General features: G+C 46.3%; 76 protein-coding genes, 1 tRNA gene, 1 pseudogene and 1 CRISPR repeat array. Of the genes and pseudogenes, 42 read left to right on the top strand and 36 right to left on the bottom strand.

The window, feature by feature from the left end; all coding sequences use genetic code 11:
• Both QUA07_RS12785 and QUA07_RS12780 read right to left on the bottom strand, forming a co-directional pair.
• Positions 1-605, bottom strand: a 605-nt coding sequence (locus QUA07_RS12785) for a ribbon-helix-helix protein, CopG family (protein WP_333325625.1), incomplete at its 3' end; no start/stop codon positions are given.
• A 60-nt stretch (positions 606-665) separates the two neighbouring features.
• Positions 666-1,184, bottom strand: a pseudogene (locus QUA07_RS12780) (hypothetical protein).
• Between the two features lie 384 nt (positions 1,185-1,568).
• Here QUA07_RS12780 and QUA07_RS12775 point away from each other — a divergent pair.
• The gene (locus tag QUA07_RS12775; protein ID WP_333325622.1) at positions 1,569-1,943 is read left to right on the top strand and encodes a hypothetical protein; all 375 of its coding nucleotides are present in this window, start codon (positions 1,569-1,571) and stop codon (positions 1,941-1,943) included.
• A 29-nt stretch (positions 1,944-1,972) separates the two neighbouring features.
• On the opposite strand, the gene QUA07_RS12770 is transcribed toward QUA07_RS12775, so the two are convergent.
• Positions 1,973-2,629, bottom strand: a complete 657-nt coding sequence (locus QUA07_RS12770; RefSeq protein ID WP_333325618.1) for a HEAT repeat domain-containing protein — start codon at positions 2,627-2,629, stop codon at positions 1,973-1,975.
• Positions 2,630-2,779: 150 nt separating this feature from the next.
• On the bottom strand, positions 2,780-3,709 hold the full coding sequence (locus QUA07_RS12765) for a phosphodiester glycosidase family protein (RefSeq protein WP_333325616.1): 930 nt from the start codon (positions 3,707-3,709) through the stop codon (positions 2,780-2,782).
• 71 nt (positions 3,710-3,780) lie between these two features.
• On the opposite strand from QUA07_RS12765, the gene QUA07_RS12760 reads away from it, so the two are divergent.
• Complete coding sequence (locus QUA07_RS12760) at positions 3,781-4,590, top strand: pentapeptide repeat-containing protein (RefSeq protein WP_333325613.1); 810 nt, start codon at positions 3,781-3,783, stop codon at positions 4,588-4,590.
• A gap of 288 nt (positions 4,591-4,878) precedes the next feature.
• On the opposite strand, the gene QUA07_RS12755 is transcribed toward QUA07_RS12760, so the two are convergent.
• A tRNA-Ser gene (locus QUA07_RS12755) sits at positions 4,879-4,963 on the bottom strand.
• A 214-nt stretch (positions 4,964-5,177) separates the two neighbouring features.
• Here QUA07_RS12755 and QUA07_RS12750 point away from each other — a divergent pair.
• Together QUA07_RS12750 and QUA07_RS12745 are read left to right on the top strand one after the other, a co-directional pair.
• Positions 5,178-5,546: a 2Fe-2S iron-sulfur cluster-binding protein gene (locus QUA07_RS12750; protein WP_333040827.1), complete on the top strand. Its 369-nt coding sequence runs from the start codon at positions 5,178-5,180 to the stop codon at positions 5,544-5,546.
• 33 nt (positions 5,547-5,579) lie between these two features.
• Positions 5,580-6,095 (top strand): thermonuclease family protein, encoded by a 516-nt coding sequence (locus tag QUA07_RS12745; protein ID WP_333325611.1) that lies wholly within the window; start codon positions 5,580-5,582, stop codon positions 6,093-6,095.
• Here QUA07_RS12745 and QUA07_RS12740 read toward each other — a convergent pair whose 3' ends face one another.
• A complete protein-coding gene (locus tag QUA07_RS12740; protein WP_333325608.1) occupies positions 6,096-6,290 on the bottom strand; it encodes a hypothetical protein in 195 nt (64 codons plus the stop codon).
• Between QUA07_RS12740 and QUA07_RS12735 the strand changes: the two genes are divergently transcribed.
• The 6 genes from QUA07_RS12735 to moeB all read left to right on the top strand — a co-directional run bounded on the left by QUA07_RS12735 (position 6,276) and on the right by moeB (position 12,284).
• On the top strand, positions 6,276-7,091 hold the full coding sequence (locus QUA07_RS12735) for an inositol monophosphatase family protein (protein WP_333325605.1): 816 nt from the start codon (positions 6,276-6,278) through the stop codon (positions 7,089-7,091). The genes QUA07_RS12740 and QUA07_RS12735 overlap by 15 nt on opposite strands.
• A 101-nt stretch (positions 7,092-7,192) precedes the next feature.
• The gene (locus QUA07_RS12730; RefSeq protein ID WP_333325602.1) at positions 7,193-8,107 is read left to right on the top strand and encodes a tetratricopeptide repeat protein; all 915 of its coding nucleotides are present in this window, start codon (positions 7,193-7,195) and stop codon (positions 8,105-8,107) included.
• Between the two features lie 450 nt (positions 8,108-8,557).
• On the top strand, positions 8,558-9,793 hold the full coding sequence (locus QUA07_RS12725) for an ATP phosphoribosyltransferase regulatory subunit (RefSeq protein WP_333325599.1): 1,236 nt from the start codon (positions 8,558-8,560) through the stop codon (positions 9,791-9,793).
• Between the two features lie 144 nt (positions 9,794-9,937).
• Complete coding sequence (locus QUA07_RS12720; RefSeq protein WP_333054336.1) at positions 9,938-10,165, top strand: ferredoxin family protein; 228 nt, start codon at positions 9,938-9,940, stop codon at positions 10,163-10,165.
• Between the two features lie 387 nt (positions 10,166-10,552).
• Positions 10,553-11,032 (top strand): M67 family metallopeptidase, encoded by a 480-nt coding sequence (locus tag QUA07_RS12715; protein ID WP_333325596.1) that lies wholly within the window; start codon positions 10,553-10,555, stop codon positions 11,030-11,032.
• A gap of 79 nt (positions 11,033-11,111) precedes the next feature.
• Positions 11,112-12,284, top strand: coding sequence for a molybdopterin-synthase adenylyltransferase MoeB (moeB, locus tag QUA07_RS12710; protein WP_333325595.1), 1,173 nt, complete (start codon positions 11,112-11,114; stop codon positions 12,282-12,284).
• Positions 12,285-12,495: 211 nt separating this feature from the next.
• Here the strand turns inward: moeB and alaS are convergent, their stop codons facing one another.
• A complete protein-coding gene (gene alaS, locus QUA07_RS12705; protein WP_333325592.1) occupies positions 12,496-15,147 on the bottom strand; it encodes an alanine--tRNA ligase in 2,652 nt (883 codons plus the stop codon).
• Positions 15,148-16,272: 1,125 nt separating this feature from the next.
• On the opposite strand from alaS, the gene QUA07_RS12700 reads away from it, so the two are divergent.
• From QUA07_RS12700 to QUA07_RS12670, 7 genes are all read left to right on the top strand, one after another.
• On the top strand, positions 16,273-16,881 hold the full coding sequence (locus QUA07_RS12700; RefSeq protein ID WP_333325589.1) for a hypothetical protein: 609 nt from the start codon (positions 16,273-16,275) through the stop codon (positions 16,879-16,881).
• A gap of 6 nt (positions 16,882-16,887) precedes the next feature.
• Positions 16,888-19,605 carry an OmpA family protein gene (locus QUA07_RS12695; protein ID WP_333325587.1) on the top strand — a complete coding sequence of 906 codons (2,718 nt, stop codon included), beginning with the start codon at positions 16,888-16,890 and terminating at the stop codon, positions 19,603-19,605.
• Positions 19,606-19,607: 2 nt separating this feature from the next.
• The gene (locus tag QUA07_RS12690; protein ID WP_333325584.1) at positions 19,608-20,144 is read left to right on the top strand and encodes a Rab family GTPase; all 537 of its coding nucleotides are present in this window, start codon (positions 19,608-19,610) and stop codon (positions 20,142-20,144) included.
• Positions 20,141-21,697 carry a PAS domain-containing sensor histidine kinase gene (locus tag QUA07_RS12685; RefSeq protein WP_333325582.1) on the top strand — a complete coding sequence of 519 codons (1,557 nt, stop codon included), beginning with the start codon at positions 20,141-20,143 and terminating at the stop codon, positions 21,695-21,697. The genes QUA07_RS12690 and QUA07_RS12685 overlap by 4 nt, the downstream gene beginning before the upstream one ends.
• 57 nt (positions 21,698-21,754) lie before the next feature.
• Positions 21,755-24,541, top strand: a complete 2,787-nt coding sequence (locus QUA07_RS12680) for an adenylate/guanylate cyclase domain-containing protein (RefSeq protein ID WP_333325579.1) — start codon at positions 21,755-21,757, stop codon at positions 24,539-24,541.
• An 83-nt stretch (positions 24,542-24,624) separates the two neighbouring features.
• Positions 24,625-28,332 (top strand): PAS domain S-box protein, encoded by a 3,708-nt coding sequence (locus tag QUA07_RS12675; protein ID WP_333325577.1) that lies wholly within the window; start codon positions 24,625-24,627, stop codon positions 28,330-28,332.
• Between the two features lie 4 nt (positions 28,333-28,336).
• A complete protein-coding gene (locus QUA07_RS12670) occupies positions 28,337-29,455 on the top strand; it encodes an ATP-binding protein (RefSeq protein ID WP_333325574.1) in 1,119 nt (372 codons plus the stop codon).
• Positions 29,456-29,483: 28 nt separating this feature from the next.
• On the opposite strand, the gene QUA07_RS12665 is transcribed toward QUA07_RS12670, so the two are convergent.
• Positions 29,484-30,734 (bottom strand): FAD-binding oxidoreductase, encoded by a 1,251-nt coding sequence (locus QUA07_RS12665; RefSeq protein WP_333325572.1) that lies wholly within the window; start codon positions 30,732-30,734, stop codon positions 29,484-29,486.
• A gap of 210 nt (positions 30,735-30,944) precedes the next feature.
• Between QUA07_RS12665 and QUA07_RS12660 the strand changes: the two genes are divergently transcribed.
• Positions 30,945-31,223 carry a hypothetical protein gene (locus QUA07_RS12660; protein ID WP_333080318.1) on the top strand — a complete coding sequence of 93 codons (279 nt, stop codon included), beginning with the start codon at positions 30,945-30,947 and terminating at the stop codon, positions 31,221-31,223.
• Between the two features lie 51 nt (positions 31,224-31,274).
• Entirely contained in the window at positions 31,275-31,814 is a 540-nt protein-coding gene (locus QUA07_RS12655; protein WP_333080316.1) for a DUF2231 domain-containing protein, read from the top strand.
• A 67-nt stretch (positions 31,815-31,881) separates the two neighbouring features.
• On the opposite strand, the gene cutA is transcribed toward QUA07_RS12655, so the two are convergent.
• The 3 genes from cutA to QUA07_RS12640 all read right to left on the bottom strand — a co-directional run bounded on the left by cutA (position 31,882) and on the right by QUA07_RS12640 (position 35,933).
• Complete coding sequence (gene cutA, locus QUA07_RS12650) at positions 31,882-32,202, bottom strand: divalent-cation tolerance protein CutA (protein ID WP_333325652.1); 321 nt, start codon at positions 32,200-32,202, stop codon at positions 31,882-31,884.
• Between the two features lie 37 nt (positions 32,203-32,239).
• Positions 32,240-33,136, bottom strand: a complete 897-nt coding sequence (locus QUA07_RS12645; RefSeq protein WP_333325568.1) for a pentapeptide repeat-containing protein — start codon at positions 33,134-33,136, stop codon at positions 32,240-32,242.
• Positions 33,137-33,389: 253 nt separating this feature from the next.
• On the bottom strand, positions 33,390-35,933 hold the full coding sequence (locus QUA07_RS12640; RefSeq protein WP_333325566.1) for a VIT domain-containing protein: 2,544 nt from the start codon (positions 35,931-35,933) through the stop codon (positions 33,390-33,392).
• Between the two features lie 113 nt (positions 35,934-36,046).
• Between QUA07_RS12640 and QUA07_RS12635 the strand changes: the two genes are divergently transcribed.
• The 4 genes from QUA07_RS12635 (at position 36,047) to QUA07_RS12620 (ending at position 39,996) form a co-directional block, all read left to right on the top strand.
• Complete coding sequence (locus QUA07_RS12635; RefSeq protein WP_333325564.1) at positions 36,047-36,184, top strand: hypothetical protein; 138 nt, start codon at positions 36,047-36,049, stop codon at positions 36,182-36,184.
• Between the two features lie 50 nt (positions 36,185-36,234).
• The gene (locus tag QUA07_RS12630; protein ID WP_333325562.1) at positions 36,235-37,158 is read left to right on the top strand and encodes an Rpn family recombination-promoting nuclease/putative transposase; all 924 of its coding nucleotides are present in this window, start codon (positions 36,235-36,237) and stop codon (positions 37,156-37,158) included.
• A gap of 279 nt (positions 37,159-37,437) precedes the next feature.
• On the top strand, positions 37,438-39,096 hold the full coding sequence (locus tag QUA07_RS12625) for a CTP synthase (RefSeq protein WP_333325560.1): 1,659 nt from the start codon (positions 37,438-37,440) through the stop codon (positions 39,094-39,096).
• 477 nt (positions 39,097-39,573) lie between these two features.
• The gene (locus QUA07_RS12620) at positions 39,574-39,996 is read left to right on the top strand and encodes a hypothetical protein (RefSeq protein WP_015174977.1); all 423 of its coding nucleotides are present in this window, start codon (positions 39,574-39,576) and stop codon (positions 39,994-39,996) included.
• Between the two features lie 191 nt (positions 39,997-40,187).
• On the opposite strand, the gene QUA07_RS12615 is transcribed toward QUA07_RS12620, so the two are convergent.
• The 4 genes from QUA07_RS12615 to QUA07_RS12600 all read right to left on the bottom strand — a co-directional run bounded on the left by QUA07_RS12615 (position 40,188) and on the right by QUA07_RS12600 (position 43,648).
• Positions 40,188-41,075, bottom strand: a complete 888-nt coding sequence (locus QUA07_RS12615; protein WP_333325557.1) for an ROK family protein — start codon at positions 41,073-41,075, stop codon at positions 40,188-40,190.
• Positions 41,076-41,299: 224 nt separating this feature from the next.
• Complete coding sequence (locus QUA07_RS12610) at positions 41,300-42,022, bottom strand: tetratricopeptide repeat protein (RefSeq protein ID WP_333325554.1); 723 nt, start codon at positions 42,020-42,022, stop codon at positions 41,300-41,302.
• A 152-nt stretch (positions 42,023-42,174) separates the two neighbouring features.
• A complete protein-coding gene (gene mltA, locus QUA07_RS12605; protein ID WP_445305886.1) occupies positions 42,175-43,377 on the bottom strand; it encodes a murein transglycosylase A in 1,203 nt (400 codons plus the stop codon).
• A gap of 13 nt (positions 43,378-43,390) precedes the next feature.
• On the bottom strand, positions 43,391-43,648 hold the full coding sequence (locus QUA07_RS12600) for a hypothetical protein (protein ID WP_172192361.1): 258 nt from the start codon (positions 43,646-43,648) through the stop codon (positions 43,391-43,393).
• A gap of 218 nt (positions 43,649-43,866) precedes the next feature.
• Here QUA07_RS12600 and QUA07_RS12595 point away from each other — a divergent pair, with 218 nt between their 5' ends.
• From QUA07_RS12595 to carB, 3 genes are all read left to right on the top strand, one after another.
• Positions 43,867-44,082 carry a hypothetical protein gene (locus QUA07_RS12595; protein ID WP_333325548.1) on the top strand — a complete coding sequence of 72 codons (216 nt, stop codon included), beginning with the start codon at positions 43,867-43,869 and terminating at the stop codon, positions 44,080-44,082.
• Between the two features lie 120 nt (positions 44,083-44,202).
• A complete protein-coding gene (locus tag QUA07_RS12590; RefSeq protein ID WP_333325545.1) occupies positions 44,203-44,442 on the top strand; it encodes a hypothetical protein in 240 nt (79 codons plus the stop codon).
• 516 nt (positions 44,443-44,958) lie between these two features.
• Positions 44,959-48,270: a carbamoyl-phosphate synthase large subunit gene (gene carB / locus QUA07_RS12585; protein WP_333325649.1), complete on the top strand. Its 3,312-nt coding sequence runs from the start codon at positions 44,959-44,961 to the stop codon at positions 48,268-48,270.
• A gap of 286 nt (positions 48,271-48,556) precedes the next feature.
• Here carB and QUA07_RS12580 read toward each other — a convergent pair whose 3' ends face one another.
• Positions 48,557-48,811: a DUF6737 family protein gene (locus QUA07_RS12580; RefSeq protein WP_333325543.1), complete on the bottom strand. Its 255-nt coding sequence runs from the start codon at positions 48,809-48,811 to the stop codon at positions 48,557-48,559.
• A gap of 52 nt (positions 48,812-48,863) precedes the next feature.
• Positions 48,864-49,466: a Uma2 family endonuclease gene (locus tag QUA07_RS12575; protein ID WP_333325540.1), complete on the bottom strand. Its 603-nt coding sequence runs from the start codon at positions 49,464-49,466 to the stop codon at positions 48,864-48,866.
• A 244-nt stretch (positions 49,467-49,710) separates the two neighbouring features.
• Here QUA07_RS12575 and QUA07_RS12570 point away from each other — a divergent pair, with 244 nt between their 5' ends.
• The 7 genes from QUA07_RS12570 to QUA07_RS12540 all read left to right on the top strand — a co-directional run bounded on the left by QUA07_RS12570 (position 49,711) and on the right by QUA07_RS12540 (position 61,226).
• A complete protein-coding gene (locus QUA07_RS12570; protein WP_333080292.1) occupies positions 49,711-50,373 on the top strand; it encodes a VWA domain-containing protein in 663 nt (220 codons plus the stop codon).
• A 182-nt stretch (positions 50,374-50,555) separates the two neighbouring features.
• A complete protein-coding gene (locus QUA07_RS12565) occupies positions 50,556-51,329 on the top strand; it encodes a PP2C family serine/threonine-protein phosphatase (protein ID WP_333080290.1) in 774 nt (257 codons plus the stop codon).
• Positions 51,330-51,367: 38 nt separating this feature from the next.
• The gene (locus QUA07_RS12560) at positions 51,368-52,039 is read left to right on the top strand and encodes a hypothetical protein (protein ID WP_333325537.1); all 672 of its coding nucleotides are present in this window, start codon (positions 51,368-51,370) and stop codon (positions 52,037-52,039) included.
• Positions 52,040-52,190: 151 nt separating this feature from the next.
• On the top strand, positions 52,191-52,883 hold the full coding sequence (locus tag QUA07_RS12555) for a hypothetical protein (protein ID WP_333325535.1): 693 nt from the start codon (positions 52,191-52,193) through the stop codon (positions 52,881-52,883).
• Between the two features lie 351 nt (positions 52,884-53,234).
• Positions 53,235-55,001, top strand: a complete 1,767-nt coding sequence (locus QUA07_RS12550; RefSeq protein WP_333325532.1) for an NACHT C-terminal helical domain 2-containing protein — start codon at positions 53,235-53,237, stop codon at positions 54,999-55,001.
• A 264-nt stretch (positions 55,002-55,265) separates the two neighbouring features.
• Positions 55,266-57,383: a DNA-binding protein gene (locus QUA07_RS12545; protein ID WP_333325529.1), complete on the top strand. Its 2,118-nt coding sequence runs from the start codon at positions 55,266-55,268 to the stop codon at positions 57,381-57,383.
• 279 nt (positions 57,384-57,662) lie between these two features.
• Positions 57,663-60,826: a CRISPR direct-repeat array (repeat unit 37 nt; unit sequence GCCGCAATTAACCTAACTCCCTATCAGGGATTGAAAC).
• 109 nt (positions 60,827-60,935) lie between these two features.
• Positions 60,936-61,226, top strand: a complete 291-nt coding sequence (locus tag QUA07_RS12540; RefSeq protein WP_333325527.1) for a hypothetical protein — start codon at positions 60,936-60,938, stop codon at positions 61,224-61,226.
• A gap of 267 nt (positions 61,227-61,493) precedes the next feature.
• On the opposite strand, the gene QUA07_RS12535 is transcribed toward QUA07_RS12540, so the two are convergent.
• Positions 61,494-62,594: a precorrin-8X methylmutase gene (locus tag QUA07_RS12535; RefSeq protein WP_333325525.1), complete on the bottom strand. Its 1,101-nt coding sequence runs from the start codon at positions 62,592-62,594 to the stop codon at positions 61,494-61,496.
• Between the two features lie 350 nt (positions 62,595-62,944).
• On the opposite strand from QUA07_RS12535, the gene QUA07_RS12530 reads away from it, so the two are divergent.
• Positions 62,945-64,858, top strand: coding sequence for a heavy metal translocating P-type ATPase (locus QUA07_RS12530; protein ID WP_333325522.1), 1,914 nt, complete (start codon positions 62,945-62,947; stop codon positions 64,856-64,858).
• Positions 64,859-65,353: 495 nt separating this feature from the next.
• The gene (locus tag QUA07_RS12525) at positions 65,354-67,420 is read left to right on the top strand and encodes an elongation factor G (RefSeq protein ID WP_333325520.1); all 2,067 of its coding nucleotides are present in this window, start codon (positions 65,354-65,356) and stop codon (positions 67,418-67,420) included.
• Positions 67,421-67,642: 222 nt separating this feature from the next.
• On the opposite strand, the gene QUA07_RS12520 is transcribed toward QUA07_RS12525, so the two are convergent.
• The 4 genes from QUA07_RS12520 to petP form a co-directional block, all read right to left on the bottom strand.
• A complete protein-coding gene (locus QUA07_RS12520; RefSeq protein ID WP_333325517.1) occupies positions 67,643-68,032 on the bottom strand; it encodes a HEPN domain-containing protein in 390 nt (129 codons plus the stop codon).
• On the bottom strand, positions 68,029-68,694 hold the full coding sequence (locus tag QUA07_RS12515) for a hypothetical protein (protein ID WP_333325514.1): 666 nt from the start codon (positions 68,692-68,694) through the stop codon (positions 68,029-68,031). Before QUA07_RS12515 ends, QUA07_RS12520 begins: the two co-directional genes overlap by 4 nt.
• Positions 68,695-69,068: 374 nt before the next feature.
• Positions 69,069-70,163 (bottom strand): Get3/ArsA fold putative tail anchor-mediating ATPase NosAFP, encoded by a 1,095-nt coding sequence (locus tag QUA07_RS12510; protein WP_333325512.1) that lies wholly within the window; start codon positions 70,161-70,163, stop codon positions 69,069-69,071.
• Positions 70,164-70,376: 213 nt separating this feature from the next.
• Positions 70,377-70,577, bottom strand: coding sequence for a cytochrome b6f subunit PetP (petP, locus tag QUA07_RS12505; RefSeq protein WP_172186826.1), 201 nt, complete (start codon positions 70,575-70,577; stop codon positions 70,377-70,379).
• Between the two features lie 99 nt (positions 70,578-70,676).
• Between petP and QUA07_RS12500 the strand changes: the two genes are divergently transcribed.
• The 3 genes from QUA07_RS12500 to QUA07_RS12490 all read left to right on the top strand — a co-directional run bounded on the left by QUA07_RS12500 (position 70,677) and on the right by QUA07_RS12490 (position 74,741).
• The gene (locus QUA07_RS12500) at positions 70,677-71,021 is read left to right on the top strand and encodes a hypothetical protein (protein WP_333325509.1); all 345 of its coding nucleotides are present in this window, start codon (positions 70,677-70,679) and stop codon (positions 71,019-71,021) included.
• Positions 71,022-71,246: 225 nt separating this feature from the next.
• On the top strand, positions 71,247-72,353 hold the full coding sequence (locus QUA07_RS12495; protein ID WP_333325507.1) for a FecR domain-containing protein: 1,107 nt from the start codon (positions 71,247-71,249) through the stop codon (positions 72,351-72,353).
• Between the two features lie 573 nt (positions 72,354-72,926).
• Positions 72,927-74,741 carry an adenylate/guanylate cyclase domain-containing protein gene (locus tag QUA07_RS12490; RefSeq protein WP_333325504.1) on the top strand — a complete coding sequence of 605 codons (1,815 nt, stop codon included), beginning with the start codon at positions 72,927-72,929 and terminating at the stop codon, positions 74,739-74,741.
• Positions 74,742-74,882: 141 nt separating this feature from the next.
• Here QUA07_RS12490 and glsA read toward each other — a convergent pair whose 3' ends face one another.
• The gene (gene glsA / locus QUA07_RS12485; RefSeq protein WP_333325501.1) at positions 74,883-75,809 is read right to left on the bottom strand and encodes a glutaminase A; all 927 of its coding nucleotides are present in this window, start codon (positions 75,807-75,809) and stop codon (positions 74,883-74,885) included.
• A gap of 449 nt (positions 75,810-76,258) precedes the next feature.
• Between glsA and QUA07_RS12480 the strand changes: the two genes are divergently transcribed.
• The gene (locus QUA07_RS12480) at positions 76,259-76,603 is read left to right on the top strand and encodes a hypothetical protein (protein ID WP_333080265.1); all 345 of its coding nucleotides are present in this window, start codon (positions 76,259-76,261) and stop codon (positions 76,601-76,603) included.
• Here the strand turns inward: QUA07_RS12480 and QUA07_RS12475 are convergent.
• Together QUA07_RS12475 and pap are read right to left on the bottom strand one after the other, a co-directional pair.
• Positions 76,600-77,592 (bottom strand): YdcF family protein, encoded by a 993-nt coding sequence (locus tag QUA07_RS12475; RefSeq protein WP_333209327.1) that lies wholly within the window; start codon positions 77,590-77,592, stop codon positions 76,600-76,602. The genes QUA07_RS12480 and QUA07_RS12475 overlap by 4 nt on opposite strands.
• Before the next feature lie 353 nt (positions 77,593-77,945).
• Complete coding sequence (gene pap / locus QUA07_RS12470; RefSeq protein ID WP_333325497.1) at positions 77,946-79,433, bottom strand: polyphosphate:AMP phosphotransferase; 1,488 nt, start codon at positions 79,431-79,433, stop codon at positions 77,946-77,948.
• 749 nt (positions 79,434-80,182) lie between these two features.
• On the opposite strand from pap, the gene QUA07_RS12465 reads away from it, so the two are divergent.
• Entirely contained in the window at positions 80,183-81,142 is a 960-nt protein-coding gene (locus tag QUA07_RS12465; RefSeq protein ID WP_333325495.1) for a GNAT family N-acetyltransferase, read from the top strand.
• A 144-nt stretch (positions 81,143-81,286) separates the two neighbouring features.
• Here the strand turns inward: QUA07_RS12465 and QUA07_RS12460 are convergent, their stop codons facing one another.
• The 8 genes from QUA07_RS12460 to QUA07_RS12425 form a co-directional block, all read right to left on the bottom strand.
• Positions 81,287-82,186 (bottom strand): ABC transporter ATP-binding protein, encoded by a 900-nt coding sequence (locus tag QUA07_RS12460; protein WP_333325492.1) that lies wholly within the window; start codon positions 82,184-82,186, stop codon positions 81,287-81,289.
• Positions 82,187-82,312: 126 nt separating this feature from the next.
• Positions 82,313-83,086 carry an ABC transporter permease gene (locus QUA07_RS12455; RefSeq protein ID WP_333325489.1) on the bottom strand — a complete coding sequence of 258 codons (774 nt, stop codon included), beginning with the start codon at positions 83,084-83,086 and terminating at the stop codon, positions 82,313-82,315.
• 248 nt (positions 83,087-83,334) lie between these two features.
• Positions 83,335-84,399: a hypothetical protein gene (locus QUA07_RS12450; RefSeq protein ID WP_333325486.1), complete on the bottom strand. Its 1,065-nt coding sequence runs from the start codon at positions 84,397-84,399 to the stop codon at positions 83,335-83,337.
• 111 nt (positions 84,400-84,510) lie between these two features.
• Positions 84,511-85,683 (bottom strand): RNA-guided endonuclease TnpB family protein, encoded by a 1,173-nt coding sequence (locus tag QUA07_RS12445; protein WP_333325484.1) that lies wholly within the window; start codon positions 85,681-85,683, stop codon positions 84,511-84,513.
• Between the two features lie 326 nt (positions 85,684-86,009).
• Complete coding sequence (locus QUA07_RS12440; RefSeq protein WP_333325481.1) at positions 86,010-86,756, bottom strand: hypothetical protein; 747 nt, start codon at positions 86,754-86,756, stop codon at positions 86,010-86,012.
• Positions 86,757-86,819: 63 nt separating this feature from the next.
• Entirely contained in the window at positions 86,820-86,987 is a 168-nt protein-coding gene (locus tag QUA07_RS12435) for a hypothetical protein (protein WP_333325479.1), read from the bottom strand.
• Positions 86,965-87,990 carry an ABC transporter permease gene (locus tag QUA07_RS12430; protein ID WP_333325476.1) on the bottom strand — a complete coding sequence of 342 codons (1,026 nt, stop codon included), beginning with the start codon at positions 87,988-87,990 and terminating at the stop codon, positions 86,965-86,967. Before QUA07_RS12430 ends, QUA07_RS12435 begins: the two co-directional genes overlap by 23 nt.
• Before the next feature lie 390 nt (positions 87,991-88,380).
• Positions 88,381-88,725: a hypothetical protein gene (locus QUA07_RS12425; protein ID WP_242721486.1), complete on the bottom strand. Its 345-nt coding sequence runs from the start codon at positions 88,723-88,725 to the stop codon at positions 88,381-88,383.
• Positions 88,726-89,347: 622 nt separating this feature from the next.
• Between QUA07_RS12425 and QUA07_RS12420 the strand changes: the two genes are divergently transcribed.
• On the top strand, positions 89,348-92,761 hold the full coding sequence (locus QUA07_RS12420; RefSeq protein ID WP_333325646.1) for a PAS domain S-box protein: 3,414 nt from the start codon (positions 89,348-89,350) through the stop codon (positions 92,759-92,761).
• Between the two features lie 55 nt (positions 92,762-92,816).
• Here QUA07_RS12420 and QUA07_RS12415 read toward each other — a convergent pair whose 3' ends face one another.
• On the bottom strand, positions 92,817-93,884 hold the full coding sequence (locus tag QUA07_RS12415; protein WP_333325473.1) for an ABC transporter permease: 1,068 nt from the start codon (positions 93,882-93,884) through the stop codon (positions 92,817-92,819).
• 162 nt (positions 93,885-94,046) lie between these two features.
• A complete protein-coding gene (locus tag QUA07_RS12410; protein ID WP_333325469.1) occupies positions 94,047-95,180 on the bottom strand; it encodes an AI-2E family transporter in 1,134 nt (377 codons plus the stop codon).
• A gap of 411 nt (positions 95,181-95,591) precedes the next feature.
• Here QUA07_RS12410 and QUA07_RS12405 point away from each other — a divergent pair, with 411 nt between their 5' ends.
• Positions 95,592-97,385 (top strand): efflux RND transporter periplasmic adaptor subunit, encoded by a 1,794-nt coding sequence (locus QUA07_RS12405; protein ID WP_333325465.1) that lies wholly within the window; start codon positions 95,592-95,594, stop codon positions 97,383-97,385.
• 366 nt (positions 97,386-97,751) lie between these two features.
• Here QUA07_RS12405 and QUA07_RS12400 read toward each other — a convergent pair whose 3' ends face one another.
• On the bottom strand, positions 97,752-101,489 hold the full coding sequence (locus tag QUA07_RS12400) for a chemotaxis protein CheB (RefSeq protein WP_333325463.1): 3,738 nt from the start codon (positions 101,487-101,489) through the stop codon (positions 97,752-97,754).
• Positions 101,490-102,042 lie beyond the last annotated feature (553 nt).

Raw genomic sequence — 102,042 nt, 5'->3', positions numbered from 1 at the left:
TGCTGCTGTAAACTTTCGTAACTCGACTTCGCTACTGTTTCGGCTAATTGGCTTTCGAGATTTTGCTTTTCGGTAGCGAATTGCTGCTGCAAAGAAGCGATCGAACTTTCGCGTTCACTCAACTGCTGCTGTAAACTTTCGTAACTCGACTTCGCTACTGTTTCGGCTAATTGGCTTTCGAGATTTTGCTTTTCGGTAGCCAATTGCTGCTGTAAAGAAGCGATCGAACTTTCGCGTTCACTCAACTGCTGCTGTAAACTTTCGTAACTTTCTTGCAGCGGATTTGGCTTTACACTCACCGAGTCCGATAGAGTTTCTGCCGTTACAGCCTCATTAATTTCGGTTTCTTCGGCTGTTTCCCCTTGCAAGTGGGCTGCCTCTACCTCCGTTTCTTCACCTTTTTTCCAAGTGACAGTAACTTCCGTCTTGTCCTTAGAAATATCCAGAGCGCCTTGTGCCAAGCGTTCTAGGAGCTCCGACCTTGATATTCCGAGCTTGCGAGCGATCACGTTTAATCGATCGGCACTTGAAGAAGTCAGCGAAAGTCCGACTTTGACTTTACTTTCTGAATTGGAACTAACTACATTGCGATTTTTTTTGACCATTGGCATTTTCCTCATGCCAACCTACACTTATTAGTGTAGTGGCTGAAGCTTCTATTAAAATTAATTCTTGTTACTTACCAATTGTGCCAGCTTCTGTTCCCAATTGAACAAAAATCCGTGAATATACTCTTCGGTCCATTCCTCGCCGTAGAACCGCTTAAACATTCCCTGACCCGGGGTTTTTTCGGCACGATAGCGCAGATAGCACAGTTGAGCTTGTTAGATACTATCTAAGTTTGCGCCCCATGTCATCTGTTCGGCGCGATCGGCCAAATCGAAATAAGCCGCCAGATAGTCTTTGAACCCTCCAAAAACCGGAATTGCCACAATTTCCGTTTCCTTGGGGCGATCCCACAGAAACGCCAACGAGAAAAACTGCTTAGCTTCCTCTGGAAAGTCGCCACTCCAGGGAAGGTGCGGTTGATGAGCTTGAAAAATTTGTTCGATCGGCCCAGTACACTTAGCTTGGTAGTCAGCATCGCCGCCAAACAGAGGCTGCATATCCAGAGCAATTAAATGGCCACCCGGCAGCGTTACAAAACCCGCGCCAAAAAACGGTTGATAGAGATTACCTGAAATCTATTGCTCCTACTTTATATAATTTTAGACTGCGGCGTGCCGAACAGAAAAACAAGTAGAGAGGTGAAATTTTTCCAGCCAACTATCCAGCTAATGATTCGGGGACATCCTAGATAGACTTCTTTCAATTTGATATAAAAACAAATACACGTACAGGAATTATTGCTGTAAATTTACCAAGATGGAAACCATGACGATCAAAAATGAGCAACAATATCAGCACACCTTAGATTGGTTGCTGCGATTTTAGCAGTCTGTAGCTGAATTGGATAGTAATGAGAGTTTGAAAGACGAACCTGTGCGATGGCAGTTTCATAGAGATTCAGATCCGAATCAAGTAGACGAGCTAAAGTCAGAAGTTGCTGAATATGAGCGACTTGTTCAGTGAAACCCCAGCAAATTCCGCTCAAAGTTCATACTTTCAATAAGTTGCCAGGTACTTTAATTAAAGCTTGCATAGCCGCAAAAATTAGCAAACAAAAACTAGCCCCGATATTAGGAATTAATGCTGAGCGATTTAAGCAATATGAAGACACAGATTATCAATGCGCTATTTTTGTGGAAATCCTCGAAGTCAGCACAGCTTTGGGCGTAGAATTTGAAACGGCTGTGATTCTGGTAGGTTTTCAGGAAATAGAAGCCGTTAAAAAAACAGTAGAAAAATGGCGAAAAGAAAAAGTTAATTTAGCAACGGGTTCTCCAGCCCGTTCCACAATAATATTGACTTTTGACAGAAGGGGCCGGAACTCCCTTTCATAAGGTTGTATAACTATTTATATTGACTGTTTTTAAAGCGAAGCTTCCAAAGTCGCACCTGCAACCCGATGATCTCGATCTTTTGCCAAATAGCTCACAGCAGCGCGAGCTTGAGGATTGTCAAATCTGCTCAGCGCGCGAGCAACTCGCAGCCGAATTCCCCAGTAATCCGAACTTACTAGAGGTAATAATTGCTGCAATGCCTCTTCTTGCTTCTGGGTATTTGCCAGCAGACCAAATCCGTCAATTGCTGCTTCCTGAACTGGTACATCTTCGCCGCCAAGACCGATCGCACAAATTTCAAATACTGCATCAGGACACTGCATTTCATACAGAGGAGCCATAATGCTGCGGCGGACGAGCCAATTATCATCGCGACGAAAAGCTTCCACTAAATGAGAAATTGCCTCGGTTCCGAACCTTGACAAAGAGTTAGCGGCTTCGGCGCGCACGTTCGGATCGCGATCGAACTGCATCATTTTTAACAGCGCCGCAAAAGCTTCCGCAGTTTGAATCTGCCGCAATCCCATCGCCACGAACGATCGCACCATAAACTCGCGATCGTCCACTTTGCTCAGCAACATCGGTAGCGCCACCGCAGAATCGCAGTTTCTCAGAGCCGTTACCCCCCGCAGCCTCTCTTGAGAATCCGAACTTTGCAGCGCTGCTTGGATTTCGCTAATTTTCATAAGCCAATTATATATTTTTGTTACGTTTCTTTACAATTTTAGCAATTATTCCCGGATTTTGGGCAGATTAAAAAAAACTTCACTGCTGAATAAGAAATTTTGTGGGTATTTAAGCGAACTTTTGTATGAGTAATGAAGGCAATCAGTACCCTATTTATTTGAGTATGTGGAGGCATCATTATTATCTCGCGCGTAAAATCCCAAATGATTGGAAATTGGACGTTCCTGCATGGGAATTTTATTCTGAATCGGAGCATTCAACAGTTTCGCTCCTGACGGCGATGCTACTGCAAAAGTTACCGACCCGCCGCCATCTAAATTTAGCACTGTCTCGGCTCCCAACTGCATCGAAATATCAGTTATTTCGCTCAATTTCAGCCCTTCACTGTAAAGCCTCTGCTTGCCGTCTGCCAGAATTAACCACAACTTGTCGCCTGTTTTGTCAATCGCCGCAACGGCACGGGGATAGGGTTTATCCTGTTTGCGTTCTTCCTGACTTTGTGCTACGGGTTGACCATTTTTCACCAGCAAAGTATCTCCGGCAACTCCATAGGCTGTTCCCGAAGGACAAGTGCCGTTTTCGATTATTTGAGCGCGGTTTTTGGCATCAAAACAAAGGGCGGGGAAGCCTGAATGTGGTTGAGAATAAGCTTGGCTTTTGGCAAGGGCGTGTCCGACATTATTTACTCGATCGCCACTGCGGGGATAGTAATCCCAAGGTGCTTCCTCGATGCAGGGATAAAAAAAATTGCCGTTAACTGCTAATTGCAATTTAAATTCTTTCAGGAATTCAGTAGCAGTGCGGGCATTGGTTTCTGTTAAATCGGCTGTTGGGTTTCCGGGAGTGACAAAAATTCCTATTCCCGGCGCTTTTAGGTCGATGCTAACAATGTGAATGAGGGTGGGACGCGGATTAGTCCGAAATTCCCTGCGGTAGGCTATTCCTTGAAAGAGCGATCGGGCTTCGTTGGTTTGTTGGGGACGCAAAAAGTAGGGAATGTTGTAGAGTAGTATTGGTGCGAGCAATATTCCGAGACCGAGAATATGCCAAATTTGTTTGATAGTGGGCCGATAAGTCATACCATTTTAGATTTTAGATTGGGGACGGAAACACTAACAAATTTATATATTTTCCAGCATCCTATACTAATATGAAGTATTCGGATTCCCATAATTTTAGCAATCAAATTTTACGAAATCGATCGTTCCAAGGACAAGTTCTTAACGGTGCTGATTTTAGCGGCGCGGATGTTAGAGGCTGCAATTTTAGAAATGCTCAGTTAGCGGGTGCGAATTTTATCGGTGCGAAAATCGGGCTTTCTCGGCGACAGATAGCTGTTTTGAGTGCTGGGGCGATCGCGATTTGTTTGGTTGTGGGCGATGTTCTGACTCGAATGATTCTGGGAGCCCAAGGACAACTACCGGACTCTCCCAGTTGGCCTTTTGTTCTGTTGCTGTACGGGGTTTTGAGCGCTGCTGGTTTCGCTTCGGCGATCGCCAGCAAACAGCCAAAAACCTCAAAAGCGGGTAGATTGGCACGAACAATTTCTGCTATTCTATCAGGAGCTTTGTTGGGATTTTTCTATGCTGGCACTGCAACTAATAATAATTCCCAGGCTGCTCTTGCTGGAATGTCGATCGGCGGGGTGTTAATGTTTTTTGTGAGTTCCCGGATTCGCGGCCAATTTGCACAGGTGGCGATCGCATCGGCTGGAAGTGTGGCGACTTACGCAGCGGCTTTTTTGTTCAGTGCAACGGCGAGCGCTTTTCTGAGCACTCACAAACTGTTTTGGGGTATGTGTTTCGGTTTGCTGTCGCTGCTGTATCTTTGGTTTGCGTTTGTGTCTTTCTCGGCGATTGTTCGAGAGATTGGAAATGCTGAGGGTACTTCGTTCAGAGGGGCAAATCTCGCTGATGCTAAGTTCGATATAAATTACCTGTATCTAAAATCTAAAATTTAAAATCTAAAATTACGCCACTGATATTCAAACAGCAATTGATCCAGCAGAAAGCGACGCTTTGCTGCAAACGGTGGCGATTGGTGTAGGTCACTATGGTTTTCTAGTATTGGCATTATATCTGGGCGTTTATTCTCGGGGCGATCGCCCGTAATTTACACTCAAAAATATAAAAGCGAGATCCCTTGATTTTTCTAAAAAAATCAAGGGATCTCGCTCTAATCAAAGTATTTATCTCATATCAGAGATTTTTTTTGCAAGCTGTTTTTTTTGCCTAAACAGCTTGTTTAACGGAGAGGGAGGGATTCGAACCCTCGTTAAGTTGCCCTAAACACACTTTCCAGGCGTGCGCCTTCAACCGCTCGGCCACCTCTCCAGGGCTAAATTCATTCATTTAGCCACAGCTAAACTATATTAGCAGAACAAATCTGATTTGGGAAGGGGTAACGACATAAATTTGCGGTTTAATATGGGTAGGGTGTGAAACGGGCAGGCTTGGGTTCTCCTCCCTGGGTCGCAAACCCATTCATTTCAAGGATTTTGCCCCGCCAGCGCCAATCTAAAATCTAAAATCTAAAATCTAAAATTCCATGACTAACTCTTACACAATTAAAATTCATAACAGACAGACAGGCGATCGCCACACCGTGCGAGTACCCGAAGACCGCTACATCCTCCAAAGCGCCGAAAACCAAGGAGTAGAATTGCCCTTTTCCTGCCGCAACGGCGCTTGTACCGCCTGTGCGGTGCGCGTCAATTCGGGGGAACTGCACCAGCCAGAAGCAATGGGGCTGTCTGTGGAACTACAAAAAGAAGGTTATGCCCTGCTGTGCGTCAGCTATCCCCGTTCCAACATCGAGGTAGAGACGCAAGACGAAGACGAAGTGTACGAATTGCAATTCGGTCGTTACTTCGGCAAAGGTAAAGTTAAAGCCGGTTTGCCGTTGGATGAAGAGTGAGCAACTTGATAAATTATAAAATACCAATTATCCATGCTTTATCGATTATGTGCGATCGCCCTTTGTCTGTTGTTAGCTAGTTGCCAAAAACCAGAAATGCCCCAAGGTACGATCGCCAAAGTAGAAAGGGCCATCAGCGGCCAAACAATCGAAGTTATCAGTACAGCCGACAAAATAGCCTTATTAGAACAAATCAGGCTGATTGGTATTGATGCGCCGGATTTAAAACAGCAGCCTTGGGGAGAAGCAGCCAAACAAAGACTAGAACAGCTAACTAGGGGAAAACAGGTATTGTTAGAATCCGACATCGAACAAAAAGACCAGTTCGATCGCAAACTAGCCTACTTGTGGCAAGATAAAAATTTGCTCAACGAACAGCTAATCAAAGAAGGTTATGCCCTGGCCTCGGTGCGATCGCCCAACACCAAATACCAGCAGCGACTCATCAACGCTCAAGAATGGGCGAGACTCATGGGTAAAGGCCTGTGGAATCCAGAACGAGCATTGCGCCAAACTCCCGCAGAATTTCGCCAGCAAAATCGGAAATAGTCAGTTGACAGTTGACAGTTGACAGTTGGCAGTTGACAGTTGACAGTTGACAGTTGGCAGTTGGCAGTTGACAGTTGACAGGTGGCAGTTGTCATTGGAAGCAATTCTCAATTCCCAATTCCCAATTCCCAATTCCCAATTCCCAATTCCCAATTCCCAATTCCCAATTCCCAATTCCCAATGACTGACAATCAACTGCAAAACTTCTTAGAAATAGCCACCGAAGCAGCCCTAGCCGCCGGTTCCGTCCTGAAATCTTTCTGCGGAAAATTAGAAAAAATTCAAGAAAAAGGGCGATCGGGCGATTTAGTCACAGAAGCCGACAAAGCCTCAGAAGCCGTCATTTTAGAAATTCTCGGCCGCCACGTACCCCACCACGCCATCCTCGCCGAAGAATCCGGCAAATTAGGGGATGCCAGCAGCAAATACCTGTGGGCGATCGACCCTTTGGACGGCACAACCAATTATGCTCACCAATATCCTTTTTGGGCCGTGTCGATCGGACTTTTAATCGACGGGATACCACAAATTGGAGTAATTTACGACCCTTTTCATAACGAATTGTTTCGGGCAGGCAAAGGATTGGGAGCAACCTGCAACCGTTTGCCGATCGAAGTTTCCCAAATCTCAGAATTGAGAACCAGCTTGCTAGTCACTGGCTTTGCATACGATCGGCGGGAAACAGCAGACAATAACTATGCCGAATTCTGTCACCTTACCCACCTCACCCAAGGCGTGCGGCGCAGCGGTTCCGCATCCCTAGACCTCGCACACCTGGCGATGGGGCGATCGGACGGATACTGGGAACGGGGACTCGCCCCTTGGGACGTAGCAGCAGGCGTACTCATCGTCTCCGAAGCCGGAGGTCAAGTTACAGCTTATGACGGCAGTGCCTTTGAGATGAACTCCGGTCGGATTTTGGCCACAAACGGTAAAATACACGCCGAACTCAGCAGCGCATTGCTAGCCGTTCCTCCCTTATCTTCTTGGAAGTAGCGCCCCCCAGCAATAGATCGGGGGTAGTACGGGGGTCAGAACCCCTTGACTCAAGCTACATTAAAGAATAGTGAAAAGCCAGGAAAGGAAGAGTAAAAGTTATGTCTTTTGAAATGACAAAAGGGCTGTTCAAGTACGACTTTACAGATCAGCACGCAATTTTGGGAATTCCCTTAGACGCCGAGTTTAACGACATCCGCAAGCGCTACATGAAAATCGCCCGCCGGTTGCATTCGGATACTTGCTCTTTTGAAAGCCAAGCCGATAAAGATTGGGCTAACCAATTTTTGTCAAAAGTAGTCAATCCGGCTTACAACAAATTCTCTAAGGAAAGCGATCGCAAAGAATACAGCCTGCTATTAGCAGCCATCGCCAAGCGCGTCGTTAAAGAACAGGCGAAAATGCAAATTGAAAGCGCAGCAGCCAAACAGTTAGCTACCGCTAAAGATTGGGAAGAAGCTTACAAAACAGCAGTTAGCAAACTCGCTCTCAAGCAGTATGAATCAGTTAAGGAAACGCAAGAGGCGATCGATCAAATTAGCGAACTTAACATGGTTTATTTGCTGCGAAAAGAGCGCCTTGGTGGTGTTGGGGTTGCACCCGCTTCACCCATAAAAGATGCAACCCCACCCCCAACCCCACCCCCAACCCCAACCCCAACCCCAACTCCAACCCCAACTCCGCCCAAAGACGACCCGCGGATCGAAGCCTATTGCCGCCGAGCTCAAGGATTTATGGACAGCAAAAATTACGCTAAAGCAAGTTTGGAGTTGAGGGAAGCCCTGAAGGGCGCCCCGAAACACAGCAAGGCTCACGCTATGTTAGCAATGTGCTACCTTGAACAAAATCAAGCCACAATGGCAAAACTTGAGATGAACAAAGCTTTGGCATCAAATCCTGAAGAACCGACGGCTTTGGAAGTTAAGAAAAAGCTGGAACAAGCTTCCGCAAAAGCCAAAAAAGGTGACGAGAAACCAGGGTTTTTTGCAAGTTTGTTTGGCGGGAAGAAGAAGTGAGAAGTTGTGAGTTGTGAGTCAGGAATATTTAGAAATTGGTAAACTGCTCAGCAGTGAAGTGATCTCGCTCAAAAGCATCAATAGTTGGTGATATCACATCGGATCACAATCGGAATTATACCGTCAGTGCGATCGTCCCGCGATCGCGGCTGCTCCAGAAAGAGCGGGACGCTTGCACTTACGGGAAAAATGATTATTCCCATGCAAACCAAAACGCTATCACGCCTTAATTTGTTAAAGTCGAAGGTTAAGCTTGCCTGATTCGACTTTAACAGCCTCCCCTAAAGCTAAGCTTCTAAGCCCAATCTAAAATCTAAAATCTAAAATTGATATGACACCTTAATTTGTTAAAGTCAAATGTTAAGCTTGCCTCGTTAGACTTTAACACCGTCCATAAAGCTAAGCTTCTAAGCCCAATCTAAAATCTAAAGTCTAAAATCTAAAATTGATATGGTTCACCAACCCCCATCCGGTGCAAGAGATTTATTGCCCCTTGACGTTGCTCAAAAAATTTCGATCGAACGGCGCTTACAGCAGGTTTTTCACCGCTGGGGCTATCACCGGATTATTACCTCTACTCTAGAAAGGCTGGAGACATTGATGGCTGGGGGCGCGATCGACCGATCGACCTTAATTCAATTGCAAGACGCCGAGGATGGAGAACTGGGTTTGCGGCCGGAATTGACAGCATCTATCGCCCGCGCGGCTGCAATGCGGATGGCCGGGACTCGCTGGCAGCCTCAGCGCCTCTACTACAACGCCAACGTGTTCCGCAAAGGCCCAGATACTGGCTCAGGCGGGCAACAGGAGTTCTATCAAGCTGGCGTAGAGCTGCTCGGCGCGGGGGGGACGGTTGCGGATGCGGAAGTGCTGCTGCTGCTGTCTGAGTGCTTGCAGAGCTTGGAAATTGATGACTGGCATTTGGTTTTGGGAGAAGCGGGCTTGACTGCAAGATTGCTGGAACCGTTTCCCCCAAACGTGCGCCAAAAAGTTCGGGGGGCGATCGCCAATCTCGATCGAATTGCCTTGGAAACTTTGCCGCTGTCAACGGAATTGCGAGAAAGAGCTCTGCTGTTATTTGACTTGCGCGGTCGCCCAGAAGAAGTGTTGCCAATTGTTGCCAAGCTGGATTTAGATTTGCCGCAGCAAGCCGCGTTAAATAATCTCAAATCTGCGATCGAATTGCTGCACCAATATCAGTCAAAAATTCCCAATCTCAAATCTCACATTCACCTCGATTTGAGTTTAATTCAAACATTTGACTACTACACTGGAATTGTGTTTGAAGTTGTCAGCAGCAGCAAGACAGGACAGCGAGTTTTAGGACAAGGGGGACGCTACGACCAACTGTTGGGACTGTTCGATCCCCAAGGGCAAAATTCCCCCGGCATCGGGTTTTGTCTGAATATTGAAGATTTGCACCAAGTGTTGCTGACAGAAGGGCAATTGCCCACCCAGACGCCAGCTAGCGACTGGTTGGTTGTGGCTCAAACTCCTGAAGCTAGTGCCGCCGCGTTTGCTTACGCTCGCAAACTCCGAGAGTCTACTCACCTAGTTCGGGTGGAAATAGATTTAGAGAGTCGGGAGACAGCAGAGTCGGCGCGGGAATACGCGCGCGATCGACGAATTGCTCAAATTGCTTGGGTAAATGCCGAAGGATTGCCAACAATTGAAACGGTAAATTAGCCTAATTGGTAATTGGTAATTAGTAGTTGGTAATTGGTTAAAAATCACCCGATATGATATTATGTATCCTGCTGATTGAGAGAAGGTTTTGCCAATTGCTAATTGCTAATTCCCTATCTACCTAAAATCTTTTGAGAGAACACTATGGCACACACTATTGTTACGAATATTTGCGAGGGAATTGCTGATTGTGTCGGCGCTTGTCCGGTTGCTTGCATTCACCCCGGCCCCGGCAAAAATGTCAAGGGGACTGATTGGTTTTGGATTGATTTTGATACCTGTATTGACTGCGGTATTTGTTTGCAGGTGTGTCCTGTCGAAGGTGCGATCGTTCCAGATGAACGCCCTGAGTTGCAGCAAACTCCGACTTGATTGCATTAATTAACTTCATCCGTAAGGTGCGCTGCGGCGCACCCTAAATTTTTTTATGAACCGCAGAGGGCGCAGAGGACACAGAGAAGAAGAGTGAGAAATATTGGAAAAATCTAACGTTTAGATATCTAAGTCCAGGTAATTAATTATGTTACTTTTTTGAATTCTTTCTCTTCGCTTTTCTTGTCTTGCTACCCTACCCTTCGGGAACCCCTGCGGGGAACGGGAACGGCTTCGCCGAAAGTGTCCTAGCGCTTACGCGCGGCTTCGCCTAGCGCTTACGCGCGGCTTCGCCTAACGCGTCTTCGCGGTTCGTAAAAAAAGCCCGTGAAGCGTAGCTATCCCGCAGGGAATCGCACTTTACAAAAAAAACTACAATAAAATCCTATGCAGCCGATCGCACTTTCCGACTCTCATATTTTATCCATGCGTACCCACGCCGAAAGCGCTTATCCTGAAGAATGCTGCGGTTTGTTGCTCGGTCGAGTTACTGGCGGTGTTAAAACTTTGGTAGAAGTTTGGCCGACTGACAATGCTTGGAGTTCTGAGGCTGAAGAGAATTGGCCTGAACAAAAAGGATTGACAGAAAGACGCAGATATGCTATTAAGCCCGAAGATATGTTGCGGGCGATGAAACACGGGCGCGATCGCAGTCTGGATATTATCGGTATATATCATTCCCATACGGATTGTCCCGCAGTGCCCTCAGAGTGCGATCGGACATTGGCATGGGCCCAATACTCTTACATCATTGTGTCCGTCCGACAAGGCTGTTCAGAAGACCTCCGCAGTTGGAGTCTTGACGGAGAGGGGAACTTTCAAGCAGAGGAAATTCTCCCAGTGGAACCGACCGAGATTAAGAAATAATTAGTAAAAATAACAAACACGTAAAAATGCGAAAGATTCAGATAGGATATAATTCAAAATCTGCGCTACACACAATATCATGCTAAATCCTAATCTGGACGAGATCCAGCTCAACAAACAAGAATACGAACGCTACTCTCGCCACCTGATCCTGCCAGAAGTTGGATTGGATGGGCAGAAGCGTCTCAAAGCTGCCAGCGTGCTCTGCATCGGTACGGGAGGTCTCGGTTCGCCGCTGCTGCTGTATTTAGCAGCCGCCGGTGTTGGCCGCATTGGGATTGTGGACTTTGATGTTGTAGACCATTCTAATTTGCAGCGGCAAGTAATTCATGGCACTTCTTGGGTTGGGAAACCGAAGATTGAGTCGGCTAAAAATCGGATTTTAGAAATTAATCCTTTTTGCCAAGTTGATTTGTACGAAACTCGCGTTAGTTCGGAAAATGCGATCGACATTGCCACTCCTTACGATATCATTATCGACGGTACGGACAACTTCCCGACTCGCTATTTGATGAACGACGTTTGCGTGCTTTTAAACAAGCCCAACGTCTACGGTTCTATCTTCCGATTTGAAGGACAAGCAACAGTTTTCAACTACGAAGGCGGCCCGAATTATCGCGATTTGTACCCAGAGCCCCCGCCTCCTGGGATGGTTCCTTCTTGTGCAGAAGGCGGCGTTTTAGGCGTTTTGTGCGGAGTTGTCGGATCTATCCAAGCAACGGAAGCTATCAAAATTATCTTGGGTCAAGGCACTACTTTGAGCGGCAGATTGTTGCTTTACAATGCCTTAGATATGACTTTCCGGCAATTGAAACTGCGGCCTAATCCAGTGCGCCCGGTAATTGAAAAGTTAATCGATTACGAAGAATTCTGCGGCATTCCTCAATCAAAAGCGCAGGAAGCAAGTCAGCAAACGCAAATTCCTGAGATGACTGTCACGGAACTTAAGGAGTTAATCGACAGCGGTGCGAAGGATTTTGTATTGTTGGATGTTCGGAATCCCAATGAGTATCAAATTTGTCAAATTCCTGGGTCGGTTTTGGTTCCTTTGCCGGATATTGAACACGGCGCAGGTGTCGCTAAGGTCAAGGAATTGTTGAACGGCCATCGCTTGATTGCACACTGCAAAATGGGCGGGCGTTCTGCGAAGGCTTTGGGGATTTTGAAGGAAGCTGGAATTGAGGGGATTAATGTTAAGGGCGGGATTACTGCTTGGAGTGAAGAAGTAGACCCATCTGTACCTCAATATTAAGCTCAATCTTTTTCTGGGGCGGGTTTAGCTAATATCACGAGATACAAGCGAGTAGACTCTGGTCATTAGTGTCAACTTACGCTGAAAAACCTTTGTATCTTTCGTTCACAGCCGAGTCTAGAACCCTCTAAATTCCCCTTTTTTGAGGGGAATTTGACCTTTAGTAGTGAAGCAGGACACGGCAATGCCGTGTCCCTACAAAAAACGCAGATTACCCCAACCCTTCAACTAACAAATTCCGAGCACTTTCCAACGCTTCATGCAACTTACTTGCATCGCGTCCCCCAGCCTGCGCCAAATTAGGTCGCCCGCCGCCTTTTCCGCCGCAAATTTGAGCAATTCCCCCGATAAACTTGCCAGCTTGCAATCCTTTCTTATTGACTTCTGGACTAAAAGCAGCCACCAAACTTACCTTGTCCGGTTCAGGAATTGATGCCAAAACAACCGCAGCATTTCCTAACTTTTGCTGCAATCTTTCCGCCGCAGTTTTCAGCGCTTCTGTATCTACATCTCCCAATTGGGCGACAATGATTTTGAACTCCCCGATCGCCTCCGCCGCACTCAGCAACTGGTCGGATTTTGCGATCGCCAATTCCGACTTCACAGCAGCCAAATGTTTCTGAGTATCCTTCAACTCATTCTGCAAATTAGTAATCCGGTTCGGCAATTCTTCAGGCTTCGCCTTAAATCGATCGCCCAAATCGCGCACCACCTTATCCCGCACGTTCAAATAGTCCAAAACAGCTTGACCGGAAACCGCTTCAATCCTGCGAGTTCCCGCCGCTACTCCCGCTTCGGAAACAATCTTAAACAGCCCGATTTCTGCCGTATTGCTGACGTGAGTTCCGCCGCACAATTCCATCGAAACGCCGGGAAAATCGATAACCCGCACCACGTCGCCGTACTTCTCGCCAAACATGGCAGTCGCGCCTTTTTCTCTCGCAAGGGCGATCGGCATTTCTGCAACGACCGCAGCGTGCGCCTCAGCAATCCAACTATTAATTAAATCCTCAATTTTCTGCAACTCTTCTGCTGTGACAGCGCGCGGAGAATTGAAATCAAACCGCAATCTTTCTGACGATACCAGCGAACCAGCTTGCGAAATCGAATCATCCACAATTTTCCGCAAAGCTGATTGTAATAAGTGAGTTGCTGTGTGGTTAGCCTGAATTCGGCGGCGACCGCTATTGTCAATCTTCGCAGTAATACTATCGCCCACTCTCAGCGTTCCCCGTTCCACCAAGCCGAAATGCACGAAGAAATCCGATTCCTTCTTCACATCCTCAACTCTTACTAACAAACCATCACCATTATCTCCGCTTTTCAAATAACCTTTATCTCCAATTTGTCCGCCGGATTCAGCATAAAACGGCGTTTGGTTCAAAACAACTTGTACCTCAGTGCCGGCGGCTGCTTCTTCCACAGATTTGCCGTCAACTAAGATAACTTCCACCTCAGCTAAACTCGACAATTCAGCATAACCGACAAACTCAGTTCCCTGGATTGTTTCAGCCAACTTATCCAAAGAACCCTGCACGGTTAAATCGATTGTTTGGCGAGCATCTTTAGCGCGAGTTTGCTGTTCCTTCATCGCCGCTTCAAATCCGTCCAAATCCACAGAAATTCCCTGTTCCTCAGCAATTTCTTGAGTCAGTTCTAAAGGGAAACCGTAGGTATCGTAAAGAGTGAAAGCATCTTGACCGCTGATTTGTTGGTTTGCTTGCTGTTTTGTACGATCGACAATTTCCTCCAGCAGCTTCTCTCCGCGTTCCAAAGTCTTGAGAAACTGCGCTTCTTCCCTTGCCAATTCCGCCTTAATTTGAGCTTCCCGCTGCCGCACGTTCGGATAAGCAGCTTCCGAAAGGGCGATCGCACTTTCAGCCACCCGCACCGTAAATTCGCCCTGAATTCCAATCAGTCGCCCGTGGCGCACCACCCGGCGAATCAACCGGCGCAAAATGTAACCTCGACCAACATTCGACGCGCGAATTTCGTCCGCAATCATGTGCACCACAGCCCGAATATGGTCGCCAATTACTTTCAGCGAAACCTTGACTTTTTCATCGCTATTGTGGTAATCAATCCCGGCAAGTTCCGCCGCCGATTGAACGATCGGAAAAATCAAATCTGTTTCGTAATTATTGGGGACTTTCTGGAGGATTTGCGCCATCCGTTCCAGTCCCATGCCAGTATCAATATTTTGATTTTGCAGCGGTGTTAAATTGCCCTCTGCATCTTTATTGTACTGCATGAAAACCAGGTTGTAGAATTCAATAAACCTGGTATCATCTTCGAGGTCAATATTGTCGCCTCTCTCTGGGTGGAAATCATAGTAAATCTCTGAACACGGGCCGCAGGGGCCAGTCGGGCCGGATTGCCAGAAATTGTCATCTTCTCCCATGCGTTGAATGCGATCGCCCGGAATGCCAATTTCATCGCGCCAAATCGCAAAAGCTTCGTCATCTTCTCGGAAAACACTAACAACCAAATTAGACGCTGGTAAACCGAAAACTTCCGTGGAAAGTTCCCACGCCCAGGCGATCGCCTGTTTCTTGAAATAATCCCCGAAACTGAAATTACCCAACATTTCAAAAAACGTGTGGTGGCGGGCGGTGCGGCCGACGTTTTCGATGTCGTTGGTGCGGATGCACTTTTGAGAAGTGGTGGCGCGCGGTGATTCGGCGGCGCGCTGTCCGAGAAATATCGGCTTGAATTGTAGCATTCCGGCGATCGTCAGCAACACTGTCGGATCTTCGGGTACCAAAGAAGCACTCGGCAATATCTTATGTCCCCGCTGGGCGTAAAAGTCGAGGAATGTTTGGCGGATTTGGCTGCCACTGAGAAACTTAGGAGAAATAGACATGACAAGAAGTGTTAAGTATGTAAAGATGTAGCAACAATAGAATTTATAGGACTTTTGCACGGGTGTCCAGAAACCGGGTTTTTAAACCAAAATACTTGCTTAAAATCCTCAATCTCGGTGAAAAAACCCGGTTTCTTTGTTTGGAGTGCGTGAGTGCTAACTTACATCTATTTGGATATTCATATCATTATACTTAGTAATGTAAAGACCTATCAAGTTTTGCAAATTGTGCTTTACTCCTCGGAAAGCTCGTGCTAACTTAATAATAGACACCGGGACAGGAAGAGAAAGGAGGTCGCTATATTTAGAAAGAAAGTTCGAGGATATAGACATGGTGTCTCCGGTCTAGATTCCCAGGCGCAGCAGAAATTAACCGAACACAACTTGGAATAGTGGCGAACTGCCGATCGAGCAGTCAAGCCAAACCGCAGTCGAGTCAGACTTAGTTGTAGTTGCGGATTAACAGTAAAGCTGCACAAGTTGTACACCCTAGTAAGTAAAAGTTCTCCACCGGAAACACATCTCGTTTGTTAGAAAAAACAAAGTTCTCATATTATTGGGTCTGGTCGCTGTCGATCGGGCCCTATGAATTTTTATAGGGCGATCGCAGGAGAAGAGGCTTCGAGGGGGAGAAAGGGGCCGAGTTCGGCTGTATAAGTGCTTTCTGCTCAAAGGCAACATCCCTCGGAGTCGATCGGCGAGCGATCTGTGCAGCTTTTGAGTTATATATTATATATAATGCGACGTGGAGCAAGCCCGCCCGCTTTTGGCCGGGACTCAAGCGCTGTGGTAGGAGGCACTGTCAAGATGCGATATCATTGAGGATGTCAGTCAAGACATTAAAACCTACCCCGCTGTGCTCTATAGCAGCAAAATCTACGCTTCTATGAGCTTGCTGCAAGCCAAGGATAGCAAACCGCCATTTTTGGTGACAAGACCAGGCTCAAAAATTTGAATCTCAGGATATTTAGAGTCAAAACTCTAAAATATCCCATCCCCGACGCAGGGGTGAGAGTTCAAAAAATAAAAGCCCGCCCACTCAAAAAAGCTAGTGTCGCCAACAACTGTCGTAAATCACTAGCACACTTCTTAAACCCACAATCTGCGGAAATTATAGGTACAAGCATGGCCGAAATAACTAAAGAAGAAATGCGCGAACGGCTGGGAAATATCGACCAGATCCGGGATATAATTTTCGGAGCGCAGCTTAGAGAATACGACAATCGCTTCGATAAAATAGATTCCGACTTGTCGATGATGCAGCAAGATATGCAAACTCGCATTGAACAGGTGAAAACAGTTCTGTCCGCAGAAATGAAGGCGGCAGTTGATTCGTTAGAAAAGAAAGTTAAATCGCTCACCTCAAACACCCAAGAAGAAAGCGCAGACATCCGTCAGCAAGTCGATCGCATTAACCGCAAATTCTCCAGCAGCATGGAAGCCCTCGACGAGGCGATAGACAATCAAACCAGTTCGCTTCGTGACGAACTCTCCCAAACCAGAGAGCGACTATCTGAAGAAACCCGCACTTTGAAAACACAGGTTTTTGAAGAGCTCGATCGGCGCTTTTCCATGCTCAGAGATGTTAAAGTTTCTAGAGACGACATGGCAGAAATTCTCTTTGAACTCGGCATGAGGCTCAAAGGAACAGAATTTGTACCCGAACTTAAAGGCGTTGCGGATAATAAGTTAAATACCGAATTTCTGTTGCCGGAGCGCCACCATAACGGATAATAACGCATGGCTTTACCGAAAGAAAATCCGGCTGACGAAAATGAGTTAGAGGGTTTTGTTTCTCAACCTGACGAGTCTGCTGCCGATGCAGCAACCCAGCTAGAACCCTTGTTGAATCTGTTAGTCGATCTCAAAATTATTGCTGGTTCCAACCAGCAAAATGCAGAGTCCGAAGATGACAGCAGTGGCGAAAATAATCAAGCTGGGGCCCTCGGCGGGTTGATGGATTTGTTGGGTATTTCTGAGCAAGCACCAGAGGAAGTTGCAGCGAGTGTACCCGAAACTGGCGATCGCAAACCGGAGTCGGGCGATTCCCTGGCTGTTGCAGACAAGCTCAAAAGCTTGCTTTTCGCTACTCACAAAATCAACACTTCAGAACTGGAAAAAGACTATTCCTCAGCTAAAACTATAGATGTTTCCGCGATCGCCCAGCCGGATTTGGAGGAGGAATCAAAGCCTGTCGCAGAATTGTCTAACTTGACAATCAAAGATTCTCTACAGGAAGTACAGGCTCAAAAATCCCACAAGTTCGATCGGCATTTACAGGATGTTTCCCCTCCCGAAATCGAATCAACATCCTCGGAAATTCCCGATAACCCCATAGTTTCCCCAGTCTCAGAGCCACCAGAAACTGGATATTTAGATCCGGTGGTTGCTTCGCTTCAATCGATGCCAAACTTGGTAGAACAGCCCACACCGATATCGCAGCCAGGAGAAATATTAGGCCAAATTAAACAGGACTTAAATGAAGCCGATAGCGCGATGGAAAGGCTGCAAAATCTGATGTTCGGCTCGCAAATGTCGGATATCGAGCAAGTGAAAAGTTTGCTGGCAGAAAACGATTTGCCGGGGGTGCGCCACCTGATGGCAACAATCGACGATAAATTAGAAAAATTGGAGCACCAAATCTACGAGCCCCAAGAGTTGATTGAGTTGATGCTGCCTTGGATCGCAGAAATTCTCAGTCGCAAAATTGCCGATTCCAGAGAAGAAGTTGTCAACGCCATCGTCCCAATTATTGACGAAGTGATTAGGGCAAAAACTCACGAAAACAAGTCGGCAATGAGTTCGGCAATAGCTGAGCTGCTTCCCGACGCACTTGCTCAACAAATAGTGAATTCGCCAGCGGATATTGCTAAGGCGATCGCCCCCGAAATTGGTCTGGCAATTAAAGAGCAAATTCGCCTCGACCAAGAGTCGATCGCCCAAGCCCTCGCCCCGGAAATGGGCAAAGCGATTACAGCCCAAATAAAACTCGAACGCGACTCTATGGTGGATGCGCTCTATCCCGTAATTGGCAGTACAATTTCCCGATACATGGCAGAAGCTATCAAGACAATCAATGAAAAAGTGTCAAATGCCATCAGCGTCGAAGGATTTCAGCGAAAAATTCGCTCCAAAGTACAAGGAGTCTCCGAAGCCGAATTAATCCTCAAAGAATCAGTATCCTTCACCGTCCAAGCAGCCTTCTTAATTCACAAAGCATCAGGCTTGATAATTTCCGAAGTTCAAAACTCAGAAAGCTACCAGTTAGAATCAGAAATGGTAGCAGGAATGCTCACAGCTATTCGCAGCTTTGTTAACGAATGTATCGTGCAGCCGGGAGAATCTTCCGAACTAAATCAAATTGAATACGGCGACTCAAAAATTCTGCTAGAAGTAGCGGGATACTGCTACATGGCAGTCATGATTAAAGGAGAACCGCCAAACTTGTTCATCCAAAAAATACGACAAACAGTTAGTAATCTCATCCTTAATTACGGTAAATTAATTCACGAGTTTAACGGAGACCCCGATACTATACCGGAGTCGCTGCACCCGTGTATAAAAACTTTATTTGAACCGCTGCCCAGGGAAAAATCAACAAAACCTCCGATCGCCCTTGCGGCGATCAGTTTAGCCGCCCTGAGCTTAATCTTAGTACCTTGGGGAATTTATCAGTACCGCAGCAGCGTTGAGCGCCGCCTCGAAGCAAATGCCGTCGCAGCTTTAGCCTCCACTCCCGAATTAGCAGTTTACCGCTTAGATGTTTCAGTAGATGGCAAAACTTTAAAGCTAAGCGGTAAGTTGCCAAATCAAGAATTGCGGTCACAAGCCGAAAAAATAGCCGCATCAACTGCACCGAAATTGCAATTAGATAATAGAATTGTAGCTGTAGATGTCCCCCCAGATCCAGTTTTGACGGCGGCTGAGGTGCAGCGGATTACCGCCGTTTTGAACCAGAGGGAGGGCGTTTCTATTTCTACGCGGTATGGCGATCGTAAAGTGACTGTAGAAGGTACAGTTAGAGACGGTGCAGAGGCACAGAAAATAGCTCAGTCGATGAAGCAAATTCCCGGCGTTCAATCGGTGATTAGCACAGTTAAATTAGAGCCGCTGAAAATTACCACCCGCATCTACTTCCAGCAAGGAATGGCAACATTAGACTCAACATACGGAGAAATGATCGCCAGTGTCAAAAATTTCATGGATCAATATCCTCAAAAACAGATTAAGATAATTGGGCACAGCGATCGAAGCGGAGAACTTGCTACAAATCAACATTTGTCGCTGAAGCGTGCCGCAGCAGTGCGAGATGCTTTAGTGCAGCAAGGTGCTGACCCAAAGCGCCTCCAAACGGTTGGCATCCCCCATCCTCCTGGCGACGTGGAACCCAATCAACCACGACTTTTAAGCAGATGCGTGGTATTTGAACCAATAACTAAGACCATAAAAAGTAAATAATTATGTCAGTTGCTATATCTAAAAAAATGTGTATGATCGGCGATTTTGGCGTGGGTAAAACTAGCCTAATCCGCCGTTTTGTAGATCGGCAATTCAGCGACCAATACCTCTCCACTGTGGGAGTAAAAATTTCCAGCAAAATCGTAGAGTTAGAAGGGGTCAAACAGCGGGAAAACGTGACTGCAAAGTTGCTGATTTGGGACTTAGAAGGACATACAAAATTCAAAGGAATAGCACCGACTTACTTGCAGGGAGCTAGCGGCGTTTTAATAGTTGCCGATGTCAGCCGCTCCGAAACAGTTGAGCGAATCTCCGAACACATTCAGCTTTATTCTTCAGTCAATCCTAAAGGGTCAATTATCGTCGCTTTGAACAAAGTAGACTTGATTGACGAGGAAAAATTGGCGCTGCTAGTGGAAATGTCCCATTCGATAGGTCAAGACAAAGTAATAGGAGTTTACACGACATCTGCTAAAACAGGCAAAGACGTTGACGAAATTTTCTACAAACTAGCTTACACAATGGTAGAACAAGTATGAATCCACTGTTAAGAAAGCTGTTAGGCCCGCGACAAACACAGTATTTTCTAGTAAATCACCATTTCATCATTCAGGAAACCTCCGCCGAAGTGCAGCATTATGCCGATATTCCGGGCGACGCTATACCCGGTGCAGATGCTCGCCTGAGTTTTCCCGAACTGATTGGCATTGAAAATATCCTCATGTCTATCATTATGGGACGGCTGCCGGGTTTTGAAGTCAAAGGTATCGCTCGGTTTGCCGACCAGAACCGCCCTTTATACTTTGATATGTTGGCTATCAAATATGAAGAGGAACAAGAAGAGGTGCCAAGTAAATTGCTAATTTTGATTGAAGATACCACCGAAAAGATGGTAATGAAGCAATCGTTGATTCAGAGGGCGAATGAAGCTAATCTTTTGGTTAGTGCCTTAGCCGCTTCTAAAGATTATATAGATAAAGTTATTCGTTCGATGGGCGATGCTTTGTTGGTGACAACAACATTAGGAACTATCAAAACAGTCAATCAATCGGCACAATGGTTATTTGGGTACAGCGAAGCAGAATTGATCGGCAACCCACTGTCTTTAATAGTAGTCGAAGAAAAATTAATTTACCAAGCTCGCCACCGCTATATTTTGTCTCAGAAAGAGCTGCGTAGAGAACTAGAAATAGTCTGCACTACTAAAGCAGGAGAAGAAATTTGGGTAGAATTTTCCTGTGCGGCAATTCAGACAGAATTACAGGAACTTTACGATTTCATCTATGTCGGCAGGGACATCACAGAACGCAAACAACAAGAAAGAGAAATTCGCGGCTCTTTGGCAAAAGAGCAAGAACTCAGACAGGTAAAATCTCGTTTTTTCTCGATGATTGCTCACGAATTCGCCAATCCTTTAAGTACAGTATTATTTGCGACTAAAATCCTCCAAGACTACGGCGACGAAATCACCCACGCGGAAAAACAACAATACCTGCAACACGTTAAATCAGCATCTCAACAAATGGCTCAGCTATTAGATGACGTGCGGTTACTCAGCAGCGCCGAAGCCGGAAAACTCGAATTCTATCCCGCACCAGTCAACTTAAAAAATTTTTGCAGCGAGTTAGTAGAATCAATTAAAATTAGTTATGGAAAAAATCATACAATTAACTTTATTTATCAAGAATTAGTTACGCCCGCGCAAAAAAATGATACTGACTCGCAGGAAACGGAACAGTTGCCCGTACTAGATGCAAAATTGCTGCGGCACATTTTGACAAATTTGCTGTCAAATGCTGTCAAATATTCGCCCCTCGACAGCCATATTTATTTTGAATTAAATTGTCAGAATAATGAAGAAGCTATATTTAAAATTAAAGACGCCGGCATTGGCATTCCTCTAGAAGACCAAGAACAACTATTTGAATCTTATTATCGAGCCAAAAATGTCGGAAAAATACCCGGTACAGGACTGGGTTTATCCATAGTCAAGCAGTGTGTAGATTTGCACGGAGCTCAAATCGAATTTTCCAGCGAGATAGGGGTAGGCACTACCTTTATAGTCAGCATTCCATTTAAGAAACAGAGATAAATAGATTGATTTTAGATAATTCGATCCAAAGGGCGCATTCACTACTAAGAATCTCACATGAAAACCCTGTTAAAAAAACTGTTAGTTCCCCACCACTTGGAGTACCTAGCACTGGATAAAGATTTTTTAATCCAAGAAATCTCTCTGCAAGTGCAGCGGTTTGCCGACTGTCCCGAAGAAGTAGTCGCCGGCAAGGATGTCCGCATTCCCTTTCCAGAATTGGTGGGAACTGAAGAAATTTTAATCGATATTTTTGAAAAACGTTTGCCAAATTTTGAATTAAAAGCGATGACGCGACTATTAGAAAATGGTTCGCGGCTTTATTTTGATATGTATATCGTGGAGTTCACCAATGACGAGAATTATCAGAGATTAATTATATTTTTTCAAGACGTAAGCGACAGGATGGCTTTAGAACAAACTCTCGTCCAAGCTACCAATGAAATGGATATTTTATTGAGTACCTTAGCGGCTACTAATAATTATGTTGAAAAAATTATTAGTTCAATGGCCGAAGTTTTGTTGGTAACAACAGCATCGGGAAAGATTAAAAAAGTCAATCAAGCTGCTCAAGATTTGTTCGGTTACAGCGAATCAGAATTAGTAGGCCAGCAAATAGACGCTCTTGCTGCTTTTGGCTCCTCTTTGCAAGCAGTTAGCCAAGATGAGCCTCAACAATCGCAAACTCACGCGGAAGTAATTTGCACGGCAAAAACCGGAGAAAAGCTAACAGTTTCGTTTTCCTGTACGGCGATTTCGACTGACATTAAAGGTATTTCTGGCTCTGGGCCCGCCCTTCAAGATTTCGTTTACATCGGCCGCGATGTCACAGATAGACAGCGCGCCCGCAAGCGACAAATAACTCAGTACGTCGCCACTCGCATCCTGTCGGCATCCGAAACAATCAAAAAAGCTATAGCAGCAATTCTCCCCGTAATTTGCGACAGTTTGGGATGGGATACCGCCGAACTTTGGATGCCAGAAGCTGGGGAAAAACTGCTGTCAGAAACTAAGAGAATAACTGCAGTGTCCGACCCCAATTTGCTTCGCTGTGTCGCCAGTTGGACAAAACGCTCACTTTCTATCCCTAAATTTGTCGAATTTACCGAACAAATGACTTGTGCGTTTGGCGAAGGATTGCCCGGTTTCGTTTGGGCCAGCGGTTCCTCTCAGTGGATTGCAGATGTCACAAAAAGCGACAGTTGTCTGCGTCGAGAAATTGCTGCTGAAGAAGGACTGCACGGAGCTTTTGGTTTCCCAATTTTGGGCGGCTACGAGCCGGAAAAATCTGCAAAGTCTGTTTTGGGGGTGATAATTTTCTTCAGTCGCGAAGTGCAGTATTTTGATGAAGAATTGCTCCAGACAATGGCAACAATCGGTAGCCAAATCGGTCAATTTATCCAGCGTAAGCAAGCGGAAATAGCTTTGCGGGAAAGCGAAGAACAACTGCGAGACTTATTTGAAAATGCTACTGATTTAATTCAAAGTATAGGAGCGGACGGTCATTTTTTGTATGTGAATCGGGCTTGGCGGGAAACTCTGGGCTACAGCGAAGCAGAAATTGCTCAAATGACTGTTTTTGATATTATTCATCCGAACAGTTTCCCCGAAAGTTTGGATATATTATATCAAGCTATCACTCAAAAAACAGTCAATGAAAATACATTATATCCAGACTCTATTGAACTAATATTTGTTACTAAACATTATGAAAAAATTTTGCTAGAAGGTAGCATAAGCTGTAAATTTGCGGCAGGTTCGCTAGTAGCAATTCGCGCTATTTTGCGAGACATTACTGCTCGAAAAATGGCCGAAGACGCCCTAGCAAAATCTGTGTCCCTGCTGCTAGCAACTTTTGATTCTACTGCGGACGGTATTTTAGCGATTGACAGGAGCGGAAAAATTGTCACTTTCAATCGACAATTTGTGGAAATGTGGGGCATACCCGATGAAGTGATGGCACTGCGAGACGACGCCACAACGATCGCCTTTGTCCTGAACCAACTCAAAGACCCCCAAGCATTCCAAGAGAGAATAGAATCGCTTTACGATCAGCCAGAAGCCGAAAGTTACGACTTGTTGGAATTTCAAGACGGCAGGTTTTTTGAACGCTATTCGCAACCGCAGCGGCTGGGAGATACAATTATCGGCAGAGTCTGGAGTTACCACGACATTACGGAACGCAAGCAAGCAGAAGATGCTCTGCGGGAAGAACAAGAAAAATCAGAAAAGCTGCTGTTAAATATCTTGCCCAAGGCAATAGCAGAACGCCTCAAGCAAAACGAAACTACTATTGCCGAATACTTTCCTGAAGTGACTGTTTTGTTCGCAGATATTGTGGGGTTTACTACTTTGTCTGCCGTCATGAATCCGATCGACCTTGTGGAGATCCTAAATAAGATTTTCTCAGTATTCGACCTTTTGTGTGAACAACATGGGTTAGAGAAAATTAAGACCATCGGCGACGCATACATGGCAGTAGGAGGACTGCCTGAACCCAGGGCAGATCACGCAGACGCGATCGCCCAAATGGCCCTAGATATGCAAGCAGAAATAGCCAGATTTAATGCTAGCCATAATAAATATTTTAGCATCCGCATCGGGATTCATAGCGGCCCGGTTGTTGCCGGAGTAATTGGCATCAAGAAGTTTATTTACGATTTGTGGGGTGATACGGTAAATATTGCTTCCCGCATGGAATCTCAGGGTTTGCCTTGGCGGATTCAAGTCAGCGAAACTACTTATAAGTTATTGGAACACAAATATTTGTTTCAGGAGCGAGGAATGATTGAAGTTAAAGGCAAAGGGAGAATGAAAACTTATATTCTCCTTGGCATAAAATAAGGCAGCTCATCAGTCATCAGTCATCTGGCTGATGACGAAAAGTGTTGCTAAAGTTAATTAGCAATACTTTTTGACCAAGACTAATGGAACTTGCTAATTTGTCGGCCAATTTACGATCGCCCGACGAAGCTGTCGATCGCCACCCTGTGACGGTTGATCCCTCAACTTCGCTCCCAGAGGCGATCGCCCTGATGCGTCGGGCGATCGACCCTTGCCCACTGCCTAATGCCCCTGCACTTCCCGACTCAAACGAAACTTTAAAAGCATCGATTAGTTGCGTCTTAGTTGTCGATGAAAATCAGCTAGTCGGACTGCTAAGCCCGGAAGATTTGCTGAACTTAGCCGCGGTCGAATACGGATGGCAAGGCATGAAAGTTGCCGAGGCAATGACGCGGAATTTAATTGTCTTACAAGAATCAGAATTTACAGATATTACTACCGCATTCAAGCTATTTTGTCAATACTCGATCGATTGCTTGCCAATTGTAGATGAACGGGGTCAGCCAGTAGGTATAGTCAGCGAAAAAAGGATTCGCCCAGCAATGTATAGCTGGATCGAGGCACTGCATCAACAAGTGGCAAAACTCCAGGAACAATGCGAACTGTTAGAGGGCAATTGTGAACTAGAAAAAGCCAGCGATCGCCAAAATGCCGAAAATGCCATGCGGCAGAGCGAGGCGCGCTACCTGGCGATTGTGGAAGACCAAACCGAACTGATTTGCCGCTACCTCCCCAACGGTAAAATAACTTTTGTCAATCAAGCTTACTGCCGTTATTTCGGCCTGCAGCAGTTCGACTTACTCGGCAAATGCTTCATGTCGCTACTGCCAGAAGCAGACCGAGAAATTTTTCAACAGCAATATACTTCTGTGTCTCCCGAAAACCCTATTTTTACCTGCGAACATCGAGTAATTTTGCCGAGCGGGGAAATTCGCTGGCAGCAGTGGATCGATCGGGCTATATTCAACGAGAGCGGACAAATCGTCGAGTATCAAGCAGCAGGCCGGGATGTCACGGATCGCAAACAAGCAGAAATCGCTTTGCAGCAGCTCAATGCAGAGTTAGAACGGAGAGTGCAGCAGCGGACACAATGGTACGAAATGGCAGTATCGGCAGGCAAAGTGGGGGTTTGGGACTGGAATTTGGAAACCGACGAAATCTATATTGCTCCGTCTTTGAAAGCTTTGTTGGGCTATCAGGACGCAGAGATTCCTAACCGCATGGAAAATTGGGCGTCTCACGTTCATCCCGACGATCAAGTTGCCGTCGAGGAAGCAGTAAATGCTTATCTAGAGGGTGTGACAGAAATTTATGAAGTAGAACACCGGATGGTGCGTAAAGACGGCAGCACCTGCTGGATACTTGCCCGCGGCAGCGCGATCCGATCGGCTTCTGGCAAGGCATTACGCCTGACTGGCACTGACACCGACATTACCGATCGCAAATTGACCGAAGAAAAACTTCAAAACTCCGAAGCCGAACTGCTGGCGCTGTTTAACGCCATGACGGATATCGTGCTGGTTTTCGACGCAAGCGGTCGCTACCTCAAAATCGCCCCCACGGCTCCCGAACTGCTGTACAAACCTGCTCCGGAAGTGCTGGGCAAAACCCTCGCCGAAATCTTCCCAGAAGCGGAAGCTAATTTTGCCCTGGCCCACATTCGCCAAACATTGGCATCTGGGGAAACCCACAGAGTTGAATACAGGATGGAAATTGGCTGCAAATTATTTTGGTTTGATGCCAGTATTTCGCCACTGGATTGTGATCGGGTGATGTGGGTAGCCCGAGACATTACCGCTCGCAAACACGCAGAAGCTGCATTGCAAAAGAGTGAGGAAAAGTTTCGCAACTTATTTGACGATGCTCCGATCGCGCTTGGTTTGGCAAGCGTGCGCGACTACCGCACGATCAAAGTGAATGAAGCTCACCGCCAGATGTTGGGCTACAGCGATTCGGAGTTGGCTAGCATGACTTTTAGTGAACTCACGCATCCAGAAGATCTACACGCAGATGTAGAGGAAGTCAAGCAGTTGATCTGTGGCAAGATTTCTCGCTTCCAAAGGGAAAAACGCTTGATTAAGAAGAATGGCGAGCTGATGTGGGCAAACTTGACGGTGACGTTGATCCGCGATCGCGAGGGCATTCCTCTCTACAGTATGGGGGCGATCGAAGATATCAGTTATCGTAAGCGAGCAGAAATGGAATTTCAGCAGTTAAAAGAACGCCTGCAATTTTTGCTGGGTTCTAATCCGGCGGTAATTTTTACCGCCGCACCGACGGGGGACTTTTGTACTACTTACATCAGCGACAACGTTCAGACAATCGTTGGCTACGATCCCCAAGAATTGTTAGCAGATTGTAAATTTTGGTCGAGCCGGATTCACCCTGAAGATCGACCACAATTTCTCGTGAATTTTTTGGATTTATCCGAGGAAAAAAATTGCATTTGCGAGTATCGTTTTCTACACCAAGACGGAAGTTACCGCTGGCTAAGGACGGAACTAAAATTATTGGTTGACAGCATGGGCATTCCGATCGAAATTATTGGTTATGCCGCTGATATTAGCAATTCTAAATACGCCGAACTCGCTAGGGGGCAGCAGTTCGAGCAAGAACGGCTTGTGGAGGCGATCGCCCGTCGTGTCCGCCAGTCTTTGCAATTAGAGGAAATTCTCAACACCACGGTTGCCGAACTCCAGCAAGTATTATTAGCAGATCGAGTTTTGGTTTATCAACTTTTACCCAAAAGCGGCGGGCGAGTCATTGCTGAAGCCGTGGCAGAAGGATGCAGCCAACTCGTAGATAGATGTTTTGGCGAAGAGGTTTTTCCCCCTGACAGTTATCAGCTTTATTTGCAAGGGCGAATTTCTGCAATTTCCGAACTAGATTCTCCCAGCATTACACCTTGTGTGATGGAGTTTATGAAACAAATTCAAGTTAAGGCAAAGTTAGTAGTGCCGATTATTCAGCACAGCAAACTTTGGGGATTGCTGATTGCCCACCAATGCGATCGGCCTCGTGATTGGAAAGAATGGGAAATCAATTTATTTCAGCAGTTGGTGAATCAATTGGCGATCGCCATTCAGCAATCTTTACTTTACCAGCAACTGCAAGCTGAACTGAACGACCGCAAACAAGCGGAAGCAAATTTAAAAAACTCCCTCAGAGAAAAAGAAATTTTGCTCAAAGAAATTCACCACCGCGTCAAAAACAACCTCTGCGTGGTGGCTAGTCTGTTAGAATTGCAATCGAACACAGTTGCCGACCCGCAAGTAAGCAAAATGTTTGAAGAAAGTCAGAATCGCCTTTATTCTATGGCTCTGATTCACGAAAAACTGTACCGTTCGACTAATTTAGCGCAAATTAATTTTGGTGAATATCTCGAAGATTTGGTAAGTAATTTGTTTCACTCTTACAATATTAGCAACAACCAAATTCAGTTGCAGGTATTAGCTGAGCCAATTTCCCTAAATCTTGAAACCGCTACTCCCTGCGGTTTAATTGCCAATGAATTGGTTTCAAATACGCTGAAACACGCTTTTCCTGATGGCACAACTGGTACAGTTAGTGTAGAATGTTATCAAACGGGCGATCGAGAAATCAACCTCTTAGTTAAGGACAACGGCATTGGCTTTCCTCAAAACTTAGATTTTCGGAAAACTCACTCGATGGGGTTTCAAGTTGTCTGCACTTTAACCGAGCAGTTAGAAGGAACCATCGAAATATCCAGAGAATTTGGTACATCCTTTCACTTAAAATTTAACGAGTTAAACTACTTTCAAAGATTGTAAGAATATGAGTTTTGCCGAAAAACCAATTAAGATTTTGATTGTCGAAGACGAACTGTTAATTGCTAAAAATTTATCCCCAAAACTAGAGAAATTGGGATATCAAATCGCCGATATAGTTTCTTCAGGAGCGGATGCCATCCAGCGCGCCCACGAACTAAGACCCGATTTAATTTTAATGGATATAGTTATCAAAGGCGACATTGACGGCATAGAAACAGCAGCAATAATTAATCAAGAATTAGATATACCAATTATCTATACAACTGCCTATGCTGACGACGAAACTTTGCAGCGAGCCGAAAATACTGGTTCTTACGGCTACCTACTCAAACCTTTTAAAGAAAGAGAAATGCACGCCACTATCAAGATAGCACTGAGCAAACATCAAGAAGCAGTTATGTTGAAAAAATTAATGGCGTTAGCAGCAGAAAAAAGCGAAAATAGATCGCGCTTTATTTCAATGGCTTACCACGATTTAAACACTCCTTTAACTACCATACAGTTATCGGCTGAAATGTTAGAAGATAGCGACTTGCAGAGAAACCCCGGAACTAGCAATAAAAATGTTGACCGAATTAAAAAAGCCGTCAGTAAGATGAGTGGGCTGCTGGAAGATATTTTAATGCTTAGCAAAGCAGAATCCGGGAAAATTTCCTTAAACTTAAATCCGATCAATGCGACGGATTTATGCAATTCTATTTTAGAAGAACTGCAACCTATCGTCACCGAAAAACACCTAGTACATTTCCGCAGTCACACAAATCCGCTGCACGCCAATCTCGATGCCAAACTACTGCACCACCTTCTGACTAATTTGCTTTCAAACGCTATTAAATATTCTCCCAACGGTGGGAAGGTAAGTTTAGACCTAAGCTGCGAAAACCAACAAATAATTTTGTGCGTTCGAGATGAGGGAATTGGGATGACACCGGAATATCAAGGAAAACTATTTCAGCAGTTTGAACGGGGTGCTAATGTAGGCAAGATTAAAGGATCGGGTTTGGGACTCTGCATTGTCAAACACATCGTTGACCTGCACGGCGGTACAATAAGTGTGGAAAGTGCGATCGACAAAGGTACTACATTTATTGTCACGCTGCCTTTTTTAGTCAGTAGTCAGTAGTCAGTAGCTAGTAGTCATTAGTCATTAGTCATCTATCCTTCTTCCTTCTTCCTTCTTCCTGACATCCGTTACATCCGTGGAGCGAATCCGTTGCCGAACTTCCTTCTGCGATAAATCTATTGGGAGACAAAAGTTCGATCGCCCTATCTTCTTCTCCCCCCGCCGCCTTCGCAAATCGCTCAGCCAAAGCAGGTACAATAGTCAAAGGATTGCTGAGACCCGAAAAAACGTGCAATCCAGGGCGATCGGCAATCGGCCCCACTACAGGCAAATTATCAGCGCTGAAGGCCACACTACACTCGTGCCAACTTGCCGGTAAACCTGCCAAATCAGGCAAAACCTTGCCGATTCCTGCACGAATTGCCGTTTCGCTGGTTTCGCGATCGACTTTAGCATTCAAATCGCTCAAAGTGCGCGACAATTGCCCGATCCGCAAACTCCCATCATTAAATTGAATTGCACCCGAATCTAAAATCGGTGGCAGCAACTCTTTACCAGGTTCATCCCAAAGAAAATCCACCTCATTTTTACTAGATTTAGCTTCTAATTCAAAACGTTTTAATACCGCAGGCATCACCAAAGTCCTGAGTTTCAAATCCACAGGTGCAGTTTCCAAAATCTCCGTGCGAGTAAAATAAACTCCCACAGAAACACCCGCGGCTTTCAGCAAACTCCGACTCCAACCTCCAGCACAAATAACCGTATTTTGGCAGGTATAACTTTCCTGTGCCGTCTTGACTCCCGAAATCCGATTGCCCTCTTCTATAAACCCAATTACTTCAGCAAATTCTATAGTTCCTCCCAACCGCAGAAACCCTTGACAATAAGCTTTATTTGTGGCAGTCGGGGAAATGTGACCGTGACGCACAGTCAGAGCTCCGGCGATCGCACTTTTATTCAGCAAAGGTTCCAACTCGCCAGCTTCTGCAACACTCAAAAGCTGCGGCACAATCGCAAAATGCGCGTAATTAGACGCTACTTTTTCGGCATCAGTACCCGCATCAATTGTCAGCAACAAATCCAACTCGCGAAACTCAGTCTCAGCATCTAATTGGGCCGATAAATTGCGGTGGCGTTCAATACCTTCCCGACACAATTGGCGAGTTAAATCAGTCGTCCCTGACCAATAAGCCAAGCCGCCATAACTAAAACGAGTAGCATTTTGCATGGTGGCATCTCGTTCCAAAAGCAGCACAGCAAAACCTTTTTTTGCCAGTTCGTAACTCAGTGCCGCACCAGTAATGCCGCCGCCGACAACAATCCAATCGTAACTTTTCATGGGCAACTCAAAGGGAAGGAAAATATCATGCTTAGATTTTAGCTTAGTTTTTTCCGAACAAATCGAAAAACCTCTACCTACAGGAAGAGGCTGCCTGCGATCGCCCTAACTGAAACTTCCACCCGTCGGGAGATGTTTGTGCAGGGATATTTTTCGTTCAATAGTAGGAATTAGAGTCAGCAAAAAATTAGAAATACCAGAGAGGTTTTTATGAGTATCGACAAACCGGGCAGAGATATGGAGCGCACTGTCAATCCGGGCGATCGTATTTCCGACGAACCCCAAACCATTGAAGAAAAAGCGCAGCAACTGGCGGTAGACCACGTACCCGACATCGTGGGAGATGTTGTTACAGTTCCAACTTATGTGATCGTAGAAGAACCGGATGGGGAAAAGAAAGCCCTGCACCACGTCAAAGACGCCGAGGAAATTTCTGACGTAATTCGGCAGGCCCGCGTTGACGAAAATGGCGAACGGATTTGGGATTAAGTTCAATCCAATAAAAACGGCTTTGTTGTACAAAATTTATCGCTAGAAATCATGGAAACAAATCAAAGAAATAGTACCCCTTATCCCAATATTCCGCCGATTCTAGAAAGTGACGACAGAGAGTATCGCGACGCCGGCATTACGAGTACGCTTTCAGTTGCAGGCCATCCCATCCACCCCATCATCGTCATCTTTCCGGTAGCCTTTTTAGTAGGAGCCGCGGGCACGGACATCGGTTATTGGCTCACAAGCGATCCGTTTTGGGCGAGAGCTTCGCTTTGGCTGATGGGTGTGGGTTTTGCTGCGGGGATTTTGGCAGCAATCACGGGCTTTTTAGATTTTTTCAAAGTTAAAAGAGTGCGCGATCGCAGTGCCGGTTGGTTGCACATGGGCGGCAATGTGGCGGTTATGGTACTTACCCTGATTAACTTGCTGTTGCGACAAGGAAATCCGGCTGAGCCGATCGTATACACAGGTTTAGCCATATCGATCGTCGTGGCAACCTTGCTGGGCATTACAGGCTGGTTCGGCGGCGAACTAAGTTTTCGCCACAAAATCGGCGTCATCGGCCCTACCAGTCATAATTCCTAGGTTTCTGACCATTTTTAGTATGGAATTCCGTCCCTCTTCATTGGATAATTTAGGACTAAAATCTTGACTACAAACTTAAAGATTGTCCCAGCCAATTGAGATAAGCATCGCTGCCAGCGATAATAGGAATAGCAATAATTTCGGGAACTTCATAGGAATGGAGTTCCTGAACTTTTGTTTTTAAAGCCTCAAATTTAGCCAAATCAGTTTTAATCACCAACTGCCACTCTGGCTCGGAATGAATCTCGCCTTGCCAACTATAAATCGAGCGAATTGGTGACAAACTCACACAAGCAGCCAGCTTGTGTTCAACTAGAGATTTCGCCAGATTCTCCGCCTCCGGCTCCGATGCCACAGTTACCAGCACCACCCCAAAATTAATTGTCATAGTCATCAGTGAACAGTGAACAGTCATCAGTCAACAATCAACCATTAATCTCATTAACTTCCCAAGAATTGACTCTGCCAGCCCCAGCTAAGGAAAAATAGCGCCTAGTAGATTCGGGCAAAATAGCTCCCGCCAACAAAGCATTATCTAAATTAGTTCCTATTAACGTCGCCTCGCTCAAATCTGCCGCCATCAAATCTGCTTGACACAACTTTGCCCAATTCAGATTTGCCCCTCTCAAACAACTTCCCCTCAACTTAGCCCCGGTTAAATTTGCACCCGCCAACTTTACCCCACGCAACTGAGCCGCGCTGAAATTCGCCCCCGCCAAATTCGAGCCTTCCAAATTAGCTCCCATTAATTTAGCTTCACTCACGTTAACGCCACTCAAATCTACACCGCAGAGATTCACCCCTGTCAACTGCGCTCGCCGCAGACTGACTCCGGTTAATTGAGCTCCAAAAAGTTTTGCACTATTGAGCCTTGCACCGTAAAGGTTAGCCCACTTAAAATTAGCACCCGTCAAATTCGCGCCCAGTAAGTTAACTAATTGCAAGTCGGCGCTGCACAAATTGGCATTCCACAACACAGCACCCCGCAGGTTGGCGCTAGTTAAAGTTGCGCCGCTTAACTTTACTCTGGGCAATTTTGCTTTTACCAAAAAAGCTCCACTCAAATTAGCTTTTGTCAAATCTGCACCCGAAAGTTGGGTTTCGCCCATTTTGGCAAAAGTCAGATTTGTTCTTTGCATCTGTGCATCTTTGAGTGTTGCTTTGGTGAGAAACGCTCTGCTGAGGTTCGCCCCGGAAAGATTAGCTCGCGAAAGGTTGACTCCGATTAAGATTGCTCCGCTGAGGTCTTTCCCGCTGAGGTCGGCTCCAGTAAAGTCTCTTTCTCCTTTTTCGTAATTGTTGAGCAGTTCACTAACTTCCATAGGGCATCATACCTTCTATGATTGGGGGGTTTCGATCCAGAAATCTTTACTGTTAAGGTTGTTTCAGAAAGGAAACTGTTTCAGAAAGGAAACTGTTTTAGCATTTGCCTCAAACGGTATAAATTTCATTAACATCACTTTCTGTTTAAAGGCAATCTCTTAATAAAGATTTTATATCTTCCTCGCGGTAGCGATCGCGCTTTCGGTATTTTTGAATTAAAAGTTAATGTTTCTTGACATAGATACTCGTTGCTTAAGGCTCGACCGTAATTCGCAACTTCAGGCGCAGCGTGCCCTTGAATCCTGCAGGAGGTTGCCAGGAACTCAAGGCCCTCTTGAGAGTCTCTACAGCGTCTGTTGCTTGCAGCGTCGAGGTTTGAGTGTCGTTAGCGAAGCCCTCGAAGAGGATCGCCAATCGGGCAACGCGGCCGTCTTGTACCAATAACTCCCACACCGTTTCACCGCTAACCCCCGCCGGGAGATTAACCGATTGCAGGTATTGAGTCAAAGTGGCGATCGCCCCGGCATCCAACCCTTGGGCGCTAACTACTTGAAGGCGAGAAGCCAAAGGCTTCGGGCGTTGCGACTCACCGTAACCGGGCTGCCGCGGCATAGCAGGAGCTGGACTCACCGGTGCCGAGTTGCGAGTCGAGGTAACGCTGCGAGTGCCGCCCCTAGTTTGCTCTGCCCCCTCCGACTCGAAAATACCTTCATAGCTGACACCCTGCGGCAATTCCACAGGCACTTGCACGCGGCGACGAGATCCATCTGGTTCGACTCGCACTTCTTCGCTCACAGCCACAAAAGCCGTGTATTCCGAAAGCAACCGATAAGTCAGAGCAGTATTAGTCACAGCTTCCACCAGAGATTGAGTCTCGCCACCAAACATTTGGTTCATTAAATCTTTAATGCGCGATCGCCCCCAAAGTTGAGCTACCGCCGGATTGCCAAAATCCGTAGCCGTTGCTGCGACTGAAGTTGACTCCCGCTGTCGCCCGCCGACGGATTGAGCAAAATTAACAGGTAAAACTTGCTCGTAAGTTTTGCCGCCCGCAAGAGTGCCGCGGATGCGAAGTTGGCCGGAGGCTCGATCGATCTTTTTGCCAAACAAAACCAATGGCCCACTCGCAAACAAGTCTGGGGGCGCGATCGGATAAATCTGCGGTTTTTCCCCCATTCCTTCCCAACTAATTTGAATATTAGTCAATACCGGACTATTAATTTCCCGAAAAAACTTTTCTGCTGCTTCTGCCGACGGTTCATCTTGACGAATTACCTGAGACGTGCCTCTTCCCACTTCCGCCAAACGGTTGAGCAAAAACCGATTCACCGAACCGCCAACACCAAAACTATAAAGTCGATTTCCAGGTTTCAGGCTCTGCTGAACCAGAGCCAGCACTTCATTTTCATTACCAATGTAACCGTCAGTAATTAATACAATACTCCGCAGCCTTCCCGTTGCCGCCGCCGGAAAATTCATCACTGCTTGAATGCCGTCAAACAATTCACTGCCACCGTTAGCCTGCAATTTTTCGATATAATTAATTGCTTTTTGTCGATTTTCTGGAGTATTTGCTAAAGGAGTTGTTGAAAGCGCTTTGGCAGTGTTTGCAAAATCAATAATAGTAAAAGTATCGTTGGGATTGAGCCCTTGAATGAAGCGGCGCATCAACTCCTTAGATTTTGCCAGCGGTTCGCCCTGTTGAGAACCGGAAGAATCCATCAGAAACACGACATCTTTAGGTACAATTTCATTAGTTTTGTAGTTTAATGCCGGAATTATATAAGTAGCAAAATGACCGCCCCGCTTGTCCGATTGAGTCAAAATAGTTGCCCGAGTATTTTGGCCCGCGACTCGATAGCGCAGAATTAAATCTTTATTGGGAATTGTGTCTGAATTGGCTAATTGGACTTGCACAATATTGCCGCTGCGGTCAGTTGTAATTTGATGAGAAGTAGAGCGGACATCGCCGATCGCAACTCCGGCATCTATTTCTACCGACACAGCAATATTGTGACCAGATCGCGTTCCCGGAGGCAAAACAGGCGGGTTAATGCGATCGGCGTCGGTATTAACCCCCAGGGGGTTGGGAGGGGTCGAATTTCTCGAAACATAGCGCGGCCCTACCACCATTGGAAACACAAATTCGTAATCGCCGCCAGCAAACTTGAGACTTTCCGTGTAGCGAATAGTAACTTCAATTTTTTCTCCTGGTTTGATATTAGCGAGAGACTGAGTAAAAATATTATCGCGTTCTTGTTCCAACAAACCCGCAGTCCTGCCTTGCTTTCTGGCTTGTTCGTAAATTTCCAAAGCTTCCTCGCGGCGTTTGATATCAGCTTTAATAATTCGTGAGCCTATTTTAATTTCCATATCATCCACCGCCGCTTCGTCGGGCAAAGGAAATACATAAACAGCTTCTATAGATTCAGGAAAAGGATTTTCAAACTTCTGAACAACTTCGACGCGGGAGATATTGCCAGCTATTTTGGCTTTAACTTCAGTCTGCTTGAGAGGAAAGACTTGTTCTGGAGTCGTATTGGGAGTTTTGACGAACAAACCGCCGACTCGACAGCTAGTTTTGGGCGATCGTCCGCCATTGCAATTAACATCGTTACTAGCGAGGATTTTCGGCGACACAGACGAATAATTTTCCCCAGGATCTTTTGCTCGCGCTGCATTGGGAGCGAGCCACGCGCTACACTCGTTAGCGAAGCCCTCGAAGAGGATCGCAGCGAGCAATGCCATACCAGTACAAAGCAACCGTTGAGGGGATAGAAGGCAGACAAACTTCATAGCTGTTTTTTTTTAGCAGACTTGAGGTGCTTTGTATACCATGACTTTACCATTGCCGAAACGTTCCTGAGTTAGCTTTTTGGGAAAAATGACTGAGCGCGTAGGGCTGATTTTTGATTGACTCCACAGGCGCTAATCGGGGACTGGAACTTTTGTCTAGACTGCTGTGGGCTTCCATCCGTATTGGGGTGAGGTCGGTTGGGGCGATCGTCCGCGAACCCAACCTAGAAGATTGTATGATAGTTAAATAATTAAATAACTCTAACCTCAACTTCTCAAGCTCTAATAAATTGAAATTGCCATGAATTTTATCAATCCCAAAACCGACTTTGCCTTTAAAAAAATCTTCGGGTCTGCTGAGAGTAAGGACATTTTGATTAGTTTCTTAAATGCCATGCTCTACGAAGCACAGCCAGTCATCGAAGACTTAGAAATTATTGACCCTTATTTAGCTCCAAAAATCAAAGGAGTCAAAGATACTTACTTGGATGTCAAAGCTAAAATTGATGGCAACAAAACGGTAATTATTGAAATGCAAGTATTGAATGTAGAGTCATTCGAGAAGCGGATTTTATACAATGCCACTAAAGCTTATTCGATGCAGCTAACCACAGGAAGCCGTTACAGCTTGTTAAACCCTGTGATTGCTCTGACGATTACCGATTTTCAAATGTTTGAGCATTTGGAAACAGTGATTTCGCGCTTTGTTTTCAAAGAAAAAACTTTTTTAACCGACTATCTAGCTGATGAATTTGAACTTGTGTTTGTTGAGTTGCCAAAATTTGACAAGACATTACAGGAGTTAGAAACGCTGACAGATAAGTGGATATATTTCATGAAAACTGCTCAAATTTTACGGTCGGTTCCCGAAGAGTTGGGAAATGTGCCGGAACTGCGGCAGGCTTTTGCAATTGCGAATGAAGCGAATCTCGATCCTGATGAATTGGAAGATTTAGAAAGGCGAGAAATTTTCATTCAAGACCAGCGCGGTGCAATTACCAAAGCTACCAGAATTGGCATCGAACAAGGCCTCGAACAAGGCATCAAACAAGGAAAGTTGGAGCTAGTTGTGCGGCTGTTGGAGCGCCGTGTCGGTCCGTTGTCGTCGGAGATTCAAACTCGCATCAGTCAGTTATCCGCTGAACAATTAGAGAATTTAGGAGAGGCAGTTTTAGAGTTGGCCAGTGTGTCAGATGTGACAGATCGGTTACAGACATATTTGTGAGGAAGGGAAAAAAGCCTGGGTGAAGGTGGTTTTCTCAGAAGATCGATCGCCCTTGATTGTTCATCAGCCCAAAGCGCACTGATGAACAATCAACCGTTTTGAAATTGGCCCACCAGCTCAAAACCCCTGCAAACCGCCCGATCGAGGTCGTGGGCCACTCGTCCTATCCCCAGCCGTATTTGATAAATGGTCAAACACTGCTGGACAATTTTTGATTTTAGCTCTTAGAGTTGAGTGTTACCTTAACTAGAAACAGAAACATCTAAAGTCGAAAATCCTATGAGCAAATTTGTGTTTGTGACTGGCGGCGTGGTTTCCAGCATCGGCAAGGGTATTGTCGGTGCTTCCTTGGGCCGCCTATTGAAGTCGCGGGACTATTCTGTCTCGATTTTGAAGCTAGACCCATATATTAACGTTGACCCCGGCACTCTGAGCCCGTTTCAGCACGGAGAAGTTTTCGTGACGGAAGACGGTGCAGAAACTGACCTGGATTTGGGGCACTACGAGCGTTTTACCGATACTTCCATGTCTCGCCTCAATAGCGTCACCACGGGTTCCATTTATCAAGCGGTGATCAACAAAGAACGCCGGGGCGAGTATCAGGGGAGCACGGTGCAGGTGATTCCGCATATCACTAATGAGATTAAAGAGCGAATTCACCGAGTAGCCAAAAATACTAATCCCGATGTCGTGATTACGGAAATCGGCGGAACGGTGGGAGATATTGAATCTTTGCCATTTTTGGAGGCAATTCGCCAGTTTCGCAAGGATGTCGGCCGGCAAAATGTTGTGTATATGCACGTCACGCTGATACCTTGGATTCCTTCGGCTGGGGAGATGAAAACTAAACCGACTCAGCATTCGGTGAAGGAATTGCGGTCGATCGGCATTCAACCAGATATTTTAGTCTGTCGGTGCGATCGCCCGCTGTCTTTGGGCATGAAACAGAAATTGTCGGAATTCTGCAACGTACCCGAAGAATGTGTCATCACCGCTCAAGATGCCAAAAGTATCTACGAAGTGCCGCTGATGATGGAACAGGAGGGTTTGGCGGAACAAACCATCAATTTGCTGCAACTGGAACATCGCCAGCCAGATTTACATCAGTGGCAAACTTTAGTCAACAGGCTTTACAGTCCAAATCACAAAATTGATATTGCTTTAGTTGGTAAATACGTGCGGTTGAACGATGCTTATCTTTCGGTGGTTGAAGCTTTGCGGCACGCGGCAATTGCCATCGGCTGCGACCTGAATTTGCACTGGATTAACTCAGAAGATTTAGAATCGGGAAACCTCGATAATTATCTCAAAGATATCAACGGCATTCTTGTACCGGGAGGTTTTGGGGTTCGGGGAGTTGACGGCAAAATAGCCGCGATCGAATATGCTAAACACAACAAAATTCCATTTTTGGGATTGTGTTTGGGGATGCAGTGTGCTGTGATTGAATGGGCGCGCAACACCGCTCAACTCAAAGATGCCAACAGCGCTGAATTTGACCCGGATACAGCAAATCCGGTAATTAATTTATTGCCAGAACAGCAAGATGTAGTCGATTTGGGCGGTACAATGCGACTGGGTTTGTATCCGTGCCGTGTCAACCCAGACACGCTAGCTTTCAAACTTTATCAGAAAGAAGTGATTTACGAGCGGCACCGCCATCGGTACGAATTCAACAACGCCTACCGCAATCTTTTCTTAGAATCAGGTTATGCCGTCTCCGGTACATCTCCAGACGGCCGATTGGTAGAAATGATCGAATTGCCCAACCATCCTTTTTTCATAGCCAGTCAATTTCACCCCGAATTCCAATCTCGACCTAGCACCCCCCACCCATTGTTTCAAGGGTTTATCCAGGCAGCTAGCATCCAGGGAAAGCAGGATGTTTTAGAAGATGAGGGTCGCGACTTGGTGGCCGGGAAAGTTGTCGCAAACTGATCTGATATCATGTGCGATCGATTAGTTCTGATATATTAGATGTCTGTAGGGGCGGTTCAGAGTAGACAATATTCAAATCGCCCCGACAATGGACATTACAAAACCCGCCCAACAGACCAATAGGATTTGATAGGGGTCGCACTTATCGGACTAGATATCGGGCAGCATTCTCAACGAGTGAAAGACCTCACCCCCCAACCCCTATACTAGGGCTGGGGGGCTAGTACCGCAAGGGAGAAGGCAGAAGGCAGAAGGCAGAAGGCAGAAGGCAGAAGGTAAAAATCTGATATTTTTACTTAACTTTTTACGGATTTCAAGGGTGATACCAGTTTCCCAAAAGAATGCAAGTTTAGGCAACTTCCCAACCCAGATAGTCATCAGTCATGCCCAATCTAAAATCTACAATCTAAAATCTAAAATGGTAGGAGTTGTCAAACTATCCTAAAATACCAGGAAACACAGGTTTGAGGAGGCTTTGTGGCTTATTGGAGCAAAATTACTTATGAGAAAAGTACATACATAATTGACCTTGACACTATTAGTGCTTTTTCTAGCGAACTGGATAACAAGCGTCTCACCTTTTGGCTGCCTAATAGCAGTCAGCCGATTATCCTCAATCCCCAAGGCAATTATGAGGCTTACAAGCAAGTTCTCGATTACCTCAAAAAAACCATTGATCGCAATTCGAGAGGTTCGTGGATTAAAATTCATTATGACCGCAAAGAATTTGCGATCGATATGAGTCGAATTAGCTCTTTTGCTTGCGAACAGAACGGTCGGCTAAGCTTTTGCCTGCCTGACAGCGCAACTAATATTATTATCCTCCGCCAAAGCAACCCGGAAACTTATCAAGAAATTCAGGAATACATTAAAAATACGACTGGACAATCTCTGCCATGAAGCAGTAATTAGTCATTAGTCGTTAGTCATTAGTCATTAGTTAGAAGCATGAACAATGAAGGATGAACGGAGACTATGTTTAGTAACTCCTCACATTCATTTTATTTTTTTTGATCTAAAGTGCTTAGGTTGCACCCTAATTTTAGATATTAAAAAAGCGCAGTAAAATGCGCTGATTTTTTAAATTTTAACTATTGAACAAGCTGCCAAGCTAATTTTGCTGCCCCTACCATGCCTGCTTGATTGCCCAATTCAGCCACCAATAACTGTAAATCTTCGCGAGAACTCGGCAGTACACGTTGCTCAATTTCTTCTCGAACCTGCGGCAAGAAAAATTCTGCACCTGCACTAATTCCACCACCGATAATAATAGCTTCCGGCGTCAAAATATAAATGAGACTTGCCAAACCGATACCCAGATAGCGCCCGTAATTTTGCCAAAATTCTAAAGCTTGGGCATCTCCAGACTTAGCTAAATTTGCTAATTCTATAGGTTCCAAACCCGTTTCCCGGCGAATGGCTTGCACCGAAACATACTGTTCTAAAGAACCGCGATTGCCGCTGTTGCACTCCGGGCCGTCGGGATTTATAGTAATCAATCCTAGTTCTCCAGCCGCGCCTTGATGACCTACAAATAGTTTGCCGTCTAAGATAACTGCACCGCCGACTCCTGTACCTAAAGTGATTAAAATTAGGTCTTTAAAGTGCCTTCCTGCACCCAACCAAGCTTCTCCCAATCCGGCACAGTTGGCATCATTTGCTAATATTGTCGGCAGTCCGGTTTTAGCTTCCACCCAGTCAGCGAGGGGGACGTTATGCCAGTTTTTGAGGTTAATTGCTACTCTGGCTATGCGGCCGGCGGCGTCTGCCGGGCCTGGAGTGCCGATGCCGATCGCACTTACAGCATTTTCGACCGGATTCAGTTGTAAAATAGCATCGGTCATCGTGGCTAAAACGGCTTCTGGGGTTGCGGGTTGAGGGGTTGGAACAGTTAAGGATTGGTGACAAATGCCGTCTTCGCTAAATCTGCCGAGTTTAATTGCGGTTCCGCCTAAGTCAATGCCGATTACTTGTGTCATTCGATTGGGATTTTGGATGCAATAATTTAGGACTAATTTTAATAGTATAAACCTATTGTATGTGTCCCTAGCACAGCTTACAAATTAAGTTTGTAGTGAGGACTTCAGTCCTCAAACTTCTCTTTTAAATGTATGATAATTGGTTCCGAAAACGACCCTTAATTTTTAATAGTATCATGTCGCTCGCAATACCTAGTAAAAATTGTATACAAAAGCCAGTTCGCCTATTTAATTTCGCCTAACTTACGTTGTGCTACCTCTCGGTTGTGCAAAGCATCGTGATAGTCGGGTTTGAGAGCAATTGCCTGGTTATAAGATGCGATCGCCTCCTCAAATCTTCCTAAATTATACTGCTCATTACCTCGATCGCACCACGCCTCAGCCTCTACATTAACTTCCAATTCTTCCTCCGCAGCCTCAGCGCCTCTGCGGTTCGCTTCCCCAGAAAAACCCCAACCATCCCCAACAAACACCGCCTCAATCACCCTCCCCTTTGTATCCTCCTCCTCAACCTCCGGCAGCGGAAACCGTGTCAATATCTCCCGCCCAATTTGCCTCGCCACCTCTGACAATTCCCCGCTGCCAATTCTACCTAACAATACCAGCCGCTGCGCCAATTCCTGAAGCGATGCCACAGCATCCGTAGGGGCGGTGCCCCCGTGCCCGCCCTGCAGGTTTTCCCCCTCTAACAATCGAGTCCCGAACCGTCGCAACCAAGCCGCCAATTCACCATCTTTAAGGCGTTTTGCGATTAAGAATCCCGCTACATCCCCGCGACTCCAGCCGGCATTCACCCCTTCGAGGATTTCCATGAATTTCGACTCGTATTCAGCGTCAGTTAAGGTTGGGCGGATGGCGGTATTTCCCGGCGGTGGGGTGGGTGGGGTTGGGTATCCGAATATTCGCTGAATTAGTCGTTTGAAGAATTGCAGAATTTTGTTTAGCATTTGTGACGTTGGGAGGGTGGGGTATTTTCTATTTTATAGCAATTATCAAAAATAGATTACATATTGATTGCCGGCGATATCTGTATGGACACGGCGCCGTGCCGTGTCCGGGATTCGACCCACAGCAAACAATCATATAAAGTAGAATTAATCTACTTTAAAAGCGGATAATACAGTTCTCCTGTTGAGTTGATAAAACCGGCCCGATCGCCCGCTAAATCTCCCGTTCCCATAAATACGTCAACTCTCCCCGCGCCTTTGATTGCACCGCCGGTATCTTGATCCAAAACGTACCGATTCACGGCGTTTTGTTCTAGTTGTCCCGCCGCATTCGGATAAGGAAGTTTTGTACTAATTAATGCTAGTGCACCGGGGGGCATTAAAGCTTTATCGGTGGCGATCGACCTTTCGGCAGTTACTGGCACTCCAATGCTTCCTGTGGCTGGAACTCCATTAGTATCCCGGAAGAATACAAAGCTTTCATTTTTCGGCAAATATTTGTTCATATCTGCGGGAAAGTTGGTGAAATATTCCTTTAGTTTCGGCAAATTTAACTCTTCTAAAGTAAACTTTCCGTCTTTAACTAATTCTCGCCCGACACCTGTATAACTGTGACTGGTTTTGCCCGCAAAACCGACGGTCATCACGCTACCATCTGTTAGCTGCAATCTCGCAGAACCTTGGACGTGGACGAGAAATGCTTGGAATCGATCGCGCAACCAAACTAATTCTAATCCCCGCAGCAATCCTTTACTTGCCTGCAAAGCATCTTCGCCTTCTAATTGCAATCTTGTCGGGTGAGGTTTCCGCCAAGATGCCATGTTTGGCGGCATCCGGTACAGGGGATAACGGTATTCGGAATTAGGCGTGCGAGATGCTGCGTAAGTCGGCTCGAAATAACCTGTAAATGCGACTGTTCCTTTGCCGTCTTTGCCCGTGGATTTGTAAAATACAAATTCGCGCTTGACAGATTCCTGAAGTTGTGCTGGAGTTGTGGAACTGACAACTAATTGGCGGAATCGATCGAGAGAACGCCGAACTCGATCGCGCGTAACTCCTGCTACTGGATAGCGACTGTAAGCAGTGGCGGCGGCCGATGTATTGAGATAGCGGAGGCTGTTGTCGATCGACCTTAACAGCAATTCTTTATCGCCCGGTTTGCCATTTTCGCCCCAGATTTGAGCGTCAAAGGCGATCGACTCCAATTCACTCGCTTGCAATTGATTTATACTAATTGGTTGCAGCGACGGAACTGCAACTGCAGGCACCGAAAAAGCGGTCGCCAAAACGCAACAGGCGATCGCTAATAGCTGATAGCGAAAAATCTTGCTCAATTTCCAATTTTCCCTACTCAATTGATTATTTTCCTTATTCATCGTATCGTTCGACACTAGAAGTAAATATCGGTTCTACGCGAATTGCTAGAACGCTGGTAGGCCGAACTACCATGTATTCGCCTTGAATATTTTTAATCGGGACGTTAAGAAATTCTCTTGAATCTTGTTTCGGCACCAGCGTACTGCTGTACCACTTTTGAAAATCTTGCAGCGTTGCGAAACGCACTTCTTCGCGGTGGCCGCCTTCAAGCAGCAGGTGCACGGAATATTCGCTGGGAGTTCTAGGCATAGGAGATAGGAAGAGTTGTTGGAGGACAATCTAAAATCTAAAATCTAAAATTGATGTGGTTGTCATCAAGCAGCAGGTGCACGGAATATTCGCACTTGTGTTCTAGGCATATCTGTATTTTAGATTTTTGATTTTAAGCTTTTGGAACGATTCCATATTTTACCTCTTCCTCGGCGCATTCCCTCATCTAGTAGCTTGGATTGAGGGAGAGGGGAAGAGTGCGAGAGGGGGAGAGTGCGAGAGGTGTTGGAGAAAAATCTCAATCTAAAATCCAAAATCATAAATTGATTGACGGCGGCCCCCCTATGCGGCTACGCTGTGAAATTAAGGCTGCTTTGCTCAAAGAGGAAGCAGCCCACGTCGCTCAAAAATCTAGTTGCACTGCCCAAAGCTGCTACCAACAGCAATGGACAGCTAACCGCCAAACTGAGTAAGCAGTATGGAGGCTAATGGAGAATTTTAACACTCTCTGTAGCCGCCCTGCTCTGTGTTAACGTGCGGGGCGGCTGGGTTTTGGGGTTTTCCTAGAAAACCAAAAACCAGGAGACCATATTATGTCACAGGAATTCGTACCTGACGATAACTTGTCCGCGCGTCCAAATGACGACTCAGCAGTATCGGAACAGGAAGTCGTGCGGATAACGGTTGTCGGTTCCCGCGCAGCCGTGTTAGACACCATCCACACCTTGTACCGACTGGGATTTGCCGCCGTCGGGGATTGGACCCCACCACAGCGAGGTGCAAAGCCGGGACAATTTATAAGTGTACTCATTCGCCGATCGCGCAAAGCTTAACAATAGGCTGAAATACGCTAGGGACACGGCATTGCCGTGTCCTCCATCGCCGCACCTACATGGCTGGATCTCGGATTGTCACATCCTCGGAGGGCGATGGCGTCCCGCCCTCGCCTGTGCTACGGGAAATTTCATCATCCAACCCCGTTAATTTTATCCGTTCCCCACAGTCAGGACACGCCTTGGCTGAAGTCTCTACAATGATTAATCCGGCGGAATACAGGGATTGTGTATTTTAGAACACGATTTGACCGCAACACTTAAAATAGTCTTGATTTACCGATCGACTGCACCCTTTTCTCATCAATATTTCGGGTTAGCTGGGGGTGTCTGTCAGCCGGAGTTGCGAGGTTCTGCTTCCAAAATGCTGATAATGGTGCACAATTTCAAATTAACAACAAAACTTGCACTATTTTGAGTAAGCTTTGGGGGGAACAGCTTAGAAAGCCTGTTTCTAAGACTGAGGCAAAATATCAAATTAATCCTCCACCTTGTCCAATTACTAATTACGAACCTATGCCCCGTCGTCAAGACTTAAAAAAAATTCTTCTCATTGGTTCCGGCCCAATTGTTATCGGTCAAGCGTGCGAATTTGACTATTCAGGAACACAAGCTTGCAAAGCTTTGCGAGAAGAAGGTTTTGAAGTAGTGTTGGTGAATTCCAACCCTGCAACGATTATGACCGATCCGGAAACTGCCGATCGCATTTACATCGAACCTCTAACGCCAGCCATCCTCGAACAAATCATCGCTAAAGAAAGACCTCAAGCAATTTTACCGACAATGGGCGGTCAAACTGCGCTAAATTTAGCAGTTGCAGTCGCTAAAAATGGCGTTTTAGAAAAATACAACGTCGAGTTGATTGGTGCTAAGTTGCCAGCAATTGAAATGGCAGAAGATCGGCTATTATTTAAGGAAGCGATGGCGCGAATTGGGGTCGCAGTTTGCCCTTCGGGAATTGCCAACACTCTCGACGAAGCCAAAGCAATTGGTCACCAAATCGGCAGTTATCCGTTAATTATTCGCCCTGCTTTTACAATGGGAGGCACGGGAGGTGGCATTTCTTACAATCAAGAAGAGTTTGAAGAAATGGCACAAGGCGGGATTGACGCCAGTCCAGTATCCCAAATTTTGATCGAACAATCTTTGATTGGTTGGAAAGAGTACGAACTCGAAGTAATGCGGGATTTGGCAGATAATGTGGTGATTATTTGTTCGATCGAGAATCTCGACCCGATGGGCGTCCACACCGGCGATTCTATCACCGTCGCCCCGGCGCAAACTCTCACAGACAAAGAATATCAGCGCCTGCGGGATGCTTCGGTGAAAATTATCCGTGAAATCGGAGTTGAAACCGGCGGTTCCAATATTCAATTTGCCGTCAATCCTGTCAACGGAGATTTCATCGTTATTGAAATGAATCCTCGGGTTTCCCGTTCCTCGGCCTTGGCCTCGAAAGCAACTGGTTTCCCCATTGCAAAAATGGCGGCAAAATTAGCGGTAGGTTACAGCCTAGACGAAATTTCCAACGATATTACCAAGAAAACTCCGGCGTCTTTTGAACCGACAATTGACTACGTAGTGACGAAGATTCCCCGATTTGCCTTTGAAAAGTTCCCCGGTTCCGAACCAACTTTGACAACGCAAATGAAGTCTGTTGGGGAGGTAATGGCGATCGGGCGCAGCTTCAACGAATCCTTCCAAAAAGCCCTGCGGGGATTGGAAACAGGCCGCGCAGGTTTCGGGTGCGACAAACCGGAAAAGTTGCCGAGTTTGGAACAAATTCGCGCCGGATTGCGGACGCCAAATCCCGATCGCATTTTTACAGTTCGCCACGCGATGATGATGGGAATGTCGGTGGAAGATATCTTCGAGTTCACAGCAATCGACCCTTGGTTTTTGGATAAAATGCAGGAATTGCTGGAAACTGAGAAGTTCTTGAAACGAACGCGGTTGGAACAGTTGACAAAAGAGACAATGTTTGAAGTAAAGCAGTTGGGTTTTAGCGATCGCCAAATTGCTTACGCCACCAAAACATCGGAAGATCAAGTCCGCGCTTACCGCAAACAGTTAGGCGTAATTCCGATTTACAAAACAGTCGATACCTGTGCCGCTGAATTTGAAGCGTTTACACCGTATTATTATTCCACCTACGAAGCGGGAGCGGCAATTTGGGAATTGGGCGATGAAGAAAAGAAAATTTCGCCTGTGGGCCACAGTCTCGCGCCGGAGTCGGAAGTTTTGCCTTCTACCAAACGAAAAGTGATGATTTTAGGTGGCGGGCCGAACCGAATCGGACAGGGAATTGAGTTTGATTACTGCTGCTGTCATGCTTCCTATTCCCTAGGAGAAGACGGCTTTGAGACCATTATGGTCAACTCGAACCCGGAGACGGTTTCGACGGATTATGATACGAGCGATCGCCTGTATTTTGAACCGCTAACCAAAGAAGATGTTCTCAACATCATCGAAGCCGAAAATCCAGAGGGAATAATTATTCAGTTTGGCGGACAAACCCCGCTGAAGTTGGCGCTTCCTTTACAAAAAGCTCTCGAAAATCACCCCGATGTACAAACAAAAATCTGGGGAACTTCGCCGGATTCAATTGATACTGCTGAAGACAGGGAGCGATTTGAAAAGATTCTGCGGGAATTGGATATTCAGCAAGCTGCTAATGGTCTAGCGCGTAGTTTTGAGGATGCTTTAATAGTAGCTCAACGGATCGGTTATCCGGTAGTGGTGCGACCGAGTTACGTATTAGGCGGGCGAGCCATGGAAATTGTTTATTCCGATACGGAATTGGAACGTTACATGACCTATGCCGTGCTGGTAGAACCCGATCATCCGATTTTAATTGATAAGTTTTTGGAGAATGCGATCGAGGTGGATGTCGATGCGATCGCCGATGTTACGGGCAATGTGACGATCGGCGGTATTATGGAGCACATCGAGGAAGCGGGAATCCACTCCGGCGACTCTGCTTGTTCTATCCCTTACCAAACGCTTTCTGACGCAGCTTTGGCAACAATCCGCCGCTGGACTGTAGAATTAGCAAAATCCCTGAAAGTAATCGGGTTGATGAATATTCAATTTGCTGTTCAAGGGGAACAAGTTTTCATCTTGGAAGCTAATCCCCGAGCTTCTCGAACAGTGCCTTTTGTGTCCAAGGCGATCGGAGTTCCCTTAGCAAAAATGGCCTCGCGAGTGATGTCTGGCAAAACTCTAGAAGCTTTGGGTTTTACTGAAGAGATTATACCCACTCATGTTTCGGTAAAAGAAGCTGTATTGCCCTTTGCTAAGTTCCCAGGAACTGATACCTTGTTAGGGCCAGAAATGCGATCGACCGGCGAAGTCATGGGAATTGACACCGATTTTGGCAAAGCCTTTGCCAAAGCTCAATTAGGTGCCGGACAAATGATGCCGCTGTTGGGAACTGTGCTGGTTTCGATGCGCGATCGGGACAAACTAGCAGTTGTACCCGTTGTCAAGGAATTCTTAGAATTGGGTTTCAGAGTAGTTGCAACTCACGGGACACGCAAAGTTTTGCGAGAGCAAGGTTTAGAGGTAGATTTGGAATTGAAACTGCACGAAGGGCGGCCGAATTTGTTGGATTCGATCAAGAATGAGAAAATTCAACTAATTATCACCACACCTTCCGGCGAAGACTCCCGGGCCGACGGAATCTTTATCCGCCGCACAGCTTTGACTTACAAAATCCCGATTATTACGACAATAGCCGGTGCCAAAGCGACAGCAGCGGGAATTCGATCGCTCAAATCTCACCCGATGGAAGTAAAAGCAATTCAAGACTATTACCCGCAAACCTAGACTGCGAAACACTCAAAGGTAGGGTGTGCAGGGCGCACTATTAGTGTCAACTTAAGCTTTTAGTCCGCCAGTCCTCTCGCTCACCCGGCAGCCCGCCAGGGAATGAATTCCCTGTCTTATAGCGAAAGTCCTCTCAAAGAGGACTGAAGAACTCATTAGTCCTCATAGCGAGGACTTTCGCTTTGAGGCTGTTGTTTCAAACCCTGCCGGAAAGAGGGTTTAACGTGTTTGTTCACACCAATGACCGCGCACCTTATCCTAAAAATAAGGTGCGCCTTACCAAAACCTAATCTGCCTCCGCATCCAAAACTCCGCTAGACAGCATCAACCTCGGCCACACTAACAAGAAAAAACCCATCCAAGCTAATAAAGGAATCGCGACTAAAACAGTTATCCAAACAGTTTTTAATAAAAACCAACTACCGCTAATCAGGCTAGTACCAGTTAAAAGAATCGACCAAGGCTGACACCACCAAGGTTTGTAACTCCAAGGACTAATAGCTTTTTGATCGGAAAGTTTTTTATCAGAAATAGATTTCATATTTTCAGTAATTTTTTAGGGAGAATAGTCGGGGTAGCTTGATTAACGGAAGTTAAACATTCATCACCTCTTCTGCTGTCAGCGTTAATTCGGGAAAAGTCCGCGACACAATTCGTTCGCTACCTTTAAACGCGCTTCTTTGATAGTTGCCCTCTGCATCCAAAAGGTGAACAAATACAGTTGGTACTTTGGGATTTCCCAGAAATTCCCTGCTGCCAATTGCTAAATAATCGACAATCCAATACTCAGGAACTCCGAGGCGCCGATACTCGTCCAATTTGTCTATATAATCGTCCTCCCAATTTGTTGATGTTACTTCCACTGCCAGTTGAATTGGTTCTTGTAAGGCAGAATAAGCAGAACGGTTCGATCGCCACAAATCGCGATCGATTACGCTGACATCCGGTCTCCGCCCTTGTTCGATTCCGGCTTTACTTACAGTTCTGATAACGGCGGTATTTTTGACTACATAATTCAAATTCAGTCGCCGGATTTCATCATTGAAGCCAAATAACAGGAAATTAGCAACATCAGCATAATTTCTTGTCGCATTCATCTCTACAATTTCTCCATTAACCAGTTCATAGCGTCCATCTTCTTGACATTCTACAAGGAATTGGTCAAAGGTTAATTTCTGTGTGACTCTTGCAATCATAAGATTTATCCTTATTTTGCAGTAATACTATTAGTCTATATTACCACAGGCAGGAAGAAATTTGTTTTTTTGACGGCAGACATCCAATTCTTAAATCTAAAATATACAATCAAAAATCAAAAATCGATTCACGTAAATGGTAAAATGCGATCGCCCTAGCAATTTGCACTTAATTTTGTTACTGACTTGATACAGTAAAGTAACAAACCTAGAAATCGAGCCACTCCCAGGTCAACCCCGAACCATGAGACTAGACGAAGCCGTAGAATTTGCCGAAAACCCAGAGCCGCGCTGTCCCTGCGTCCTCCTGCTGGACACCTCCGGCTCCATGCAAGGCGCACCCATAGATGCCTTGAATGAGGGGCTGGAAATTTTTAGGAATGACCTAATTAAAGACGAACTAGCTAAAAAGCGAGTCGAAGTCGCGATTATTTCATTTGACAATCATATCAAGGTCGTGCAAGACTTCGTGACCGCCGACCAGTTCGAGACGCCACTGCTGACAGCTCAAGGACAAACCCACATGGGCGCAGGGATTCAGCTAGCATTAGATACCATTGCGGCCCGCAAATCCGAATACCGCAACAACGGCATTACCTACTACCGCCCGTGGGTATTTATGATTACCGACGGCGAACCTCAAGGTGAATCAGACGATGTTGTGGAAATAGCAGCACAGCGGATTAAAGAGGAAGAAATTAATAAGCGCGTGGCATTTTTTGCAGTCGGAGTGGAAGGTGCTAATATCACCCGTCTGGCGCAAATTGTCGAGCGCACGCCTGTAAAATTGAGAGGACTAGACTTTAGAGAGATGTTCATCTGGCTTTCGGCTAGTATGCAGAGAGTTTCTCACTCAAAAATTGATGAACAAGTAGCATTGCCACCACCCGGATGGGGAACTGTTTAGGTATTAGTCATTGCTCATTGATCATTGGTCATTAGTAAGTGACCAGCGGTAAGTGCGGTGTGCATAGCCCTACATAATAAGTCAGGTGTGGTGTGCATCGCCCTACCTAATTAGGGATAAATAAACCCGTCCAGACTTTGCATAGTTGTGAATTTACGAAGTTTTGAGTTAAAGAGTTATTAATGCAGAATTCATCCTTTAATTGGCAAGTTGTAGCGGCATCGGTGATAGGTACGAGCCACGAAAAAAGATCGCAGCCTTGTCAAGATGCCCACTGCTGGCGTCTCTTGCCAAACGGTGTTTTAGCGGCAGCGGTTGCCGATGGTGCGGGCTCCGCAGCACTCGCAGAAGTTGGGGCAAAAATTGCTGTGGAAGCGGTTGTTGAAACGATTTGCCAGCAACAGGAAAGGCTGCCTCAAAATGACGACGAGTGGCAGGTATTCTTGACAGCATCACTGCAAGTTGCGCGGGCGCAGGTGGAAGCAGAAGCGACATTGCGGGAAGTGGCTGCGAGAGATTTAGCCTGCACTTTAATTGCGGTTGTTGCTACGCCGGAATTAATCGCAGTTGCTCAAATCGGCGACGGTGCGGCGGTAGCAGGTGACAGTGCAGGAAATGCGATCGCCCTGACTGTACCTCCCTGCGGGGAATACATCAACGAAACTATCTTTTTGATTTCGCCGAATGCGATAGAAACAGCGCAATTTCAGGTACTTCGGGAAAAACTACGGCACTTAGCCGTATTTTCCGACGGCTTACAAATGCTAGCGCTCAAAATCCCAGAAGGCACGCCACATGGGCCGTTTTTTGCGCCTTTGTTTCGGTTTTCTGGCGAGTGGAAAGAAGAAGAAGATGCGAAACAGCAGTTAGAGTCATTTTTGCGATCGCCCCGGGTTTCCGAACGCACCGATGATGACTTAACATTATTGTTAGCAACTTTTTCGAGCAATGTTTAGTCTGTTCAACTCCACTTACAAAAAGCGGATAAAAAATTATGACAGATCCACGAATTAGTGCCAGAAGCTTGTTGCGAGAAACATTTGCTACTACGGGGCCTATATACGCTCCCCTGTTGATAATCAACTCTCCCAGTTTGATATTTGCCGCGCTCAATAGTTTGGGCAAGCTAGGTTCAGCAGGTGTTGCTTTCAATATTATCTACTGGTTCGTGGCAATTCCTTTGTTGTCGGGAGCCATGATTTTCTACACTTACCGAAGTTTGACAAAAAATCCCGTAACTGTGGGTCAGGCTTTCAATCAAGCAAACAGAAGATTGCTGCAACTCCTTGGGGCTTATATTATGTGTTTGCTGCTGGTGCTTGCTGGCTGCATTGCACTAATAATTCCCGGGCTTTATGTATCATATCGCTTAATGTTTTCATTTTACGCTACCGTCATTGATAACTCTTCGGCGCTGGACAGTATTAGTAGCAGTTGGGAATTAACAAAAGGGCGCTGGTGGTTAGTATTTCGATCGTATTTTCTGATAGTTTTGGTGGCTTTTGTGCCAATAGTTTTGATTCTCATATTAATCAGTTCGACGGGAAATTTGCTAGCATCTCAGCTTGTGGGTAATGTACTCGGATTTTTAGCCTCACCGTTGATGAATGTTTATTTGGTTTTATTGTACCTGCGCCTGCGGGAATCGGCAGCAACTATTAAATAGACATCTCCTAAAAATCAAGTCAAGGGCTGTCAGGATACCTACCCCACAAAAATTGTTAGCGCGGTCTCATCAGCGGTGAAAATTTGGCGCGGTTCTATAATAAAATCGAGGTGTCAACAATTCTGCTTTAGTGTGTACAGTAGGTCGTCATTTGCAAGCACAAGAGATTAAGGATCAGCTCAACTCCCTAATTAGCGACGCAGATCTAATAGATCCGAGTTTGGCGAGAAGATTGGATGAAATCAATCGCTGGGTGAAAGATGTTAAACCCGGTTCGCTAACGGCTAAAAAATTTGTGATGGCTTTTTTGCTGCAGCTTATCCGAGATTCTCAGGTTTGGCTGGCAGTTCAATCTCTACCTTCGGAAAGAGAACAGCAAGCCGCGTTTGAGTTAATGACTCCGGGGGAAAGGTATTGGTACAGCTATCTATTTCCTAAATGGCTGAGCGAAAACGATCGCAAATTTTATATATGGAAACAAAAACTCAAGGCCGGCAAATTCGATCCGGGTGATGATATCGTGATTCGTGCGATCGCAGCCCGAATTGTTGATCGCCAAGGCACTGTTTTGTATCGATATGTTGCAGATCTTTCTATGGCAACCGATTCGATCGTTAGTAGCCGCCAACAGCAGCCCCTCTGCATTCAAGTCACAACTCTTTCGGATGAATTCTCTGAACAAAAATATCAGAATTGGCAACAAACTCTTCAAGATTGGGGGATTGACAGAGGATTATTTTTAAGTTATGATAAAAACGATGCAAATTTCCTGAATCAGTTAGTTAACATTGCATTATATAATAGTGATAATTTGCCCGCAGGTCGTTACCTCAAGTTCCCGTAAATCAAGCATATCTGCTGCTGAGAATAGTTCGACTGCTAAAAACTTGGTGAAAAAAAAATTTGACTAACTCACATATTGCACAATTTTCGACAAAGCCAAAAACCTAACCCCCAGCCTGCTTCTGGAAAAGGGAAAACAGACCAAGCTTTTTCCTCTCCTTTTCTGTCTCCGGGAGGGGTTTGCCAGACACTGGCAAGAGGTGCTTGATACGAAGGCTAAGCAATGGGAACATTTACCGCAGCAATAAATCGAGTGAAATAACTAGCAACTCGGCCTAAATTGAATTGAGATTTGATTTAATTGCGGTGAAATTGTTGGAAATAAAATCTAATTACATCAAAATCAAATACTATGACAGTACAAGGTACACATACCGTTGAAAATAACTTGCAAAAAGTCTGGGAAGAACTGGAAGCAGCCAGAAAAATGCAGGATGAATGGATGAATTACGGGGTAGATTTTGTAGATTTGTATGTGGAAGATGCGGGCGGTGATTGGTTGGAAAAGTGGGGTAAATGTGAAGAAGAATTAGAGCGAATTAAACATAATGTAGATATTGAAGCAGTCAAAGCAGCGCTCGACATTCCCAGCTTTCAGCAGACAAAACTGCTGGAAATTGCCTTAAATTGCCGTTATTCTACCAGCTATTACTCCGATCGCCCGGAGGAGTCTCCCGCTTGGCAAGAGGTTAAGTACAAACGCCTGTCACTCTTAGGGGGAGCGATTTTCGGTGCGGTTGTTAGCGATTACCTGTACCGCGAATATCCACAAGTCGATCCCAATGCTATCTCAACCTTAAAACCTCGTTTTGCAGAACCCAAAAAACTTGCGGATTTTGCACAAAAACTGAAATTAAACGAACTCAGTTGGGGCGTATGGAATGAGAAAGAAACAGAAGAAAGCGAGTACAATAGAGTTTTTTCTGAGACTTGTGAAGCTTTGTTTGGCGCGATTTACTTGGAGTTTGATCGCGATTTTTTCCGTGGGGGAAACTGGCTGATTCAGCACTTGATTGAACCAAATGTTGGGCAGCATGGGGATCTAACTGGGCGGCGACAAATAGGGCCCGAAAACGAGGTGAAACGCCGGGAAATCCTGGGCGCGGATATTCTAGATGCGATCGCGATCGACTATTTGTACAACCGCTTTCCCGAACGCAACGCCAGCCAGCTAACTCGCTGGAAAAATATGTTAGTGGCCAAAGAGATTTTTCCCAAAGACTTTAAGGCTAAATTAGGCAGTCATTACCTAGAGTTGGAAAGCAATTTCTCGCGTACCCGCGACTGGTTGGTGGATAACTTTATCAAAACCGCAGTTGACGAACTGCTAGAGGAAAGCGAAACTCAACCAGAATATGTGATTGACAGTGCGAACCCGGAATCGCTGCCAGAATTGGTCAGCCGGATTACAGACAAAAAGTGGAAAAATGAATTTGTGAGAGTTGTCAGCATTTTGCAACCTGCTGACGAACTTTTGCTGCTGATGCAACAAAAATTAGACAGTATGGTGGCTAAAGATGAAACTTTGCAGCAGTTGCTAAGCTGGGCAAATCACAAGTCTCAGTTAGTGCAAAGGAATTTAAAACCGGCGGAAATTCGCGCTTTTTATGTTGCCTTAGTTTGCGTGCTCGATTTGGCTTTGACTCGTGTCCTCGATCCGAGTCTGAAGTTTGATATATCGAAAGTTCGCCAGTTGCGGAATTGTTTGGGAAAGGCTGGAAAAAATGTAGAATTTGCGGAGGTTGATGAGTCTCTGAAATTGGCTTTTGATAATGAGGATGTGGCGTGTATCTTGGTTGGCATTTGGGCGCTGGATATTGAACCAGAACTTAAACAATTGCTGGCACAATTTCAGACTGAGATGCCAGATTTGCAAAACTGGAAAAAGTGGCGCAAAGAGTGCGGTTGCAGTTGGCTGGCAAAATTCAAAACTGCGATCGGCTACAATTTATATTTGGGCCCCCAACAGAAAACTTTGCTGCAACAGTATTACTATGCCCACAACTTGCTGGTGGAATGCCTCAACAGCGATAATTGTCAGGTGACACCGGCGGTCAGACAAAAAATTGAGGATAAAATGTTGTTATTGTCGGTGGATTTGAAGCTGGTTCATATTTAATTTGGATAGCGCGGAGGGGCGGGACGCCCATCCCACTAATGGATGGACGGGCGGGACGCCCATCCCACTAACAGCAACAGGGCTTACCCACTCCCACCCAAGAAATCGGGTTTTTTACCGAATCTGCGGGCTGCAATGCGTCTTTTGGTGAAAAACTCGGTCTCTCCTCACCCGTGCCTAAGTCATAAGAAGGGTAAGATTTAATGGGCAAGTCAAATTTATTAAGTGATGGCTTCCAAATCCTGTATCCCATAACGGAATTCTATGCAGTTGCAGCGCCAATTTAGCGGACAACTGATTGCGATCGACACCAAAACCGCGATCGCCAGTGGGGGTGAAGGTCGCATCTACCCGATCGCCCAAGACTCGTCCCTTGTAGCAAAAATCTACCACAAACCGACAGACGAAGACGGCGACAAACTCACAGTCATGTTCAGTATGCCGCCGGATGCGCCGATCGCGGAACCGGGACACGCTTCCATTGCTTGGCCGATCGATTTGCTGCATACTGTCGGCGGGCGAGAAAAAATCGTTGGTTTTGTGATGCCGCGCGTCAACAAAGTGATGCCGGTACACACTTTCTACACTCCCAAAACCAGGCGCGAACAAAAACCGCTATTTAGCTATCTTTACCTCCACCGTACCGCCAGAAATCTCGCCTCGGCTGTAAATGCCCTCCACGTCAGGGGTTACGTCATCGGTGACGTAAACGAGTCGAACATTCTTGTGACTGATACGGCGTTGGTAACGTTGGTAGACACGGATTCGTTTCAAGTCCGTGATCCTTATACGGGTTACGTTTATCGGTGTCCCGTGGGGAAACCGGAGTTTACGCCGCCGGAGTTGCAGGGGCAGACTTTCCGCGATATAGATCGATCTCCAGAGCACGATTTGTTCGGTTTAGCGGTATTAATTTTTCAATTGCTGATGGAAGGTACGCATCCGTTTTCGGGAGTCTATCTCGGTAGCGATGAACCACCGTCTTTGGAAGCGAGAATTCGATCGGGCCATTTCCCTACAGGTACGAAACGGATTCCCTACCGCCCGATGCCCGCGGCGCCTCCTTTTGAGATGCTGCATCCCCGGCTGCGGCAACTGTTTATCCGCTGTTTTGAGGAAGGGCACGGCAATCCTTCCGCGCGCCCGGATGCGAAAACTTGGGTGAATGCGATTCGGGAAGCGGAAGATGCTTTAGTTACTTGCAGCAGAAATAGTCAGCATAAATACGGAAATCATCTCAGTCGGTGCCCTTGGTGCGATCGGGCAAAACTCCTGAAAGGGCGCGATCCGTTTCCTTCGCGGCAAGCAATCAGCAACGGATTGCACTTGCAGCCTGCAAAAATCAAGCGTAAAAAGCCCCAGTCACCGCCTGTCGTGGCCCAGCCCGCAGTGCGTCGGCAACAGCCCTCCACGGGGCTGTCACGCCCCCTGGGCCAGTACGCAGTGCCGTTGCTACCGATGCCGATGTCTTCTCGGAGTCGGACTCCTGCGCCTCAGCTTCCCGTGGGCAAGTTTGAGCGCATTTTTCAGGATGCTGCTTGGGGAGGTGTTTGGGGTAGTTTGTGTTTGGCGGCGATCGGGGGGATTTATTCGGCAATAGCTGAGGGCGGCAGTGCTATTTTGGGGGCGATTTTTGTTGGTTCGATTTGGGGCTGTTTTTTTGGGGTGATGTGGGGGGTTTTTACTTTGCCGCCGAATCAGATTTGGCGGAAGTGGGGCGGAGTTTTGGTGGGGGCGTCTTGGGGGGCTTTTTTGTTGGCGGCGATCGGCGGTGCGGTGTTTGGCGCGATTAATAGCACTCCGGGGATCGGGGAGAGGATTTTGGCTGGGGCGGGGGTTGGTGCTCTCTGGGGCTGTGTTTGGGCAACTTTTCAGCCTCCTCTGGCGCTGCCGATGGGGAGGGTGTGGGGCCGGCGGGGAGGGTATTTGGGGGCGGTCTGGGGCTCGTTTGTGGGGACTCTGGCTGGTGTTTTTTTGGGGGCTGGGCTGGTGGTTTGGCAACAATACGGTGTCCAGATGCGGCCGGTGGATGAGTTTGCGGGTTTGCTGCTGGGTGTGGCGATCGTGGCGGCTGGTGTGGGTTCTGTTGGGGGTGTGGTTTCTGGGGGTTTGTTGGGTTTTTGCGGGTTTGCGCCGAAGTTGCCGATTTCGTTTCAGCCTTCGGGTGTCAATGGTGGGAGTTTGGGGGCGATTTGGGGCAGTTTTTTGGGCACTTTTGCGGGTACGGTGTTGGGGGCGGTGGTGTCTGCGATGTTTCCGGCTGTTAGCGCTGGGGTGCCGGTGGAGTTGGGGCCTGTGGCGGGGGCGATCGTGGGGGCTGGTTTGGGGGCGATTTGGGGCGTGGTTTCGGGTACTGTTTGGGGGGCTTTGGGCAAGTGGTGATCGGGTTGGTGTCTGTTTTTGGGTGGAAAATGCGTCTATGCGTAGGTGTAAAAATCGAGGTGTTAATTTTGGGGGCTATAATGTATATGCTCTAAGGGCTAGAGGCACTTCAAGCTTAACAATGGTAGACGCAATCGCTGGAATCTATGGTGGAAAAGGGTTTGAGGGCTGTATGAAAATTGGGGTATTGACAAGTCGAAGGCTGAAATGGTACTTTTGTTTTATGCAGACGCAAATGAACCTTGAAAACCAAATACAGAAAAGCTTCTGGAACGGGCGGCCGCAATTAACCTAACTCCCTATCAGGGATTGAAACGCTGTTTCTCTTTCTAACTCTTCTAAAAAGGATGCCGCAATTAACCTAACTCCCTATCAGGGATTGAAACCCCTATCTTGAATTCTGGTAAACTCCGCCCGATCGTGCGCCGCAATTAACCTAACTCCCTATCAGGGATTGAAACTGAAATTGAGCCTTAGCTGAAGACAAACTATTGGCCGCAATTAACCTAACTCCCTATCAGGGATTGAAACTGTAAGTTTTCATTATTTTCATTTGGTTTTGCAAACGCCGCAATTAACCTAACTCCCTATCAGGGATTGAAACGCAACCGTGCAGACTTTGCAGCTTCGGCGGCATAACAACGAGCGCAGGCCGCAATTAACCTAACTCCCTATCAGGGATTGAAACTTTCGCAGCAGAGGTTCCCCTTCTTTTCCCATTCCCGCCGCAATTAACCTAACTCCCTATCAGGGATTGAAACGGGAAGCAATATTCGGCACAGATGAAGAGCGCCCCGGCCGCAATTAACCTAACTCCCTATCAGGGATTGAAACTATAAGAATTACGCGGGCTGGTCAGTGCCAAGCAAGCCGCAATTAACCTAACTCCCTATCAGGGATTGAAACTCAGTTATCACCCGACGCAAAACGCCATTTTTTTGCCGCAATTAACCTAACTCCCTATCAGGGATTGAAACAAAGATTTTGCTTTTCCCGATCGCACCCCAGAGGCCGCAATTAACCTAACTCCCTATCAGGGATTGAAACGTTATCATCACTTGCCCACGTACCGCCCTCGATCGTGGGCCGCAATTAACCTAACTCCCTATCAGGGATTGAAACACGGAATAAAGAGCGGCGGTGACTGGCCGCTCAGAGCCGCAATTAACCTAACTCCCTATCAGGGATTGAAACACATACTGATAACATCCGCCCCGCCCCTGCTCAGCCGCAATTAACCTAACTCCCTATCAGGGATTGAAACAAGGCGAATAATTCCAGCCAGTTGATTCGGAATTAGCCGCAATTAACCTAACTCCCTATCAGGGATTGAAACAATTGCTTTGCCGTGTTCTTCCGCCCGTTGCGCCGCAATTAACCTAACTCCCTATCAGGGATTGAAACCTTTCTTTCCTAAATCTAGCGCGCGGCTATTTTGCCGCAATTAACCTAACTCCCTATCAGGGATTGAAACCCATATTTTACCCAAGTTGATAACGAAGCTCATTATTGCCGCAATTAACCTAACTCCCTATCAGGGATTGAAACTGAAGTGTGCGCCGATCGGGTTGAGTTTATCAAGCCGCAATTAACCTAACTCCCTATCAGGGATTGAAACTCCCTCCGAAAAACTGGCGGGGGTACTTGGCCGCTCGGGCCGCAATTAACCTAACTCCCTATCAGGGATTGAAACACGAAACCACACTTCAAACTCTGCTGGCTTAAAGCCGCAATTAACCTAACTCCCTATCAGGGATTGAAACTATTGGTTCTGCTACGGGCTTGACTGCGTTGGCAGCGCCGCAATTAACCTAACTCCCTATCAGGGATTGAAACTTAGTTGCTTCACGCTTTAAATAGGTGGCAGTATTCATCGCGCCGCAATTAACCTAACTCCCTATCAGGGATTGAAACGAAAGAGAATTTGTTGAACTAGGGAAAGTAGCGAAAGCCGCAATTAACCTAACTCCCTATCAGGGATTGAAACGCTGGACTCTTCCAGGCGAGAGGAGCATTTTTTCTTTGGCCGCAATTAACCTAACTCCCTATCAGGGATTGAAACACAGCAGCAGCAAGCGTAATCATCATGGCTAGACGCCGCAATTAACCTAACTCCCTATCAGGGATTGAAACAAGCAATATGGACGCAAGGCTGGAATATATCTTAGCCGCAATTAACCTAACTCCCTATCAGGGATTGAAACGACATAGTTGCATGAGGGGCTTCCAAGCAAAGTGTGCCGCAATTAACCTAACTCCCTATCAGGGATTGAAACCGAAAACGGGGAATCATATAAAGAAAAACAATATTTAAGCCGCAATTAACCTAACTCCCTATCAGGGATTGAAACTCGTTAAGGATTTAGAATCCAACAAATAAGTAACTCGCCGCAATTAACCTAACTCCCTATCAGGGATTGAAACAACGGTATCGCGAAGGATTCCGGCGCTGCAATTGGGCCGCAATTAACCTAACTCCCTATCAGGGATTGAAACCCAGAAATAGGCGTGACTTCTTGAATGCCCGACGCTATGCCGCAATTAACCTAACTCCCTATCAGGGATTGAAACTGCTTGATCGGGAAAACAAGAGAGCAACCGACATGCCGCAATTAACCTAACTCCCTATCAGGGATTGAAACTCTTAAATTCGTTATTAATCCAATCTTGCCTATTCGCCGCAATTAACCTAACTCCCTATCAGGGATTGAAACGCTGTAGTAATCGGATATCGCCTGTTTCCGCCTAGCCGCAATTAACCTAACTCCCTATCAGGGATTGAAACTTCAAGTTGGCTGTAAGCACAAGCCAAGATTCCATGCCGCAATTAACCTAACTCCCTATCAGGGATTGAAACCGATCGCCCTTGCTGCATCATCTAAAACACTGCCAAGCCGCAATTAACCTAACTCCCTATCAGGGATTGAAACCACTAAACCAACTGGACGGGTGAAAATTCCCAGCACGCCGCAATTAACCTAACTCCCTATCAGGGATTGAAACCAAATAAGCCTTTCCCTTTTCCCTTTTAGCCTTTATTCGCCGCAATTAACCTAACTCCCTATCAGGGATTGAAACTCTGGAGAAGGGAACGGCTCATTATTGTTGCGATCGCCGCCGCAATTAACCTAACTCCCTATCAGGGATTGAAACTACCGCACAACACAAGCTATATAGCATTAGGATCGCTTGCCGCAATTAACCTAACTCCCTATCAGGGATTGAAACAAAATCCTTGGCATTAATGTAGTTGTTGAATGCCGCCGCAATTAACCTAACTCCCTATCAGGGATTGAAACCTCTAAGCCCCTGGCGCTCAATTCCATGCTGATTAGCCGCAATTAACCTAACTCCCTATCAGGGATTGAAACACCAAAACTGAAAAGATGGTTGCTGGTTATAAAAAGCCGCAATTAACCTAACTCCCTATCAGGGATTGAAACCAAAAATCGAAGCGGCCGACTTGTGTAACGAACTCAGGAGACGTGTCAAAAATTCTAGGATGACTGTGACAGAAGCTGAGATAATTCTAGAAATTTTGGAGGGAGACCGATGAAACTAACTGCCGATACCCAAGTAACCGAATTCTCTTTAAGCCTTGATGTACAAGAGATTCAACTCTTGATGCTTGCACTCAATTGGGCAGTGGACAAATCTGAACAAAAGCAGGGCCCGCAAACCACGTCCCTCAAAGCTTTGGAAAGAACGTTGAGAATCGAATATCACGAACTTTTAGGGCAGCACAACCTTTTAGAGCAGCTAAAGGAGCGGATTTCTGACGATGCGACCTCACGCGAGGATTTAAAGAAATTCATTCCTCCCGATAGCCAGCCCACCTCATAATAGATTCTGAATTATTGACTTTTGAGAGAGGATTGAGGAGCAACCCGACGCACCCACCGGGAAATTAGGAATAGTCCCCGGCTCATCCCGGGGATTTACTCGGCAGCTTGGCCGCAATTAACCTAACTCCATATCAGGGATTGAAACTTCACACTTTTGAAGAAAATCGATCCACTGCCGCCGCAATTAACCTAACTCCCTATCAGGGATTGAAACGAATAAAAGAGTAAAAAACAAATTAAGCCACAATAAACCTAAATTCCCTCTTCACTTGAGATGACAATGACAATTCGGCTTTTCAATTAAAGACTCAACCAAAGCATTCAAAGCAACCGCCGCCAACAACCCGCCGCCAAAAGTCCCCACAGTCGTAATATAAGCAACGCCCGATCGCACTAACCGCCGTTTCGCCACCGGAGAATGACTAAAACCGATCGGCATACCAATCACCAAAGCCGGTTGCAGTTGCCCACACTCGATCGCCTCGCAAACCGCCATCAGCACAGACGGCGCATATCCTATCACTAATATACATCCTTTTTCCAGTTTCAACAACTTATCAAACCACTCACCCTGCCGCCAAAATTCCTGTTCCGCTTCCGCCGCAGCATTGATGTGCGGATCATCAATTAAAGTTGCAATAGTTGTTCCCAAATGCGCCAATCTTGTCCTATCCAAAGCCGCAAAAACAGGCGGCACATCAGCCACAATTTGACACTGATTTTTCAAAGCTTCCCGCGCCGATTGAATCGCCGTTTCGCTCAACCTCACAAACGGCAGCAGCGAACAATCACCGCAGGCTAACACCAGTTTAGAAAGCAAGTCTACCTCAATTTCCGAGCGATCGCCCAAATCCGGCAACAAATGCTGCAACGACTCCCCAAACTCCTCCGGGTGAGTGTGCGCCCCCGCATCCCAACCCTCCCAAAGTTGTTCCAACCCATCCAACCCCCCCTCAGTTTCCGCCTGCAACAGCCTTAATTGCGCCAGGGCGTCCGCTTGCACCGCTTGACAGGAAATATCCCGTCCCAGCAATCCTTCCAGCGCCGAAGCCGTTTCTCTGAGGCGAACAATTTGCTGAATAACCGACAGATATTGCCGTTGCAGAGTCGCCATCAGCGCGTCAGGCGAAGCATCCGCATCAGTTTCTAACAGTTTGCGGATGTGAGACAGTTGAAAGCCTTGCTGCTTGAGTGCGACTATTCTTTGCAGTCTTTGCACGTCGCTGCGGGTGTAGAGTCTGTAGTTAGAGGTCGATCGCACGGCCGGAGATAGCAGCCCCAAAGCGTGATAATGTCGCACCATCCGAGGGGTAATTGTGCCTTTTACCGCTTCTGTAAGTTGTTTGATTGTCAGGTATTGTTGCATGGGATTTTGGGATTTTGATTGTATATTTGATTCTCGAATTCACCCACAGTCCGCCCGGTAATCAATTCCCACGCATTCACCCACAGTCCGCCGGGGATTGAAATCCCCGTCTCATAGCAGAAGTCGGTTAAAACCGACTAAAACATTAAATTCAATTCTCAACTCTCTTGAGTCCTCTTTCAGAGGACTTGCGCTATGAGACAGGGAATTCATTCCCTGTCGGGCTGTCGGACTCTGGGACTCAACGAGGGGCGAGTTGATGCTGGATTTATTTTAGTTTCACTCTTGACATTGACATTAATGTCAAGGTTTAGGGTAAAGGAGTCATTCTACCAAATCAAATTTCCCCAATGACTCCCAATTCCCTCCCCATTTCTCGCCTCTGGCGACTCGCCGCAGAACATCCCGACGCTTTAACTGCCGCCCTGTGCGGAATTCTAGTAATCTTGGGTTCCCTAGCCCTGCAATTCGGCTGGCTGGGTTTAGCCGTATTCATCTTACCCGCAGCTTATGTTATCGGCGGCTATTCCAGTACCCGCGAAGGCTTAACTACGCTTTTTCAAGAACGCGAATTAGATGTAGATTTGTTAATGATTGTCGCTGCTTTGGGCGCGGCCGGTTTGGGGCTATGGCGGCAAGAATATCATTTAATTGTTGACGGTGCGGTGTTAATTTTAATCTTTGCAATTAGCGGCGCCCTTGAAGGTTATGCTATGCAGCGGACTGAACGCAGCATCCGCAGTTTGATGAGTTTGACTGCGGATACTGCTAGAGTGGTAATGTACGGCGGGGAACGGGAAGTTGCGATCGAAAAATTGCAGATTGGCGATTACATTTTAGTCAAGCCCGGAGAAATCATCCCCACAGATGCGATAATTATTGAAGGCTACAGTGCGATCGATCAAGCCTCGATTACCGGCGAATCGATGCCCGTGGAAAAAACCAGCGGCGATGAAGTCTATGCAGGTACAATTAACGGTGTCGGCGCGCTGAAACTCGAAGTTCATAAAACTCCAGAAAGCAGCTTGATTCAGCGAGTGATTCGGCTGGTTCAAGAAGCGCAAACAGCAGCGCCGCCTTCTCAAATGTTTGTGGAAAAATTCGAGCGCGGTTATGCCAAATTAATTGTCGGTTTAGGCTTGCTTCTCGCAACTTTGCCGCCCTTTGTTTTGGGCTGGAATTGGGAAGAGACAATCTATCGGGCGCTGATTTTCTTAGTAGTCGCGTCCCCCTGCGCGCTGATGGCTTCGATTATGCCGGCGCTGCTTTCAGGAATTGCTAATGGGGCGAGACAGGGGATTTTGTTTAAAAGTGGCGCGCAATTAGAGATGATTGGTAAAGTAAGGGCGATCGCCTTTGACAAAACCGGAACTCTCACCACGGGAAAACCTGAAGTTATCCAAATTGTACCAGCAGCCGGATATACTGAAACAGAAGTTCTGCAATTCGCTGCAGCCCTAGAAGCTCATTCCGAACACGCGATCGCCTCTTCAATTGTCAGCGCCGCCCAGCAGCAACAGTTACAATTGTCAACCGCTACCGACGTACAAGCAAAAATCGGTCAAGGAATAGTCGGCAAAGTCAACAATCAAATCATTGCCATTGGTAAAGCCGAATTTGTCGAAGCAACTTCCGAATTGACACAACTCAGCCAGCAGTTGCAAGCCGAAGGTAAAACCGTTGTTTGGGTGGCAAAGGGCGCTCAGCTTTTGGGAATCATTGCAGTAGCAGATACCATCCGCCCCGAAGCAGCAGCAACAGTAAAACGCTTGCAAAAATTAGGCGTAGAACATATAATTATGCTAACCGGCGACAACGAGCAAACAGCTCAACACATCGCCCGTCAACTAGGCATCAATGAAGTGTACGCCGAACTTTTGCCAGAAGACAAAGTGCAGGCAATTAAACAACTGCAAACCCAGTATCAAACTGTAGCAATGGTGGGAGACGGCATCAACGACGCCCCCGCCCTCGCTCAAGCTTCCGTCGGCATTGCGATGGGAATTTCCGGGAGCGATGTTGCTTTAGAAACTGCTGATATCGTATTAATGGCAGATAAGTTAGAGCAACTAGCTAAAGCAATTAGTTTAGGCCGCCGCGCTCAAAATGTTATCAAACAAAACATTGTTTTTGCACTCAGTTGCATTGTCTTGTTATTGGCGGCTAATTTTTTCGGAAATATCACCATGCCTTTCGGCGTCATTGGTCACGAAGGCTCTACAGTAATAGTAACTCTGAGCGGTTTGCGACTGCTCAGAAATTAGATAAATGCGAGGCAGAGTAAGACTGAAATGCGTTCCCCCGCTTTGGCTATTGGTGACAACTTAAGCCTCTAGTCCGCCAGGGAATGAATTCCCTGGCTAATAGCTGAAGTCCTCTGAAGAGGACTCAGAAGAAAACTTTTAAACTCATTAGTCCTCTTCAGAGGACTTTAGCTTTGAGGCAGGGGTTTCAACCCCTGCCGGACTGAAGGTTTGACTGTAAGTTGTCACCAATAGCCAGAGCCGGGAAACCATAAATTTATCTGCGTTAATCTGCGTTAATCTGCGTTCTCTGCGGTTAAAAAATCCAAATATTAAGAAAAACTACAATTTGTGTTTTGGTCACTCAAAACACGCTACCGTCAAAAGTATAGAATCATACCAAAATCTGAAGTTGCTCGAAAATGCAATAAAAATTAACCTAGAAAAAGTCTAGAAAATGGTATAGAACTGTTTGCACCAAGAGCAATGGAAAACAAGTTTTCTGTTGGAGGGAATATGAACGAAAAAGTCTTTGGGGCCACGCGAAACGTTGCAATTGTTGGCCCTTATTTAAGCGGTAAAACCGCACTCCTCGAAAGTTTGCTGTCGGTGACAGGGACAATTACCCGCAAAGGAAATGTCAAAGATGGCAACACAATAGGTGATAGTTCGCCGGAAGCACGCGATCGCCAAATGAGCGTAGAAGTAAACGCCGCCACCGCTGAATATCAAGGCGTCCGCTTCACATTTCTCGACTGTCCGGGCTCGGTAGAATTTGCCCAAGAAACTTACAATGCGCTGATTGGTGTGGATGCGGCGATAATTGTTTGCGAACCCGTTGCCGATCGCACTTTAACCCTCGCACCCCTGTTTAAATTCCTCGATGATTGGGAAATTCCCCACCTAGTTTTCATCAACAAGATCGATCGAGCTTACACAGACGAAACTACTTGCGGCACCAACTTCACCGAAGTGATCGACGCGCTCAAATCCGTTTCCAGCAGACCGATCGTACCTCACCAATATCCGATCGGCAAAAACGAACAAATCATCGGTTTTATCGACTTAGTAACCGAACAAGCTTACCACTACCATCCGGGCGCCGCCGCAGATCCCGTCCCGCTTCCAGAACACCTCAAAGCACAAGAAAGCGCAGCGCGGCAGCAAATGCTCGAAGAATTGGCGAATTTTGACGACCATTTACTCGAAGAATTGCTCGAAGAAATCAATCCCGACGCCGAAGAAATTACCCGCGATTTAAAGATGGAATTAGGCGCAGATTTAATTGTGCCAGTATTCATCGGCATCGCCGAACAAGATTTCGGCGTGCGGCCTCTGCTGGAAGCGTTGCTGAGGGAAGCGCCGACACCGGAAACTACAGCCGATCGCCGCGGCATTATACAAAGTGAAAACAAAGGTCTGGCTCAAATCCTCAAAACCTATTACACGCCGCAGGGAGGCAAACTATCGTTAGTGAGAATGTGGCGGGGGACGCTGGCAGACGGAGCAACTTTGAACGGCGTTCGAGTTAACGGTTTGTACCGCTTGACCGGCCAGCAAACGCAAAGTTTGCAGTCTGTCAGCGCGGGGGAAATTGTGGCTTTGGGAAGGCTAGAAGGCCTGAAAACAGGCGATACGCTGGCGATCGACCGATCGGAAGAATTGCCAAAAGCCGAAATCATCTCCCCTGTCTACGCACTGGCGATCGTCCCAGAAAAGCGCAACGATGAAGTTAAGCTGAGCTCCGCTTTAGCTAAATTGCTAGAAGAAGACCCATCTTTAGTCTGGGAACAGCACGGCGACACTCACGAAATTATACTTTGGGGTCAAGGCGAAATCCACCTGAAAGTAGCCTTAGACAGGTTGCGCCGCAAGTATAACTTGCCGATGGTAACTCACTTACCGCAAGTGCCGTACAAAGAAACCATCCGCAAACCTGCATCTTCCATCCACGGGCGCTACAAACACCAAAGCGGCGGACACGGACAATTCGGCGACGTGTACCTCGATATTACACCGCAGCCTCGCGGAGAAGGTTTCACCTTTACCGACAAAATAGTCGGCGGCGTCGTCCCAAAACAGTACATTCCCGGCGTGGAAGTGGGAGTGCGCGAGTATTTGGATCGCGGCCCGCTGGGTTTCCCCGTGGTAGACGTAGCGGTGACGCTGACGAACGGTTCGTACCATACCGTTGACAGTTCCGAACAAGCTTTCAAGCAAGCGGCGCGTTTGGCGATGCAGGAGGGAATGGCGAAGTGCGAACCGGCATTGCTGGAACCGATCGCCAAAGTTGAAATTTGCGCTCCGAACGAGTGTACATCAAAGGTGTTGCAGTTGGTCAGCGGACACCGCGGCCAAATTCTCGGCTACGAAGGTAAAAAAGACTGGAAGGGATGGGATGCAGTTTCTGCTTATTTGCCGATCGCAGAAATGCAGAATTTGATCGTAGAATTGCGATCGCAGACAATGGGAGTTGGATTTTTTAATTGGGAGTTCGATCGATTGCAAGAAGTGCCGGAACCTTTAGCTAAGCGGGTTTTGCTAACGACTGGCGGCAATGGAAACGGTAACGGTAAAAGTTAGTTAGCTGTCTTAAAAAACCCGGTTTCTTCAAGAAACCGGGTTTTTGCATGAGTTGCAATTACAATTGATTGGGGTCGATTCCCATTTACCTCACATCTTGCACCATTGTCAAGAACAGGCAAGATGCCTGGTCCACAAAGAGTGAATTTTCTTGTTGAACAGGCATCTTGCCTGTTCATAAAAAGCTTATTGAGAATGGTGCAACCTCTCAGATTTACCGGATTATTGAGTTAACTTAGTTAACGCTGCAATAATATTCTCGGCTAGCATTAACGCAGTTATCGCTTCTTTGTGTAAGTTAAATATAGTATCTTCATAATCAGCTTTATTCCTGATTTTTCTCAAGCGAGTTAAATCTTTGCCTATCTCTATCATTGTCTGAGATTTTGATTGATTGTAAATAAATTCTTCAGCTACATATTGATGGTCATTGATATCATAAGTTTTATTCCGCGAGAGTCTGGGATCTTGTTGAATGTCGCGCAAGTAATTCCGTGCTAGGCAAAACGCAGAATAATAGGCTCTACTTACAGCCGAACGCAATTTTGCATCTTCACTGGTTTCAGCTAGCTCTTTTGCTAAATTAAAGTATTCTGACCAATCGAATTTCATTCCCACCCCAAATCAATGTTTAGTATATTGTTAGGAATGACAAGACTCGCGTCTAGCCACCAAGTGCGATCGAGATTTTTCAACTTTGCAAAAGCTTCATCGACTTCGAGTTTTGTGTAAATGGTTATCCACAGCGATCGCCAATTTGCAATTTCTGGATCGGTTTTCACTTCCAAGCCTAATCTTTCCGTAGGAAATAGCGCTCGAATGCGATCGTAACCTTCCAGAATCAAAGGTGCGATCGCTTCTTGTTCCATGATGATTTGAAAACTTTCTAGGGGGTTTTCAACCGCGTACAGACTTTTGATTTTATTAAAAGATGCAATTAAATTGTCAAAGGCTTTAGCTATTTCAGAGGGATTTTCCATTTCTTCAGGCGGCTGAGGAAAGGAAGGGCTTAAATTTGCAGCATCGGTGCTGTAAATGCTGTCACTTGTCGGCTGGTAGCGTTTGTCTTTTGATTTTGCTTCGTACTGATCTTGTAAGTCGAGGCGTTCTGTTCTGTAAATTTCGTTCAGAGTGTTGTTTTGTTGTGCTAATTTTTCTAAAGCCAATATCTGACGACTTATATTCTCTTCCAACTCGCCAAGCTGGACAGATGAATCTAGTTTAGCTAAAGCAGCGCCCAGGGCTTGCAGACTAATAATATCTCTGGATTTCATAATAGTTGATGGTTTGGAAGTTAGGGATTAACTTTACCAGTAATCGTGAAACCTTTCTGGATATTGTAGCAGATTTTACGGTTGAATGTACATTGGGTTCCTAGGGGCGGGTTCACCAATAATATATAACGATGACCAACAATCTATATAAACCCGCCCCCACCCCACGGTAAATCTGAATGTACATTTCGATTTACCGTGGGGAGAGGGCGAGTTTTCGAGATTGTTTGTTTGGGGCGATTTTGGTTGGTGGAACCCGCCCCTTACGATCGCACAAATTACACGATCGCGAATCAACGAGACATGATATTAGACAACTCGATAATTCATCCGTGTATCCGTGTCAAAATCCGCGTCGTGCTTTCTTCCTTACTCTAAAAAGAAATAATCAAGTAACCATTCAGGAACTTAGCACCAGTAACAGACTTCCCAGTCAGCGCCGGAGGCAGCAAAATATTGCGCCGCTGATCGCCCGCTTCGATCGTCACTTCCGGCCCGGATTGAATCAATTTAATTTCTTTCTTGTCAAACCCAGGCAAAAACAAACTAACTTGACGCTGTGCAATGTTTATGTTAATCGGTTTAGGAGCTTTTGCCGCCTCAGAAAAATCTGGCAAAGCATCAATTAGCGGCTGCCAGTTATTGTCACTGTGCGCCGGAACCGAAACAGCCGTCAAAGGATCAAACTCCGCAGTAATAGCTTCTGTAACCGATGCTTGATTAACAATCACACCGCCCACAGTCAAACCAACTTGTTGAGAACTTCCCCAAAGATAGCGGGCAGTTGCGATCGCACTTGCATCCCCAGTCGTCACCAAAAAAGCCGCCGTGCGGTTCGGATCTGCCAGCGCTTCCTTCCCCTTATCCAAAAGATTATCGACTTGCTTAGTAGATTGAAAAGCATTATCCCCAGACAAATCCACAGTCAACACGGTACTGACAACCGGTTGAATAAAAGGCGACAAAGCTTTACCCAAATCCGAATCTACCAAAGCTTGACGGAAGCGACGGATGTACCAACTCAGAATTTCCGGCATTCCCAGCATCCGCAGCGTATCCATGCCGCCATTGCCGTCATAAACGATCACATCGTATTGTTTGCTGTCCTCGTATTCCCGAAGTTCGTTCAACGCCAGCGCGCTGTCCATTCCCGGCAACACCCCTAATTCTTGACCGTAAATCTGCTTGAAAAAGGGAGTGCGGACATATTGAGCTTCTAGTTGTTTAACTTCGTCCCACCTGCGTTCTAGCAGCGGCGCGCTTTGCACCTGAACTGCTTTGAGGTTGGGGGCGATTTCCTGGGGGTTGAGAGTCAGGGGAACCCCTAGCAGAATACCCAATGCAGGGCCCGGATCTTGGCCGAGCAGCAGAACTCGCTTGCCTTGAGCCGCGTATTTTTTAGCTGTTGCGATCGCGATCGTACTGCGGCCAGTGCCGCCTTTGCCCAAAAATGTCAAAATCAAAGCCATTTTCTGTTCTCACTGCCAAAGCTTACTCTTTAACATTTAAGCGCAACCTTCAGCCAGAGTGGGGGAGGGGGCAGTTGTCAGTTGTCAGTTGTCAGTTGTCAGTTGTCATTAGTAATTGGTGGCAACTAACTAATAACAAATAACGACTGCTTTTGGGCCCACTGCCCACTGCCCACTGCCCACTGCCCACTGACAACTGACAACTGCCTTCTGTTAAACGGGTTCTAGCTCATCTTCAAAGAACCAAGTCGCAAAACCGTCAAACTTGACAACCACGCCTACTCCGCTACCGTCAACCATTCTGAATCCGTCAACAGTGCCTACTGGATTCTCCTTTATCTTGCCCACTATATTTGCAGGTATCCGATCTCTGAGACGGCGCACCTTAACTCTCTGACCTACTTCTATTGCCACTGAAATTGTTCTCCTGCTCTATATAACCTATATACAACCGTTTATTTTACAGTTTGGCGTCTACTTCGGAACAGCAACAACCGCAGGCGATCGCTCACTATGATTTTCCATCGAAATTTCCACCAACTTTCCCTAAAAAACGGTATTCTAGTCGGAGTTTGTCGATCGTCTACCCTGATTCGCTTGGGTTTGCTTCATAATGTTCCCCAGCGGCAAGCTCCACTGGCAGAGGCTGTTCACCACTTAGATAATTATTTTTTAGTGATTCGCAAAAAGAAGTTTTTTATTAATTGCCACAACTACAGGATTTCTCCCCAATTAGTCATCCTTCAGGCAGAAGCCAAAAGACATTCAAAAGCAGTAATTAATTTTATGTTTGCTATATATAAATCTGCCCTCTCTGACGTTGACAATGGCGAAATTTCATGCTGTCAGGGACTTTGAGTCGGGTTGGCCAAATTTCCCGAAGGTCAGATTTTAGGAAACGGTCATGTTGTAACAGTTTACTAAAATCTGACAAAAAAAAGAAGTTTTAATGCTAAAGTTTCAGGCTGATAAAGTTTATTTTTACTGCTGTGTTACGGCATAAAAAATGGAACGATTGCCGGATTTAGGGTGTCTGATACAGGAAAAGAAGTCTAGAAACTTCAATATGACAAAATTGAAATTATGAATAAAATTTTTACCTGTGGGCGCTCGACCCAAATTCCGCTCCTAAGTTTGTCGTTAGCTGTGTTCGCCTGTCTGGCGCTGGGTCGTGCGACGATCGCCAGTCCGCTCTCTCCATCCCCCAAACAGCCCTCGAACCCTACTAAAATGGTCTCAGTCGATCGACAGCCAGCACTACCAACCGCCTCCAAATCTCCAACAAATCCGACAACAGTGGCGGCGAATCCATCCCCAGCAGAGACGATAAACGCTCAGGGAACAACGACGGGGCGATCGCTCGAAATAGAAGAAATTCGCGGTACAGTCAGCTTTAAAGGGCGGCCGGCGGTTGTGGGCGATCGGCTAGTCGCCGCCGGAGACGAAATCATCACCGGCCCAGATTCCACAGCCCGTTTAGGCATCGACAACGACGCTGGCATCGTGGAAGTTGCCGAAAAAACCGCAGTCAGAATATCCAATTTGTCAAGCAGTGCAGGTGGCCAAAAAGACACAGCGATTTTTGTCAGCAGGGGGCGAGTCAGGTTGTCGATCGGCAAAACTGCGGCGACAACTCCCGCAGCCAGCACCTCAACAATTATCCCGCCGAACCAAATAGCCTCCCTCAATACCTTCAGCGGACTCGGCAAATCGAGTCAAATTGCCCAACAAAAAAAATCTGCCAAAACCGCCCCAGTCAGGGTTGAAACCCCAGAAGGCGTTGCCGGAGTTCGCGGCACCTCATTTGGCGTCAGCGTCGGCGGGGGTAAAACCGCAGTCGAAACAATTGAAGGTGCAGTCGTAGTATCCGGCAACACCGACTCGGAAGTAGTTGTTAACGGCGGCAACGCCACGACTATTTTCCCTCAAACCTCGCCCGTGACCCCCTCAGCCAGCCCTCGCCTAGCTCAACTCAAAGTCCGCAGGTTGTTGAGATTCAGTGGCAATATCTATCGCCTCAGCGGTCAAATTAACCCGATCGACACACTTTATGTCAACAACGAAGCTATTAAGATCGATCGAAATGGCAACTTCAAGATCCAAGGAATTTTACCTCCAAGCCGCCGCCTCCAAATCGTAGTGCGAGGGCCGTCAGTCACAGAACGGCACTACAGCCTCGCCGTTCCCTAAACAAGCTCTCAGAGCAAATTGCGCGGGCAGTCTCTGAGGAGCTGAGTTAGATCGTAAGTTTTAGTTGAGTTGATTATTTCGTGTAAGGGCGAAGCATTTCGCGGTGAAACTTCGTAAGCCCAGCCGCGTCTAAATCTTAAAGTCAAGTTTAATTCAATTATTGTGAGGTGTCCCGCCCGCCTACAAATATAATTTAGATGCCCAACAGATTACTCAAAATAAAGAAATTTGGCGTTAACCTTTCGCCATTACGCTATTGTAAAACTTCATGACTCTAATATGCGTTCCGGTTGCATCGGAATAATAAAATCGAGTCAATAGTTAACACTCAAGCATTCAGTTTTTAGATAGCGAGTCAACAGCCAACAGTCAACAGTCAACAGTTAACAATCAACAGGAGTGCCACCGCAATTGATATATAGCCATCCTCGCATCCTTTGTGAATTTATTACTCCCTCCCCTTGATAAGGGGAGGGTTGGGGTGGGGTAAAAAAATTACGACTCCTGCAAGGATTGATATAACTCCTCTCGGAGGTCGGACTCAAATGTCAATGATTGCGTCAAATTAATTGCATGAAGTTCAAAGAATGGATCGATCATCTCAAACAAAATCAACTGCTCGGTCTGCGGCAATATATAGCCACAAACCCTCCCTGGATAACAGGGACAGTAGTAGGTGTAATGTCTGTCATCATGCTGCAAGTGGGAATGTGGAAACCCCTTGAATATTTGGGATACAAAACTCTCTTTCAAATTCGAGAATCGGGAATTTTGCCCAATCCCGGATGGGATGAGAGAATTGTGGTAATTGCGATCGAACGGCATTCCCTGCAAGAATACGGTCAATTTCCTTGGCCCCGCAACCGCTACGCCGAACTGCTAGAAGCACTGAAAAAATCTCCCCCTACAGCAGTTGGTTTTGACATTCTTTTCCTCGATCCAAGTCCGAAAGATGATATTTTAGCCGCTGCAATCGCCGCCAACGGCAAAGTTGTACTCCCTAGAACCCCCAAAGAAGAACCCGTAGCCTCTTTAAAAGCAGCCGCCGCAGGTGTCGGCCACATCAGCCAAGAAGCCGATAGCGACGGTATTACCCGCGAGTCAAAAATCTTTCTCAACGGGATTCCTAATTTCGGTTTAGCAATGACTCACAGGTACAATGCTGCTAATCCCCAAGATCCAGTATTGCTTCCACATTCAAAAAATAAGCAGGAAAAAAAAGTTTGGATTAACTGGCCGGGGAAAACAGAAAATCTATCTACCTATGGTTTTGTTGATGTCGTAGAAGGTAGAATTCCCGCAGACGCTCTGACCAATAAGTTAGTTTTAGTGGGCATAGTTGCTACGGGCTTCGACCCCATATCTTCACCTCTCAACAAGACTACGGCTGGGGTTTATTTATATGCAGCGTTGGTTGACAATGTGCTCAATCAACGCTTGCTGCAGCGGCTGCCGGTAGTGGTAGAAATTTTGTTATTGTTGGGGATTGGCCCGCTTACGGCTTTGGTTCTGGGCAAGCGAGGTGTTAAAGAGAGAATTGCGATCGCTCTCGGTTTGCCTATAATTTGGATTGCGGCTGCTGCTTTGTTATTTGGCTTCTTTTTTTGGTGGGTTCCGATTGCCGCACCTATCGGCACTCTCATTTTATCTAGCACTGCTTTGCAACTGCGGGAACAGTACGAAAAGCAGCAGTTGATGAGGTTATTTGAAAAGCACGTCGATCCAGAGACTGCTCAGCTTATTTGGCAACGCAAAGCTGAGATATTTGAACAGGGAGAACTCGAACCTCAAGAACTTACAGCAACGGTGCTGTTTATGGATATTCGTAGTTTTACTTCGATTTCAGAAAAAATGCCGCCGCGAGATTTACTCACCTGGCTGAACAATTATTTGCAAGCGATGACCAACTGTATTATGGATCACGGCGGCGTTGTAGATAAATACATCGGTGATGCAATTATGGCAGTTTTTGGGGTGCCTTTTTGCCATACCGAATATGGACAAATTCAACAAGATGCTTTGAATGCAGTTGCGGCTTGTATTGCGATGCACGAACGGCTGCACCAACTTAATCAGCAGCTTAGAATTGAACGCAAACCTTTAATTAAGTTTGGCATCGGTTTGCATACCGGACAGTTAGTTGCTGGCAGCGTGGGCGGTTCCAGGCGTTTGAATTATTCTGTGATCGGCGATGCTGTCAATGTTGCTGCTAGATTGGAGGCGATGAATAAGGAAATTGTTTCTGACAGTCCTTTTAATTTGTTGGTGACGGCGAGGACTTTTTCTTACGTGCGCGATCGCTACGAAGGCCAAAAAGTAGGCTCGATTCAATTGCGCGGCAAAAAAGAAGAGACTGTGGTTTATGCTATTTTGGGCGAAAAGCATTAGTCAGTTGTCAGTTGTCAGTTGTCAGTTGTCAGTTGTCAGTTGTCAGTAGGGAAAATTACCTTTTCCCAATTACATTTTTCCCAATTCCCCATTAGACATTCCCAATTCCCCATTCCTAATGACTACTGACTACTGACTAATCTAATCAAATACGCTCAGCCGCAGAGTTTTAGCTATTTGTTGTAACAGAAATAAGCCGCCGACAGAATTTCCTTCTTTATCCAGGGGCGGACTGTAAAAGCCGATCGCACCTTGACCCGGAATTACCGAAAGCATTGCCCCGCTAACTCCAGACTTTGCCGGCAGCCCCACCCGCAGCGCAAAGCGACCCGACGCTTCATACAAACCGCAAGTTGCCATCAGCGCTTTGACAGTACGGCTGTTTTCCCTCATTGCTCGATCGCCACTATTTACCAAAACCATCCCCAGCTTAGCTAAATCCTCCACACTTCCCGACAAACAGCAGACGCGATTGTAGGTTTCTAAAGCAATTTCTGCATTTTGAATATAACCAGATTCTACCATTCTCAAGGCTAGATTCCAATTGTTTGGATTCGGATTTGTCTTCACTGAATCGAGCATTAACTCGTCAAGAAATAACTGACTGTTTGCCTGTTGATTTAACCATTCGAGCAAGTTTTGACAGCGCGCCACAGCATTTTCACCGGGCATCAAAGACGCTAGGGCGATCGCTCCGCTATTAATCATCGGATTTCTCGGCTTCCCTTCGTCTATTTCGAGTTGAATTAGGGAATTGAAAGGCAGTTCCGAAGGCTCGCAGCCAACGCAGTCAAATACCCTTTTTTCGCCCAATTCGCACAGCAAATAAAGCAGCACAAAGGGCTTGACTACACTCATCAGCGGGAATGTTTTAGCAATTCTACCCCAGCTCAAAAATTTACCGTCAATTGCCCGAATTTGCACGTCAAACCCTTGTCTGTCGGCTCGCGCAAGGAGAGGTATGTACGCGGGGATTTGACCGGATTTACTGCGATTTATTGCCTCTTTTGCCCAAGCTGCTAGTTGTTCGGGTTCCAAGGAAGATAGTTGGCTGGTGGATATATTCACGCTCGATTATTTCGATCATTTTAAATTTTAGATTGGTATTCCTGGCGCGATATTGAGCCATAAGCCCGGTTTATTAACGGAATTGCGTCACTTGGGCCCGCTGCGGGAAGAAACTGGGTTTCTTGGGGGATCTCAACCAAGCTCGAACTTGAAGCTATTGACGTTTCTGTCCGCCGGGAGCAAATAAATTTTTCATAAAAAACCTGTACTTTGCATAAAAATCTCCCCTTCACCCGGATATATAAGTAGCAGCTTCAAGGCCAGGCTGCTATCTAAAACAAACCAGCACTAGCTGGAAATGCCTTCAGATTCTTATGTTTAAGCCCCTGTAAGGGGCGGGGTGCATATTTAACTTAATTCTTTCAGAGTTCGCAAAATCCTGTCCGGAAAACCCCCGAACCTTTAAGAATGTACTATCCAACCGGATTCACCAAAACCAGGATAAAAAAATGGCAGATGAAGCGAAAGCAGAAGCACCAAAGCCCGCTCCCATGATTTTTAAGGGTGTGTGCAAGGAGGGAGTTCTCAAAGGCAAAGAAATTGAAGGCAAACTAGATATCAAAGTCAACGTCGAATCTGTCACAACCCCAGAAGCACCGCCCAAAAAATCCGAGTGGGAGCCAGTTATCTTTTGGGTATTGTTTGCATTCATGGCAAACTTGATTGTCGGCGACCCCGCCGGAATGAGAAAAAAATACAGCTCCCCACAAAGGTCTCATTCTCATCAGATGTTAAACCAATCTGGGGAGCAGTCGCTGTTGCCTAAGAAAAACACCAGCAACTTGCCACTTTAGGCTCTGGGAGCCTGCCAGCCGCGCAAATAGTAATAAAAAGACCCGAAATATTCATCGAATACTCGCGTCGTAGTTACCAAAGCTTCTGCACTGGGCAGAAAATCTCCCGCGTCTAAGCGGAGTCTGGATTTTCCTCCTGATGTGGGTTGAAAAGTGTAGAAGTCGGTAGCCCTAGGAATCACCTGGATTCCCATATTCGCAAAAGCGAGGCTGGCACGCCGCATCTGAATCGCAGATGTTACCAGGATTACTTTGCGCGGGGCGCCACGGCTGTCGAGTATCTTTCTCACTTCTTGGGCGCTGGTGCGTATGTTGCTGCCGTTATCGTCGAGAACGATACTGCTGCGCGGCACGCCCATGTTGTTTGCCAGCAAAGTCTCGATATCCTTCGCTTCCCCAACATAACCCTCCAACTCTGGTCTGGGGCCAGCGGTAACGATAACCATCGGTGCCACTTTTTGGCGGTACAAAACGGCAGCATAGGGCAGGCGATTACCTGTATCTGTCAGTTGAATCGCTACTCGGTTGGGGATGTGAGGCTGAGTGGTTCCCTTGCCTAGGAGAACTATCGCCGCGGCAGTTTCATCGCAGCAAGCTGTGCGGACGGCAGCAGCGGCGTCCCGTTCTGCTTGGTCGGCGAACCAGTAAGCGACAACTGGCATACTCGAAAGGATCAAAACTAGCAGCGCTGCCAGGATCATTCTCGGCGCCGGGTTGCGGATGCCCCCGTTCGTGATCAGCGCCGATGCAATCACCAGCAGAGTGATGGAAAAACCCAGCGGCTTAAAGAAGAAGGCTATGAGCCCGAAAATCGCTGCTCCGACTGGTGTGTCTGGCGCAAAAAAAGCCAGGAACAAAAGGCTGATCAGCAGCAAAACGCGCAGTCGGTCTAATAACGGATTGTCTTTACCTCCTGATTGATCCCACCACGATTTGATCAGTGAGAACAGGAGGAATAGAAATAGAATGCGAGCTAACAGTTCTGGCATCTTGCAATATTCTGTGTCTTCATAAATTAGTACGGAAGTGTGGAAACGAGCGCGAATTTAGGTGCGGGAGGAAATACGGGCATCGGTGGGTTTTTAACTTTCGCGAATAACGCAGTCCGATCGCATTTATTCTGATGCTCGCTTCCGGTCAGCTATCAAACATTGGTTGCAGGGTGAAACCCGCTACTTCCAGTCACAGATTGCTGACAGTTAATTGGTAATTGATAACTGGTAATGGTTGATTGGTAATTGGTAATGGATTGAGTACGCCACAGGTGGAATTGACAATTCAAGCCTGCTTTGTTCTGCCTACTTTTTTCCCCATTACCTGTTACCGATTCACCAATCCCAATTTATCGGCGCTTCAGTTGATTCCGAATTGCCTGCGTTACCGTTTGAATTACTTTAACACGAGCATAATACTTGTTATTGGCCGCAATTAGCGTCCAGGGAGCAGCCGGCGTGCTGGTGCGCTGAATCATTTGATTCACCGCTACTTCATAATAATTCCACTTTTCCCGATTCCGCCAATCTTCCTCGGTGAGTTTGTATTGTTTAAATGAATTGTTTTGCCGCTCTGTAAACCGCTTTAGTTGCTCGTCAGGACTGATGTGCAGCCAGAATTTAACTAAGACACAACCGAAACTGGTGAGTTGCTCCTCAAATTCGTTGATTTCCTGATAAGCTCGGCGCCATTCGGGTTCGGTGGCAAATCCTTCGACTCGCTCGACGAGCACTCTACCATACCAACTTCGATCGCAAATGCTGATTTTACCAGCAGTTGGCAGCCGTCGCCAGAACCGCCAGAGGTATTGGTGGGCTTTTTCTTCGTCTGTCGGCGCCCCAAAGGCATTAACGGTGTAACTGCGGGGGTCTAATACATCCGTCAAGCGTTTGATTGCTCCTCCTTTACCGGCGGCGTCCCAACCTTCAAACAGCACTAACACGGGGATTTCCTCTTCGTAGATACTTTGTTGCAGTTTCCCAAAACGGGTTTGTTCCTCGCGAAGTTGCTGTTTGTATTCGTCGGGCGACAACGATTGAGTTAAATCTACTTGGGCCAGCAAGTCGGGTTCAGTAGGTTGTAAGTGTTCTTGATGCGGCAATTGTATCGGTGCTGATTGCATCGTTCGTCTGTCTAAGGCTTCTGTAATTGTCGCTGCCATTTGCGTTAAAACTTTGACTCTCGCCCACCGCTGACAATCGCCTTCTACTAGCGTCCAAGGTGCCGGGCCCGTGCCGGTTTGGGCTACCATTTCTTCGGCAAAAGTTGTGTATTCTTGGTATTTTTTGGCTTGTTTCCAATCTTCGGGCCGCACTCGCCAAGCTTGTAAGGTGTCGTCTTCTAGTTTTTTGAGCCGATGCTTGAGTTCTTTTTTGCTCAAGTGAATCCAAAATTTGGCAATTGCGGCGCCGTCATCAACCATCTGCCGCTCGAAGGCATTGATTTGCCTGATGACTGTGGGTACTTGGGCGTCGGAGACTCGATCAAACAATCGGTCTTCTAAAATGTGAGTGTACCAACTGTGGTAGAAAAAACCAATTTTGCCACGGGCGGGGAGTTTCTGCCAAAACCGCCACAGAAAAGGATAGCCCATTTCTGCATCTGACTGCGGCCAAATCGGGTGGACGGCAAACCCCCGCGGGTCCATGTACCCTACCATTTGTTTGACTAAAGCACCCTTGCCGGCAGCGGCCCAGCCTTCGAGAACGATAATTGCGGGCAATTTTTTTTCCCTGCAGGCCAGTTGGAGCGATCGCAACTGTTGCATTAAAATTTCTATCTTGGCATCATAGGTTTCTTTATCCAGCGAAATATCTAAATCGAGGTTGTCGAGCATATTTACCTCATATTAATCTGTAAAAAACAGTTTAACGTTAGTTTAACGTTTGGATAAAATTAAATCATCAACTCAGGCAAAAACGTTATATAAATTACAGTTACGGCTGGTTAAAAGCCGGAGCGCTCCTGCAATCAAATGCCAGCCTCGTTAATACTAGCAAGAACCCCTCGATTTTAAACTTGCAAAAAAAAACAGCTCAGGTTATAGTTGAAATAGGGAACTTTTAAATAAGTTCAACTTCTCCTCTCCCCCGATCGGGCGAGTTAACAGGAGGAGCCAAAAATCCCTGAAAAAGGATTTATTGTAAAACAGAGCAAAAGTAAAAATCAACTACCCGGTGGGGGTGACAACTTCTTTACTTAGCTGTACAAACTTTATTCAAACAATAGTAGTTACTTAAGCACCAAGCTTGGTAACGAAAGAGAGCGCGACTCATCGACATCCAGCCATAAACTCACATCCAAAACTAGCCCAAAAGGCAAACCAATTTTTATGATTGCGCTATAAGATAAAACCTGAAAGCCTGGGTGATATAAACAGGTTTCTGAGTTTTATCGACACCATTCTCAAATACTAAAAACAGTTTAGGTGCGGGCTCGCGTGCTCGCCCCACAAGAGTATTTATTTCTTGTGGAACAGGCAGAAAAGCCTGTTACTGACGTTTGTCCAAAATGTCTGAATTACTGTACTTGTTTGCCAATACCAACTAAGAGGAACAGTCCGAAATTACGGATTGCAAGTTTTTTATGAATATCTTGACAACACGCTCCTACAAGGGCGAAACTGATTGGTGCGCGATCGCAAATTTGATCGATGCTTGCGAAGCCGTAGATAGACTCGGCGAAGAAGTCTCAGCAACTGAACTCAAGCTAATACTTGATGCACCCAAACTCGACAAAGCCCGCGACGTGCAGTTGTGGAAAGATGGTAATTACAAACTAATCGGTTTGTCACTCCTAGATATGCCCGATTCTCCTGCAGAAATAGACGCTTGTCTCTGGTTTTACGTGGATCCAAATGTTCGTAGCAAAGGTTTAGAAAAAGACATAATTAAGTGGGCAGAAAAGCGGCTGCGCGAAGTAGGAAAAGAACGGAATTTACCTGCAAAATTGCGTACCTACAGCCGCGAGGACAAAACCGATGAGATGCGGCTGTTAGAAAAACAGGGCTTTGAGGTCGATCGCTATTTTTGGACAATGGCCCGATCCCTCGCCGAACCGATTCCCGCGCCGGAATTCCCTGCCGATTTTGCACTGACACACGTATCAGGAGAACAAGACATCCAACCTTGGGTAGAGATGTTCAACCAGTCATTTATCGATCACTGGAATCACCACGATTTAACTGCGGAAACGGTGCGTTACTGGATGCAAGACGCCAATTATCAGCCGGAATTAGACTTAATTGCTGTTTCGGGCGATCGTAAATTTGCAGCTTTCTGCGATTGTCAAATCAAACCCCAAAAAAACGCCCGCAGCGGCACAAAAGACGGCTGGATTGAATTGTTGGGTACGCGGCGCGATTTTCGGAAAATGGGTTTAGGAAAAGCGATGCTATTAGCTGGTTTGCATAAGTTGAAAGCAGCGGGTGCAAACACAGCTAAACTCAGCGTTGATGCTGACAGTTTGACAGGGGCGACAAAGCTTTACAAATCAGTGGGTTTCCGCCCAATGGAAACTTGGATCGAATGGGCAAAAGCCGTGTAATATCAAATCTAGTTAGATATCACATCTTGCACCATTGGCAATAAGTTTTTCAAGAACAGGCAAGATGCCTGTTCCACAAGACATTAAGCTTATTGTGGAACAGGCATCTTGCCTGTTCACAAGAAGCGAGACCGTCGCACTATATCATTCTGCGCTTTGTTTGGTGACTTCGACATAAATATGTTCTAACCGCACCGGATACCGAGCTATTGAATCAATAGAAATCCCGTCGAACAGCAAAATAATCTCTTTTAATTCTAAACGTTCCGGCAGCCAAAAAGCCAAATCGCTACCGTAGCGGCGGGGGATGAAACTGTATTTTTTAGCGCGGGCGATAACTTCAGCTTCTTCGTCGGTTTTTACTACGATAATTTCTTGGGCCGGAATCAGTTTTTGCAACTCCTCTAAACTACCTTCAGCCACAATGCTGCCATTTTTCAGAATCCCGATTCTCTGACACAGCCGCTCAGCTTCATCCAACAAGTGAGTTGTCAGCAAAATTGTAATTCCTTCCGATTGCAATCGCTGAATTAACTCCCAAATTTCATAGCGGGCCTCAATATCTAAACCCGTTGTCGGTTCGTCTAAAATTACTAATTTAGGTTGGTGTACCAAAGCCACCGCAATATTCAAACGGCGCTGCATTCCTCCGCTCAAAGTTTCCACCGGGCTTGTAGCTCTATCTGTCAAATTTACTGCTTTCAAACAGTGTCTTACTTGATAGCGCCGCTGTTTGCGCTCTAAGCCGTAAATTTGAGCAAAAAAGTTGAGGTTTTCTTCGCAGCTAAGGCTTTTGTAAAGCAAATTTTCTTGAGGCGCTACCCCTATTAACAATTTTGTAGAGTCAGAAACAGGTTCGCCATTAATAGAAACTTGGCCGCTGTCGGCATTTAGCAAATTGCATAAAATATTGATAGTTGTAGTTTTGCCCGCCCCGTTTGGCCCCAGCAAACCGTAAATTTCTCCAGCTTGAATGTGCAGTGTTAAATCTTTAAGCACTGAACGCTCGCCATAGGACTTATTTAGCTTTTCTATTTGCAGCACTGCTTTAATTCTCCGTATTATTTTATATATTTAGGGTTGTTTCTGAACGATTAAACCGCAGAGAGCGCAGAGGGCGCAGAGTCTCCAGAAGATAGAGATGAATAATTACGACATAATGAGATAGTTTTAAAGTCTTCTTTCAACTCTCAGCATCCTGCGGTAAGAAAGCCATCCACCTGCAATCATGGCAATAGAAAATATGAATAAATACCAAAAGTGTTCGGCAATATCAGCCCAATCTTTGCCGTCAGCCCACACGCCCATCAGCGCTTCGTTCATGTGATAAATTGGATTGTACTGGGCGAGTTCCAGCAGACTTTTGGGAAAGAGCGAAGTTGGCAAAAATGCGCCTCCTAAAATCAACAAAGGAACGCCGAAAGCCGCTACTAGCGAGTTGACATCTTCAGTGCGCCTCGCAAACTGGGTGCCAAGAATAAAGCCTACACCTACATAAGATACAATACTGAGCAGAATAATCGCACATCCTAACAGGATAGAGCCTTGAAATTGCGCTCCTAAACAAGAGGCGATCGCATATACTAAAATTACCTGACCGATGCCGATGCAACTGTGAGCCAGGAAAATTCCTAAAAAATAGGAAGTGCCACTCAGGGGGGAAATAAACAAGCGTTTGAGGGTATGCTGTTCTCGCTCTGCTACTACTGTTGCTACGCTACCACCGAGACAGCTAAAAAATAAAGCCGCTCCTACTAAGCTTGCAGGTGCAGCAGTTTCAAAGGCTTTTGCTGTGGTGAGATTAGCGCGTTCTTGTAAAATCAAAGCGTTAATTAGCAAGATAGAAACTGGAAAAATACTCCACAAGATTAAGCTGCGTCGTCGCCTTCCCAATTCAATTAAAATTCGCTGCGCTACAGCGAGGGTTTCGTACCAGTATTTCATAAGAAATCTATTAGTATTGTTATAATTGGGAATTCGTAATTATGCCACCGCATATCATACCATAGAGATGCCAATAATTTAACTCTCAAGAAAAAACCCGCCGACGCGGGTTGGGATTTTAGGGGGATAGGTTTTAACACCAGTTAAAAAAAGAACGGAACAGTAACAACTTCTCAACCCATATCGAATCAGTTGTTCCCAATTCTTTAAGCGAAAATTGTATAACTTGTCGCAGTTTCTTGCTGCTCTCAATTAATCCTAAAGTTCTTACCTCTGTAACATCCTTGAAAAGAAGTTAAACTAATGCTGTTTTTCTGTTCCAATTTAGTCACGAGGGAAGAAGTATTGCTACTTTCAGGGGTAGCACCCCACTTGTAGATAAAGTCGCCGAGATTGTCTCCGGTTTCTTCGTAGCTGTGCTCTTCAATTGGAATTCCAGAAACTCCTGAAACAGTTTGGTTGTGGTATCCGTTAACAATGATTTTTTCGATAACTGCGCCCGGTTCTGCGGTAATGTTCCATTGCACCGGTTCGTAGGCTGAAAGTGCGAGAATTATGGGTTTGTTTCGGCGTTCTACCTTGACTTCGATCCTCTCCGAGGGCTTCGCTAACGCACTTTTTGATAAATCTCGGTTCTTGTGATCCGCATTGGCTTCGTAAACGCCTATTAAATGAAGTTCTTTGTTTCCGCTTGAGGAACCGATATAAGCTGAAAAATCGTCGGAACCACCAAGCCCGCAGTTGGCGCCAGAACTAATTGGGGAAATAAAAGCTGTTTTTTCGGCGAGTTTCTGCTGCACCGCCGGCACTACCCACAATCCGGTTCCGATGCCTAAAGCACCTATCAAACCGGCGGCGATACCGAAAGGAAGGGCATTTGTCAGGTGGCGAACAACTGGTTTGGTTGTTAGTTGAGATAGCGTTTGCTGCCAATTTTCACCAGTTTGTCGATCGGCATTCCCGCCATCGAGACAGGCCAATAAACCTAAACTTTCCGGCTGTTCGAGCAGACTTTGAACAGTTTTCCCTTCGCCGACGTAGAGATTTCTAGTTTCTGTGTCTAAAAGCAGCCAGTAGCGATCGCCCTCGCCGAGGTTGTACTCTTGTACCACAGGATCGACTAAATCGTGCTGCAAAAACACCAGCCAAGCCATATTATTGCCAGTGCCGACTGTTTTGCCGTCGCTGGAAATAAGTTGGTCGATGTCGGGTTCCCAGCGCCAAGCTACCCAGCGACTATCTCCTCGATAGCCCAGGGATTTTTCTAGTTGCGGATGAGCGGTTATTTGTAAGCGTTGAACTAAGTTTGACACTCTTATGTCCTCCTCAAGTGCGATCGGCTCTAGAGCAATTTTGTGGCAATTTAAAACAAATATTTTGCTCTTGACATCCTCCCGGCCGTGAACGACGGGGATTCCTAAACCTCACGATTTAGGTTTCTGTTTCTTAGCAGTCGCCTTCACAGATTTACTCTGTTGGGGTCTTACACTCGCTCCACAGACTGACACCGCAAGCCCTGCGGCCAAAATGTTTTTACTCGCGTTAATGTCACGGTCATGGTGAGTTCCGCACTCTGGACATTCCCATTCTCTAACACTTAACGGCAATTCACGGGCAATATGCCCACAATTACTGCACCGCTTAGAACTAGGAAACCATCTATCTATCTCAATATAGGTTCTCCCATACCAACGGCATTTGTAAGCTAATTGACGGGTTATTTCTCGCCAACTTACATCTGATATAGATTGGGCTAAATTGGGATTTTTGACCAGGTTTTTCACCGCTAAATTCTCAACTACAATCGTTTGGTTTTCACGAACTAATTGAGTCGTTAGCTTATGTAAATGGTCTTTTCTGCTATCGGTTATTTGAGCGTGAACCTTAGCTACCTTAATTCTTGCTTTTTCTCTATTTTTTGACCCTTTCTGTTTGCGATCAAGAGTTTTTTGGACTTTACGCAATCTTCGGTAATGTTTCTTAAAGTGTTTAGGATTAGCGATTTTATCCCCGTCGCTAGTAATCATAAGACTACTAATTCCTAAGTCAATTCCTATCACTTTGTCGCTAACAGGTAAGGGTTTAATAGTTGGATCATCAAATCTAATTGAGATATGCCAACGTCCTGATGGATGTAATCTAACCGTTACCGTACTAGGTTCACAATATGAGGGTATTTGTCTTGACCATCGAATAGGTAAAGGGTCTAAACATTTAGCTAAATAAATTTGTCCGTTTTTAAAATTAAAAGCAGACTTGGTAAATTCTACACTTCCTCCTTGATGTTTTTTCTTAAAGTTAGGATACCTAGCACTACCAGCAAAGAAATTAGTAAAAGCTGTTTGTAAATGTCTCAAGCCTTGCTGTAAAGGAACACAACTAACTTCATTTAAAAAGTCTAATTCTTCTTGCTTTTTCCAAGACGTTAACATTGAGGAAGTTTGACTGTATCCTATTCTTTCTTGCCTTTCGTACCATGCTTGAGTTCTTTCGTGGAGAGCTTTATTGTAAACCAATCTTACACAGCCGACGGTACGCCACAATAGCGACTCTTGTTCTGGCGTTGGGTAAAATCGGTAACTGTGAGCTTTTTCCATACCTCACATTTTAGCATATATTTGGTGAAATGTTAAAATTAAATACTAAAGCCGTCCTCGAACGACGAGGTTTGGGACCCCAAATTTTCGATGACTGCTTCTACCTGGTTGTCCAGTTTTAAAAGAGTGCTTGGCTAATAGCGTCTACAAGTTCTTAGCTTAACTTTTATTTTGCTACTCTGCTACAAAATATGCCGATCGCACCTGACATCAATATTAAGCAGGCAAATAAATATTCCGGCTTTCTCGCGGGTGAACAATCCCTGAAAAAGAGACGGTTTTAGAGAAACCCGGTTTCTGTGATGAAAGTTCTGACACTTCGCCGATTATTGGCGGGGGCCATCAATCGCATCTCTAGTCGGTGCAAGGCCTCCGGGGCTAAAGGAACTCGGCGGCACTCTCGGAAGATTGAGATTGGGATTGGGAACTAAATCGCTGTTGCTATCACCAGCATTTCCACCCGTGGGAGACGCACTATTATTGGGATTGGTACTCGGTGAACTTCCCGGATTGAGATTATTGGGATTGGTATTCGGCGAAGTTCCCAGATTGGGATTATTGGGAGTGGTATAGGGCGAACTTCCCGGATTGAGATTATTGGGATTGGTACTCGGTGAAGTTCCCGGATTGGCATTGGGAGTACCTGCGGGCGAAGTTCCCGGATTGGCATTGGGAGTACCTGCGGGCGAAGTTCCCGGATTGGCATTGTTGGGATTGTTGGGATTTGCCGTGCCTGTAGGAGTAGTTATCGGCGTGCCGACAGCATCTCTGGTGAGGGCGTTGGGGTTCGGGGGAGGAGGCGGAGCAGCCCCATTGGGGTTATTTGCAGGAGCATTGGCGGGGTTGCCCGCAACCGGAGCAGGGTTTTGGGGAGCAGCATTGCTGCCACACAAGCTGACTAAATCAAAAGTTGTGCCGCCTCGGGTTTCGATGAAGCAAACCGGCACATTTACATCGGGGTTTGAGGCTCTGGGAAAATCGGCTGTTCCCGGCATGGGACGGCTAAAGGCAGCTTCAGCCATCAGTGGGGTCAAGGCCGCCGATAGAGCGGCGATTGTTCGCAATAATCTCATCAGCGTTTCCTCAAATGTATAATTTTATTTTCTCCAGTATTGCCCATAAATTGCCAAGTGTCGTCACTCTAAAAGCCGATCGATCTTTTTGACAACTGCTTCTACAGGCCCACCGCTGGCTGCAATATCTCGCGCAGACAGAAAGTACAGGTAGAAAAAGGCGAAAGTGCAACAGTCGCGCATCCGTTGCCCTTCTTCCTTGATATTTTTAGTACCGAATTCGCGGGTCAACGTAAGCGTTCAAAATATCAATTACAATGCTGGCAATTACGACAATTGCCGCAAAAAACACCACAATACCTTGAACAGTTGGATAATCCCGCAAGCTAATCGCTTCGTAAAGACGATTTGCCAACCCCGGCCAAGAAAAAGTAACCTCTGTTAAAATAGCACCGCCCAACAGTGCAGCAAAAGTCAATCCTAAGACAGTAATCACCGGAATTAGTGCATTTTTCAGAGCGTGAGCCCATAAAATCTGGAATTCTGGAATGCCGCGAGCTCTAGCTGCTTCGACATAATCTGCTTGCAAAGTTTGCTTGAGATTAACCCTGACAATGCGCTCGAAAATGCCGCTCAAAAGAATCCCCAACGTCAAACTCGGAAGTGCTAAATAATGCAAAGATGTGAGAAACTGACCAGGGTTAGCGCTCAGGAGACTGTCAATAGTGTATAGTCCTGTGTAGCCTTCGGGGGCGGGGAATGTGACGGGAAAGCGAGTTCCCAAGGGAAACCATCCCAACTGCACCGCGAAAATTAATTGCAAAACCATGCCGGCCCAAAAAGCGGGCAGCGAGTAAGTGATAATGCCAAACAAACGGCCGACAGCATCGAAAATAGTGTTGGGGCGGGATGCTGCCAGGGAACCGATACTGATGCCGACAATTAAAGCTATGGCCATGCTACAAAATGCTAATTCCACTGTAGCGGGGAAATAATCTCCGATAATTTGCCACACGGTTTGTCCGCGAGTGGTGATTGAGGTTCCCAAGTCGAAGCTCAACAAGTCTTTCATGTATTTGAGATATTGCTGCCACAGGGGTGCGTCGAGGCCGAGTTGAGTTCGCATTGCTTCTTTGGCCGCTGCAGGAGCTCGTGAGCCGAGAATGGCATCTATGGGGTCGCCTGGAGTAGCCCGCAACAATAAAAATACTGCTGTGGTGATTGTCCACAACATTAGCGGTGCCAGAAGCAAGCGGAGAAAAATATAAGATTGCAGGGCTTTGGAACGAGACATAATATTTGGGAATTGAGAATTGGAAATTGAAAATAGACAGTTGATGCCAATTTAATGTGAAGTTGCACATATCTCGATCCCCCTAAATCCCCCTGGTTGTTGGGGGACTTTGAGAAGAATCTTGTCCCCCCCTTAGTAGGGGCGGTGCCCCCGTGCCCGCCCCTACTAAGGGGGGATCACATTCTACGGGGCCTCATAAAAAATTGGTATGAGTGGATTTTACTTACATCTTGCACTATTCTCAAGAACAGGAAAGATGCCTGTTCCACAACAGATAAATTTTATTTTAAACCGTTGCTCCTCGCCCGCCATGAAAGGATGATTGAGAATGGCGGAAGATATCAGTTTTAGCGAAAAAGTCGATCGACTTTTTCGCAATTCCCGATTTTCTTATTCCCCTAGCAGCGATTCAAATGCAGCTTGCAAAGACTTGATATCGCCTACTCTGGCTACTAACAAGTTTTCGCTGCCGGCATCCTGCAGCCTGTGTCTCCAATACTGGATGCTATCGGAGTTGTTCATCCAGAAACTAATCACGGTGTCTACAACTCGATCGACATCCCAGCCGCGGTTAGGAGAAACTGTCTCTACGGATGCCACAAACGCATCGAGAGTGCACTTTCGGTTTGCCAAGTATTCTACACCGGACGGCTGCTGTTGTTGCAGCAATTCCTGCTGCTGGTTAAAAAATGTTAAAGTTGGAGATACGCCCAGGATTTCAAATGTATAGTTCATGTCATCCTCCAGAAGTATTATTTTGCCAAAATGTCGATCGTCCAAAAAAGCCAACAACGCTTTACTTGGCTGGCGTTGATGAAATGCAGATGCTTCAATTATCCTCTTTGTAGTCGAGCGGGATTTTGGCGGCTTATCTTATTAATAGCAAATTTTTCAACACCAGATTGTCACAGAATTTACATTTGTCGTTGCACGGTAGAAAAAATTAAAATTAAATATTTATTAACCCGGCGTAAGGAAGACAATGCCCACCCGGAGAAAGTGAGCTTATTTTAGATTTAAAAGTTTAGATTAAAAAATTGAATAATTGGCAATGACTGATGACAAGCAGGGTGTGGATCACGGGCCTAAAATTGCTTTTTTTACGGGGTGTGACGTTTTGACAGCGAGTCCCCAGAGCGATCGCCACATTCAGGCAAGTAGTGGCATGATTAATGTTACAAGTTTTTACAGTAGCGGTGGAAACCTCAGCCCTGTTTTGAGTTGCCGACCACTGCACTTCACTATTTGTGTACAACCTTGTAACTTATATCGAGGATCTCTTTTAAGCGACAAAGGATACGCAAACCTGGTAGGTGTCAAAATATTGATGTTATTGAAAAGTCTGAGCAGTTGTGTGATGAAAAGCTCGCCCAAGATGTCACTAAGCCTAGTTTTGTTGATACCGCTGGTGGTGCAAATCTCCGTAGCAGTCGGCGTGACTGGATGGCTTTCGTTTCGCAACGGCCAGAAAGCTGTCAATGACCTTGCTACGAGGTTAAGCTTGGAAGTTGCAGCGAGGACGAAAGAAAATTTCCGCAGTTTTGGGGATGTGTCTCATTTATTCCTGCAAATGAATACTGCTGCGATCGCCTCTGGCCACTTAGACCCGCAAGACTTCCCCAACTTAGAGCGCTATTTGTGGAACCAGACCAAGCTGAGCGATCGAAATACAACCATCTACTACGGCGACGAACAGGGCAGATTCCTATTGCTCAAGCGAGAAGCAGAACACTTAGTATACATCAGAGACGAATCAACGGCTCCAAACCGCCAAATTTATCGCCTAGATAGCCAAGGAAATCGCACTGAGCTAATCAAAACCGTCCCCTATGACCCCCGTACTAGACCGTGGTACAAAGCTGCCCAACAGTCAGGCAAAGCCACTTGGTCTCCTATCTACACCTTCGCAGCACCGCCAGTGCTCGGCATTACGCCGGTGATGCCCATCTACAGCCAAACGGGCAGCCTGCAGGGGGTATTGGCAATTGACCTGACTCTTTCTCAAATCAGCGATTTTCTCAAAAGCATCAAAATTAGCCCGTCGGGACAAGTTTTTGCGATCGAACGCAGCGGGGAAATAGTCGCCAGTTCCACAGACGAATTGCCCTTTGTCACCGACAAAGACGGACAAAAACGGCTGTTGGCGACTAGGAGCAAAAATTTGCTAATTCGAGCGTCTTCCACATACTTGCAAAAACGATTTGGTAGTTTTGAAGAAATTGACAGCAAAGGACAGTTTACCTTCGAGATAGACGGCAAACGTCAATTCATTACCGTTGTTCCCCTGCAAGACGGTCGCGGCCTCGATTGGCTGATTGTAGTCGCCATCCCGGAAGCCGACTTTATGAAGCAAATTAACGCCAACACTCGCACAACTATCTTATTGTGCTTTTTTGCCTTCGTACTGGCGATCGGACTCGGAATTTTCACCTCTCGCTGGGTTGTCAAACCGATTACCCGATTGCTACAAGCTTCCAAAGCTTTAACAAAAATGTCCGAATCATCCGGCTTCACCTCCGCAGAATTAAACGGCGAAGTCGAAGTTCAAGGAGTCAAAGAACTGGGTCTCCTAGCTCACTCTTTCAACCAAATGGCGCGACAATTGCGATCGTCTTTTGTTGCCCTAGAACAAACCAACTCTAGTTTAGAACAGCGAGTAGCAGAGCGGACTGCCGAACTCGAAGCGGCAGAAGCGGAATTGCGGGCTTTGTTTGCAGCTATGAATGAATTAATTATAGTTTTCGACGCCAGCGGTCGCTATTTGAAAATCGCGCCCACAAATCTTTCTCTGCTCTACAAACCAATAGAAGAATTAGTTGGCAAAACAGTCACAGATGTGTTTCCGCAAGCTACATCAGACAATTTTCTCAAGCACATCCGAGCAGCTTTAGATACTCAGCAAACTGTCAGCATCGAGTACGATTTAACCATTAGCGACCGCGAAGTTTGTTTTGCAGCCAGCATTTCACCGCTTTCAGCAGAATCCGTCATTGTGGTAGCCCGCGACATTACCGAACAGAAGCGAGCCGAATCAGCGCGACGCCACAGGCAAAAACAATTGCTCAAACAAAATACGGTTTTGGTAGAATTGGCAAGAAATAAAGCGCTGTATCGAGGCGATTTGCAAGTAGCTTTGAGGCAAATCACCGAAGCAGCAGCTCATACCCTACAGACAGAAAAAGCTGGCGCGTGGCTATACGATGAGAGTCGATCGAAACTGCAATGTCTCGACCAATTTAGGCGCAGCAACCACCAGCATTCCCAAGGTAATGAACTCGCAGCAGCAGACTATCCAGCTTATTTTCAAGCTTTGGAAGAACACCGGACGATCGCAGCCGAGGACGCTCTCTCAGATGTGAGAACCAGAGAATTTGCCGAATCTTACTTTGCAAAAGTGGGTACTACATCAACCTTAGATGCGCCGGTGCGGCTGGGAGGACAAACAGTCGGAGTCATCTGTATCGAACAAGTGGGAACTACTCGCAACTGGACATTAGAAGAACAAAATTTTGCTGCTTCCCTGGCAGATTTGGTATCATTGGCGATCGAAGCCAGCGAGCGCGATCGTACACAAAGCGCTTTGCGTCAAGCAGAACAAAAATATCGTAGCATCTTTGAAAATGCCGTCGAAGGCATTTTTCAAAGAACCCCTCAAGGCCACTTCTTGAGCGTAAATCCAGCTTTAGCCCGCATCTATGGCTACGCCACTCCCGAAGAATTGACATCAAATCTCACAAACATCAGACAGCAAGCTTACGTCAATCCTCAACAGGGCGACAAGTTTATGCGGGTGATGGAAGAATTCGGAGAAGTTTCGGGGTTTGAATCACAAGTTTACCGCGCTGACGGCAAGGTAATTTGGATTGCCGAAAGCGCGCGTGCAGTGTGCGACGCCGACGGCAAGGTACTCTACTATGAAGGCAGCGTCGAGGATATTAGCGATCGCAAAGTCTTTGAATCCGCCTTGCAACTCGCCCTAGAAGCAGCCGAAGCCGCTTCCACCGCAAAAAGCGCATTTTTGGCAAACATGAGCCACGAACTGCGAACACCTCTGAATGCCATCATCGGCTACAGCGAAATGCTCCAAGAAGAAACCGCAGAATTGGGTTACGATGAACTCACCCCAGATTTAGACAAAATTCGCACTTCCGGCCGACACTTGCTATCGCTAATTAACGACATTCTCGACATTTCTAAAATCGAAGCCGGCCGCATGGATCTTTACTTAGAAACCTTCGACATCGCCGCCTTGATTGAAGAAGTAGCATCTACTGCCACGCCGCTAATTGAGAAAAACGGCAACACTCTAAACTTGGATCAAATTACGAATATCGGCACGATGCACGGTGACATTACCAAAGTGCAGCAGATTTTATTAAATTTGCTGAGCAATGCCGCCAAATTCACTCAAAACGGTACAATTACCCTCACAGCCAGCCGAGAAAAATTTGCGCGCGACAGCAGCGAAGCAAAACAAGAAAACACTTCTGAACCTGCGGCAAGTTCTCAATCTTCAATTGCTAGTAAAGAATTTTTAGTTGTTAATTGTACAGATACAGGAATTGGGATGACTCCCGACCAGTTGCAGCACATTTTCCAACCCTTTACCCAAGCCGACGCTTCCACCACCCGCAAGTACGGTGGCACCGGTTTGGGACTCGCAATCAGCCAGCGTTTTTGCCTCATGATGGGCGGCAATATTTCAGTAAAAAGTCAGGAGGGTGTTGGTTCTACTTTTACCATTCGCTTACCTGTTAATCCGCCCAATTAGGGGGCGTAACTGTTACACCTGCTCTGCCTGGGAACTAGAAATTAATAACTCCCAATTACCTTTGAATGCTTCTCGGATCGAGAGCATCCCGCAACCCATCCCCCAATAAATTAAACGCCAAAACAGTCAAAATAATCAGTATCGCCGGAGGCCAAACCAACCAAGGCTGCAACACTAAAATCGAAGCATTAGTAGACAGGGATAGTAAATTTCCCCAAGAAGGATCGGGCTGTTGAATTCCCAAGCCAATTAAACTCAAAACCGACTCCGCCACAATAAAACCCGGAACCGCCAAAGTAGCAGAAATAATTACATAAGTAGCAGTTTGTGGCAACACGTGGCGGACAATAATATAAATGGGATTGGCGCCCATTGCCCGCGCCGCTTGCACGAATTCTCGTTGTTTAATTGACAGTACCTGACCGCGAATTACCCGCGCCAAACCCGCCCAATTGATAAATGAAGTAATCAGCACAATCAATATAAATCGCTGAGCACTTGTCAATCCCGGCGGCAACACTGCTGCTAGCGCTACTAATAAATAAAGACCGGGAATCGTCATTAATACTTCTGCGAAACGCATTAAAATACTATCAATCCAACTGCCGAAATAACCAGATATGCCTCCGATTAACAATCCCAATGGAAAAGAAATTGCTATTCCTACTAAACCGATGCTGAGGCTGATTCTGCTGCCGTGTACTAAGCGGCTGAATTGATCGCGCGCTTGTTCATCCGTGCCTAAAATGTTAATTTGACCTTCTCCTGTAGTGCCAAAAAGATGCCTGTCTAATGGCAAAATTCCTAAAAATTTATAGGGGGAAGCTTTGACAAACAAACCGACAGCAGAGGGTTTTTGCCAGTCTACAATTACCTCACGAGCGCCGGTATTCGCATCCACTGGGCCCTGAGTAGTCGGATAAACGTGGGGCCCGATAAATCGCCCGTCTTGGGTGGTTAAATAAATCTGAGTCGGCGGCAGCAATGAACCGTTTAATTGAGAGTCGTAGGGGTCGTAAGGTGCCACAAATTCGGCAAAAAGTGCGACTGTATAAAAAATTAACAGTAGCACTGCTCCTAACCGAGCTAGAGGATTTTTTCTAAGATTTTGCCACCAGTTCATAAGTTTTTAGGTTGGAGATTTCAAGTGGGTTAGTAATCAAGACTAAAGTTCTTAAAGTTCTTTGTAGAAACTTTAGTTTTTTCTTAAGGGACTCAGCAGCCAAAAGTTAATCCCTGACTTATAAAAGTTTTCATTACTGAATTACTTACTACAAAAATTAGACTACTTTTGTTCATCTGCGACCAAGATTATTCTAGTTTCCTCTTCTGGTATTTTCCCCAATTCCTCGCCGCTAAAAGGATTGTAGAAAAACGAGCCTGTTTGGGGCGGCAATTTGGGATTGAGTACAATTTCTACTATACTTTTTACAACCCCAGTCAGCGGAATTGCCAGGATAACTCCCAACAATCCTCCCACTCTACCTCCTAAAAGCAAAGCTGTAAAAATAACTACCGGGCTCAATCCGGTGAGATTGCCCATGATTCGGGGAGCTACTAAATTATCCTTGATTTGCTGGAGACCGATCGCCACTACCAACACTTGCAGCGCCAGCCACCAATCAATAAACGCTACAATTATACTAACAGTGCCAATTCCCAAAGTTGCTCCAATAAACGGAATTATTTCCGTCAATCCTATAAACACGGCAAACAACAGAAAAAACGGAACTTGCAGCCACCAAAAAGCCAGAGTCAACGAGATGGCCATCAAGAGTCCCAGCAATAACTGTCCCGATACAAATCGCTGGAGGTTTCGCTGCAAAGTCTCTGTTAAAACATAGCGAATGTCTGGGGAAAAAATACTGGTCAAACCCTGCCAAACTCTTTGCCCGTCTAGGAGCATATAAAAGGAAATTACCACAATAAAAATCAAGTCCAAAAACCAGTTAACAGTACCGACAACTAAGCCTAAACTCGTACCGGCGAGCGCCTGCACTTGTTCCTGCACTTTCGCTGATAACTGCTGCTCCAATATTTGCACGTTAAACGGCAAATTGCGCTCGGCACTCCATGCTTGAAATTCAGCTAGCTGCAGTCGCCCCGACTCCAGTAAATCCGGGAACCTCACCCCCAACTGGCTCGCTTGGCTGAACACCGGCGGCACAATAGTTAAACCGATTACTACTACTATCACACCCGCAGTTAAATAAACCAGCCCCGCAGCTACTCCCCGTGGCAAAAATACTTGCAGTCTTTTTACTGCATAATTTAATAAAAATGCAATGAGTCCCGCTGTTACTAAAATGCTCACGAGTTCCCCAACATAACTGACAGCAGTCAGGGTAAACCATCCCGTCACTAGCACTAGCAGCCAAGTAATTAAAAACTGTTGGAGGGGAGAAAAGAGACTATTCATTTTGATTTTTTTTAAATAAAGTGGCACAAATTTTTTAGCAGATGTGCCGTATTATACAGTAAACACATGAGAGTATAGATTAGGAATAATCAGTTCAAGATTAGACTGACTTTTCTGAGCATTGATAGATAGGTGACGGCTAAGCCAGTTGGGGAGACACAATGCCAGCCCGATCGACCCCACGATCAGAAATCACGCTCATATTCAGTATGCCTCAGAGGCAGATCAAATTAAATGTCGATCGTACAAACTCGGATCAATTCGCCATTGTAAGGTGAAAGGGCACCACACTCACCCAAAAGGGGGACGCGGGACTGCTGAGGCTATCCGCTAAAATTAATCAAATATAAAAACCGCAATCTTTCTTTACAATAAAAAAACCAAAGGCTAATAGCGGCGAGAGGAACTACCGTGACCAATCAAGTTTTTTCAGAAGCGGAAGAAAAGCAACCCCTTCCCCCCGTGCAGAGCGGACGCGACAAGAACTCAGCAGTGGATGTACCTGAAAGTGGGGTCTCAGAAAACTCTCGCTGGTCATTCTCCGGTGAGGAAGATGAACGAGAAGTTGCCCTAGAATCTCCAGAAATGGAGGGGGAACAATCAGAAGTGTGGGAACCAGAAGCAACTGAAGTTGGGCCCCGTAAAGAAATCAGGTGGCCTGCCTTGTTGGCGGGCGCAGGGATTGGCGTGGCTGCAACGTTGCTAGCAGTAAACTTGACTGGGGGCAAACAGAGTTCGCGTCCCGCAGCTCCAATTCCCTCGGCAACTCAGCAGGCGACGGCTCAGACTGTGACAGTGGCGCCTGTGGAATCTGCCGAGGTGGGTGAAACTCTGGAAGCGACGGGTACCGTGGTGGCCTACGACTTGCTGCCAGTGCTGCCACAAGCCAACGGTTTGCAAATTAAGCAGGTGTTGGTGAATGAAGGAGATGCGGTAGAAAAAGGCCAGACGATGGCGGTTTTGGACGATTCGGTGCTACGATCGCAAATTGCCGAAGCGCTGGCGGGAGTACAATCGGCCAATTCTACGGTAGAACAAGCCGAAGCTCAGGTGCAGCAAGCTCAGTCAGCCCAACAAGAAGCCCAAGCCGGCGTTGCTCAAGCCCAAGCTGGCGTTGAAAAAGCCATCGCGGACGCAGCGCAAGCCCAAACAGGCGTCGGGCAAGCAAGAGCCGGTGTGGAACAAGCTAAAGCCGGTGTCACTCAAGCTAAAGCAGGCATTGCCTCCGCTCAGGCTAAATTAGATCAAGCTCAAAGAGAAGTAAATCGCACCCAAGATTTGGCTGCTCAGGGAGTAATTAGTCGGCAAGATTTAGAAAGACGCAAGACGGAACGGCAGACTGCTGTTCAAGACTTGAACAAAGCTAAAGCTGACTTGAATACAGCTTTGCAAGAACAGAATAAAGCAGCGGAAGAAGTGCAATCTTCTATTGCTAAAGTAGCTACTGCGGAAGCTAATATCAGTACGGCTAGAGCGGCCCTCAGCAGCGCTCGTGCTAAAGTGAATACGGCCGGAGCGAGTGTCAGCAGTGCGAAAGCAAATGTCGGAAATAACGCAGCAAGTGTCCGCAGCAATGATGCACAAGTCAAACAGTTACAAACTCAACTAGAACAAACAATTGTTCGAGCGCCGGATAGTGGCACTGTGGCTGAAAGAATTGGTCGAGTTGGCGATGTTTCTTCGGGAAATCAAAAACTCTTTTCGATTATTCGGGGCAACAAACTGGAACTACAATTGAAAGTGCCGGAAACTCTGATTTCGCAAGTGCGGCCGGGAACAGCAGTGCAAATTACTTCGGATTCTGACAAGCGGATTAAGTTGTCAGGAACTGTGCGAGAGATTTCGCCGGTAGTTGACCCGCAAAATCGGCAAGCTACGGTGAAGATTGATTTGCCGACAAGCGAGTTTTTGCGATCGGGAATGTTTTTGCGCGCATCCATTTCGACGACAACGGCTCAAGGTTTGAAAGTCCCCGCTAAAGCTATTTTGCCGCAACCTGACGGCAGTTCTCTGGTTTATAAACTTGTGGGCGAGGACAAGGTGCAGGCTCAACCTGTGGAAGTAGGGGAAATTTCCGGGGGTGCTGTGGGCGATTTGACTGCTGCTAAGGTGGTGGTTAAAAAGGGTTTGAAGGCGGGCGATCGGGTGGTTGTTACTGGGACTGGTTTTCTTAAAGATGGCGCTGAGGTTAAGGTTGCTAAATAGTTATATCGATTCCGGTAGCACTCCTTATCATTGTTGACTGTTGACTGTTGACTGTTGACTGTTGACTCGATTTTATTATTGTGATGCAACCCCAATGAGTGTTGACTGTTGACTGTAGAAGGCGGGGTGGAAAAACTCAATGGTTGAGTGTTAAATGTTGACTCGATTTTATTATTGTGATGCAACCGGAAACGATATCAGATGAGGAGATAAGATTAGAAATAATATCAATTGCAGTTGCGCCGGAATGCTATCAAATCCGCGCTTCATCGTCCTGATTAAGTCGAATTAAGCTGCCAACAAATAATTCGCGCAATTTTCATTTTTTTGACTCACAGTCAACAGTCAACTATCAACAGTCAACTATCATGAGATATCTGTTCGTAGGGGCAACCTCACGGTAAACGTTGCCCCTTGTTCCTCACCGGCACTTGTGGCACTAACAGTACCGCCGTGGAGTTCTACTAAATGACGGACGATCGACAATCCTAGCCCCAATCCACCGTCTCTGCGAGAGCAGCTACTATCCGCCTGACGGAAGCGATCGAACACATAGGGGAGAAAATCAGGCTGAATGCCTTGACCAGTATCGCTAACTTGGATTTGAGCTATTCCATCTATGTAGTCTAATGCGATGTCAATTCTGCCTCCGGCTGGGGTGAATTTAATCGCGTTTGAAAGTAGATTCCACACTACCTGTTGTAAACGGTCTGGATCGCCCAAAATCTTTGGTTTTAAAGGACTTAGCCTGGATTCAATTTGAATATTTTTGGCTTCTGCTGCGAAACGAATTACCCCGATCGCATTTTCAAGCAGAGGATTCAGCTCAATTTCAGAAGCATTGAGCCGAAATTGGCCTGTGCTAATCCGCGAAACGTCTAATATGTCTTCGATGAGCTGGTTTTGTGCTTTGGCGCTGCGCTCGATCGTTTTTAGCGCCTCCTCGGTTTTAGCCTCGTCAAATTTTTTCATACGCAGCAACTGTGCCCAGCCAATCATCGCATTGAGCGGCGTCCGCAGTTCGTGAGAGAGGATGGACAAAAACTCATCTTTGACGCGGTTGGCTGACTCAGCAGCCACCCGACCCGCTTGTTCTTGCATCCGAAGGCTGCGTTCTGTCTCCAACTGTTTTTGCTGCGTGATATCCTCGATCGCCAACAGAATCATCTGTGTATCGCCGATCGGAGGCATTTTGCGGCCATTGAGCAGCATTATTTTATGCCCGATCTGCTCAAAGTCATGCTCGACCTCAAAATCTTGAAACTGGGGATTTCCGGCCAGAATTTCTGTTAGGAGCGATCGCAACTGGGGAATATTCCACTGTCCATTACCCAGATCGAACAATGAGCGCTGCTCCGTTTGGCTCGGAATCACCTGAAACGTCTCGTAGAAAGAACGATTGGCAGTGATTGCCTGCAGGTTGAGATCTAACACTAGCAATGGTTCCCGCACGGTTTCCACGATCGTTTCGGCGTAATTTTTTGCTTCCGTCAACTGCTGCGCGCTGAGTTTGAGCTCGTTGATATCGACCAACATCACCACAGCCCCATCAATCTTGTTGTCGATCGTCCGGTAGGGTCGAAGGTGCAGATCGTACCAACGACCGTCTCGATCTTGAATCTCCTGAACTTTCAAATTGAGCGTGCGGATCACCTCTAAAATCAGTTGCTCTAAGTCCGGTACTATCAACTTGTGAGTGATGTCGCTCAAAGACCGCCCAACATCAGTAGAAATCAAGTTGAAGATGCGTTCGATTGCGGGAGTAAACCGGCGGATTCGCAAGTCGCCTCCCAGCATCAGGATCGGAATATTGATGCTGGCCAGCAGATTCTCTAAATCGTTGCTTACCTGAGTCGATTCAAGATTGCGCCGCTGCAATTCGTCATTAATCGTGTTGAGTTCTTCATTGGTTGCCTGAATCTCTTCTTTCGCCGTTTCGAGTTCCTCATTCATGCTTTGCAACTCTTCGTTGCTGGACAAAATCTCTTCGTTGGCGGCTCTCAAATCCTGATTAGCGGCTTGATGTTCTTGGACGATCGATCCGAGATGTTCTCTTGTGGTTTTCAGTTCCTGTAGTAGCCTTGCAATCTCCTGAGTTTCACCCTGTGAAAGATCAGCGTTGACTCTACCATCGTCAGTATTAGCAGCAGGCATTGCAGATATCGGGGACTCCTCTTGAAACAACACTAAAAAATAGTTTTTTGCCACAGCGCCGGCTTGGAATGGAATCACATTAATTCTTACCTGCCGAATGATCTCGCCCTCTTTAACTTGCAAGCCTGCCCGTGCGATCGGCTGCTTCTGCTGTGAGGCTTGTTGAATTGCAGTTCGCAGTTCCACGCGCAATCCTTCTTTTGCCATTCTCAGCAGGCTAAAGCTGGCCCTACCGGGGGCCGGTTCTAGGTAGGCATTTGTCTGTCCTCGAAATTGCACAATCTCGCTGGCTGTGTTAATCACGACCCCGACAGGGGCATAGTGATTCAAAACAATGCGATCGGCCTGTTTCTCCATTTCGATTTCGTCCAACTTTTCTGTCTGCAGCGGTTGAGGGTTGAGGGGTGTCAGAGGATAGTTGTTAGCAGTTAAATCTATGCTGAGCCAATGCGACAACTGTTTTTTAGTATAAATTTTGTTCTTTTTGTCGAATAGCGCAAAGAATTCTGAAAAGTCTCCCACCGTTTCCGAAGTGCCTAACAGCAAAAAGCCTGCGGGCCGAAGCCCATAGTGGAACATTGGCAGCAGTTTTTTCTGCAACGGGGGGCCCAGATAGATCAGCACGTTCCGACAGGTAATCAAATCCATCCGGGAAAAGGGCGGATCGCTGATCAGGTTTTGTCTAGCAAAGACGCAGAGTTCGCGCACGGGCTTAGCGATTTGGTATCCGCCCTCGACTTGGACAAAGAACCGATTTAGGCGTTCGGGTGAAATATCCGCGACTTGAGCCTGGGTATAAAATCCACTGCGGGCGATCGCGATCGCACTTTCGCTGATGTCTGTGGCATAAATCTGAATCGGCAGGTTAGTAGAGCGAGCTGCTAAAAACTCTAGCAAGCAAATGGCGATCGAGTAAGCTTCTTCACCCGTGGAACAGCCGGCAATCCAAATTCGGATCGGTTTTTTCGGCGATTTATCTTGGACAATTGCGGGAAAAACATTGCTGCTTAAGGCCTCAAAGGTTTCGGGATCGCGGAAAAAGCTGGTGACATGAATTAAGACATCGTGATACAGCGCGGTTACTTCTGCCGGGGTGTTTTGGAGATATTCGGCATAATTTTCGATGCGTTCGAGCTTGTAGAGCAACATCCGCCGATGTATCCGCCGCTTCAAGGTGGTTTGCTTGTAGTTAGTAAAGTCAACTCCTGTAGCCGCCCGCAGCAAACTGTAGATAATGGCGATCGCATCTTTATTTTCGATCGCATCTTCGCTGGTTGTCGATTCTGTCGCAGGCTGAGCAGCAATGTAGGGATGACGGCCGATCTCTGCTATTTTCTGGGCAATTTTTTCCGGTGTCAAGATAAAGTCTACCTGACCCGTAGCCACCGCAGTGTTGGGCATAGTGCTGACTTGTGCCGATTCTTCACATTGGGCAAAAGTAATACCGCCCGCGGCCTTAATCGCTTTTAACCCTTGGGCACCATCGCCGTCGCCCCCGGACAAAATGACGCCGATGGCTTTGTTCCCCCGTTCTTCGGCGAGGGACAACAGAAAAGTATCGACGGACATAAATACCCCGCGTCCTCTGCCACGAGGCGTTAGCTTGAACACCGATCGCTCGATGGTCATGCTGAAATTCGGGGGGATGACGTAGACCTGATTCGGTGCTATGAGCATCCCATCTGTCACCTCATGCACGGGCATCAGGGTCGATCGAGCCAGAATCACACTCAACACACTTTCCTGACTCGGCAACATATGCTGAATTATTACAAACGCCATGCCGGTATCGATCGGCAAATGGCTCAGTAATTGCATAAAGGCTTCCAATCCACCTGCGGAGGCTCCTATTGCGACTACAGGAAATAAGTCGTTTTGATTGTTCTTCTTTTGAGCAGTTTTGATACCAGCTTTAGGTGGAGATTTCTTGGAATTCTTTTTTTCAGTCATTTTTTATACCCAATTTATGCTTTTTTAAGTAAGTGTTATGGTAAATTTTTATTTTTATTATATATGATAAAAAATCATAAAAGTAAGGATTAGCCATCTAGCTGCGTATATATTTGAAGCGCAGTCGGCGCGTGCGATCGAGCGATTTTCAAATTATTATTATTATTATTATTATTATTATTGAGAGCCATCCTGCATCAAGGGGGACAATCGTGAGGGTTTAAATCCCTCATAAATTCTACTAATTGTACTCTTGAAAGTTGATCAGGAGTAAATTTTCCACATTCTGCGATGTAGCAATTCTATGAATATTTGCCAGAGAGTCCAGTTCCCCTAAATCCGCCAACTCATCAAGAAACTTCAAAGCAGAATCTTGTCCACCTTGATGAAGCAGTGGGGCTAGGGAGAATCTTCGGGGAAATCAAATAGTACAATTAAGTATAAAAACTTAAAAAAATCCTCTACAGAACCGCAATTATAGTTATTTCAAATAAAAATGAGACACTAAGTTGCACAATAAGCGCGAATAATCTCATCAAGAGATGTGGCAGAA

This window comes from Microcoleus sp. T3_A4 (assembly GCF_036700465.1).
Classification (GTDB): domain Bacteria; phylum Cyanobacteriota; class Cyanobacteriia; order Cyanobacteriales; family Microcoleaceae; genus Microcoleus.
Note: the sequence above shows the minus strand (reverse complement) of the source record. Positions and strands in the feature narration are given on the sequence as shown.

Excerpts from the sequence above, each read along its gene's own strand:
- QUA07_RS12545 (WP_333325529.1), top strand. The coding sequence starts at position 55,266 with ATGCAGTTGCAGCGCCAATTTAGCGGACAACTGATTGCGATCGACACC.
- alaS (WP_333325592.1), bottom strand. The coding sequence starts at position 15,147 with ATGTCTATTTCTCCTAAGTTTCTCAGTGGCAGCCAAATCCGCCAAACA.
- QUA07_RS12645 (WP_333325568.1), bottom strand. The coding sequence starts at position 33,136 with ATGGAAGTTAGTGAACTGCTCAACAATTACGAAAAAGGAGAAAGAGAC.
- QUA07_RS12495 (WP_333325507.1), top strand. The coding sequence starts at position 71,247 with ATGAATAAAATTTTTACCTGTGGGCGCTCGACCCAAATTCCGCTCCTA.
- QUA07_RS12430 (WP_333325476.1), bottom strand. The coding sequence starts at position 87,990 with ATGTCTCGTTCCAAAGCCCTGCAATCTTATATTTTTCTCCGCTTGCTT.
- QUA07_RS12615 (WP_333325557.1), bottom strand. The coding sequence starts at position 41,075 with ATGACACAAGTAATCGGCATTGACTTAGGCGGAACCGCAATTAAACTC.
- QUA07_RS12690 (WP_333325584.1), top strand. The coding sequence starts at position 19,608 with ATGTCAGTTGCTATATCTAAAAAAATGTGTATGATCGGCGATTTTGGC.
- QUA07_RS12400 (WP_333325463.1), bottom strand. The coding sequence starts at position 101,489 with ATGACTGAAAAAAAGAATTCCAAGAAATCTCCACCTAAAGCTGGTATC.
- QUA07_RS12675 (WP_333325577.1), top strand. The coding sequence starts at position 24,625 with ATGGAACTTGCTAATTTGTCGGCCAATTTACGATCGCCCGACGAAGCT.
- QUA07_RS12670 (WP_333325574.1), top strand. The coding sequence starts at position 28,337 with ATGAGTTTTGCCGAAAAACCAATTAAGATTTTGATTGTCGAAGACGAA.
- QUA07_RS12425 (WP_242721486.1), bottom strand. The coding sequence starts at position 88,725 with ATGAACTATACATTTGAAATCCTGGGCGTATCTCCAACTTTAACATTT.
- QUA07_RS12480 (WP_333080265.1), top strand. The coding sequence starts at position 76,259 with ATGGCAGATGAAGCGAAAGCAGAAGCACCAAAGCCCGCTCCCATGATT.
- QUA07_RS12575 (WP_333325540.1), bottom strand. The coding sequence starts at position 49,466 with ATGATTGCAAGAGTCACACAGAAATTAACCTTTGACCAATTCCTTGTA.
- QUA07_RS12625 (WP_333325560.1), top strand. The coding sequence starts at position 37,438 with ATGAGCAAATTTGTGTTTGTGACTGGCGGCGTGGTTTCCAGCATCGGC.
- QUA07_RS12720 (WP_333054336.1), top strand. The coding sequence starts at position 9,938 with ATGGCACACACTATTGTTACGAATATTTGCGAGGGAATTGCTGATTGT.
- moeB (WP_333325595.1), top strand. The coding sequence starts at position 11,112 with ATGCTAAATCCTAATCTGGACGAGATCCAGCTCAACAAACAAGAATAC.
- pap (WP_333325497.1), bottom strand. The coding sequence starts at position 79,433 with ATGCTCGACAACCTCGATTTAGATATTTCGCTGGATAAAGAAACCTAT.
- QUA07_RS12410 (WP_333325469.1), bottom strand. The coding sequence starts at position 95,180 with ATGAATAGTCTCTTTTCTCCCCTCCAACAGTTTTTAATTACTTGGCTG.
- QUA07_RS12660 (WP_333080318.1), top strand. The coding sequence starts at position 30,945 with ATGAGTATCGACAAACCGGGCAGAGATATGGAGCGCACTGTCAATCCG.
- QUA07_RS12760 (WP_333325613.1), top strand. The coding sequence starts at position 3,781 with ATGAAGTATTCGGATTCCCATAATTTTAGCAATCAAATTTTACGAAAT.
- QUA07_RS12770 (WP_333325618.1), bottom strand. The coding sequence starts at position 2,629 with ATGAAAATTAGCGAAATCCAAGCAGCGCTGCAAAGTTCGGATTCTCAA.
- QUA07_RS12695 (WP_333325587.1), top strand. The coding sequence starts at position 16,888 with ATGGCTTTACCGAAAGAAAATCCGGCTGACGAAAATGAGTTAGAGGGT.
- QUA07_RS12490 (WP_333325504.1), top strand. The coding sequence starts at position 72,927 with ATGAAGTTCAAAGAATGGATCGATCATCTCAAACAAAATCAACTGCTC.
- QUA07_RS12600 (WP_172192361.1), bottom strand. The coding sequence starts at position 43,648 with ATGCCTAGAACTCCCAGCGAATATTCCGTGCACCTGCTGCTTGAAGGC.
- QUA07_RS12730 (WP_333325602.1), top strand. The coding sequence starts at position 7,193 with ATGTCTTTTGAAATGACAAAAGGGCTGTTCAAGTACGACTTTACAGAT.
- QUA07_RS12640 (WP_333325566.1), bottom strand. The coding sequence starts at position 35,933 with ATGAAGTTTGTCTGCCTTCTATCCCCTCAACGGTTGCTTTGTACTGGT.
- QUA07_RS12445 (WP_333325484.1), bottom strand. The coding sequence starts at position 85,683 with ATGGAAAAAGCTCACAGTTACCGATTTTACCCAACGCCAGAACAAGAG.
- QUA07_RS12515 (WP_333325514.1), bottom strand. The coding sequence starts at position 68,694 with ATGAAATCCAGAGATATTATTAGTCTGCAAGCCCTGGGCGCTGCTTTA.
- QUA07_RS12715 (WP_333325596.1), top strand. The coding sequence starts at position 10,553 with ATGCAGCCGATCGCACTTTCCGACTCTCATATTTTATCCATGCGTACC.
- QUA07_RS12680 (WP_333325579.1), top strand. The coding sequence starts at position 21,755 with ATGAAAACCCTGTTAAAAAAACTGTTAGTTCCCCACCACTTGGAGTAC.
- QUA07_RS12475 (WP_333209327.1), bottom strand. The coding sequence starts at position 77,592 with ATGCCAGAACTGTTAGCTCGCATTCTATTTCTATTCCTCCTGTTCTCA.
- QUA07_RS12455 (WP_333325489.1), bottom strand. The coding sequence starts at position 83,086 with ATGAAATACTGGTACGAAACCCTCGCTGTAGCGCAGCGAATTTTAATT.
- QUA07_RS12745 (WP_333325611.1), top strand. The coding sequence starts at position 5,580 with ATGCTTTATCGATTATGTGCGATCGCCCTTTGTCTGTTGTTAGCTAGT.
- QUA07_RS12440 (WP_333325481.1), bottom strand. The coding sequence starts at position 86,756 with ATGAGATTATTGCGAACAATCGCCGCTCTATCGGCGGCCTTGACCCCA.
- QUA07_RS12700 (WP_333325589.1), top strand. The coding sequence starts at position 16,273 with ATGGCCGAAATAACTAAAGAAGAAATGCGCGAACGGCTGGGAAATATC.
- QUA07_RS12415 (WP_333325473.1), bottom strand. The coding sequence starts at position 93,884 with ATGAACTGGTGGCAAAATCTTAGAAAAAATCCTCTAGCTCGGTTAGGA.
- QUA07_RS12525 (WP_333325520.1), top strand. The coding sequence starts at position 65,354 with ATGAACGAAAAAGTCTTTGGGGCCACGCGAAACGTTGCAATTGTTGGC.
- QUA07_RS12420 (WP_333325646.1), top strand. The coding sequence starts at position 89,348 with ATGAAAAGCTCGCCCAAGATGTCACTAAGCCTAGTTTTGTTGATACCG.
- QUA07_RS12550 (WP_333325532.1), top strand. The coding sequence starts at position 53,235 with ATGACAGTACAAGGTACACATACCGTTGAAAATAACTTGCAAAAAGTC.
- QUA07_RS12725 (WP_333325599.1), top strand. The coding sequence starts at position 8,558 with ATGGTTCACCAACCCCCATCCGGTGCAAGAGATTTATTGCCCCTTGAC.
- QUA07_RS12665 (WP_333325572.1), bottom strand. The coding sequence starts at position 30,734 with ATGAAAAGTTACGATTGGATTGTTGTCGGCGGCGGCATTACTGGTGCG.
- QUA07_RS12735 (WP_333325605.1), top strand. The coding sequence starts at position 6,276 with ATGACTGACAATCAACTGCAAAACTTCTTAGAAATAGCCACCGAAGCA.
- QUA07_RS12765 (WP_333325616.1), bottom strand. The coding sequence starts at position 3,709 with ATGACTTATCGGCCCACTATCAAACAAATTTGGCATATTCTCGGTCTC.
- cutA (WP_333325652.1), bottom strand. The coding sequence starts at position 32,202 with ATGACAATTAATTTTGGGGTGGTGCTGGTAACTGTGGCATCGGAGCCG.
- QUA07_RS12655 (WP_333080316.1), top strand. The coding sequence starts at position 31,275 with ATGGAAACAAATCAAAGAAATAGTACCCCTTATCCCAATATTCCGCCG.
- QUA07_RS12610 (WP_333325554.1), bottom strand. The coding sequence starts at position 42,022 with ATGCTAAACAAAATTCTGCAATTCTTCAAACGACTAATTCAGCGAATA.
- QUA07_RS12630 (WP_333325562.1), top strand. The coding sequence starts at position 36,235 with ATGAATTTTATCAATCCCAAAACCGACTTTGCCTTTAAAAAAATCTTC.
- QUA07_RS12520 (WP_333325517.1), bottom strand. The coding sequence starts at position 68,032 with ATGAAATTCGATTGGTCAGAATACTTTAATTTAGCAAAAGAGCTAGCT.
- QUA07_RS12465 (WP_333325495.1), top strand. The coding sequence starts at position 80,183 with ATGAATATCTTGACAACACGCTCCTACAAGGGCGAAACTGATTGGTGC.
- QUA07_RS12750 (WP_333040827.1), top strand. The coding sequence starts at position 5,178 with ATGACTAACTCTTACACAATTAAAATTCATAACAGACAGACAGGCGAT.
- QUA07_RS12510 (WP_333325512.1), bottom strand. The coding sequence starts at position 70,163 with ATGGCTTTGATTTTGACATTTTTGGGCAAAGGCGGCACTGGCCGCAGT.
- QUA07_RS12570 (WP_333080292.1), top strand. The coding sequence starts at position 49,711 with ATGAGACTAGACGAAGCCGTAGAATTTGCCGAAAACCCAGAGCCGCGC.
- QUA07_RS12535 (WP_333325525.1), bottom strand. The coding sequence starts at position 62,594 with ATGCAACAATACCTGACAATCAAACAACTTACAGAAGCGGTAAAAGGC.
- QUA07_RS12540 (WP_333325527.1), top strand. The coding sequence starts at position 60,936 with ATGAAACTAACTGCCGATACCCAAGTAACCGAATTCTCTTTAAGCCTT.
- QUA07_RS12590 (WP_333325545.1), top strand. The coding sequence starts at position 44,203 with ATGTCACAGGAATTCGTACCTGACGATAACTTGTCCGCGCGTCCAAAT.
- carB (WP_333325649.1), top strand. The coding sequence starts at position 44,959 with ATGCCCCGTCGTCAAGACTTAAAAAAAATTCTTCTCATTGGTTCCGGC.
- QUA07_RS12530 (WP_333325522.1), top strand. The coding sequence starts at position 62,945 with ATGACTCCCAATTCCCTCCCCATTTCTCGCCTCTGGCGACTCGCCGCA.
- QUA07_RS12560 (WP_333325537.1), top strand. The coding sequence starts at position 51,368 with ATGACAGATCCACGAATTAGTGCCAGAAGCTTGTTGCGAGAAACATTT.
- QUA07_RS12580 (WP_333325543.1), bottom strand. The coding sequence starts at position 48,811 with ATGAAATCTATTTCTGATAAAAAACTTTCCGATCAAAAAGCTATTAGT.
- QUA07_RS12685 (WP_333325582.1), top strand. The coding sequence starts at position 20,141 with ATGAATCCACTGTTAAGAAAGCTGTTAGGCCCGCGACAAACACAGTAT.
- QUA07_RS12565 (WP_333080290.1), top strand. The coding sequence starts at position 50,556 with ATGCAGAATTCATCCTTTAATTGGCAAGTTGTAGCGGCATCGGTGATA.
- QUA07_RS12500 (WP_333325509.1), top strand. The coding sequence starts at position 70,677 with ATGATTTTCCATCGAAATTTCCACCAACTTTCCCTAAAAAACGGTATT.